The sequence below is a fragment of the Paraburkholderia acidipaludis NBRC 101816 genome (genome assembly GCF_000684975.1).
In the GTDB taxonomy this organism is placed as follows: domain Bacteria; phylum Pseudomonadota; class Gammaproteobacteria; order Burkholderiales; family Burkholderiaceae; genus Paraburkholderia; species Paraburkholderia acidipaludis.
In genome coordinates, this window is sequence record NZ_BAXZ01000005.1 from 56,186 (window position 1) to 168,805 (window position 112,620).

The window sequence follows — 112,620 nt, forward strand, 5'->3', positions numbered from 1 at the left end:
CGCGGACAGCGAGGGGCTCCTGCTGCTCACCGACGACGGCGCACTCCAGGCACGCATTGCCGAGCCGCGGCGCAAGCTTGTGAAACGCTACTGGGCGCAGGTCGAAGGCGAGCCCGATGCCGCTACGCTTGCCGCGCTCGAACGCGGCGTGGATCTCGGCGACTTCGTGACCCAGCCCTGCCGCGCAACGGTGATTGCGCCGCCCGAACATCTCTGGCCGCGCAACCCGCCCATTCGCTACCGCGCGTCGATTCCCACGACATGGGTCGAACTCGCCATCAGCGAAGGCAAGAACCGCCAGGTGCGCCGCATGACTGCCGCCGTCGGATTTCCAACGTTGCGGCTCGTGCGCGTAGCGATCGGTGCGCTCGATATTTTTTCGCTCGACCTCGCTCCCGGCGACAGCATCGATGTTCCCACCGACGCGCCATGGCAGTCCGCACGGCGCACGCCGTCATCCAAATGATTGTTGCATAAGCACTTTTTGATTCGAAGCACGTAGCGCGACGTCATGGCCGCTCGCGTTGCGGTGATTTGCAAGCGAAATAGAAATTTCGCGTCAACCGCCTCGCGAGACCGCGCGTTATTCGACGCAGATGCCGCCCGAAGCTATCCGGCATTCAGCCTTCAGGTACCCGCCTTGCGAGCGCAAGCCGTCACGTCGTGGTGCCGACCGCTGGTAGATGCATTCGCGAATTCATTCGATTTTCTCGACTGCGTCTGTCAACCGAAAGGTGGATGGCACGTTTACCGACCTGATCCAATAACCGGGTCACTTGGTTAATTAACTCAAGCTGAGGATTCACAACATGAACAAACTGATCGCTGCTCTGGTCGCTGGCCTCTTCGCAACGGCTGCATTCGCACAAGCTTCGGCTCCGGAAGCTGCTTCGGCTGCTCCGGCTGCTGCTGCTTCGTCGGCTCACAAGGCAATGAAGAAGAAGTCGCACAAGAAGTCGCACAAGAAGGCAGCTGCTGCTGAAGCCGCTTCGGGCGCTTCGGAGTAAGCTTGTTGTAAGACGCATCGACGATCGGCATTCATTGCCGCTCTTCATCGCGTTGAAAGGCAGAGCGTCGCAAGGCGTTCTGCCTTTTTGTTTTTGAGCCGCTGTCCAGCGCGCTTTTTCGTGGCGCGCATGGCGTGTCATCGTTCGTAGTCGACACGCTTTGACCCGCTTCGACTTACTCGCGTAACATGCGCGGGTTAATCTCAAGCAAGGAGTCCTGTCGTGCGATTTTCCCCGCGCCCGCTTATCGGGTTGCTTCCCGGGTCGCGGCTCGTGCCGCTATTTGCGCGCTATGCGCTCGCCCTTGCCTTGCCGCTCGCGGCAGCAACCGGCCTGACAGTGACCGCCCTCGCCGTGCCCGGCATCGCCCACGCCCAGCAGATGCCGCCCGGCGCGAAGCAGCCCGGCGACTTTCCGCGCGTGAAGCTGACCGCCGGCATGTTCGTGATCGACGCCGCCGTGGCCGCCAGCGACGCGGACCGCGAACAGGGCCTCATGTATCGCACCCAGCTCGCGCCGAACGAAGGCATGCTGTTCGTGTTCGGTGAAAACGCCGTGCACTGCTTCTGGATGAAGAACACGCTGATCCCGCTGTCGATCGCGTTCATGCGCCAGGACGGCACGATCACCGACATCGACGAGATGCAGGCCGAAACGACCAACAATCACTGCCCGAGCAACAACGGTTACTACGCGCTCGAAATGAGCCAGGGCTGGTTCACGTCGAAGGGCATCAAGCCGGGCATGAAGATCCAGGGCCTGCCGCCCGCGCAGTGAAGTCCGCCTCGACGTCGGCCCGACGGTTCGCCTGACGTCCGCCCGCCTTGTTCGGCAAACGCTGCGGCTTTCGCAGCGGAACTGCCCAGGCACCCCGCTGCTCCACCTCCCCCCAAGGCGCAACCCGGCGCGCTTCCAGCAAAAGCGCCGCCGAGGCGCTATCCTACTATTCTGGCTTGCGCGGCGCCCCGGGCGCCGCGCCTTGCGCCGGGTGCGCGCGCAGCTCGCGCCGCGCGGCGTCCGGCACCTTCCACGGCGCGTATTCCAAGGAGATCACCGTGCCTCGCAAGACTCCCATCGAGCGCTATCGCAACATCGGGATCAGCGCTCACATCGATGCCGGCAAAACCACCACGACCGAACGGATCCTGTTCTACACCGGCGTGAATCACAAGCTCGGCGAGGTTCACGACGGCGCGGCGACCATGGACTGGATGGAGCAGGAACAGGAGCGCGGCATCACGATCACCTCGGCCGCGACCACTGCGTTCTGGAAAGGCATGGCCGGCAACTACCCCGAACACCGCATCAACATCATCGACACCCCGGGGCACGTCGACTTCACCATCGAAGTCGAGCGCTCCATGCGCGTGCTCGACGGCGCGTGCATGGTGTACGACTCCGTGGGCGGCGTGCAGCCGCAGTCGGAAACCGTGTGGCGCCAGGCGAACAAATACAAGGTGCCGCGCATCGCGTTCGTCAACAAGATGGACCGCGTGGGTGCGGACTTCTTCCGCGTGCAGCGGCAGATCGGCGAGCGCCTGAAGGGCGTGGCCGTGCCGATCCAGATTCCGGTGGGCGCCGAGGATCACTTCCAGGGCGTGGTCGATCTCGTGAAGATGAAGGCAATCGTCTGGGACGACGAGAGCCAGGGCGTGAAGTTCGAGTACGAGGACATCCCGGCCAATCTCGTCGAACTGGCGCACGAATGGCGCGACAAGATGGTCGAGGCCGCCGCCGAAGCGGACGAAGTGCTGCTCGAAAAGTATCTTGAGGATCACGAGAGCCTGACCGAAGAGGAAATCAAGGCCGCGCTGCGCAAACGCACCATCGCGAACGAGATCGTGCCGATGCTGTGCGGCAGCGCGTTCAAAAACAAGGGCGTGCAGGCGATGCTCGACGCGGTAATCGACTACCTGCCCTCGCCCGTGGACATCCCCGCGATTCTCGGCCACGATCTGCACGACAAGGAAATCGAGCGCCATCCGAGCGACGAGGAGCCGTTCTCTGCGCTCGCCTTCAAGATCATGACCGACCCCTTCGTCGGACAACTGATCTTCTTCCGCGTCTACTCGGGCGTGGTCGAGTCGGGCGACACCGTGCTCAACGCGACGAAGGACAAGAAGGAACGCCTGGGCCGGATCCTGCAGATGCATGCGAACGAGCGCAAGGAAATCAAGGAAGTGCGCGCGGGCGACATCGCGGCGGCGGTCGGCCTGAAGGAAGCGACGACGGGCGACACGCTCTGCGATCCGGCCCACGCCATCGTGCTCGAAAAGATGATCTTCCCCGAGCCCGTGATCTCGCAGGCCGTCGAGCCGAAGACCAAGGCCGACCAGGAAAAGATGGGCATCGCGCTCAATCGTCTCGCGCAGGAAGACCCGTCGTTCCGCGTGCAGACCGACGAGGAATCCGGCCAGACCATCATCTCCGGCATGGGCGAGCTGCACCTCGAAATTCTCGTCGACCGCATGAAGCGCGAGTTCGGCGTGGAGGCGACCGTCGGCAAGCCGCAGGTGGCCTATCGCGAGACCGTGCGCAACAAGGTCGAGGGCGTGGAAGGCAAGTTCGTCAAGCAGTCGGGCGGGCGCGGCCAGTACGGCCACGCGGTCATCACGCTCGAACCGCAGCCGCCGGGCAAGGGCCATGAGTTCGTCGACGCAATCAAGGGCGGCGTGATTCCGCGCGAGTTCATCCCGGCCGTGGAAAAGGGCATCGCGGAGACGCTCAAGGCGGGCGTGCTCGCGGGCTATCCGGTGGTCGACACGAAAGTCACGCTCACGTTCGGTTCGTACCACGACGTCGACTCGAACGAAAACGCCTTCCGCATGGCCGGTTCGATGGCCTTCAAGGAAGCGATGCGCAAAGCGAAGCCCATCCTGCTCGAACCGATGATGGCCGTGGAAGTGGAAACGCCCGAGGACTTCATGGGCAACGTGATGGGCGACCTCTCCAGCCGGCGCGGCATCGTGCAGGGCATGGAGGACATCGCGGGCGGCGGCGGCAAGATCGTGCGCGCCGAAGTGCCGCTCTCGGAAATGTTCGGCTACTCCACGTCGCTGCGCTCGCTCACGCAGGGCCGCGCCACCTATACGATGGAGTTCAAGCACTACGCCGAAACGCCGCAGAACGTAGCCGAAGCGGTCATCAACGCGAAGAAGACCTAAGCACCCCGGCTTTTGCTTCGCCGCAAGCCCGTCCCTCGCGGGACGGGCTTTTTCAATGGATAAACCGCCGGTCGAGAGCGGACAGGAGACAGGACCATGAGCCACGATCACACACATCATCACGACGATCACGACGGCGACGCGGCGCCCGCCGGCCCGGTGGACTGGCGCGAGCACGGCGTCAAGGTGATCCGCGGCGACCAGCTCGACGCCAATACGGCGCAGACACCCGGCATGAACCGCGCGGCCGCCATCAATGCGGCCCGCGTGGGCGCGCAAAAAATCTGGGCCGGCACCGTCACGATCCATCCGAATGCGAAGACGGGCGCGCACCATCACGGCGCGCTCGAAAGCGTGATCTACGTGGTGCGCGGGCACGCGCGCATGCGCTGGGGCGAGCACCTCGAATTCACGGCCGAGGCCGGACCCGGCGACTTCATCTTCGTGCCGCCGTACGTGCCGCACCAGGAAATCAACGCGAGCACCGACGACCCGCTCGAATGCGTGCTCGTGCGCAGCGACAACGAAGCCGTCGTCGTCAATCTGAACATCGATGCCGTCGAAGCGCCGGAAACGGTCTACTGGGTCGATCCCATCCACCGCCATCCGCACGATCACTAAGCCCGTCGCCTCGCGCAGGCTCCGCCGGATCGCTTAAACTGGACCCGAATTCGTCGTCTGCCGCACCGCACGCCGTCGTCGCGCCGATCCCCCGGGCCTCTGGCGCGCCCACTCACGGAACCGCACCGGAACCCGCATCGATGAAACGACCGCCGTCTGCCGCCTTCGACTCTCTGGACACCTTGCGCCGCGACGCCGGCGATTACGGCAACCACGCGATCGACGAATACCGCGCCGGCCGCCTCACGCGCCGCGAACTGCTGCGCTACGCGGGCGTGCTGGGCCTGACGGGCCTCGTGGCCACGCTCGCACCGCGCACGGCGCGCGCCGCGCAACAGCCGACCGACCAGACCCTCCGCGTGGCCCATCTGATGCCGGCGGGCGCCGTCGATCCGCTCACCGTTACCGACGCCGGCGGCCTCTGTCTGCTCAACCAGACCGGCGAGTTCCTGCTGAACGACGACGCCAACGACCGGCTTCAGGCCGCTTTGGCGCTCTCCTGGCAGCCGAACGACAAGGCGGACATCTGGACTTTCAAGCTGCGCCCGAACGTGAAATTCCACGACGGCCAGCCGTTCGGCGCCAGGGACGTGGTGGCGACGTTCGACCGTCTCGCCGATCCGGCCAGCGGCTCGGCCGCACTATCGGTGCTGAAGGGCGTGCTCTCGAAGGGCGGCGCGAAAGCGCTCGACGACCACACGGTCCAGTTTCATCTCGACGCGCCGAACGGCAACTTCCCCTACTACGTCTCCTCCGACAACTACAACGCCGTGATGCTGCCCGCGAATTACGCGGGCAACTACGAGAAGAGCTTCATCGGCACGGGGCCGTTCAAGCTCGAGCACTACCTGCCGCGGCAAGGCGCGAGTTTCGTACGCAATCCCGACTATTGGGGCGAAAAGGCGCTGCCCGCGCGCGTGCAGTTCGCGTTCTACGCCGACGAGCCGGCCCAGATCCTCGCCCTGCAAGGCCAGCAGGCCGACGTCATGGGCACGTTCACCGTGCAGGGTGGTTTCGGCATCCTGAACAATCCCGACTTCAAGGTGATCGGCGTGCGCTCCAGCGCGCACCGCCAGATCCACATGCGCAACGACGTGCCCACCTTCCGCGACAAGCGCGTGCGCCAGGCGCTGGCCCTCGCGCTCGACCGCGACGTGATGGTGCGCGGGCTCTTCAAGGGCCGCGCGGTGGCCGGCAACGACAGCCCGTTCGCGCCGGTATTTCCGTCGACGGCGGCCAGCATGCCGCAGCGTGCGCTGAATGTCGCGAAGGCACGCGAATTGCTCGCGCAGGCCGGCATGGCGAACGGCTTCGACGTGACGCTGACCACCGAGAAGTACATGGAGATTCCCGACCTGGCCGTGGTGGTGCAGAACGCGGCGAAAGCGATCGGCGTGCGCGTCGCGCTGAAGGTCGAGAGCCAGGGCCAGTACTACGGTGCAGGCACGTTCGGCAAATCGGACTGGCTGGACTCGCCGCTCGGCATCACCGACTACGGTCATCGCGGCGTGCCGAACGTGTTCCTCAACGCGCCGCTCACGAGCGGCGGCACGTGGAATGCTGCGCACTTTCGCAACGCGCAGTACGACAAGCTCGTTGCCGACTTCGTCGCGACGCTCGACGTCGCGGCGCAGAAAAAGGTCGCGGCGCAGATCGAAACGCTATTGCTCGAGGAGACGCCCGTGATCATCCCGTACTTCTACGACCAGCTGATCGCGCAGCGCACCGCGCTGCAAGGCATGCGCTTCACGGCGCTCGCGCAGCTCTACTTCGACCGCGCCACGCTCGCCGCCTGAATTTGGCCAATGGAATCTGGCCACATGATTCGCCCACGGCGCCTCGCGCCGACCGCATCTGGAGTCCGATGGCTACGCAGTTGACGAGTCCGCCCCGATCGCCTCGTTCGCCGCTCACGGCGACCCGCGCCTCGCGCGCCACGGGCGCGCTGCGCTTTTTCGCGCGCCGCGCGGGCTGGGCGATCTTTACGCTGTGGCTGCTTTCCGTCCTGGTGTTCGCGGGCGGCCAGCTGCTGCCCGGCGACATCGGCCGCGCGATACTTGGACCGCTCGCCGACGCGCGCGCCGTCGCGGCCCTCGATCATCAGCTCGGCGCGGATCGCCCCGCGATCGAGCAGTACCTCGTCTGGATTGCGCACGCGCTGCGCGGCGACTTCGGCATGTCGTGGAGCTACCGCCAGCCGGTCGCGCCGTTCGTGGGCGCGGCGCTGTTGCAGTCGGCAAAGCTCGGCCTCTTCGCGTTCGTCGTGGTCGTGCCGCTCGGCATCGGCGGCGGCGTCTGGGCCGCGCTGCACGCGGGCCGCTGGCTCGACCGCGCGATCAGCACGCTTGGCCTGTGTGCGAGCGCCGTGCCCGAATTCGTTTCGGCGATCGTGCTGATCCTCGTGTTCGGCGTATGGCTGCGCTGGCTGCCTATCGAAGCCGTGGCGCCGCCCGGCGCCGGCGTGCTCGAAGCGCTGCGGCATCTGCTGCTGCCGGTGCTGCCGCTGGTCTTCGTCTTCTTCGGCTATCTCGCGCGCATGACGCGCGCGGGCATGCTGGGCGCACTCGACGCCGACTACACACGCACCGCGATCCTCAAAGGCCTGCCCCGCCGTGTCGTGATCATGCGGCATGTGCTGCGCAACGCCCTTCTGCCCACCGTCACCGTCGCGGCGACGCAGCTCGGCTATCTGATCGGCGGGCTCGTCGTCGTGGAAACGCTGTTCCGCTATCCCGGCATCGGCTCGCTGATCTACAACGCCGCGAGAGCGAAGGATTTTCCGCTGCTGGAAGCCGGCGTGCTGGCCATCGGCGCGGTCTACACGCTCGCCAACCTCGGCGCCGATGCGCTGCACGCGCTGCTCGATCCGCGACTGCGCACGACAGGACACGCATGAACGACACCGTCACCGAACCCTCGCTCGCGCCGCCCGATCACGCCGCCGGACGCTTCGGTCTCCTGCGCGAGTTGCTGCGCTCCCCGGCGTTCGTCGCGGGCACGCTGATCGTGCTGGGATGGATCGCGTGCGCGCTCGCGGGGCAATGGCTCGCGCCGTTCGATCCGTATGCGTCCGACCCGCTCAGCTCGCTCATGCCGCCCGATCATACGCACTGGTGCGGCACCGACCAGTTGGGCCGCGACATCTGCTCGCGCGTGATCGCGGGCGCGCGCGACATCCTCACGATCGCGCCGCTCGCCACGCTCGCGGGCACCCTCGCAGGCACCGCGCTCGGCCTCGTCACGGGCTACTTCGAAGGGTTCGCGGGCAGCCTCATAGCGCGCATGCTCGATGGGGTGCTCGCGTTGCCGCTCGTGATCGTGGCGCTGATGGTGCTCGCGGCCGTGGGCGCCTCGAACCTGGCAGTGATCCTCGTGATCGGCCTCACTTTCGCACCGCTGATCGCGCGCACCGTGCGCGCCGCCGTGCTGGCCGAGCGGCACCTCGACTACGTCGCGGCGGCGCGCCTGCGCGGCGAGCGCGCGCCCTACGTGATGTTCGCGGAGATCCTGCCGAACGTGTGGCCGCCCATCGTCGTGGAGGCGACGGTCCGGCTCGGCTACGCGATCTTCGCCGTCGCGACGCTTTCGTTCCTCGGCTTCGGCATCCAGCCGCCTTCGGCCGACTGGGGTCTCGCGCTCGCCGAATCGTATGCGCTGCTCGCGGGCGGAGCATGGTGGACCGTCGCCTTCGACGCGCTGGCCATCGCCTCGCTCGTGGTGGCCGTGAACCTGATCGCCGACAGCCTGCGCGAGGCGCTCGAATCATGAACGCACGACCCAACACCGGGGGCGCCAAAGACGATGCCCTCGCACTGGTCGGCCTCACGGTGGCGTATCGCGTGAAAGGCCGCGAGCGCGACGTGCTCACCGATGTCTCGCTGCGCATCCGCCCGGGCGAAGCCTATGGGCTCGTCGGCGAATCGGGCTGCGGCAAGTCGACGGTCGCGCTCGCCGCGCTGCGCTATCTGCCGCGCAATGGCCGCGTGAAAGCCGGGCGCATCGCGATCGCCGGCGCCGACGTGCTCGGGCTCGACGCAAACGGCCTGCGCCGCTTGCGCGCCGGCGCCGTATCGATGGTCTATCAGGATCCCGCGGGTGCGCTCAATCCCTCGCTCACGATCGCGCGCCAACTGAGCGAGGCCTTCGAGGCGGCGGGCGCGAGCCCTGCGGACGCACTCGCGCGTTCGCCCGAGATGCTCCGGCGCGTGCGCATTGCCGACCCCGCGCGCGTGATGGCAAGCTATCCGCATCAGCTTTCCGGCGGGATGCAGCAGCGCGTGGTGATCGCGATGGCGCTCGCGTCGAATCCATCGCTCCTGATTCTCGACGAACCGACCACCGGACTCGACGCCACCGTCGAAGCCGAAGTGCTGGCATTGATCGCACAATTGCGCGCCGAGGTCGGCATGGCGGTGCTCCTCATCAGCCACGATCTTGCGGTGATCGGCAGGATGTGCGAACGCGTCGGCGTGCTGTATGCGGGGCGTCTCGTCGAGGAAGGCGATACGCGCGACGTCTTCGCGCGCGCGCGTCATCCGTACACCGTGGGCCTGCTGCGCTGCCTGCCCACGCGCGGACGCAGCAAGGACGAAGGGCCGCTCGACACGATTGCGGGCGAACCGCCCGCGCCCGGCACGCTGACGCACGGCTGCGTGTATGCGCCGCGCTGCCGCCTTGCCGACTCGCGCTGCGTCGAACAGGCGCCGCCCCCTCATCGCATGGACGCGCCGCATGGCCTGCAGATGGCGCGCTGCCACTATCACGAACGCGCCGCGGATCTGCCGCCCGCGGAATCCGCCGCGACGCGCGCACCGTCCGCCCCTGCCGAAACCGAGGTGGTGCTGCGCGCAGTCGGCGTATCGCGCACGTTCGGGCAGGGCAGCGAGGCCGTGCGCGCGCTCGACGGCGTCTCGATCGACTTGCGCTCGGGCGAGACGCTCGGCCTCGTCGGCGAATCGGGCAGCGGCAAGACGACGCTCGCGAAGCTGCTGCTGGGCCTGTACGCGCCCGACTCGGGCGGGCGCATCGAGCTCGCGGGCGAGACCTTGCCGGCCCGCGTCGGGCGGCGCAGCCGGAAACAGCTCGAAGCGCTGCGGCTCGTGTTCCAGCATCCGGATGCCTCGCTCAATCGCGCGCTGCCGGTCGAGCGCCTGATCGGCCGGGCACTCGCCCGCACCACGGGAACGGACGGCCCCGACGCGACGCGGCTCGCGGCGCTGCTCGACGCGGTGCGCGTGCCCCTGCGTTATCTCACGGCGCGCTCGCGCCAGCTCTCGGGCGGGCTCAAGCAGCGCGTGGCGATCGCGCAGGCCTTCGCGGGCGAGCCGCGCGTGGTGATCTGCGACGAACCGACCTCGGCACTCGACGTTTCGGTGCAGGCCGCGATCCTGAATCTGCTTGCGCGACTGCAGCGCGAACGCCGCGTAAGCTATCTCTTCATTTCGCACGACCTCGACGTCGTGCGTTATCTCGCCGATCGCGTAATGGTCCTCTACGCGGGCCAGGTGGTCGAAGTCGGTCCGACCGGCGCGCTGTTCAACGCACCGAGCCATCCGTATACGGAAACGCTGCTCGCCGCGCGAGCCTTGCGTGAACGCGAGGCGTTCGATGCGCGAGCGCCGGCGGCCGGCTGCGTGTTCTGCACGCAATGCCCGCGCCGCATCGGCACGATCTGCGACGAAGAGGCGCCGCCATTCGCCCCGGCGAGCGACGGGCATCTCATACGCTGCCACATTCCCGTCGCCGAGCTGCGCGTGCTGCAGGACGCCGCGCATGCCGCGCAGGAATGACGCCGAAGCGGGCCGCATCGTACTCATCTGCAACGAAAACACTCGCGCCACGCACCCGCGTTTCATCGTCGAAACGTTTTCAGCGATTTTTCCTGCACACAAGCGCTACAAACATTGTTAAGTCGCGCTGCGGGGCGGGTCTGCGGCCGATGGCATGGAACTCGCTATATCGTGTTCAGGCATCCGGCCGCTGCCCTTGACGTGATAGCGCGGGTCGTCACGTCAGGCCAGCGGATGGCCGGTAGCACGATGCACTTGTTTTCTGCCGCCCCGTCCCCGCGGGCTACGACAACCAGCAAGGAGTCCTGTCTATCCGGCCGTCCGCCGATTCGTCGGCCGGATGTCCTGCGGACCTCTCCCGCCGGCTGCGCTGCGCATGCCGGCGCCATGCGGTCACGACCTGACGGGGGGGCGGCGTGTGTGCGCAACCGCACGCTGCCGGACATAAGGCGCACGAGAGGCAACGGCTGCAACACGCCGCTGCCTCCCGGGAGAAAGCAATGAACAATACGACCATTCATCAGTACTACTATTGGATAATTCGGGGAGCCGCGGCGTGCGTGATCGGTGCGGGACTATGGCTGCCCACGCTCGCGGCGCACGCCGGGGATAGCGAAGACGTCGACGCGCAGCTGATCATCGGCGCGGCGCCCGCGCTGCCGGCAAGCGGCGCGCAAGCTACGCCTCCCACGGCGCAAATCGCCCAGAACCATGCTGTAGACGCCGACGCGGCCTCCGGTTCCGGCACGCTGGCCGCTGACGTCGCCGCAGTATTCGCATTCGACGACACCTGCGCCGGCAAGCGCGGCGGTTGCGGCGGCTCGGGTGGGTCGGGCGGTTCGGGCAACAGCGGCGGTGGCGGCGCGGGCTCGGGTGCGGCCGGCGCGGGTGCCAGCGGCTCGGCAGGCAGCAGTTCGAGTTCCGGCAGCTCCGGACACGGGGGGTCGGGCAGCGGAGGCAACGGCGGAGGCAGCTCCGGCGGCGGTGGCGGAAGCTCGGGCAGTGGCGGCGGAAGCTCCGGTGGCGGAAGCTCCGGTGGCGGCAGTTCCGGCGGCGGCGGTAACTCAGGCGGCGGCGGCAATTCAGGTGGAGGCGGCAGCTCCGGCAGTGCCGGCGGCTGCGGCTGCGGTGGCGCGGCAGGAGCGGCAGGCGCAGCCGGCGGCGGCTTCGGCGGCAGCGCGGGTGGCTTCGGTGGCGGTTTCGGCGGTGGCTTTGGCGGTGGTTTCGGCAGCGGGCACGGCCATGGCGGCGGTGGTGGCCACGGCGGCGGCAGTGGTCACTGACCTCGCACGGCAGTGCGCACGCACCGCCTCAGCTCCCCCGAATTGGCGCGATGGCCGATCGCGCCTTTCCAGGCAACGGCGGCGGTTTCCCGGTCCCCCGGCCGGGAACCGCCGCCGGGGACCGGGCGCCGGCTTCCCCTGCTGTCTGCTCGCAACGCGCTTTCGTCTTTGAATCGCCTTTGAAACCAGCCTCCGAAATGCGCGTCGGCCGCCCATCCTCAGAGCATTTCGAGCGGTCGCTTGCCGCGCGGCGGTTTGAAGTACGTGTCGAGCGCCGCGTAGTCCTGCGCACTCAGGACGAGGTCGAGCGCCGCGCGGTTGTCGCGCACGTGTTCGATACGCGCCGCCTTGGGAATCGCGCACACGCCCGGCTGCCGCAACACCCAGGCCATCGCAACCTGATACACCGATACGCCGCGCGCCTGAGCGATGTCGTCGAGCGGCGAGCGCCTGGGCAGCCGCGCGTGATCGACGGGGCTATAGGCCATCACCGGCATGCGATGCGCCGCGCTCCAGGGCAGCAGATCGAATTCCGCGCCGCGGCGTGCAACGTTGTAGAGAATCTGGTTCGTCGCGCAAGCCTCCCCGCCTGGCACTGCGAAGAGTTCGTCCATGTCGCTAGTATCGAAATTGCTCACGCCCCAGTGGCGAATCTTGCCCGCGCGCACGAGCGCCTCGAAACCTTCGACCGTTTCCCCGAGCGGCACGCCGCCGGGCCAGTGCAGCAGATAGAGATCGAGCCGGTCGGTGCCAAGGCGCTCGAGGCTGGCCTCGCAGGCCGTCTGCACCCCGCGCCGGCTCGCGTTGTGCGGGTACACCTTGCTCACGAGAAACACTTCGTCGCGCAGGCCCTGCAAGGCCTCGCCGACCAGCAGTTCGGTTGCGCCGTCACCGTACATCTCGGCGGTGTCGATGAGCGTCATGCCGAGCGCAATGCCCTCGCGCAGCGCGGTAATCTCTTCGCCGCGCCGCGAGGCGCGCTCGCCCATCTCCCACGTGCCCTGGCCGAGCCTGGGAATGCGCTCGCCATCGGGCAGTGCGACGCTGGAGAGTTCGATGGTCATGTTGGCTGGCTCCATGCACCGCGCCCGAACCGCCCGTGCCACGCGCCAAAAGGCGGCGAAAAACAGCACCGGTCGAGCGCGAAAACACGCGAATTATCGCGGAAGGAACCAGTGTAGCGCTTCGCCCGACACCGGATCATGCGCGCCTTCGTAACTCGCCCATTAGCGAACTGATGCGCCTATGTCATAAAATTGCCGTTCGCCTTTCATGCCCGTTTCCCATGAACGCACCCACGGAAGACCGCTGGCGCGATCTGCGCCCGGACCCGGATAACGATACGCCGCTCTATCTGCAGCTTGCACGCAAGCTGAGCACCGCCATTCACGAGAATCGCTGGAACGCCGGCGAGGCGCTGCCGTCCGAGCGCGTGCTCGCCGACGCGCTCGGCGTCTCGCGCATCACCGCGCGCAAGGCGATCGCCCTCCTCGTCGAACAGGGGCTGATTCGCCGCACCCAGGGCGCGGGCAGTTTCATCACGCCGCGCTACGAAGATCCGCTCTCGCGCCTCACGAGCTTCAGCGAGATGCTGCGCCAGCGCGGTTTCACGCCCAGCTCGCGCTGGCTCTCGCGCGAAATCCAGCCCGCGAGCCGCGACGAGGTGATCCAGCTCGGCCTCTCGCCCGCGGCCGCTGTCACACGGCTGAAACGTCTGCGGCTCGCGGACGGCATCGTCATGGCCGTGGAAAATTCCACCTTTCCGGCCGCGCTGATTCCCGATCCCGGCGCGATTGGCGATTCGCTCTACAGCTTTCTCGAACAGCGCGGCCTTGCGATCGTGCGCGCGCTGCAGCACTTTCGCGCCGTCAATGCGAGCGAAGAAATCGCGCAGCAGATGAGCATCGCGCGCAACGAGGCGCTCCTGCTCATCACACGCGTAGGCTATACGGCCGACCAGCGCGCCATCGAGCTCACCGACACCTACTGCCGCAACGACTACTACGATTTCGTCGCGGAACTGCGCAAGTAGGCGTCAAGCAGACTGGCTGGGCCACGCGGGCGCATCGGTGCCGATCGGCACGGGCGGTCTGGCGAAACGCGCCGGCGTGAGCGAGAGCTGCTCGGCGCTCGCCGCCACCCGCAAACGTCCGAACGGCGAGTCCATGGTTTCGAGGCAATCGGCCACGTCCTCCCCATGCGGATCGGGCACACGCTGGCCCCCGTCCACCGTCCCCATCGTCTGCAGCCAGCGCCCCGTCTGCGCGAGCGAGACACGCACGTGCCAGCTGCCGCCTTCCGTCGCTCGGCGCGCGAGCGCCACCATCGCGCCGAACGCGGCCAGATAGCCCGTTGCATGATCGAGCGCCTGACAAGGCAGCGGGCGCGGCGTCTCGAACGGCGCGACACCGCTGCCGCGCGAGGCTTCCACGCTCTCCGCCCAGACGATGCCGCTCGCGGATTGCACGAGACTGTCGAAGCCGCGCCGCTCGCGCCACGGCCCTTGATGGCCGTAAGCGCTGACCGAAACGCACACGATGCCGGGCCGCAGGCGCGCCAGTTCCTCCGGCCCAAAACCGCGCGCCGCGAGCGCGCCGGGACGGTACGACTGCAGAAAGACATCGGCGTCGCGCACGAGCTCGCGCAGCGTCTCGCATCCCGCGCGCTCGCGCAGATCGAGCGTGGCGGAGCGCTTGCCGCGGCCGTTGTCGATCACGAGCGGCCCGATATTGGGCAGGTGGGCGCCGTTCACGAGCAGCACGTCGGCGCCATGCGAGGCGAGCGTGCGGCCCGCCACCGGCCCCGCGATGATGCGCGTGAGGTCCAGCACGCGCACGCTTTCGAGCGGACGCACTGGGAGCGCCTCGTCCGCGCGCCCTCGATGTGCCGTGGGCACCCTCGCCACCTTGGGCATCTCGCGCGGCGCCTCGCCAATGCGCTCGATCTCGAACAGCGGCAGGTTCGCAACGGCCTTGGCCTGCTCGAGCGCGGCCCACTCGCGCGGCGACCGGATGAGCGCCGCGCAGAGGCCCGCCTGCGCGAGCGCGCTGTCGAGCTCGGCGCCGTCCCAGCCGCGGATGGCCGCGGCCACGGTCTCGCGCTCGCCCGTGCAGCCGAGCACGCGCAGAATCCCTTCGAGGTGGTGGGTAAAGTTCGCATGGAGCTGGATCCAGCGGCCGTCGCGCGTCGCGAAGTAGCCCGTCACCGGATGACGCAGCTCGATCGGCGGCCCGCCCTCCACGCTCAGATAGCGCTCGCTGCGAAACGCCGCGAGCGCGCGGCGCACGTCGATCATCACGCGCTGCGCCTCGCCGCTGCGCATGCGATGCAACTGCGCCGCCGCGAGCCCGGCCGCACCGATCGTCGCTGCCGCCAGCGTGCCGACGCGAAAGAGGGATGGCAGTCCCGGGTCTTCGCCCTCGATCCGCAACATGTCGAGCGCGGCGGGATCGCAATCGGCCAGCATCCAGAGGTGTTCGAGCGCGTCGCGGGGGGTCATGGCGACCACTCCTTCGAATTCGTGGGAAGTGCCACCGAGTCTAGTTTCGTGGTGGACAAGCGATCAATCTTGATTAATATAATCAACATAGATTGATTTCTCGGGTTTTCCCACACGAGCCACCATGTCCAGCTATATGACCGCGGCCGAGGCCGCCGACGCGCTCGGCATCAGCCGGGCCACGCTCTACGCCTACGTGAGCCGCGGGCTGCTCTCCTCCGCGCCCGCCGCCGTCGGCCGGCAGAACCGCTACTCCGCCGCCGAGGTGCGCCGCCTCGCGCGCCGCAAGGCTGACGGCAAGCGCGCCGGCAAGGTCGCGCAGAAAGTGCTGGACTGGGGCGTGCCCGTGCTCGAATCGTCGATCACGCTCATCGCCGACGGCAAGCTGCGCTACCGCGGCCACGACGCCGTCGAACTCGCGCGGCACGCCACGCTGGAGGAGGTCGCCGCGCTGTTGTGGGAATGCGCGCCGCGCCGCATCGCGGAGGCGCCGCCCGCCCCCATCACGGCGGCGCAGTGGGCCGCGTGGCTCAAGCTCTGGAGCGCGCATGCACCGGTCGAACGCGCGCTCGTGCTGCTGCCGGCCGCCGCCGCGCAGATGCCGCGCGCGTGGGCGCAAGGCCGGGACGCGCAGATCGACACCGGTTCGATATTGATGCGCCTGCTGGCCGCCGCGCTGATTTCCGCGGCGCCGTCGAACGAGCCGCTGCATCGCCAGCTTGCATCGGCCTGGGGCCTGAGATCGCGCACGCAGGCCGAATTGCTGCGCGCGGCGCTGGTGCTGTGCGCCGATCACGAATTGAATGCCTCGACGTTCACGGTCCGCTGCGTCGTTTCGACCGGCATGCATCTGTTCGGCGCCGCGGCAAGCGGCCTGGCGGCGCTGGCGGGTCCGCGCCACGGCGGCGAGACGGTGCGCGTGGCCGCGCTCTTCGACGACGCGGCGCGCGCCGGCGACCTGCATCGCTTCCTCGCGGAGCGCCTCGCGCCGGACGAGCATGGCATGGCCGCGCGGCTCCCCGGCTTCGGCCATCCGCTTTATCCGGAGGGCGATCCGCGCGCGCGACTGTTGCTCGATCAGCTTGCGCAGCGCGCGCCGGCACGTTCGTCGATGGGCGAGATCGATGCGCTCACGCAAGCCGTGGCCGAGACCACGGGCGCGCGCCCGACCCTCGATTTCGCACTGGCCGCCATCGAACGCGTGCTCGAACTGCCGCGCGGCGCCGCCTTCACGCTATTCGCCGCGGGCCGCGTCACGGGCTGGATTGCGCACGCGCTGGAGCAGATTGCCGACGGCCGGCTGATCCGTCCTCGCGCGCGCTATGTAGGGGAATTTGCCGAAGGAGGCTGAAACGGGCCGCAGGAGGCGACCTGGCCCGCGGCCTACCCGGCTGCCCGCGTGCGCCAGCCGCTACGCGAGGCCCAGCCGCGCAACGCCCCGGCCAGCGTGGCCGCGAAGCCGGGCACCTCGACCGGGCGCGTCGCCCCCGACGCCCCGCCCAGCGCCATCATGAAGCGCGCCCCTGCGCGCCCCGCGCTCAGGCGCACGGCGGCCCCGCCCGCAAGCTCCAGCGATTCGCCCTTGCGCAGCCAGTAGTCGCTCGAATCGCCGTCCATCGTCAGCCACAGTTCGCCTTCGGTCACGTGCAGTTGCAGCGGCTGCGCCAGCCGCCAGGTTTGCACGGGCTCCTGATATTCCAGTTCAAAAACACGGATTTCGCGCATCGCTTTGCTCCTTGAATGCCCTTCCCGGTTGAAGCATTATTGCGGTCAGCGCCACCGTAACCCATGCACAGTTCCGAACAGTTCGTTCGGAACTGTGCAGTCAAAAAACCGGACAGTCGTCCCGCTGCCGGCAGAAGCCGCGAGGCCCGCATGAAACTCGAACTCGACCGCGCAAGCCAGGTCCCGCTCACCGACCAGATCGTCTTCGGCGTGCAGGACTGGATCCGCTCGCGCTCGGCGCACCCCGGCGCACGGCTGCCGTCGATCCGCCAGTTCGCCGCCGACTACCGCATCAGCCGCTTTCCCGTGATCGAGGCCTACGACCGCCTCGTCTCGCTCGGCTATCTCGACTCGCGGCACGGCTCGGGCTTCTACGTGAGCGAGCATGCCCAGGCGGGCATGGCCGGCATGGGCACCTGCGACCCCGCGAACGCCGCCGACGAATCGGGCCACCTGCTCTCCGCCCTCAACCGGCCCGGCGAAGTGCTGCAGCTCGACAGCGGATCGATTCCGCAGGCGTGGCGCGACCTCGATGCGATCGGCCAGGCGATCCGCCATGTGTCGCGCACGGACCCGACGAGTCTCGTCGACTACGGCTCGCCGCTCGGCGAAGCGACGCTGCGCGAGCATCTGCGCAACCGGCTCGTGCCGCTCGGCATCGTCGCCGACACGCAGCAGATCCTCATTACCGAAGGCGCGAGCGAGGGCCTCGACCTGCTGATCCGCTACATGCTCAAGCCCGGCGACACGGTGTTCGTCGAGGACCCCGGCTATTACAACCTCTACGGCCTGCTGAAGCTGCACGGCGTGAAGCTCGTCGGCATCCGGCGCACGGCCGTCGGCCCGGATCTCGACCATCTGCATGCGATGCTGGCCGAGCACCGGCCGCGCGCGTACTTCGTCAACACCGTGTTCCACAACCCGACCGGCACGACGATCACGCCGCCCATCGCCTTCCGCCTGCTGCAGCTCGCGCGCGAGCACCGCTTCACGATCGTCGAGGACGACATCTACGCCGACTTCCAGGCCGACCCCACCGACCGCCTCGCTGCGCTCGACCAGTTCGAGCATGTGGTGTATGTGGCGGGGCTTTCGAAGACGCTGTCGTCTTCGCTGCGCGTGGGTTATGTGGTCGCCCGCCCCGAGGTGACGCGCGATCTCGCGTCCATCAAGGCGCTCACCACCATCAGCGGCTCGCGCTTCACCCAGGCCGTGGCCGCCACGCTGCTTGAGCGCGGCGCCTATCGCAAGTACCTCGAACGATTGCGGCGGCGCATGGCGGAAGCGCTCGGCAATGCCACGCGCACGCTGGACGATCACGGCTGGGAGCTCTTCGCCCGGCCGGCCGGCGGCGTCTTCACCGGCAAGTTCGGCGGCAAGTTCGTCTGCGCGCGCGTGCCGCACGTGGAGGATTCGACGCGGCTCGCGACTTGCGCGGAGGCCTTCGGCGTCACCGTGTCGCCGGGCAGCCACTTCCGGCCGCACGGCGAGACGAGCCCGTGGATCCGCATCAACGCGGCGCTCGTGCTCGATCCGCGCGCCCAGGCGTTCTTCGCGGCGGCGGCGAAGCTGAACGCCTGACCCGACGCAGCCGGCTTCCCGCTCCGACTGCGTTCGCCCGCCGTTTTCCCTACAATGGCGGCTGCCAGCCAACCGCCTGAGCGCCCCTGCCGCCCCATGTCCGCCCCCGCCAGCCCGACGTCCGCCGCCACGCCCTCGCCCCGTTCGCTGTCCGTCATGCTGTGGCTCGTCGCCACCGGCTTCTTCATGCAGACCCTCGACTCGACCATCGTCAACACGGCGCTGCCCGCGATGGCGACGAGCCTCGGCGAGCGCCCGCTCAGCATGCAGTCGGTCGTGATCGCGTATTCGCTGACGATGGCCGTGATGATCCCGGTCTCCGGCTGGCTCGCCGACAAGCTCGGCACGCGCCGCGTGTTTCTCGGCGCAATTCTCGTCTTCACGGTGGGCTCGCTGCTGTGCGCCAGCTCCCACACGCTCATGCAGCTCGTGCTCTCGCGCATCGCGCAAGGCGTGGGCGGCGCGATGCTGCTGCCGGTGGGGCGGCTCGCCGTGCTGCGCACCTTTCCCGCCGAACGCTATCTGCCCGCGCTCTCGTTCGTCGCGATTCCCGGCCTGATCGGCCCGCTGATCGGCCCGACGCTGGGCGGCTGGCTCGTGCAGATCGCTTCATGGCACTGGATCTTTCTCATCAACGTGCCCGTGGGCGTGGCGGGCTGCATCGCCACGTTCATCTTCATGCCCGATAGCCGCAATCCCGACACGCCGCGCTTCGACCTGCCCGGCTACCTGCTGCTCGTGACAGGCATGGTGACGATCTCGTTCGCGCTCGACGGCCGCGCCGAACTCGGCATCCAGGAAGCCGCCGTGCTCGTGCTGCTGATCCTCTCGCTCGCCGCCTTCGTCGCCTACGGGCTGCATGCCGTGCGCACGCCGCGGCCCATCTTCTCGCTCGATCTCTTCAAGATCCACACGTTCAGCGTGGGGCTGCTCGGCAACATGTTCGCGCGCATCGGCAGCGGCGCGATGCCGTATCTGATCCCGCTCCTGCTGCAGGTCGCACTCGGCTACACGCCGTTCGAAGCGGGCCTCATGATGCTGCCCACGGCCGCCGCGGGCATGTTCTCCAAACGCCTCGTGACGCGCCTCATCATGCGCTACGGCTACCGCCGCGTGCTCGTGACCAATACCGTGCTCGTGGGCTTCGCGATGGCGAGCTTCGCGCTCTCTACCCCCGGCGAGCCGCTATGGCTGCGCATCGTGCAGCTCGCGATCTTCGGCAGCGTGAACTCGATGCAGTTCACCGCGATGAACACGCTCACGCTCAAGGACCTCGGCACGGGCGGCGCGAGCAGCGGCAACAGCCTGTTCTCGCTCGTGCAGATGCTTTCGATGAGCCTCGGCGTGACCGTCGCGGGCGCGCTCCTCACGACGTTCAGCGGGCTCGTCCGCCACGCCACGGGCTCGAACGTGGTCCCCGCCTTCCACGCCACGTTCATCTGTGTCGGCATCATCACGGCCGCTTCGTCGTGGATCTTCGGGCAGCTCGCGCCCGATCTGCGGCACACGGCGAAGAAGACCGATCCGTCCGAGCGGACCTAGCGGGCCCGGCAAACCTCGCGAACAACAGGACATCGTTGCGCGCGCAGCCGCCGCGCACCGCCGCAGTGCATGCCGCGACCGCGCGGTGCGCGCATGCCCGCCGCGCGGGCCAGCCGCCATGCCATCCGGTGTCGCCGCATGCCGCCCGGCGCGCCTGTTCCCGAACGCGCATACTTTTTGCTGACCTATCCTGTAAACTTGACGCTTCGGCGTAGCGTTCCGATCGCGCGCCTCCCCTCGATATGACGACGAGCATGATCGACCTCGATCCCCCCGGCTTCCAGTCGCGCCCTGTCGCCGGCGTGGAAGGCGCCCGCCGCACCGTGCTGTACGGCAGCTACACCGTGTTCAGCGTGTTCCAGCCGGTGTTCTCGGTCGCCCACCGCCGCGCAATCGGCTATCACGCCACGCTGCGCGCGCACGACGAGCACGGCGTGCAGGTGCCGTCGCAGGAAGTGTTCACGCAGGCCGCGCGCCGCGGCGATCTGCTGGAACTCGGCCGTCTCGCCGAATCGCTGCACCTCGGCAATTTCAATGCGTTCGATTCGCATGACGAATGGCTCTTCCTGAACCTGCACCCCGCCGCGCTCATGGACACGAGCTACGGCGACGCCCTGCTCGCCGGCCTCAAGACGCTCGGGCTGCAGCCGCAGCGCGTGGTGCTCGAAGTGTCGGAGCAGGCGGGCGGCGAAAACTCGCGCTTCGCGGAAATCATCGACGGGCTGCGCAAAAGCGGCTTCGTGATCGCGCTGGACGGCTTCGGCGCGAAGCACTCGAACATCGACCGCGTCTGGCAGCTGCGCCCCGACATCGTCACGCTCGACCGCAGCCTGCTCACGCAGGCAAGCCGCCACGCGCACATCGAGCGCGTGCTGCCCGGTCTCGTCTCGATGCTGCACGAGTCCGGCCAGCTCGTGCTGGTGGGCGGGCTCTCGACGGAGCGCGACGCGCTAATCGCGCTGGAAAGCAATGCCGACTTCGTGCAGGGCGCCTATTTCGCGCGGCCCGAAGTCGAGCCAGTGCCGCCGACCACGGCCGCGCGGCTGATGGACGACCTCTCGGCAGGGCTGCGCGAGCGCGTGACCCAGCGCGAACGCGCGCAGTCGCTGCGCCTCGCGCCTTATGTGAGCGCCATGGAAACGGCTGCCGCGAAGCTCGACGCGGGGGCGTCCATGAACGACGCGACGACGACGCTGCTCGACCTCGAGGAAACGGCGCGCTGCTTTCTTCTGGACGCGTCGGGCCGCCAGATCGGCGACAACGTGGTGCCCGAAGGCCGCACGACGCAGCGGACCAAGCGCTTTCGCCCGCTGCTGCATTCGGAAGGCGCGAGCTGGGAGCGGCGCCCCTACTTCATCGGCGCGATGCGCGCGCCGGGCCGCGTGCATCTCACGCCGCCCTATCTGTCGATCAACGAAGCGCATCTGTGCGTGACCGCGTCGATCGCGGCGCAAACGCCGCACGGTCTGCAGGTGCTGTGCGTGGATATCAACTGGGAAGTGACCGGCCAGCGCGGTCAGGAAACGGGCGGCTAGCCGACCAGCACGCCGCCGCTCACCCCGCACGCCACCCGCACGAGCAACCGGCGCACCGCCGCGCCGCCGAAGGCGCGATTGGCTTCCCGCAGCGCGGGTGTATTCACGCTCGCCTCGATGCACAGCACCGGTTCGGCTCGGCCAGCGGCCGCGACGCACATACGCACGCGCAGCCACGCCGCCAGCTCGCCATCTTCGGCGACGAGCGCAATGCCCGGCTCGCCCTCGAGCGTGAGCGCCTCGGCATGCAGCGCGCCTTGCTCCATGGCCGCCATCGACACATCGAGCACCGCCGCCACGGCCTTTTCCGCGCGCCGCGGCCCCGCCGCCGCCAAGCCGAGCAGCTCCATCAGCCCCGCGCGGTCCTGTGCTTCGAGCACCTCGCGCAGCCGCTCCACCACGCGCGCCTGCTGCGCGGGGTCGGCCGGCGCCTCGGACGCCCGGCGCACGTCCGGCGCGCGCGCGAGCCGCGCCTTCGCCCGGTGCACGATCTGGCGGCAATGCGCGCTCGTGCACCCCACCAGCGCCGCGATCTCGGCGTAATCGCACTCGAACGCCTCGCGCAGCACGAACGCGGCCTGCTCGATGGGGCCAAGCCGTCCCAGCAGCATGAGCCACGCCTGCGCCAGGCGCGCGGCCCGCAGCCCCGCCTCCTCGGCCGAAGGCGCAACGTCGTCGAGCCACGGCTGCGTGAGCCGCGCGAGCGCCTCGCCTTCGCGCTCGCGGCGCAAGCGCCGCAACCGGTCGATGGCGAGGCGCACGGTCACCGTGGTAAGCCAGGCCTGCGGCGCGCGCAGGCTTTCGGCCTCGGCGTCCCGCCAGCGCAGCCAGGCATCCTGCACGACGTCCTCGGCTTCCGCGCGGCTGCCCAGCACCCGCGCAGCCAGCGCCAGCAGCCGGCCGCGCATGGCATCAAAAGTGGCCGCGGCGCGGCCGGTGCCCGATTCGCGGGTTTCGTCTGCACTCTGCGTCATTCGCATTGCTCCTTCGCCTCAAGAGGATTGCCGATATTCCACGCGTGAGACGTTCGGCGACGCCCGGATGTGACAGGTGGCCGAAAAAATATTTTCGTCACGAAACGCACCGGCCGCGCGTCATGGCAACGGCAACGCAATACCGATGCAAAGCGTCAAGCCGTTCCCTTCCACCGCGAGGATATCCATGCCCCCCAACAACGTACATCATGCTTCAATGCGCCCGAGCGCGCTCAATCTCGTGCCCACCGTCATCGAAACCTCCGGGCGCGGCGAGCGCGCCTACGACATCTATTCGCGCCTGCTGCGCGAGCGCATCGTGTTTCTCGTGGGGCCCGTGAACGAGCAGACCGCGAGCCTCGTCGTCGCGCAACTGCTCTTTCTCGAAGCCGAGAACCCGGAAAAGGACATCAGCCTGTATATCAACTCGCCGGGCGGCTCGGTGTACGACGGCCTCGCGATCTACGACACGATGGCGTTCATCAGGCCCGACGTCTCGACGCTGTGCACCGGGTTCGCCGCGAGCATGGGCACCTCCCTGCTCGCGGCGGGCGCCCCCGGAAAACGCTACGCACTGCCAAACGCCCGCATCATGATTCACCAGCCTTCGGGCGGCGGCCAGGGCACGGCCGCCGACATCGAAATCCAGGCGCGCGAGGTGCTGTATCAACGCGAGCGCCTGAACGCCATGCTGGCCGAGCGCACGGGCAAGAGCGTCGAGCAGATCGTGAAGGACACGGACCGCGACAATTACATGTCCGCCGAGGCAGCCGCCCAGTACGGGCTGATCGACCGTGTGATCGGCTCGCGCGACGAGCAGCTTGCGCGTTAGCGCCGAAGGTTCGTGCGGCTCAACCGAGCCTGGCGGCAAGCCACGCCGAGAGCACGCCCTTGTACTCGGCAACGAGCAGCTTGCGCTCCTTCGGTTTCGCCGCCGCGTAGAGCGGATTGAGGCTTTTGATGATCTGCAGCATCACCTCGGCAACGCGAAAGGCCTCGTCGGCGGCGAGCGTTTCGTCGTAGCGCGCGAAGAGCGCCGCGAAACGCTCGCGCAGGCGGTTGCGCGCCGCCGCGTCGCGCCGGAAATCCAGCGATACTGAAAGGAGCGGCAAATACGCGGGATAGTCGGCCATCAGCTCGACCATCATGTCGAAGAGCCGCTCGACGAGCTCGGCGAGCGGCAGTTGCGCATGCGTGCCTTCGGCATCGATCAGCGCGCTCCAGCGCGCGTCGATTTCGTCGCCGTAGCGCTTGCGCAGCGCGAACGCCAGCGCCTCCTTGTTCGGAAAGTACTGATACGCCGCGCCGATCGACACGCCGGCCTGCTGCGCGATCTGCGTCATCGTCGCGCTTTCGAAGCCGCGCTCGGCAAACGCGTCCCCCGCCGCGTCGAGCAGCGCCAGGACCGTGCGCGCCGCGCGCTCCTGGCGCGGCACGCGCCGCGAGGCGGTGGGATCGTCCGCTGCATCTGCCGCCATATCTGAAGCCTCCCTCACATCTGGTGTATCATTATCTGAGCCCATCCTCACATACAGGTGCCCCATGACGCAAGCCTTCTCTTTGGACCCGAGCCGCACGGCGCTCGTAATGATCGATCTCCAGCACGGCATTGTGGGCCGCCCGCTTGCGCCGCACGGCGGCCAGCAGGTGGTGACGCACGCGAAGCAGCTTGCCGACGCGATGCGCGCCAAGGGCGCCGCCATCGTATGGGTGCGCGTGCTGCTCAACGAACTGCATTTCCCCCAGGCCGACGTTTCCATGCGCGCGCCCGACGCGCCGCCCGCGCCCGCCGAAGCTTCGGAGCTCGTGCCGGAGACCGGCGTGCAAGCCGGCGACCTCGTCGTTTCGAAGCGCCAGTGGGGTGCGTTCTACGGCACGGATCTCGAGCTGCAACTGCGCCGGCGCGGCATCGACACGATCGTGCTGGGCGGCATTGCCACGAACTTCGGCGTCGAGTCGACGGCGCGCGCGGCCTACGATCGCAGCTTCCGGCTCGTGTTCGTCGAGGACGCCACGTCGAGCCTCGCCGAGGACATGCATCGCTTCACGTTCGAGAAGCTGTTCCCGTACATGGGACACGTGCGCTCGACGCAGCAGGTGATCGACGCGCTCGGCTGAAGTCTGAAGTTTGAACGCGCCAGTAAAAAGCCCTCGACCTGAAAATCGAGGGCTTTTTGCGAGTGCCGCGCAAGGCGGCACGGACCACGGCGGAAGCGACGCTTTACGCGAAGTTCTTCGCTGCGAAGTCCCAGTTCACGATGTTCCAGAACGCTTCGACGAACTTCGGACGCGCGTTGCGGTAGTCGATGTAGTAAGCGTGTTCCCACACGTCGATCGTGACGAGCGGCTTCGCGTCGGTCGTGAGCGGCGTGGCGGCGTTGCTGGTCGAGACGATGTCGAGCGAACCGTCCGCCTTCTTCACGAGCCACGTCCAGCCCGAGCCGAAGTTGCCGACTGCGGCCTTCGAGAACGCTTCCTTGAACGCGTCGAACGAACCCCACTTCGCATTGATCGCGTCGCCGAGCGCACCCGCCGGCGCACCGCCGCCCTGCGGCGAGAGGCTGTTCCAGAAAAACGTGTGATTCCAGATCTGGGCTGCGTTGTTGAACACGCCACCCGACGACTTCTTGATGATCTCTTCGAGCGAGAGCTTTTCGAACTCGGTGCCCGGGATCAGGTTGTTGAGGTTCGTGACGTAGGCCTGGTGATGCTTGCCGTAGTGGTATTCGAGCGTCTCTTCCGACATGTTCGGAACGAGGGCGTTCTTCGCGAACGGCAGCGGCGGGAGCGTAAATGACATGATGCGGTTCCTTCGTCGTGTTATGGGGAGTTCTGCGTGAAGTTCTACAAATTCGCCGGCATGGAGCACTCGATTGTAGGCGACTTGGAATAACCCCGCAAACGCGTGGACTTTATGCCGGATATCGGCTGCACAAGGGTTTCCGGACGCCTGCCGACCTCGCGGAAGCCGGTTCGCGGCGGGTTCGAGGCATGAGCGCTACATGCAGGAATGCGCCGTTCCACCCTCGCGCAACGCTGTGTCAGCAGCGTGAACGCGAGCGTGGCGGCACACGCCTTTGTGCTGCGCATGCGGCGTGCCGTGCGGGTCCGGTCAGATGCGGAATCGGAACCGGTATCAGAACCCGTCGGCGAGGCGCGGCTGCACGTCGGCGAGCGCCACGTCGGCGCTGCCTTCCGCGAGATGCACGGTCAGCCGCTTGCCCGGCTTGAGCGCGGCCGGCGCGCGTACCGCCGCGCCGCTTTGCGCGTCGAGCAGCGCCGCATAGCCGCGTTCGAACGTGCGCTGCGGGCTCAGCACCTCGAGCCGCGCGGCAAGCTCGGAAACTCGCGCGGTTTTGCGCTCGCGCTGCCGTTCAAAAGCGCCATTCAGGCGGCGCGCCAGCGCCTCGACCTGCGCGAGCTGCGCCGCTGCGTCGGGACGCGCGCGCTGCCAGCGCATCTGCACGAAGGTAAAGCGCGCGCGGGCGTCGGCCGCCGCGCGCGAGCCGGCCGTGGCAAGCCGCAGCGTCAGTTGCCGCAAATGGGCACGCTGCTGCGCGAGCCGCTCGGCGGGCGAAACGAGGCGCCGCGCGAGCCAGTCGAGCTGCTGCGCGCGCCGCTCCATGAGCCGGCCGAAGCCGCGCACGAGCGCCGCATGGCGCTGGTCCAGCTCGCGCAGCAGCAGCACGCGCTGCGGGCTCACGAGTTCGGCTGCGCCGGTGGGCGTGGGCGCGCGCACGTCGGCGGCAAAGTCGGCAATGGTGAAGTCGGTCTCGTGACCCACGCCGCTCACCACGGGAATCTCGCTCGCTGCAATCGCGCGCGCGAGCGTCTCGTCGTTGAACGACCACAGATCCTCGATCGAGCCGCCGCCGCGGCACAGCACGAGCACGTCCACTTCAGCACGGGCGTTCGCCGTTTCGAGCATGGCCGTGAGCTTTTCGGCCGACCCCGCGCCCTGCACGGGCGCCGGGTAAACGATCACCGGCACGTGCGGCGCGCGGCGGCACAAGGTCGTGAGCACGTCGCGCAGCGCGGCGGCCTGCATCGAGGTGATCACGCCGATGGCGCGCGGATGAGTCGGCAACGTGCGCTTGCGCTCGGGATCGAAGAGACCCTCGGCCTCCAGTTGCGCCTTCAGGCGCAGGAAAGCTTCGTAGAGCCGCCCCTGCCCCGTGCGCCGGACCGCCTCCACGTTCAGCTGCAGCTCGCCGCGCGGCTCGTACATCGTGACGAGCGCGCGCACCTCGATGCGGTCGCCCTCGCGCGGCGTGAACTCGGCGTACTGCGCGCGGCCGCGGAACATCACGCAGCGGATCTGCGCCTGCGCGTCCTTGATCGAGAAGTACCAGTGCCCGCTCGCGGCGCGCGTGAAATTGGACACCTCGCCCGAAATCCACGCGAGCGGAAACGTGCGTTCGAGCATCGACGCGATCGCGCGGTTGAGCGCCGAAACCGGCACGACGACATCGCCGCCGGAGGCGTTGGGGGAAGCAGGGAATCGATCGGAATTCATGCGGAGCGTGCGAAAAACCAGGCCGGACAGACGATAGACCGTTGAGGCGCCCGGCGTCCAGCACAAGCTTCTGGCTTATGGCAAGCGCTGCGAGGTTTCCACACCGCACAGGTCAGACGCCACGCGGGGCGACAACGGGTCGCGGACGCACAAAATTTTTACTACACGATTGATTTTATTATGTTTTTTATCGAGATACCATGACCTTCCGCCGACGGAAGTCCCCGCTTGCGGGCTTTCCAGCCATCACGGGGGCTACTTCTCCACAAAGTTATCCACAGGCGGGCCGGCAATCGCGCCGGCCGGAGGTTAGCGAAACCGCGCGGACAGGCTGCTTGCGGCACGCCCGCCTCCCGCGCTAGAGTGCCAGGTTCCGCCGGCGTCCGCGCGCCGCTTCGGGACGCAAGCGCTCCTTGCCCTGTCCGGCAAGGCTGGACCGCGAGTGCAGATATTGAGCCACACCACGTCACCCAACGATCCGGAGAACCGCCCGATGCCCGCCCAGCCCGTCCTGCCTGCCCTGCAGCCATCGCGCGCGACGCTCGCATGCGGCGCCGGGCGCACGTGGAGCGCGTGCCGATGAGCGGCCTCGCCTCGCGCATCGAAAGCCGGCTCGCGCAGGAATGGCAGCGGCGCGGCCCGCTTGCCTGGGCGCTCACGCCGCTCGCCGCGCTTTTCGCGGCCGTGAGCGGTGCGCGCCGCGCCGCCTTTGCAGCGGGCTGGCTCAAAAGCGTCCACGTGGGCGTGCCGGTCGTCGTGGTCGGCAACGTGACGGTGGGCGGCACCGGAAAAACGCCTACCGTGATCGCGCTCGTCGAAGCGCTGCGCACGGCGGGCTTCACGCCGGGCGTGGTCTCGCGCGGCTACGGCGCCAAGGTCGAACGCCCCACGCCCGTCACGAGCGCCACCGCGGCACGGCTTGCCGGCGACGAGCCGCTCCTCATCGCGCGCCGCACCGGCGCGCCCGTGTGGGTTTCGCCGGACCGCGTCGCCGCCGCGCAGGCGCTGCGCGCCGCGCACGAGGACGTCGACGTGATCGTCAGCGACGACGGCCTGCAGCACTATCGCCTCGCGCGCGACTTCGAGCTTGTGGTATTCGACCACCGCCTTGGCGGCAACGGCTTCCTGCTGCCTGCCGGGCCGCTGCGCGAGCCGCTCTCGCGCCACCGCGACGCCACGCTCGTCAACAATCCGTTCGAGCGGGCGCTGCCGCCCTGGCCCGATACCTTTCTGCTGACGCTCGAACCCGGCGACGCCTGGCATCTGGCCAACCCGGCGCTGCGCCGCCCGCTCTCGCAGTTCGTGGGACAGCGCCTCGTGGCGGCGGCCGGCATCGGCTCGCCGGAGCGCTTCTTCGCGACCGTGCGCGGCGCGGGGCTTGCGCCGCACACGCTGCCCCTGCCCGACCACTACGCCTACGCGACCAACCCGTTTGCCGAGGTGAAAGCCGACGCGATCCTGGTCACCGAAAAGGATGCAGTAAAATTGGGGGCCTGGAACGATGCGCGCATCTGGGTCGTCCCCGTGGTTGCCGCGCTCGATCATCGCCTTATCACTCTGGTTGTGGAGAAACTCCGTGGACGCCCGTCTGCTTGAAATCCTGGTCTGCCCGATCTGCAAGGGCCCGCTCAGCTACGACCGCGCCGCGCAGGAGCTCATCTGCAACGCCGACAAGCTCGCTTATCCGATCCGCGACGGCATTCCCGTGATGCTCGTGGACGAAGCGCGACAGACCGTGGAAGGCACGCCGGTCGATCCGGCCGGCCCCGGCGCGGCCTGAACCGGGTATGAGCGCACCCGTGCAACCCTTCATCGCCGTCGTACCCGCACGCCTTGCTTCCACGCGGCTGCCGAACAAGCCGCTCGCCGACGTTGGCGGCAAACCCATGGTGGTGCGCGTGGCCGAACGCGCGCAGGCGTCGGGCGCACAGCAGGTACTGATCGCGACGGACGCGCCGGGTGTGCTGGACGCCGCGCGCGAGCACGGCTTCGAGGCGATGCTCACGCGCGCCGACCATCCCTCGGGCACCGACCGGCTCGCCGAAGTCGCGACACACTATGGCTGGAGCGACGACACGATCGTCGTCAACGTGCAGGGCGACGAGCCGCTGATCGACCCTGCCCTCATATGCGACGTTGCGTCGCACCTCGCCACGCATCCGGAATGCGCGATCGCAACGGCCGCCCATCCGATCACGGCTCCCGACGAAATCCTCAATCCGAACGTCGTGAAGGTCGTGCTCGATGCGCGCGGCGTAGCGCTCTACTTCTCCCGCGCGCCCATTCCCTGGGCCCGCGACGCATGGCAGCCGCACTGGTCGCCCGAGCGCCTCGATCTGGCCGTAATGCCCGCCCCGCCTGCTCCGGCGAGCGTTTACCGGCACATCGGCCTGTACGCCTATCGCGCGAAATTCCTGCGCAGCTATCCGTCGCTCGCCCACTCGCCGATCGAGCAAGTCGAGGCGCTCGAACAGTTGCGGGCGATGTGGCACGGCGAGCGCATCGCGGTGCTCGTGACGAAAGAAGCGCCCGCGCCGGGCGTGGATACGCCGGCCGACCTCGCTCGCGTGCAGGCGTTATACCGGACTTAATTCCGGTAATACCGTAAAAAACCCGTGGCATAATCAATTGTTTGCGCGAGCCGTCTAAAGCCTTTGTGCGTCGGGGTTTCCCCATATTTCGCCGATCTCGCCCTGCTGCGCCGTCGCCGTGTCCGACACGCGACGCTGCTGCGCGGGGTGTATCGCTGCCCCCGCCGGCACATGCCGAAGCGGTCGCTTTTGCGAACGGGGGAGAGACGCACGACGCCGCTAACGCCTGCCGAAGAAAGGCAAGCCGCGCCGCAAGAATTCACATAGATCGGAGATTGTTGACATGCGTTTGATCCTGTTGGGCGCCCCGGGCGCGGGCAAGGGAACCCAGGCAAGCTTCATCAAGGAAAAGTTCGGCATTCCGCAGATCTCGACCGGCGACATGCTGCGCGCGGCCGTGAAGGCCGGCACGCCGCTCGGCCTCGAGGCGAAGCGCTTCATGGACGCGGGCGAGCTCGTGACCGACGAACTGATCATCAATCTCGTGAAGGAGCGCCTTCAGGAAGCGGACTGCAAGAACGGCTATCTGTTCGACGGTTTCCCGCGCACGCTGCCGCAGGCCGAAGCCATGAAGCAGGCCGGCGTGCCGATCGACTACGTGCTCGAGATCGACGTGCCGTTCGACGAGATCATCACGCGCATGAGCGGTCGCCGCATGCATCCGGCATCGGGCCGCACCTACCACCTCAAGTTCAATCCGCCCAAGGTGGACATGACCGACGACGTGACGGGCGAGCCGCTCGTCCAGCGCGACGACGACAAGGAAGAGACCGTGCGCAAGCGTCTCGACGTGTACGTCGCGCAAACGAAGCCGCTCATCGCCTACTACAGCGACTGGGCGAAGCGTGGCGCGGAAAACGGTCTGAAGGCGCCGGAATATCGCGCGATCTCGGGCCTCGGCACCGTCGACGAAATTCGCGCGCGCGTGTTCGACGCGCTCAAGTAAGACCGTTCTCGCGTAGCGCCTCAAGTAGCACTTAGGCTGGCCAGCCGGAAAGAAACCGGCAAGGCCGGCTACCCCACTGCCGGCCTCGGATCATGCTGGTATGTCTGCGGGCCGGCCGGCGCCGCGCCATGAGCGCGACGCCGGGCGGCCCGTTTTTTCGTGCACGCCGCCCGCACGACGACCATAACAAATGGAGCAGAGACACAGCATGCAGATCCGCGACAACGTATTCATCATCACCGGCGGGGCCTCGGGCCTCGGTGCGGCCACGGCGCGCCTGATCGCCGCCGAAGGCGGCAAGGCCGTCATCGCCGACCTGAACGAGGAAGCCGGCAACGCGCTCGCGAAAGAGCTGGGCGGCGCGTTCGTGAAGTGCAACGTCGCGAGCGAAGAGGACGGCGCGCGCGCGGTCGCCGCCGCCACCGCGCTCGGCGCGCTGCACGGCCTCGTCAATTGCGCGGGCATCGCGCCCGCCGTGAAGACGGTCGGCAAGGACGGCCCGCATCCGCTCGATGTGTTCGCGAAGACCATCTCGGTCAATCTGATCGGCACGTTCAACATGATCCGCCTCGCGGCCGCCGCCATGGCGCAGACCGCGCCCAACGAAGGCGGCGAGCGCGGCGTGATCGTCAATACGGCGTCGGTCGCGGCCTACGACGGCCAGATCGGCCAGGCGGCCTACGCGGCTTCGAAGGGCGGCGTGGTCGGCATGACCTTGCCGATCGCGCGCGACCTCTCGCGCAGCGGCATCCGCGTGATGACGATCGCCCCGGGCATCTTCGAAACGCCGATGTTGCTCGGCATGCCCAAGGAAGTCCAGGACGCGCTCGGCGCGATGGTCCCGTTCCCGTCGCGCCTCGGCAAGCCCGCGGAGTACGCGATGCTCGTCAAGCAGATCTTCGAGAATCCGATGCTCAACGGCGAGGTGATCCGCCTCGACGGCGCAATCCGCATGCAGCCGAAATAAGCACGGCACGCCAGAAGCAAAAAGCCCACGCACAATGCGTGGGCTTTTTGCTTCACGAACGGTTGGACGCGCTCAGCCCTGCTCGTTATCGAGCGTGCGCTGGCGCAGCTCCTGCAGTTGCGATTCGACCACTATGGCGTCTTCGGCATCGGGCCGCTCGTCGAGATAATGCTCAAGGTCTTCTAGCGCGGGGCGCAGGTAATCGAGCCGCGCATAGGCAAAGCCGCGATCGCGCACTTCCTCGATGCTATACGGCAGCAGGATCACGAGCCGCTGCTGGATGCCGAGCAGGCGCTCCCAGCGCTCCGTCTGCAAATAAATCGCCTTGAGATTGCGCAGCATGCGCGCGACGATCTCGCGGCGCGTGGCCGGCTCGAGCAGCACGCGCAACGTGCGCACGACCGAATCGCCGGCCTTCGCCACGTAAGGCTCCAGCAACTCCACCATATCGGATTCGGTCAGCCCGCGGCCCGTGGTGGGGTCGAACATCGCATCCCCGCCCGGCAGCGACGCGCGCAGCAGGAAATGGCCCGGAAACGACACGCCCCGCACCGGCAGCCCCAGTTGACCCGCAATCTCCAGATAGAGCACCGCCAGCGAAATGGGAATGCCACGGCGGCGGCGCAGTACGGCGTTCAGGTGGCTGTTGTCGGGATCGTAGTAGTCGTTGAGATTGGCGGCGAAGCCGAATTCGCGGAAAAAGCATTGATTCAGGGCGGCGACGCGCTCGCGCACGTCGGCGTCTTCGGGCACGCGGCGGCGCGCACGCAGTGCCAGCTCGTCGATTTCCGCGAGCGTGCCTTGCAGATCGAGATCGGGGTACGCATCCTGAGCGATCGCGAGTGCCGCTTCGGTGAGCGGCAGGCTGTCGTCTTCGGCGACGAGCGCGCTGAAATAATCCAGTACCCGCGTGTTCATCGTGATCACTTCGCCCGCCTCTTGAAGTAAGCGTACTTGAAGCCCATCAACCACAGCATACCGAAATATAGCGCTGCAAACAGCACGAGGCAGGCGCCGAGCAGCGCGATGCGCATGAAGGGTTCGTGGCGCAGGCCGATCCAGTCGTAGCTGATCGCGCACCAGTGCATCGTTCCTGCCAGCACGAGGCATGCCCCGAGCAATTGCACGAAAAACTTCGCCCAACCCGACGAGGGCATATAGATCCCGCGCCGGCGCAGGCCGATGAAGAGCAGCAGCGCGTTCATGCAGGCGCCGAGCCCGACCGAGAGCGTGAGGCCCGCGTGCGCGAAGACCGGCACGAAGATGTAGTTGCTGACCTGGGTGGCGATGAGCACGCCCACGCCGATCTTCACAGGCGTCTTGATATCCTGGCGCGCGTAAAAGCCCGGCGCGAGGATCTTGATGAGAATGAGGCCGATGAGGCCCACGCCGTAGGCAGCAAGCGCACGGCCCGTCATGACGACCGAATTCGCATCGAACTTGCCGTAGTGGAACAGCGTTGCCGTGAGCGGCTCGGCGAAGAAGAACAGCGCGATCGCCGAAGGCGCGGCAAGCAGGAACGTCACGCGCAGCCCCCAGTCGAGCAGCGCCGAATACTCGTGAGGATCCGCATCGACGTGCGCCTTGGAAAGGCTGGGCAGCAGGATCGTGCCGAGCGCCACGCCGAGCAGCGCGGTCGGGAACTCCATGAGCCGGTCGGCATAGTTGATCCACGAAACCGCACCCGCGCCGAGGCGCGATGCGATGTTCGTATTGATGATGAGGCTGATCTGCGCGACCGAGACCGCGAACATCGCCGGCACCATCTTCGCGAGCACGCGCTTCACGCCGCGATGCGCGAGCGCTTTGAGCGGATGCCAGCCGATGCGCGGCATCATGTCGATGCGCTTCAAGGCCGGCAGCTGGACGAGAAACTGCAGCACGCCGCCGACGATCACGGCCCACGCGAGCGCATAGACCGGCTGCTTCATGTGCGGCGCGAAGAACACGGCCGCGACGATGAACGAGACGTTGAGCAGGACCGGCGCGAACGCCGGCAGCGAGAACTGCTTGTAGGTGTTCAGCACGCCCGACGCGAGCGACGTGAGCGAGATGAACACGATATAGGGGAACATGATGCGCGTCATCGTGACGGCGAGCGGATACGCCTGCCCGTCGCTCTTGAGGCCCGAGGCCACGACCGTCACGACGACCGAGGCGCCGACGATGCCGAGCACCGAGAGTATGGCGAGCACCCAGGCGAGCACGGTCGAGGTGGCGTCGACGAGGTCGCGCGTGGCATCATGCCCTTTCTGGTTCTTGAACTCCGCGAGGATCGGCACGAATGCCTGGGAGAATGCCCCCTCCGCCGAGATCCGGCGCAGGAGGTTGGGAATGCGGAACGCAACGTAGAAGGCGTCGGTGAACTGACTCGCGCCGAACGCGCGGGCAATCAGCGTTTCACGGGCCAGACCGGTCACGCGCGACAGCAGCGTGAAGCCGCTGACCGTCAGCAGGGCTCGGAATAGATTCATGGGGCGCTTATTATACGGGTGTCGCGAAATCGGCCGGGTTGTGCTGCGGCCATACTTCGCCTCTTTGTGATCTGCGACGATCCGCGAATCTGACCATGCGCAGAAGTCGGCGTTCGGTTACGAATGCATAAATCCGATCGGATTGCGAACCGGCGGAACGCCGCGATCAAGCCCTTTTTCCTGCCTCGATACTCCACGCGAGCCCGCACATATAAAGCAGGGCGATTGCCACGCCCATGATCTTGTTGCTATAATCGTCGATTCTTGGTCTTTCTTAGATCTAGAAACCGCGTCTTGGAAAGAAAGCGGAAACGGGCTGTCGGCAAACGTCATGTGATCTGGCCGCCCTTTTCGACTTTGGCACAAAAGGCGCAGCCGGCGGACTGCGCGCATTCATGGTGCAGTCTGGGCGCAGTGAAGGCGCCACCGGCAAATACCGTTTTGCGCTTTTGGGCATCGGTCCCGGAAGCTCAAATCCAGGCAAGGAGCGTAGTCTGGCCCGACTCGATGTCGGCGGGCTTACGCTCTGAAAACTCAAGGAATCGTAATGGCAAACTCCGCACAAGCACGCAAGCGTGCCCGTCAGGCCTCGAAGGCAAACTCGCACAACTCGGCGCTGCGCTCGAAGTTCCGCACCGCTATCAAGGCTGTCCGCAAGGCAATCGACGCCGGCGACAAGGCAGCGGCCGCAGAAATTCTGAAGGCTTCGGCAAAGACGCTCGACATCATCGCCGACAAGAAGATCGTTCACAAGAACAAGGCCGCTCGCAACAAGAGCCGCCTCGCCGCCGCCGTCAAGGCCATGCAGTAAGCGATACGGAAAGCGCGCCGCCACGGCCGCTTCCTGTTTCCACTGCAGCACGAAAAACCCGCTCCGGCGGGTTTTTTTGTTTTTGCGCGGCTTGTGCCTGCAAGTCATACGCTCGCAAGGCGAACGTCGAGGCAGACGCCAAGGCGGACGTAAAAAAACCCGCCGTGGCGGGTTGCGTCATTCTGCTGCGAGAATCAGCTTCCGCCGCCCTGCTGGGTCGGATGATCGTGCGGCAGCTCGCACGCCTCGGTCACGAGCAGGTCGTTGTCCTTGGCGAAATTCATCACGAAGTTGAATGCCATCGGCTCGATGTCTTTCAGCCGCGAATCGAGGATCACGCACTTCAGGTCGCCGATCATCGTCGGCCGGACATACAGCGAGTACCGCAGATAGGCATTCGGCCCCCGCGCGTTCGCCGACGCCTTCGGACCGAAGCTCGACATCACGCCCGCGAGGCGTTCCGACCAGTCGCTGGGGCGAAAGGTCTTTCCGTTCGAGGTGACGCCTTGAATGAAGTATTCGGTTGGGGCTTCGTCGGCCATGTACGGTACCTGTGTGGCGGCACGCTCGCGTCACCCACGAGTTGCCGGCGGGATGCGGGTCACGGGCTTCCGGCCTGCGTACAGGCTCGCTATCGTGCCTGAGAGAAAACCCCGCGATTATAGCCTGGCAGGGGTCTTTCCGCACCGCACACAAGCCGCTCCGGCGAGTGTCCTCCGCCTCCGAAATACCGCCCCGACGGCAAAGCGCCTGGCCCTGCCCTACCCCCCGCACGACTTTCGGACGACTCGTCAAATCCGGCAAAATCCTTTATGCTGCATCGACTTACCACCAACCGCAGCGGCGTCGCCGGCCCATCCTGCAGTTCCGAGGCCGGATCCGGCGCCGCTTTCGTTTCATGACCTCCCGGACCCTACGCCATTACCTGCAGTTCAAGGATTTCTCTCTTGAAGATTATGAATATGTGCTCGAGCGTGCCCGCATCCTCAAGCGCAAATTCAAGAACTACGAGACGTATCATCCGCTGCACGATCGCACGCTCGCGATGATCTTCGAGAAGAACTCCACGCGTACGCGGCTCTCGTTCGAAGCCGGCATCTTCCAGCTCGGCGGCCATGCCGTGTTCATGAACACGCGCGACACGCAGCTCGGCCGCGGCGAGCCTATCGAAGACGCGGCCCAGGTGATCTCGCGCATGGTCGACATCATCATGATCCGCACGTTCGGCCAGGACATTCTCACGCGCTTCGCCGAGAACTCGCGCGTGCCGGTCATCAATGGCCTGACGAACGAATACCACCCCTGCCAGGTGCTGGCCGACATCTTCACGTACTACGAGCATCGCGGCCCGATCCGCGGCAAGACGGTCGCCTGGGTCGGCGACGCGAACAACATGCTCTACACGTGGATCGAGGCGGCACAGATTCTGGAATTCAAGCTGACCATCTCGACGCCGCCGGGCTACCCGCTCGACGCGGCGCTCGTCGCGGAAGAAAGCAAGCCGTTCTTCGAAGTGTTCGAGGATCCGCACGCGGCCTGCGCAGGCGCCGACCTCGTCACCACCGACGTCTGGACGAGCATGGGCTTCGAAGCCGAGAACGAGGCGCGCAAGAAGGCGTTCGCCGACTGGTGCGTCGACGCCGAGATGATGGCGCTCGCCAAACCCGACGCCCTCTTCATGCACTGCCTGCCCGCCCACCGCGGCGAAGAAGTCAGCGCGGAAGTGATCGACGGACCGCAAAGCGTGGTGTGGGACGAGGCGGAAAACCGTCTGCACGTCCAGAAGGCGTTGATGGAGTTCCTGCTGCTCGGTCGCCTGAACCACTGAGTCCGGCCGCGTCTGCGGGCCATTCGTCGGAACGTCCAAAGGGGCTTCAAGCCTCCTTCTCATTACAATGCCGGGACAATCTTCCCGGCATTGCTCATTTCTATGCGAGGCTCAGGCCGCGGCGCCTGAAGCTGTCTCCCCCAGCCGCCGCGCCAGCGACTTGAGCAGCGGCGCTACGCGCTCGCGAAACACGTCCGGTCCCATCGACGACGCCGGTCCGCTGCAGCTCAACACGAGCCAGCGGCGCTCGCGCGGCTCGCGAAACGGCACCGCAACGGCGTTCACGTCGTCGTGCCAGTCGCGAAACGAGTAGCAGCAGCCCTCTTTCGCGAATATCCCGATCTCATGCTGCGCGGCCTCCACCTGCGCCGGACCTTCCGCGCCCGCCGCTTTCCCCAGCTCGGCCAGCAGCGCCGCACGCACATCGGGCGGCTGAACCGCCAGATACGCGCGGCCCATCGAACTCGTCAGCATCGACAGACGCGAACCCGAAGCCAGACCGAGCGTGAGCGCGGTCTCGCTGCGGATCGTTTCCAGATAGATCATCTCGAGCCCGTCACGGCAACCGAGCGACACCGCCGCCCCCACCTCGCGCGCGAAGGCCCGCAGGTGCGGTCGCGCAAGCTCGAGAACGTCGGTGTTCGAGAGCATCGTGAAGCCGAGCGAGAGCACGCCCGCATCGAGCGCGTACTTGCCGAGCGCCTCATCGAAGCGCAGATAGCCGAGCACGGTGAGCGTGTACGCGAGCCGGTTCACGGTGGCCTTCGGCAGCCCGGTGCGCGCGACGAAATCGCGGTTGCCAAGCAGCGTTTCGCCGGGGCGGAACGCGCGCAGCAATTCGAGGCCGCGCGCGAGCGCGACGACGAACTTGCGCTCGTCGATCTCGCCATCGGGCAGCGAGCCGGATAAGGGGAATCCAGATGCAGACATAGGCGCGTAGGTGATACACTGGAGTCAATTTGCAAAACATTGTTCCGCATTGCGGAACTCTTGTCAAGTACAGATTCCCCTTTGGAGGAGAGACATCATGGCCGAACCCGCCCAGTTTCATTGGGAAGATCCGCTGCTGCTGAGCCAGCAGCTCACCGAAGACGAACGCATGGTGCGCGACGCCGCTGCCGCGTACGCGCAGGACAAGCTCGCGCCGCGCGTGCTGGAGGCGTTCCGCCACGAAAAGACCGATGCCGCGATCTTCCGTGAAATGGGCGAAGTGGGCCTGCTCGGCCCGACCATCCCCGAGCAGTACGGCGGCCCGGGCCTGAACTACGTGAGCTACGGGCTGATCGCGCGCGAAGTGGAGCGCATCGACTCCGGCTACCGTTCGATGATGTCGGTGCAGTCGTCGCTCGTCATGGTGCCGATCTACGAATTCGGCTCGGAAGAGCAAAAGCAGAAGTACCTGCCGAAGCTCGCGAGCGGCGAATGGATCGGCTGCTTCGGCCTCACCGAGCCGAATCATGGCTCCGACCCGGGCAGCATGATCACGCGCGCGAAGAAGGTGAACGGCGGCTATTCGCTCACGGGCGCGAAGATGTGGATCACGAATTCGCCGATCGCGGACGTGTTCGTCGTCTGGGCGAAGCTCGAGGAGAACGGCAAGGACGATATTCGCGGCTTCATCCTCGAGAAGGACTGGAAAGGCCTCTCGGCGCCGGCGATTCACGGCAAGGTGGGCCTGCGCGCGTCGATCACGGGCGAGATCGTGCTCGACGAAGTGTTCGTGCCGGAGGAAAACATCATGCCGGGCGTGAAGGGCCTGCGCGGACCGTTCACCTGCCTGAACTCGGCGCGCTACGGCATTGCCTGGGGCGCGCTCGGCGCCGCCGAGTCGTGCTGGCACACCGCGCGCCAGTACGTGCTGGACCGCAAGCAGTTCGGCCGTCCGCTCGCCGCCAATCAGCTGATCCAGAAGAAGCTCGCCGACATGCAGACCGAAATCACACTCGGCCTGCAAGGCTGTCTGCGCCTTGGCCGCATGAAGGACGAAGGCACGGCCGCGGTGGAGATCACCTCGATCATGAAGCGCAACTCGTGCGGCAAGTCGCTCGACATCGCCCGCCTCGCCCGCGACATGATGGGCGGCAACGGCATCTCCGACGAATTCGGCGTGGCGCGCCACCTCGTGAACCTCGAAGTGGTCAACACCTACGAGGGTACGCACGACATCCACGCGCTGATTCTCGGCCGCGCGCAAACGGGTATTCAGGCGTTCTTCTGAACGGCCCCTGCGCAGGCATCAACCGCAGGCATCAACGCATGAAAAAAGCGCCGCACGATATGCGGCGCTTTTGCTTTTTGCCTGGGTGGTATCCGGGTCGATGCCCGGAGGATTGCTTACTTGTTCGGCTGCGGCGTAAGACGCAGATACGGACGCAGCGCCTTGTACCCCTTCGGGAACTTCTGCTTGATCACCTCTTCGTCCTTCAACGAAGGCACGATCACGACGTCGTCACCCTGCTTCCAGTTGCCGGGCGTCGCGACCTGATGGTTGTCCGTGAGCTGCAGCGAGTCGATCACGCGCAGCACTTCGTCGAAGTTGCGGCCCGTGCTGGCCGGATAGGTGATGATGAGCCGCACCTTCTTCTTCGGATCGATCACGAAGAGCGAACGCACGGTGAGCGTCTCGTTCGCGTTCGGGTGGATCATGTCGTACAGCGTGGAGACCTTGCGATCGCCGTCCGCGAGAATCGGAAAGCCGACGCTCGCCGCCTGCGTCTCGTTGATATCCTTGATCCACTCGTTGTGCGACTCGGCGCTGTCCACCGACAGCGCGATCGTCTTCACGCCGCGCTTCTCGAATTCGTCCTTGAGCTTGGCCGTGAGGCCGAGTTCGGTCGTGCAAACAGGCGTGAAGTCGGCGGGATGGGAAAACAGCACGCCCCAACTGTCGCCGAGCCACTCGTGGAAGCTGATGCGGCCGAGGCTCGAATCCTGCTCGAAGTCGGGTGCGATATCGCCAAGACGTAGACTCATGGTGCGTTTCCTTGAATGGAGTGTGGATGGAATCTCCCGGCACCGGCCGGGCTTCGAACACGAAAGACCTCGAGCCTCCAAGCATACGGGAGTCCGCCTGCACCGCGAACAAACATCGCCTCACACTATTATGAGTTTTGGTAATTTCGGACCGGATCGCGGAAACTTCTCGGGCCAGATCAACTCCATAAAGCCTGGTGTGCCGTGCGACGCGAGCCGTTGCAGCACAGGAACAATAAGTGCGCCACAAACGCTCCGGGTGCGCGCCGCACTCGCCAGCGTCCGTTTCTTTGTTACGATTCACGCGTGGCGTAACACGAAGGGAGCCAGTCAATGTCAGAAGTCAACAAGGAGAGGCTGATGTCGGATATCAAGACCGTCCTCGCGGATGCAGAGGATCTGCTCAAGCAAGCAGCGAGCGCCACCGGCGAACGAGCGTCCGAACTGCGCGAAACGGCGCTCTCCCGCCTGAAACAGGCGAAGGAGAAAGCGGCCGACGTTCAGGTCGTGGTGATCGAGAAGGGCAAGAAGGCGGCGCGCGCCACCGACGACTACGTTCATGAGCATCCGTGGACGTCGATCGGTATCGCGGCAGGCGTTGGCGTGCTGGTTGGTCTGCTGATCAACCGCAAGTAAGCGAGCGCCGCGCCCGGCGACTGGCCTGGCGGTCCGTACCGCCGCGCTTGCCCGGGCGCCATGCCCTACCGCGGGCCGGTGCGCCGCACCGGCCCGTCTTTCCTCGCGCAAGCGCATGCGCAACCTGCTCCCGCCATGACAACAGATACCCAATCGCCACAACACGACCACGGACCGCTGCGACGGCTGCTCGGCTCTGCGTTCGCGATGCTGCAAACCCGGCTCGAGCTCATCGGCATCGAACTGGCGGAGGAGAAGGAGCGTCTGCTCGCCGTCCTGTTTCTCGGCCTCGCGGCGATGATGCTCGCCACCATGGCGTTGATCGCGCTGACCGCGCTGATTGCGATCGCCTTCTGGGACACCTGGCGCTGGCAGGCGCTGGCCGTGATCACCGCTGTCTACGCGCTGGCCGCGCTCGTCTGTGCGCTCAAGGCACGCAGCGGGCTGCGCAATGCCCCACTGGTTTTCCAGGCGACGCTGGAAGAGTTCGAGAAGGACCGCGAAATCCTTCGTAAGCATTGATCGCCAGGAAACGCTACTCAACCCAGCCGACGCCATGAACCAACCGAGACCGGATACTGCCTTTCGCCCTGCCCGTCCGCGCTCCCACGAGCTTTCCACGCCGCAGCTGCGCGCGTTGCGCAAGGAACTGCTGATCGTCCGCGCGAGCGTGGAGCGTGCCGAAATGGCCGGAACGATCGTCGAGCTGCGCGAGCGGGCCATCCATTTCAGCTGGCTGCGCTTTCTCATGCCCGGCTTCAGTCGCGCAAGCAGCGTTGCCTCGGCGGGTGCCGGAATCGGCAATCTGCTCAAGCAATATCCGCTGCTGAGCTCGCTCGTCTCGCTGGTCGTCGCCAAGCCGCTACGCAGCAGCCTCGTTTCGGCGGCCCGCCCGATCATCAAGTGGGGCGGCCTCGCATTCACCGCGTGGGAGGCGTATCGCGTGTGGCAGCAGATGCGACGCCAGAACGGCCGCCCCGCGCGGGCCAGTTCGTCTGACGAGTCCCCTGACGCGGGCTACTGACGCCCCCTCGCTGCCCGGGTCCCTCAGCGCCCGCGCCAGCATTCCTCCGTCGCCTGCGCGACCGTGTCGGCCATGACGGCCCGGTTGCCGCGTGTTCCTGTCGCGTCGAGCGTGAAGGTTCCGCAAGGGTCGCCATGCATCGGCCCGGTGGCGACCGGGGAAGCCTCCAGTTCATAACCGCCGTTCGATTCGTCCGCGGGCAACAGACGCAGGCGGTAGACTGGCGGCCCTGTCGGCGGCGACTGATCTAAGCCCGCAGGCAGCATTGCCGGCACCGACACCTGTGTATCGATGAATTGCGCTGCACGATAGAGCGCCGTAACAGCCTCGATCCGATGGCTACGCGCGATCTGACCGCTCCACGACGGCAACGCAAAGACCGCGACAATCGCCATCGCCGCAAGCGCCATGGCGAGCTCCAGCAGTGTGAATGCGTGTTTTCCGGCTCTCATCGCCTTTCCCTTCCTGGCGTCTCGTCAAAAAGGCCGCGCTGCAATGCGGCGCCAATGCCGTTCGATATGCGTGCCGTCGAACACGAGCTGTGCCTGCAGCCAGCTCTGCGTCTCTTCGGACGCGCCAAAGCCGCGTGCCGTCACGATGAAGGCGCGCGCCGCGGGCCGGCTTTCGATACGCCACGCCTCGACGAAACATTGCGGCGGCCTGACCGAGCCCGGCCACGCGCCGGTCGCGGCAACGGCCCGTGCTTCGAAGCCGGCTTGCTGGCGCCAGCCCGCCGGCTCGCCTGTCAACACGGGCTCTGCCGGCGCGATCATGGAACCATTGGCCAGCGCGCGCGTGCAGAGCAAGAGCGCAGCGTCGGCGGCATGAAACGCCTGCAGCGTGTCGGCGATGAAACTGGCATTGCGCGCTCCGAGCAAGGCAGCCTCGAACCAGGCGGACGACGTGACGAGCATCATCGACGCCATCACCAGTACCACCGGCAACGCGATGCCTCGACGTCGCCGCTGCCTGCGTGGCGAATGGCGGCGTACCCCGCTCATGCCGCACCGCCTGGCGCATTGCGTAGCGCGATGTGGCGCCAGAAGATCTGGCGCGCACGCCCATCGGCAGCGACGATCGTTGCGCCGTTGCAATCGACGTAGCTCACCCGGCGCGTAGACGGCGAGCCGCGCACCTGAACGCATAGATCGACTGCAATGACCTGGAGCCACTGGTCGCGCGCGAGCGACGAAGCATCCACTGGCTGGCTCGCACCCGCCAGCCAGTAGCGCAGGCGCAGCTTTTCGACACCCTCCACGAGCGGCTGCGCGGTCCCGACCTTGCCCGAGCCTTCGCAGTACAGCTCCGGCTCGCCCGTGGAACTGCTCGGCTTCGCGTGATAGCGGTTGACCACCAGCGCGCCCTCCGCGCCTGCCGCCTGGCCGAGGCAGTCGGTCACGTCCCCCGACGACGAACGCGAAGTCGAGACGGTGTCGCCCACATAGCGAATCGCAATACCGTCCGAGCGGCTGGACAACGTCTCACAGGTCGGACTGGCATCGGCACCCGCCGGTCGCCCGGCAGTGCAGCCGAAGATGCCGCTCACGGCCAGCCCTTGCGGCGAATCGGCCGGCGTAAAGCCCGCCATCTGGATCTGCTCTCCGATCAGCAGCACTGCGTTCATGCCCGCCTCGTGAATGCGCGCGGCATCGGTCGCCTCGACGAATGCCTGGTGCTGCGAACGATAGGCCGTAATCGCGCCCGCCGCCACGACGAGGCCGAGCGCGACGGCAATCGTCAGCTCCAGCAGCGTATGTCCGTGGCTGCGCCTCCTCACCCTGAACCGGCCGCTCGTCATTTGGCGAACGCCAGCGAGACGCATGCGTGGCCCTCGGCGGCCGCCACGCCATTGCACAGGTCCGGCGGCAAGGAAACGGGCGCCAGTGCGTAGCGCGAGGCAACCCACGTCACGGTCACGGCAACGCCCTCGGCGCCCGCGCTTGCCAGTGCGACGGTACCCAGCGGCACGATAGCCGGAACCCTCGCCTTCCACTCGTCTGCGGCCCTCGTGGATGCCCCGAGCGACGCCTCCGCGATCGCATCGGCCGCGAACGCCGCGCGCTCGCGCTCACCCGCGACCCGCGCATGCCGCGCCATGGCGATCTGCGTGCCCAGTTGACCAAGCACGCAAACCGCCATGACGGCCATCGCCAATGCAACCTCGAGCAGCGTCGCGCCACACGCGGTTCCGCCGCGCCGCCGCTTCACGACGCGCCTCCACACGCGCCCTCGCTGATGCGCGCGCGCCCAGCCGCCGCGATGCGAATGCAGCGGCGCCATGGTGCGCCGCGTGTGGCTGCGCCAACGGCGCGCGGGGCGATATCGAAGCTGCGAAGCACCCCGATGGCCTGCCCCGCCGGCGGTGTAAACGTGATCGCAGTCAACTGCGACGCGATCGCAACGTCATCGCGCGCGGGCTGCACACGCAAGGGACGCATTGCCCCCGGGCCTTCGGCCATCACGGCCCATCCGCACGACCAGTCGGCCGCCCCCGACGGACAAGCCTTGTTGGCCGCAAGGCAATGCCGAGCCACGTCGATACGGCAGACGGTGATGCGCACCTTGCGCCGGATCGCCTCATTGCGTGCATAAGCGAATGTGCCGAGCAGCGCATTCGAACGTGCATTCACTTCGTCGCGTACGCGCCAGGCGACGAACGAAGGCGTCGCGGCAGCCGCGCCAATCGCGAGCAGGACCACGACGACCATCGTCTCGATCAACGAGAAGCCGTTGTACTTCATCAGCAATCCTTATTTTGAAGGTATTGCCGTCAATCTAGCGAGGAAGCGGGAGCGGAACAATCGGCCGAACGGCCAGGTGGTACGAGGCGCACCCGTTCGCGACAATCCCTGCGTCACGAACGGCTACGAAAGAGGGGAAGGGAAATGCGGAAGAACTCAGCGTTTGCGCGGCGGCGTGCCGGCACTGCTGCTGCGGCGGAACTCCTCGATCACGTCCTCGAATTCGGAGACATCCTCGAAGCGCCGGTATACGGAAGCGAAACGCACGAACGCAACCTTGTCGAGTTCGCGCAACTCGGCCATGACCAGCTCGCCAAGGCGCTCGCTGCGCACCTCACGCTCACCGCTGCCAAGCAGTTGATATTCGATGCGGGCCACCGCCGCATCGATCGCGTCGGCCGCAACCGGGCGCTTGCGCAGCGCCAGTTGCATGCTGGCCGCGATCTTGCGGCGGTCGAATTCCGTGCGGCTGCCGTCCTTCTTCACGACCGACGGCATCGCCAGCTCGACCCGCTCGTACGTCGTAAAACGCTTGTCGCAGGCCGGGCAGCGACGTCGGCGCCGGATTGCGGCGCCGTCTTCGGACACACGCGAGTCAACCACTTGCGTGTCTTCGTGCCGGCAGAAGGGGCAACGCATGCTGGGTCGGCGCGCGGCTTAGCGGTAAACCGGGAAGCGCTTCGTCAGCTCGGCGACCTGCGCGCGCACGCGCTCGATCGTCGCGGCGTCTGCCGGGTTGTCGAGCACGTCGGCGATCAGGTTGCCCACCTGCTCGGCTTCCTTCACGCCAAAGCCGCGGGTCGTCATGGCCGGCGAACCGAGGCGGATGCCGCTCGTCACGAACGGCTTTTCCGGGTCGTTCGGAATCGCGTTCTTGTTCACGGTGATATGCGCTTCGCCCAGCACGCGCTCGGCTTCCTTGCCGGTGATGTGCTTGGCGCGCAGATCCACCAGCATCACATGGCTTTCCGTGCGGCCCGAGACGATGCGCAGGCCACGCTTGACGAGCGTTTCCGCCAGCACACGTGCGTTCTCCACCACATGCTGCTGGTAGGTCTTGAATTCCGGCGAGAGCGCTTCCTTGAACGCCACGGCCTTGCCCGCGATCACATGCATGAGCGGACCGCCCTGGATGCCCGGGAAGATGGCGGAATTGATCTGCTTCTCGAACTCCGCCTTCATCAGGATCACGCCGCCGCGCGGACCGCGCAGGCTCTTGTGCGTGGTCGTGGTGACGAAGTCGGCGTGCGGCACCGGGTTCGGGTAGACACCCGCGGCGATCAGGCCCGCGTAGTGCGCCATGTCGACCATGAAGTACGCGCCAACGGCCTTGGCAACCTTGGCGATGCGCTCGAAGTCGATACGCAGCGCAAATGCCGAAGCACCCGCGATGATCAGCTTCGGTTTGGCTTCATGCGCGCGCTTTTCGAGCGCGTCGTAATCGATGTCTTCCTGGGCGTCGAGGCCATAGCTCACGACGTTGAACCACTTGCCGCTCATGTTGAGCGCCATGCCGTGCGTGAGGTGGCCGCCTTCGGCGAGGCTCATGCCCATGATGGTGTCACCCGGCTTGAGCACGGCGAAGAACACGCCCTGATTCGCCTGCGAGCCCGAGTTCGGCTGCACGTTCGCGGCTTCGGCGCCGAACAGCTCCTTCACGCGGTCGATCGCGAGCTGTTCGACGATATCCACGTTTTCGCAGCCGCCGTAATAGCGCTTACCGGGATAGCCTTCGGCGTATTTGTTGGTGAGCTGCGAGCCCTGCGCGGCCATCACGGCCGGGCTGGTGTAGTTTTCGGAAGCGATCAGCTCGATGTGCTCTTCCTGACGGCGGTTCTCGAGTTCAATAGCCTTGAAGAGTTCGGGATCGACTTTGGCGATGGTGCTTTCGGCTCTGTCAAACATACGGATTCCGTTAAGTGTGTTCAGGTTGACCGGGTCTCGCGCGGAACGCGTAGCTGGTACGCGGCGCTGCTGGCAGGAAGACGAGCCTTGACGTGGCGGAAGGAGGTGCCGCACACGCGAGGCAGGACAGCCCGTGCAGCGCTGAAAGAAGCGCGCGGATCTTGGCTGCCCAGGCGAACGGCAAAACGGCACCCTGCGCTTCACGGTGGGTCGTTCCACCTTGAGCTCCCGATCCGGCCGCGCTTCCGGCCGCACTCGACGCTACCGCTGTCGTCGCCACAGCTTTTACGATTCGGGAACCCTATCGCCAGTCACGCAGGGATTGAGCGCGTTAGTGTATTGGATGCGCCGGGAATAGGCAACCGACGGGGCAGCCGGCCGGGCTACCGCCGGCCGCAAAGCCCGCCCAGCCGGGCCGCAGCGGTTCTGTCCCCGAGTTTCTGGGTGCTTTCTTGCCGCAGCGCCGCAATGGAAGTAGGCTTGACCCTTTCTCTGCCACCCACCGACCAGGGAGCAACCATGATCGTCTTCGTCACCGGCGCCTCCGCAGGCTTCGGCACCGCCATCGCTCGCGCCTTCGTGAAGGGCGGCCACCGCGTCGTCGCAACCGCCCGCCGCAAGGACCGTCTCGACGCCCTCGCCGCCGAACTCGGCGACGCCCTGCTGCCGCTCGAACTCGACGTGCGCAATCGCGCCGCCGTGGAAGCCGCGCCGGCCGCCCTGCCGGCCGAATTCGCCGCCGTGGACGTGCTCGTCAACAACGCCGGCCTCGCGCTCGGCGTAGAGCCCGCCCAGAGGGCCGATCTCGACGAGTGGGAAACCATGATCGAGACCAATTGCACGGGCCTCGTGCAGGTCACGCGCGCCTTCCTGCCGGGTATGGTCGAGCGCAACCGCGGCCACATCTTCAATCTGGGTTCCGTGGCCGGCCGCTGGCCGTATCCGGGCGGCAACGTGTACGGCGCCACCAAGGCCTTCGTACGCCAGTTCAGCCTGAACCTGCGCGCGGACCTGGCGGGCACCGCGCTGCGTGTGACGGATATCGAGCCGGGCCTGTGCGGGGGCACCGAATTCTCGAACGTGCGCTACCGCGGCGACGACGCCAAGGCCGCCAACGTATACAAGGACGTGGAGCCGCTCACGGCCGAAGACATTGCCGACTCGATCTACTGGATCGCCACGCGCCCCGCGCACGTGAACATCAACACGATCGAGCTGATGCCGGTTGCGCAGTCCTTCGCGGGCCTGACTATCCATCGCGGCTGAGCATCGCGGCTGAGGCCCCGCCCGGCCCAACCGCCTGCGGCACCGTCAGGCGAACGAAAGTCAGTGGGGATGCGCGTTCCGGTAGAATGCGCGGCATGGAAAAACGCACGAGCCAGACGGGCACCGCCCCGCGCCCGGACGAGCGGGGCTTCGAGTGGCAGGTTCGCGTGTACTACGAGGACACCGACGCCGGCGGCATCGTGTTCTACGCGAACTACCTCAAGTTCTTCGAGCGCGCGCGGACCGAATGGCTGCGCGCGTGCGGCGTCGATCAGCGCCGCCTCGCCGAGGAAGCCGGCGTGCTCTTCGTGGTGCGCCGCACGGCGCTCGACTACCGTGCGCCTGCGCGCCTCGACGACATTGTCACGATCGCGACAAGGATCGAGAAACTCGGCCGCGCGTCGGTCGATTTCGTGCAGGAAGCGTGGCGCGGCGAAACGCTGCTCGCCGCAGGCAGCGTTCGCGTCGCCTGTGTCGAGGGCGCCACCTTGCGCCCCGCCGCCATTCCGGACCCCGTGCGCGAGGCATTATTGCGCGGCGCACCGGTCAAAGTTGCAACGGCCGTGTCAACGGCCGCGCAGTAATTTCCGTTGATACGACGCCAGTGAACTCGCGCCGGTCAAAACAGGACCAACCAGGGTTCGGCCGCACTGGCGCCGGAGATTTCTGTTTGCCTACGGAAATCCTCGCAACGCCTTGCAGCCGTTCGCCCCTTTCGGGACGCTACAACGAACCTCTATGAACACGACGCAAGATTTTTCAATTCTTTCCCTCGTTCTTAATGCGAGCGTGCTGGCACAGGCAGTCATGGGACTGCTCCTGTTGCTCTCACTGATTTCCTGGACCTTCATCTTCCGCAAGTGGTTTGCGATCCGCCGCGCCCGCGCGCAGACCGAACGTTTCGAACGCGACTTCTGGTCGGGCGGCGACTTGCAGGCGCTCTACCAGAGCGCCGCGAACAACCGCCACACGATCGGCGCGCTCGAGCGTATTTTCGAATCGGGCATGCGCGAATTTCTCAAGGCCAAGGAAAAGCGCATGACGGATCCGGGCGCCGTCCTCGACGGCGCGCGCCGCGCGATGCGGGCGGCGTTCCAGCGCGAAATGGACGCGCTCGAAGCCAACCTTTCGTTCCTCGCATCCGTCGGTTCGGTGAGCCCGTACATCGGTCTCTTCGGCACGGTCTGGGGGATCATGAATGCATTCCGCGGTCTCGCGAACGTGCAGCAGGCCACGCTCGCGAACGTCGCGCCCGGCATCGCCGAAGCGCTGACGGCCACCGCAATCGGTCTTTTCGCCGCGATTCCGGCTGTCGTCGCCTATAACAGCTACGCGCACGATATCGACCGCCTCGCAATCCGCTTCGAAACCTTCATCGAAGAGTTCTCGAACATCCTGCAGCGTCAGGCCCACTAATCTTCAAGGAGTCGAAGATGGCTGGCTCAGTTCGTTCGAGCATGCGCGGCAGCCGCTCGCGCCGCGCGATGGCCGACATCAACGTCGTGCCGTACATCGACGTGATGCTGGTGCTGCTCGTGATCTTCATGGTGACGGCCCCGCTCGTGGCGCCGTCGATCGTCAATCTGCCCACTGTGGGTGGCGCGTCGCAACAGCAGCAGACCCCGCCCGTCGTGGTCAACATTCGCGCGGACGGTAATCTGAGCGTACGCTACAAGGATGACTCCGGCGCCACGCAGCAGCAAACCATGACCCGAGCCGACCTGACTACCTTCGTCGGCGGGCGAGAGCAGGACCATCCCGACCAGCCGGTCGTGATCGCCGCCGACAAGGCCGTCAAGTACGAAACGGTGATGGATGTAATGTCCGATCTGAAGGCGCAAGGCGTCAAACGCGTCGGACTGCTCGTCAAATCGCAATGACCCGCAAGAATCTCAGCTATCCGCTTCAGCCCCCGCGCGAACGCGGCACGCTGCGTGCTTTAATGCTCGCCGTGCTGATGCACGTGCTGCTCGGATTGTTCCTGTATCACGGCATCCATTGGCAGAACAGCACGCCAGCCGGCGAAGAAGCCGAACTGTGGACCGAAGTGCCCAACCTTTCGACGCCGCAGCCGGCGCCGCCGCCCGCTCCCGTCGCGCCGGCCCCGCCGCAGCCGACGGAAGAAGCCGACATTGCGCTACAGCAACAAAAGCGCAAACAGGAAGAAGCCGCGCGTCAGGCGCAGCTCGCCGAACAGCAGCGCCTGCTCGAACAGCAACGAGAGGACGCCGAAGCGAAACGTCAGCAGCAGCTCGCGGCGCAACAGGCGGCGCAGCTCGCCGCCCAGCAGAAGGCCGCGAAGCTCAAGCAGCAACAGGATCAGCAGGCCGCGGCCGACAAGCTCAAGCAGCAGCAACTCGAAGCGCAGAAGAAGCAGCAACAGCTCGAAGACCAGCAAAAGCAGGCGCAACTCGACGCCCAGAAGAAAGCCGACGCCGCCAAGGCCAAGGCGCAGGCCGAAGCGCAAGCGAAGAAGCTCGACGCCGAGCGTCGCGCGCGTATCGCGCAGATGCAAGGGGCGATGGGCGGCGGATCGAGCGATAGCGGCAACGGACTCGCCAAGAGCGGCAACGGCAGCGGTGCAGGCGGCACGGCGGCGTCGGCGGGTTATGCGGAGAAGGTTCAACGCCTCGTGCGGCCCAAGATCATCTGGGCCGGCGGGACAGAGGGCCTCGAAACCGTCGTGGCCGTGCATTGCGCGCCAACGGGCACGTTGCTCTCGGCGGTCATCACACGCAGCAGCGGGAATTCGCAGTGGGACGCCGCCGCGTTGCGGGCGGTCCAGCAGTCGGATCCCATGCCGCTCGACACGAATGGCAAAACGCCTTCGAACTTTACAATTACTTTGCGCCCGGCAGGTTAAGGGCGGCCTCAGGGGTACGGGAACTCAGGCGTGCAGCAGCGGATCGCGGAACGATTCGACCGATTTCGGGTCTCTATGCTGTTGCACGATGTTACAAAATTGCTTTTTCGGGAAACATCACAGCATGAGTTTGATGACGAAGCTTGGTCTGCGAACCCTCGTCGCGTCCTGCCTCATCGTGGCAGGCAGTGCGGCACATGCACAACTCAACGTCCTCGTGACGGGAATCGGCTCCACCCAGTTTCCGATCGCGACGGCGAATTTCGCTAACGAGGCGAACTCGCCGCAGCAAGTCAGCGCCATCGTGCGTGCGGATCTGGCGCGCAGCGGCAAGTTCAGCAACATCGACGCGGGCAGCACGCCCGTTTCGGAAAACGATCCTGTCGATTTCGGCGCCTGGAAGGCCAAGGGCGCCAACGCGTTCGTCGGCGGCAGCGTCAACAAGCTCGCGAACGGCCAGTACGAAGTGCGCTTCAAGCTGTACGACACCGTCAAGGGCCAAAGTCTCGGCGGTCTCGTGCTCGTGAGCCCCGAGAGCGGCCTGCGCATGAGCGCGCACAAAGTGGCCGACTACATCTACAAGACGCTGCTTGGCGATCGCGGCGTGTTCGCGACGCGCCTGTCGTACGTCATCAAGGTGGGCAACCGCTATCAGTTGCAGATTTCGGACTCCGACGGTCAGGATGCGCACATCGCGCTGTCGAGCCCCGAACCGATCATCTCGCCGGCATGGTCGCCGGACGGGACCAAGGTTGCCTACGTTTCTTTCGAAAAGAAGAAGCCGATCGTCTACGTGCATGACCTGCCGACCGGTCGCCGCGTGATCGTTTCCGACCAGAAGGGCAACAACTCGGCGCCCGCCTGGTCGCCGGACGGCCGCACGCTCGCCGTCGCGCTGTCGCGTACGGGCAACACGCAGATCTTCGCCGTCAATGCCGACGGCTCCGGCCTGCGCCGCCTTTCGCAAGGCTCGACGATCGACACCGAACCCACCTACTCTCCTGACGGCCAGTCGATTTACTTCACGAGCGATCGCGGCGGCCAGCCCCAGATCTACAAGATGCCGGCCCAGGGCGAAAGCGCCGGCGCCGCGCAGCGCGTGACGTTCACGGGCAGCTACAACACGAGCCCGCGGATCAGCCCCGACGGCAAAGAACTCGCGTACATCTCGCGGACGGGCGGCGGATTTAAGCTGTACATTCAAGATCTGCAATCTGGCGTAGCCACGCCGCTCACCGACACGACACATGACGAATCGCCAAGCTTCGCAGCGAATGGTCAGTACATTCTTTACGCCACTCAGGTGAACGGCCGTGGCGTGCTGGCTGCTGTATCGACCGACGGTCGGACGCGGCAAATCCTGTCCGTTCAGGGCGGCAGCGTACGCGAGCCGTCTTGGGGCCCTTTCATGCAATAACACTTCAGGAGAGTAACAATGATGTCGAAGAAATTCCGCCTGGCCCTGGCCGTCTTGATGATTGGCGCGCTGGCTGCGTGCAAGTCGGGCGTCAAGGAAGAACAAAATCCGAACGCCGGCGCAATGAACACGCAGCCGAACCCGAACGCGGTCGCTCAGGTGAACGTCGACGAGCTGAACAACCCGAACAGCCCGCTCGCCAAGCGCAGCGTGTACTTCGACTTCGACAGCTACGCCGTCAAGGACGAGTATCAGTCGCTGCTGCAAGCTCACGCTCAATACCTGAAGACGCACCCGGAACGTCACGTCCTGATCCAGGGCAACACCGACGAGCGCGGTACGAGCGAGTACAACCTGGCGCTGGGCCAGAAGCGTGCTGAAGCTGTCCGCCGTGCCCTCTCGCTGATGGGCGTGCCGGATTCGCAGATGGAAGCTGTCAGCCTCGGTAAGGAAAAGCCGGTCGCGACGGGCCACGACGAAGAATCGTGGGCACAGAACCGCCGTGCTGACCTCGTGTATCAACAGTAATCGACGTATTTGAAGGGGCGTATGTCGCATCGTTTCTCCCCGCTGCGGGCTGCCGCAGCAGCCTGCGTGGCCGGTATCGCGTTCGCGTCGATACCCGCTCACGCAGGTCTCTTCGATGATGATCAGGCGCGCCAGGCGATTCTCGACCTGCGGGCGAAGACGGACAGTCTGTCAACCCAGCTGTCCGCCGCGCAGCGCACGATCCTCGATCAGTCCAACAAGATCGACCAGCTGAACCAGCAGGTCGCGACGTTGCGCGGACAGAACGAGGACATGGCGAACCAGCTGGCCACCGTGCAGAAGCAAGAGAAGGACTACTACACGGACCTGGACACGCGCTTGAAGAAGTTCGAGCCGCAACAGGAAACCGTGGATGGCATGCAAGGCACCGTGCAGCCGGGTGAGACGGATGCGTTCAACGCCGCTTCGGAGCAGTTCCGCAACGGCGACTTCAAGAACGCGGCCAATTCGTTCCGCAGCTTCATTGCCAAGTACCCGCAGAGTCCTTATCAGCCGACCGCTCAATACTGGCTCGGCAACGCGCTCTATGCGCTGAAGGACTACAAGGGTTCGACAGCAGCGTGGCAGAACGTGGTCAAGAACTACCCGCAGCATCCGCGCGCGCCCGAGGCGTTGCTTGCGATTGCGAACAATCAGATCGAGCAGGGGCAAAAGGCAGCGGCCAAACGCACCCTCGAGCAGATCGTTTCGCAGTACGGCAGTTCGGATGTCGCCCAGCAGGCGCAGAGCAAGCTGTCACAGCTCAGATAAGCGCCGCAGGACACGGTAGTTGTCGCGCGCCGTGGTTGCACACCAGAAAAGTGCGCCTCTCGCATGTGAAAGGAAAGGCCCGGGATACGGTGTATCCCGGGCCTTTGTTTTTCTGCGCCTCACTTGGTTGACGCTGTTTTCAGCGTGCGCTATAATCCCGCTTCTTTTGGGTCGTTAGCTCAGCTGGTAGAGCAGCGGACTTTTAATCCGTTGGTCACAGGTTCGAATCCCGTACGGCCTACCACTTACCCTCGGGTGAGGAAAATCAAGCACTTGCGAGTTCGCGGTGCTTTTTTTTCGTCTATAGCATCCGTTCACCGGATGTCCGGCCCGATCTCTCTCGCCGAAAAGTCCCACCGCAACATTCGCGGCTCTCCTGCCACCGGCCCCCTCGCCCGCCGTCACCGCTTCGCACACAAGCTCAACACCGCCGCATTCTATGCACCGCGCATCAAGCAATTCTGGCAAGCGGATGGCGAGTTCTACGTCAATACCTGGCAATACGGTAATCCGCAACACCGCGAACGACCCGTGCGCGGTTGCACGGGTCCACTGTCGCGAGGAGAGGAGTCTGGTCGTTCGAAGACGGCCCCTTCTTTGCCTATCCCTACTTCCTTGGCATAACCAGGCAATTGAGTCGGGAAAGCCGGCCCATTTACTTCGGATTCTTGAAATACGGAACCAGGCCGCCCGCTCGACGCCGTCCGCAAGCGAGCGCAACGCACGCGCGTCACTTCACAAAGGCAACACTAACCGGGCTCGGCAGCACAACGGATTCCCCTGTATTGGCGACCTTCCCGGAGACGGGATCGACGCTGAACACGCTCACGTTTCCGCTACGCTGGTTGGCGACCAGCAGCCACTTCCCTGACGAATCGATCGCGAATCCCCACGGCCGGTCGCCGCCGGCGGACGTGCGCTGAATCGCCGCAAGCTCGCCCGTCTGCGGGTTCACGCGATAGACAACGAGTGCATTTTCGCCGCGGTCTTCGACATAGACAAAGCGACCATCCTGGCTGAGCGCGATTTCCGCGCCGCTCTTCGCGCCGTCGAATCCGGGGCTCGTGATCGGCAACGACTGCACGAGCGTCAACCTCCCTTGCTCCGCGTCCCAATGCAGAACCATGACTTCCGCACTCAGTTCGGTGAGCAGATAAACGAACTCGCCGCTCGAGCCGAAGAGGATATGACGGGGACCGCTACCCGGCGGCGCGACAAAGGCGCCCGGGTCGTTCCCGTCCCCCGCCAGCAGTGCGTGAGTAGCCCGATCGAAGCGGTAGACAAACACGCGATCCGCACCCAGATCGGGAACCAGCGCGTATCGGCCCGACGGATCGACGACGGCACTGTGCGCATGCGCGCTCGCCTGCCGCCGGTTCGGTCCGGAGCCGGTCTCCGTGACGGTGGACACGCGTGCGCCAAGGCTCCCATCCGCGTTGATCGCGACGCTCGACACGGACCCGCTGGCGTAGTTGGCGGCGAGCAAGGTCATCGAAGGCCGGTCGAATACCAGATTCGTCGTTCCCCTGCCCCCGGAAGCCACCACGTTGATCTTGTCGAGTGCGCCCGTCTCGCGATTCACGGCATAGGCGGTGATACTGCCGTCTCTCGCGTTGTCGTCGTCGACACCGTACAGCACCGGCAACTGCGGATGCGCCACGACCCATGTGGTCTTCGGTCCTTCCGCGACCGCGCCGATCTCCGTCAGTTTTCCGGTAGCGGCATCGAGGCGCAGCGCACGGATCTGGGCTTGCTGCGTGCCGACGTAGACGAACTCCGTTTGCGCATCTCCGCTCGACGTCGCGGCACGGCTACCCGCGCCGTAAAAAACCGCCGACATTGCCAGCCCGATCACTGCCACAACGAATCCGCACCGCATCAGCATTCTTCCAGGAAAGGACTGCACCGCTACTCCACGTTCCGATGCCCGGCTTGCCAATGCGCCGCTATCGTGAACAGCCGGATCAAGCGTATTCGCTTCATACCCGGGCGTCCCTGTACAAAAGTCCGATTCGCCGGGACTTTTTTAATCCGAAGGGCCGCCGCGATGAGGTTGCTGTCGCGCGGCCGCGCGGAACTGGCTCGGTGTTTGCCCGACTTCCCTGCGAAAGAAACGCGTGAAATACGCCGCATCGGCAAAGCCGAGCCCGAAGGCGATCTGCTCCACGGACATATTGCCGAAGATGAGATTGCGCTTCGCCTCGGTAATGATGCGCGCGTGGATCATTTTGGTGGGATTTTGCTCCGCGGCGGAAGCGCAGGCCGCACGCAGCTGCACTGGGGAAACCGCCATCATCGCCGCGTAATCCTGCAACGAGAGATTGTCGCGATAGTGCTGATCGATCAGCTTGCGGAAGCGGTCTACGAGCCGGATATCGTTGCGTGTCTCGCCTTCGCTGCCGCCCGGATCCAGGCTCGCTTCGCGCAGCAGCATCAACAACAGCATCGTGAGCAGCGCTTCCGTTCCCACCACCCGGCCGACGGCTTCCGACTCGACCTCCTGCTTGAGCTTTCCGACGAGACTGTAGAAGTCGAGGCCTGCCTCGGCCGAACCGGAAAGCGGAATCACGCGAGGCAATTCCCAAAGCCCGATGAACTCGTGGAGCTTGGCATTTACCTGAGTCAGATAGGACTCCTCGATCGTCACGACCCATCGGTCGACATCCACTTCGTAGTCGAGGCCGTGAACGCATTCGGTGGGCAGCAGCAACGCACAAGGTCCCTCGAACGGCACGCTGCTCCCATCGAGATTCATGACGCCGCGCCCGCTGCGCACGAAAATCACCTGCCCGTAGGCAGGATGCGCGTGCGGTTCGGTGCGCCAGCGGCCACGGTCGGTGACGTGTCCGACGTGTACGAACCAGTGTTGCTGCTCGGGCCGCTCCACATATAAACGAACCTTGGGCACGGTAATCCGTTTCGCTTTGCCGTCTCGCGTGCGCGGCTCTTTCGCAATGGCGCGGTGTGTCATGCCGTCTCCTCATCGAGTCCCATCATAACCTTCTCGCGAGGCCAGAGAAAAGAGACCACATCGTTTCATGGCTTTCGCGAGCCATCCTGGCCGTGCGATGAAAAGTGCCAGCGAATCTAATTTTTGTGTAGAGGCAGGCGTCCTGCCTTCCCATACCATTCGTCACCATCAATCGAGAGTCGGGAAACGACCGCGTCTTATCTATCAGCATAAAACCAGACTGGACGGAGACATGAAAAGTATATCGGTAGCGTTGCGCGCGCCGCTTCTTGGCGCGACCCTGTTTTGCTGCTTGAACCAGTTCGGCCACGCGGAAGAAGTGCTCACCGCACCGAATGCCTCGGCACCGCCGCAGACCCAGCAGGCGTATCCCAATGGCGCCGCGCCGCCGCAGACCGTAGGCGAACCCAACGAACCGCCGGCCGTGTGGAACGATACCTTCATCGGCTATCGCTGGGGATCGGACTTCCACTATCCGGGCGTGCCTTCTTCTGTCATGCAGAACATTGGCTACCTCGCGACTATCGGCGGTTTCAAGTACGGCAGCTATGCCTTCAATGTCGACTACCTCGTTTCGAACGCGGCCAATCCGGAAGCCGGCGGCCCGCAAAATGGCGGCGCCCAGGAGGTATACAGCATCGGCCGTGTCGAATTCAGCGCCGGCAAGATCCTCGGCCGCTACCTCGGCTATGGCTTCATTCGCGACTACGGCCTCACGCTCGGCTACGAATTCGGCACCAAGAACGACGCCTACGGCGAGCGCGCACGCATGCTCGTGGCGGGACCGACAATCGAATTCAGCATTCCGCACGGTTACTGGAACCTCACGGCCGGCGTGCGCACCGAGAGCAATCACAACGGGATTACCGGTGTCGACGTACACTTCAACCCGGCGTGGCACATCGAGAGCTCGTGGCTCTATCCGTTCCGTGTGGGTCCCGTGCCGCTCGTTTTCCGCGGCTTCGCAAGCGTGACCGGCCCCAAGGGGCGTGACGGCTTCGGCGTCCAGACCACCACCGAGTTCCTGACGCGCCTCTCTCTGCTGGCCGATGTCGGCTCATTCGCCGGCCATCCGCGCACCGTCTATGCGGGCGTCGGCTATGAGTACTGGTATCACATGTACGGTTCACCCACTAACGAAACCACGGGTACTATCACCTCTGCGCCGATGTTGATGGCCGAAATTCACTTCTAGGCAGCGCTCGTTCTGAACGCGATCAGTGGCGACCCGCCGTATGGGTCGCCACTGATCGTTTAAGGCCTTCCTGAACGATGTCTGCCGTTTGCCGTGCATGGCCCCGATGACAAACCCGGTTCCCGAGAATTTATCGTTCCGCTACTTCTTTCTGAGCCGCGTGGCGACCACGCTGTCCAACCAGATGCTCATGGTGATCGTCGGCTGGCAGATGTACGACATCACGCGCAGCGCCTTTTATCTCGGACTGGTTGGCCTCGTGCAGTTCGTGCCGGCGCTCGCGCTCAGCCTCGTGGTGGGTCACGTGGCCGACCGCTACGACCGCCGCCGCATTCTGATGGCTTGCCTCGCGGCACAGGCGGGTATCGCAGGGCTGCTCCTCGCGAGCACGCTGGGCGGCTGGGCGGGACGGGACGTCATCCTGCTCGCCGCACTGTGCCTCGGCACGGCAAAGGCGTTCCAGATGCCCACCCAGCAGGCGCTTCTGCCGATGCTCGTTCCGCTGTCCGCATTGCCGAGAGCGCTGGCCATCAATTCGACCGGAACGCAGTTCGCCACCATCGTGGGCCCGGCAATCGGAGGCTTCCTGTACGTGGCCGGCGCCGCCGGCGTCTACGGCACGTGCGCGGCGATCAGCCTGTTCGCCGCGGCCATGATCTACCTGACCCGCCATGAACCGGTGCGCGTTCTGCGCGAGCCCGTGACGCTCGCCAGCCTGTTCGCGGGAATCGGCTTCATCTGGAAGCGCGAAGCGGTGCTGGGCGCCATCTCGCTGGATCTCTTCGCAGTCCTGTTCGGCGGCGCGACGGCGCTGCTGCCCGTTTTCGCCCGCGACGTCCTGCACACCGGTTCATGGGGTCTCGGCCTGCTGAGATCGGCGCCGGCGGTCGGCGCCCTGCTGGTCTCGCTGCGTCTTGCGCATCACCCCATCCAGCGCCGCGTCGGCAAGCTGATGTTCGGCGCGGTCGCGCTATACGGGCTGGCAACCCTCGTTTTCGCGCTGTCGCGCTCGTTCCCGTTGTCGCTCGCCGCGCTCGCGCTGACTGGCGCATTCGACATGGTCAGCGTCGTGGTGCGCCAATCGCTGGTTCAACTCGAAACGCCGAACGAAATGCGCGGGCGCGTCAGCGCCGTCAATTCGATCTTTATCGGCGCTTCGAATCAGCTCGGCGAATTCGAGTCCGGCGTCACGGCCGGCTGGTTGGGCGCGGTTCCCTCCGTCGTGCTCGGGGGCGTGACCACCCTGCTGATCGTCGCGCTCTGGATCAAGCTGTTTCCCTCTCTCGCCGCGCGAGAAAAGCTAACCGCTCCGTGATCCGGCGCTCGCGTCTCGCGAGCTTTCCTTTCATTTCTTTGGAGTCCCAATGCAGATTCAGGAACACACGGCCGCTCAGGTCCACGCTGCCGCGACGGCGGCCGCCCAGACTGCCGACGACTGGGCCCAGTCGTCGGCGCAAACGCGGGCGACGCTCTTGCGCGGACTGGCCAGCGCTCTCGCCGCCAATCGCGAAGCGCTCGTTCGTCTCGCCGACGAAGAGACGTCGCTAGGACCCGCGAGGCTCAATGGCGAACTCGACCGCACGCAATTTCAGCTGCGCGGTTTCGCCGATCACGTGGAGGCCGGGCATGCCTTCGCGCGGTCCGACGATCCCGCGATTGCCGGCGCGCCACCGGCGGGGCGCCCGCATCTGACCCTCGTGCGCATACCGGTCGGCCCGGTGGCCATGTTCTCGGCGAGCAATTTTCCGTTCGCGTTCTCCGTCGTCGGCGGCGATACCGCCTCGGCACTGGCCGCGGGCTGCCCGGTGGTGGCCAAAGCGCACCCCGGTCATCCGCGGCTCTCGCGCGAAGTGTTCAAGCTTGCCCAAGCGGTGCTGGCGCAGCAGGATTTGCCCGCCGGCCTGTTCGGCATGGTGGAGGGCGCGGGCGTCGAGGTCGGCGTCGAACTCGTACGTCACCCGGACATCGCGGCAGTCGCCTTCACGGGCTCCTTCAAGGGCGGCGCGGCACTGTGGGCGCAAGCGAACGCGCGCGTGCGGCCGATTCCGTTCTACGGCGAACTGGGCTCGATCAATCCCGTCGTCGCCCTGCCCTCGGCACTCGCCACGCAGGCGGAGGAACTGGCGCATGCTCTGGCGGCCTCCATCGAGTTCGGCTGCGGGCAGGTCTGCACGAGTCCGGGCCTCGTCGTCCTGTTCGAGGGCGCGCACGCCGACCGCTTCGAAGCCGCGCTACACGGCGCGCTGCAGACGAAGCAACCGCACGCAATGCTGACGCCGGGCATGAAGCGCAACTTCGACGCCGGTGCGGCGCGTCTGCTCGGTACCCCCGGCGTGCAAACGATACTGGCGGGCGAATCGAGCGGCGACGAGCATGCGGCGCCGCGACCGGTGCTCGCCCGAACCGCCGCAAAGGACTTCGTGGCGCAAGCCGCATTGCACGAAGAGGTGTTCGGCCCTGCCTGTCTGCTCGTGCGCGTGACTTCCTTCGACGAGATCGTCGACGTGCTGACCGCGGTCGGCGGAAGCCTGACGGTCACGCTGTGGGGTGCGGAAAACGAAACGCCCGATGTGCGCCGTGTCGCGCGCCGCGCCGCGCAGATCGCCGGGCGCGTGCTGTTCGGCGGCGTCCCCACGGGCGTGGCCGTGACGGGCAGCCAGCAGCACGGCGGCCCCTGGCCGGCATCCACGCAGCCCTTCACGACCTCCGTGGGCTACGCGGCGATGGAGCGCTTCCTGCGTCCGGTGGCGCTGCAAAGCGCGCCCGCCTGGTTGAGCGAACGCGCCGGGCGGCCCTGCTGACGATATCGGCACACGGCAAGCGTCGGACTAAAAGAGAGAGATAGGTGGAGACAGTTCAATCGAAGCAGTCCGTAGCGGAGAACCCCTGGGGGGTTCTCGTGCTGCTCGCGCTAGGCCTCATGATTTCCTTCGTCGACCGAACGAGTCTGTCCGCGGCACTCGCCGACAGGCACTTCATTCACGAGTTCGCGTTGACGAGCGTGGAGCGCGGCTGGCTCAACTCGGCCGTCTTCTGGTCCTACGGTCTCGCGCAAATGCCCATGGGCTGGCTCGTCGACCGCTATGGCGTGAAGTGGCTCTACGCCGCCTGCTTCGCACTCTGGTGTATCGCGGCCGCCGTAACGGGGCTCGTGACGACGCTCGCGGCGCTCGTCGTCGTGCGGCTCGCCATCGGCCTTGCCGAGTCCGTCGTGATCCCGGCCACCTATCGCTACCTTGCGAACCACTTCGAGGAAACACAAAAGGGCACGGCGCTCGGCATTTTCTCGATCGGCGGCAAGATGGGGCCGGCGCTCGGCGCACCGATCGCGGCATGGATGATCGTCGCGTACTCCTGGAAGGCGATGTTCGTGGCGACGGGGCTCGTCGGGCTGATCTGGCTGCTGCCCTGGCTGCTGATGGTGCGCAACGATCATCCGACGCGGGAGCAACTGGCGAAGGCCGTACACCGCGCTTCCTCCGTACCGCTACGCAACTTGCTGGCCAGCCCGGTCGTGTGGGGCGGGCTGATCAACAACTTCTGCTACAGCTACTTCGCGTTCTATTGCATGACCTGGATGCCGGCCTACCTGGTCGAGCAACGCGGCTTGTCCCTCGAAAGGTCGGGCGTGTACACCTTCATCAGCTTTGCCGGCATCGCGGTCGTGGCGGCGCTTGCGGGATGGGCCGCGGACCGGATCATCTCCGTCGGCGGCGACGCTGTCACCGTGCGCAAATCGTTCATCGTTACCGGGTTCATCGGCGCCACCACCGTGCTGCTCGGCGCCTCGACGCATTCGGCCGCCATGGCGTTGTTCTGGAACGTGCTCTCGCTCTCGTTGCTCGGCCTCGTCACGGCCAATAACCTCGCGCTGTGCAAGCTGACGCTGATCCCCAGCCAGGCCGTCGGTTTGAACACGGGCTTGCAGCAAGTGGCCACCAGTCTCGCGGGCGGCGTGTCGGCCAGCCTTTCGGGCTGGCTGCTCCACGTAGGCGGAAGCTATACGCTGCCGATGACGGCGATCTTCGCATTCCTGCTGCTCGGCGCAACGAGTACGGTGATCCTGCTGCGGCGAGAGTGGGCGCCGAAGGTCAACGACGCCACCATTGAAAGTTGAAGAAGGCACGGGTTGGTACGATTATTTCAGCAATGAGCCTGGCCGCTGCCGTGGCACATGCGGCGCCGGCAAGCAACGAAGGTGTGGCGACATTCAATGGCGCGCTGACCAACGGCCCGAAGTGAAAGAGGGCGCCGTGCTTTCGCACGGCGCCCTCTTTACATCCCGGCAGAAAACAGACTACTGCCTGGGCACATAAACCGGCATCGACTCTTCCCACAACGTATCCGTGATCGCACGCTGATCGCTGCCGTCCGCATTCATCACCCAGTTCTGGCCATCGGGCTGGAACGTGTTGTCGTACAGCGAGAGTTCGTCGCGGAAGCCATAGACACCCGAGCTATAGGCGATACGCCCGTCCCACGTCCAGGTCGCATGGCCCTGGTTCGCACCCGGCGTCGTCAGACACTTGAGGTCCGAGCCATCCGGCCGGATCGTGTACACGTCGTAGTGGAACTTGTTCGGGTCGTCCGGATTGACCTCCTTGCGCGTGAACACGATCTTGCTGCCGTCCGGCGACCAGCCCGGCAGGTTGTCGGGCTCGACGGTCAGGACCGTGGTCCTGCGCGTATCGAGGTCGAGAATGCGCAAGCCCTTGTCGCTCTCGCTCCACACGCGGTAGACCAGCTTCTTGCCGTCCGGAGAATAACTCGGGAATCCTGCATTTTCTTTCCCGTCGGTCAGAAACTCCGCCTTGCCGTCCATGCTGCCGTCCGCCTTGATCCGTGCGATACGGCCCGGCTGGTACGCGCGCGTGAAGAACCAGCCACCCACACCGAAGGCCACCCACTGGCGGTCCGCCGACCACGTCGGCTGGAATGCGCCCGCGAGACCTGCCGCGATCATCTTCGGATCGAGTCCGCTCGCGGCAGGATCGTAAATGCGGCGATAGCCCGTGAAGTCGGTGTTCATGACCGCGATCGACGAGTTGACCATCTTTTCCGTGTAGACGAGCTGCTTGCCGTCGCGCGAGAGCTGCGGGAACACGTCGATGAAGCGGTAGTTCCACTCGGGATCGAAGCTGAAGAGCGGCGTGCCGTTCGGGTGGACCGGGCGCATCGTGATCTTCTCGTAGATCATCGTCTTGCCGTCCGCCGTGTAGCGGGGCGAGCGAATGCCGCTGTCCGCCGTCGAGCGCGAATAGCCGTCGGTCGTGTAGATGCCTTCGTGCTCGCCGCCCTTGATCTGATACGCCACGTTGGTCGCGCTCACGTATTGCGGGTACACCTTGAAGCCGGGGCTATCGGTCAGCTCCTTGCGCTCGCCGCTCGCCACATCCACCTGCACGATCTGCGAGCTCACCTTGTTGATCAGTTCAGGACGATGCGCGCCCCACGTCGCCTCCACCGGCGCCTCGTAGAACACCACATGCTGGCCGTCCGGCGACCACGAAGGCGAACCCTCGGTAAAACCCGCGCGCGTGGAGATCTCCTTGAAGCCGGAGCCGTCCGGATGGATCACGTAGATGCTGGTCTCCTGCGTGCGCTCCCAGCCCACCGGCAGATTATGGCCGCGCCAGTCGGTGCCGAGATCCGAGGAAAGCGCGATCCACTTGCCGTCCGGCGACCACGAAGGCCGGAAGAAACTATGCGGCTTGTCCGGATCGAACGGGATGTCGCCGGTGACGTTGTGCAGCGCGCCCGTCTTGATGTTCAGCGTCCAGACGTTCGTAGTGCCGAAATGATCCTTGCCGCGGCGCGACGAAACGAAGGCGACGATGTTCGGGTCGGTCGGCGAAAAGACGGCCGCATCGCTCACGGCGATGTGATGGGTGAGCCGCTGCAGGCCCGTGCCGTCCACGCGAACGCGATAGAGGCTCGACTGGCCGAGTCCGTTGCGCTCGGACGTGAAGACGATCCACTGGCCATCCTTCGAAAAGGAGGCGTGATAGTCGAAGCCGTCGGCTTTGAACAGGCGGTGTTCGTCGCTGCCGTCCGCATTGGCGACATACAGTTCCGAGGTCATCGGACCGATGCGGTACAGGAGCAAGTCGCCCTTTGTGGCATTGGCGGCAGCCGCACCGGCCCCGGCCGGCGCGCAGGTCACGGCAGCGACGACAGCCAGGTACGGCAATAACGTTTTCAGGGAATTCGGGCAATACACAGTGCTTGTCTCCATCTTTATGGGTAGCTTGAGCGAACGGAAAACTGCCGGGTGCGTTGCGCCGCCGGCAGAACAATCCCTCAGCCGAGACTGCCCGTCACGTCGTCGAACAATTCGTCGACCGACAGGCGGCGCGGAATGATCTTCTGGTCGAGTGCCCAGTCGATCGCCAGCTGAATGCCTTTGCGATTCGCCTCCAGCCCGATCGGCGGGAACACGGCGGGCACGCCCTCGGCCAGCGAGCGGCTCTCGACGATCATCCGGTACAGCTCGCGCACGATATCGGGACGTTCCTTCGAAACCTGCTCATGAACCACGAACATGTGGTTGATCGGCACGACGCCCTCGCGCGCGAACCAGTCCTTCGCGGCGTTCTGCGCGTCGGGCACGAGCGTGCGCACGCGCGGATCTTTCGGCATGTCCTCGCCGAGCAGGGCGGCGGCCAGCTCGCCGTCCAGCATCCTCTGCGGAATTGACGAGCCTTTGGGCAGGCGCTCGCAATTCTGCGGATCGCTATACTCGGCCAGATGTCCGTCGCCCAGCGTCATCCACGTGACCTTGTCGAGATCCACGCCGTACTCGTGCCGCAGGATGCCGCGAATCCACAGCGCCGTGGTCTGCGTGTACGTGCGCACGCCGACCTTCTTGCCCTCGATATCCTTGGGATCGAGATGTCCGAAGTCGAGGTTGTAGCCCGCGCAGTGATGCTGGAAGCGCCCCGAAATGGGCGTGGGCAGCAGCACATAGGGCTTGCCGTAGGCCTTGGCCTGCAGAAAGGTGACGATGGCCAGTTCGCCCGCCTCGAAGGCGTTTTCGCGCACCATCGCCTTGAAGCCGTTATGCGCCGGCGTGGGCCCGCAGTAGTCGAGCGCGACGAGATCGGACGTCACTCGCCCGTCCTTCATCGCCTTCGTGACCGCGTAGTCGGCCAGGTTGGTCCGCAATACCGGCGTGCCCGTTAGCGTCGTTGTCATGGGTGAGACTCCTTGTGCCAAAAGCGTTTGAATCGTGTGAATCGGTTGAACCAGCGGCGCGAATCAAAGCCGCACTTCGATCAGCCGCGGACCGGGCTCGCGCACCGAATCGGCCATGGCGCGATAGAACGCCTCGGCCGTATCGACCGCAACGGCAGGCACACCCATGCTCTTTGCCATGGCCTGCCAGTCGATACGGGGGCGCTCCAGGTCGATCATTGCAAGCGCGCGCTCCCCCGGCGTGCCGGCGCCCATGTTGGCGTACTCGGCCTTCAGGATTGCGTAACTATTGTTGGCGAAGACGATCGTCGTGATGTTCAGCCCCTCGCGCGCCTGGGTCCAGAGCGACTGGATCGTGTACATCGCGCTGCCGTCGCCGACCATGCAGAACACGCGCCGATCAGGGCAAGCCAGCGCCGCGCCGGTCGCCACCGGTGTCGCATAGCCGATCGAGCCGCCCATGTTGTTGATGAGGTCGTGCGGCGCCGCGCCCATCGTGTAGCCCATCGTCTCGCGCCCCGTGGTGAGCGACTCGTCGACGACGATGCAGTCCTCGGGCAGCGCCGCGGCCAGCGCATGCGCAATGCTGACGGGATTGAGCGCGCCGCTCGGCGCGGGCGTCTGCACGCGCGGTTGCAGCATGGGTGCCGTGGCTGCCGCGCCTAGCGCTTCAAGCAACATCTCGAACGCGAGCGCGCTGTCTTCGTCGGACTCGACGAGCGGATGCACGAGCGTGCCTTCCGGCTTGAGCAGGCTCGGTTTATCCGGATAGCTAAAGAATGCGACCGGCTCTTTTGTCTCGACCGTGACGATGTGGCGAAAGTCTTTCAGGAAGGCTCGCGCGGGCGCCACGGCGTACGGAATCCGTTCGATCGGCACCCGCCCTGCGCCACGCTCGATGCGTGCCGTGAAGAACTGCGAACCCAGCCGCGCGCCGGTGGCGGCCGCCACCCTGCCCGCACGCTCCAGTGCCCGGCCGCGCGTCGCCTTGTTGCCGAGGATGATCAGCGTCGGCTCGCCCGAGCGCAGCACGCGCGCAACGTGCTCGATACGCGCGGCGTCCGGCGTCTTGCGCGTGGCGTGCTCGACCGGCGGTGCGATCGTCGCGCCCGCCTCTTCCCACGACGTGTTGCCCGGCAGAATCAGCGTCGCAATCTGGCCCGGATGTTCGGATGCCCTGGCCACCGCCTGCGCGGCATCCCACGCAATCGCGCTCGCCGAGTCGGCGCGCCGCACCCAGTGGCTCAATGGCCGCGCCAGTCCTTCGATATCCGAAGTAAGCGGCGGATCGTATTTGAGGTGCGAAGTGGAATGCTCGCCGATGATGTTGACCATGCCCGACGAGGCACGCTTCGCATTGTGGATATTGGCGAGCCCGTTCGCGAGCCCCGGCCCGAGATGGAGCAGCGTCGAAGCCGGCGAGTCCTTCATGCGATACCAGCCGTCGGCGGCGCCGGTCGCCACGCCTTCGAACAGGCACAGCACGCTGCGCATCCTCGGGTTCTCGAGCGCCGCCAGAAAGTGCATTTCGGACGTGCCGGGATTGGCAAAGCAGATGTCGACGCCCCGATCGACAAGGGTAGCGACGAGGCTTTCGGCGCCGTTCATTTAGTAGCCCGCCATCTCGCGCGCCATGCCGACGACACCGTAACTGCGCATCGGCGCCGACATCAGGAAGCGATACCCCTCTTCGATCAGGCGCTTGTGATTCTTGGCCGTGACGTGCGGATTGCCCACCACGACGTTGTGCTTGTGGCAGATCGCCACGATCCGGCGCATCGCGTCTTGCACGACGGGGTGCTCGTAGTCGCGCGGATAGCCCAGTTGCTGGCTCAGGTCGCCCTCGCCGATCAGGATGAAACCGATGCCGGGCACATTCGAAAGCATATCGTCGAGGTTGTCGATCGCCTCGGTGCTCTCGCACATCAGCCCGACCAGGATCTCGCCCTGCGGGGCCAGCGGCCAGACGTCGGCTTTCTTGTAGTAGTCGGCCATGCTCAAGCCCCAGTAGCGCGAGGCCGTGGCGGGACCGTCGCCGCGCACGCCCTTCGGCTCGTAGAGCGGCGCGTCCTTCGGCCGCGCATAACGGCAGGAGGCCACCGCGTTGTAGGCCTGCTCCGCCGTCGAAACGTGCGGCCACACCACGCCATACGCGCCGCGATCGAGCACCTGCTTCGCGAAGGACTGGTTCATTTCCGCGCCATTCGCCGGAATGCGCGCGATCGGCGTGACGCGCGGCGCGACCGAGCCCGATTCGGCAATCGTCTTGCGGTTCAGCATGTACTGCAGCGCGTCGCCGAATGCGGCGACGTCGTAGGGATTGTGCTCCATCTCGAAGACGACGCCCTCATAGGGCGCATCGCTCATTTCGATGGCGGCCTGCTTGTCCAGCTTCGAAAACGCCGCAAACGCAGGTTTGCCGGATTCGAAGGCGCGAATGATGCTGTTAAGGCGCGTGTCGCTCATAGTCTTTCTCTCTGATTCTCTGATTCTCTGATAGCCAGGTGTTCAGGGCCCGCTCAGTCGGCGGCCTTCCAGTACATGAAGCCCATGCCCTCGCCGGTGCCGGCGGGTGTGCGCCAGCAGGGCACGTAGTCCACGAGCGTCATCTGCGCGCCCGTTTCCTGCACGGCCTTCATGACGCTCACATAGAGCTTGATTTCGGACGTGCCCGACTGGTACGAGCGCTCGTCCACGGCGGCGAGCCCGTCGTAGTCGTAGTCGGCCAGCATCTTCATGATGCGGTGATCGAATTCCTCGTCGTTGACGAAATGCGAGAGGCCGCCGGACGCGAAGATCCCCACGCGCACGTTTTCGGGCCACGCGTTGATGGCGTCGCGCAGCACGCGTCCGAACTCGATGCAGCGCGACATAGAAGGCTGCGTCGGCGGGTAGAAGCAGTTCATGATGATCGGGACGTGCGGCGGCGGGTTGTCGTCCATGATCTGGTGATAGACGAAGCTATAAGCGTGCGGCACCACCGGATAGTCGGGCAGCGGCTTCATCCACACGTTGTCGGGCCACGTAAAGAGATCGGTCAGATCGAAGCCTTCGCTCTGGAAGCGGTCGATCAGATAGGCCGCCAGTTCGGGGTGGCACCGGTGCGTGACGTGACGGTCCGGCGCATAGACCGCGCGCTGCGGCGGCCCGTTGTGCACGTCCTCGCCGCTGTAGATGGCGATGGAGGGCGAAAAGTCGGTGAAGATTTCCTTCTGGTCCTTGCCCAGAATGATCGCCACGTCGATGCGCGCTTCGCGATAGGCCGCGGCCATCGCATCGAGCGCGGCGCGGCAGCGCGCGGCGCGCGCGGTGCGCTCTTCGAGCGTCAGGAATTTCTCGAACGCCGCTTCGCGATGCGCTTCCAGTTCGGGATAGGTCCACGTGCGGTTGCGATACCAGAGTTCCGGATTGCCGCGGTCTCGCTCGCCGTTTTTCAGCCAGTCCTCCGGGGCTTGTCCAAGCATGCCGCTATGCGGCACCGCCATCCCGAATACAATCTTCGCCATATGTGAGTTCCAGTCAGATACCACCGGCCGCGCCGGTTGCCAGGGAGTGTGTGTGCGTTGAATTCGCCTGCAAAACCGTGGTTCGCGCGCGTCTAGGCCTGCTTGAGCGGGCCGTGCGCGTCGCTGACCCTCGGCGCCCATTCGGGGCGGAACAGCACCGCCGTCGCCGTGGCGCCAATCAGCAGAAAGACGAGGATCACCCTCATCGGCAGGTCGTAGCTACCGCCCAGATGGAGCAGCCAGCCCGAGAGGCTCGCCGCCACACCGCCCGCAAGACTCGTGGCGACCTGCTGCACGCCGGTGACGAGACCGATGGCCTGCTTCGGGATCAAGGTGAGGCGCGACAGCACGAGGTTGTTCGCCGTGGTCAGGCCGAGCAGCGAGAGCGAGAGCACGTTCCAGAACAGCGCCGCGTCGAGCGAGTTCGCGTAGGCGCCGAACAGCACCGTGCACCCGCCCACGAAACCGGCGATGGTGAACGCCTTGCGCACGCGGATCGGGTTGCGTCCCGCGGCGATGACCCGGTCCGCCGCCCACCCCGCCACCGCCGCGACGATGGCAATGCCGGCGAAGCTGAAAAAGGTGTAGATGCCCGATTCGCCGATCGAGAGGCCGCGCCGTTCGACCAGATAGGCGGGCATCCAGGTCATGCAGTAGAACGTGAAATAGCCGTAGCAGAAGTTCGTGATCATGCCGCCCCAGACCACCGGGCTCGCCAGGATGCTCGCGAGCGTCACCGAGCGCGCGCTGCGATCGGCTTGCTTCAGCCCGGCTTTCGAAGGCAGGTCGTTGCGAACCAGCAGCAGCCACGGCAACAGCCAGGTCAGCCCGACGAGGCCCGTGGCGACGAACATGACCTTCCACGAATAGTGGACGATGAACCAGGCCGCAACCGGCGCGCCAATCGCCGGACCGAACTTGTTGCCCATGGCCAGCAGGCCGACAGCGAGACCATTGCGGCTTTCGTCGAAGTTGTTGCGGATCCAGCGATAGCTCGCGGGAATCACGATCGCTTCGGCCATGCCGATCACGAGGCGCAGGACGACGATACTTTCGAGTGCGGTGACGGCTCCCATGAGCGTGGTCGCAATACACCAGAGCACGAAGCAGATTGCGTAGGGCCATTTCACGCCATAGCGGTCCGCCACCCAGCCCATGGGCACCTGGAACACGCCATACGACCAGAAGAAAGCCGCGTTGATCCAGCCGCGGTCGATATCCGTCAACGCAAAATGCCGGATGAAATCCGCGTCCGCCAGCGTCGAGGAAATGCTGGTGCGATCGATGAAGGAAATCAGCACCCCGATGGCAAGGAGCGCGAGAATGCTCCAATGGCCCACGTTCCCGCGTCGTTGTGATTTGCCTGTCTCCATTTGCTTCTTCTTTCTGGTTCGAACCACTCTGTTGCCTGGTCACCCAAGACGCGCTCGCGCCCTGGGTGGACTGCTCCGCCGCGATGCAACCTCAGGCGAGTGCCGGGTAAAGCTGCTTCGCTGTCCTGCCGAAAATCCACTCGCGGTCTTCGTCGCCGAGGCTCTGCAGACCTGCCTGAGCCGTGGCGAGAATGTCGCCGAGCGTCCCTGGAGACGTCGGGAAATTCGAGCCCCACGCCATGCGCTTCGCACCGAAAGTTTCGACCACGCGCGGAAAGAACGTCTCGGCGCTGGCCTTTTCCTTCGTCGCGTCGCCGAAAATGCGCGGCGTGAGCTTCAGATAAATATTCGGCAGGTCGGCCAGCGCGAACAGACCGGCTGCATGGGCGTAGGGCGGGCCGTCGAGCACGTCTGGGCGGCCGAGGTGGTCGAGGACAATGTTCACGGTGGGAAACTTCTCGGCCAGCATGCGCACCTGGGGCAAGCCGATCGGGCCGGTCTGGATGCACATGGGCAGCCCGAGTTCCGCCAACATCTCCCACGCCTTGAACGACTTCGGGTTGTCGAGCTCGCTCGGATCGAAGTCCTTCGTCGACCCGCCGGTGAAAATGCGCAGGCCCGCGAGGCCCTTGTCGGCCCAGCCCTTGATCACCGCCGGAACGTTGTCGGCCAGCATGTCCACGGAGCCGACGGCCACGAGCCGGTCCTTGTACTGATTGCAGCCATCCACGACGTAGCTGTTGTCGAAGCCATAGGTGGTCGACGAATGGACCACGGCCGCCTTGGCGACGCCCGCTTCGTCCATGGCCGCGATCAGCGTCTCGACCGTGGTCGGACGCTCCTTCGACCACTCGGAACGCTTGCCGAACAGCGGCGCCGGCGGATAACGGAGTTCGTCATCCGAAATGATGTGCGGGTGAATATCGACGATTGAAGAAGCCATGCGTGCCTCTGTCCTTCTCTGATTGCATGCGGCTCGCGCCGGTCTTTAGTTGCCGCGCGCCTTCAGGCGCGCATCGAGTCGCGGATAGACCCGCCGCGCGTTGCCTTCGTAGATCTTGTAGCGGTCCTCGTCGGTCAGCGCGGGGCAGGCGTCGATATAGCGCTTCGTGTCGTCGAAGTAATAGCCCGTCTTCGGATCCTTGCCGCGCACCGCGCCGATCATTTCCGAGCCGAACAGCACGTTGTCGGCGGGAATGACCTTGGTCAGCAGCTCGACGCCCGGCTGGTGATACACGCACGAGTCGAAGAAGATATTGTTCAGCAGTCCTTCCAGCGGGCGCTCGCGCATTTCGAGCGACATGCCGCGATAGCGGCCCCAGTGATAGGGCACGGCGCCGCCGCCATGCGGAATCACGAGGCGCAATGTCGGGAAATCCTTGAACAGGTCCGATTGCAGGATCTGCATGAACACGGAGGTATCGGCATTCAGATAGTGAGCGCCGGTGCCGTGAAAGCACGGGTTGCACGAGGCCGCCACGTGGATCATTGCCGGCACGTCCAGATCGACGAGGGCTTCGTAGAGCGGATACCACTCGCGATCGGTCATCGGCTTGCCGGTCCAGTAACCGCCGGTCGGGTCGGGATTGAGGTTGCAGCCCACGAAGCCCAGTTGCTCCACGCAGCGGCGCAACTCGGCAATGCTGTTCGCAGGCGCCGCGCCCGGCGATTGCGGCAACTGGCAGACCGGCGCGAAGTTCTCCGGAAAGAGTTCCGTGACGCGATACACGAGGTCGTTCGAAATTTCGGCCCACTCCAGGCTCGTGCGCTCGTTACCCAGATGGTGGCTCATCAGGCCGGCAATCGGCGAAAAGAGCGTGAGGTCGCTGCCGCGCTCGCGCTGCAGCTTGAGCTGCCCGTTGCCGATGGCTTCGCGGATCTGGTCGTCGCTCACCCAGGCGCCCTCGCGCGACGGCGCGTTGACCGGGTCGTTGGCGCAGGCAACCTGCTTCGCACGCCAGTCGCGAAACGAAGCGGGAACGGTCGTGAAATGGCCGTGGCAATCGATAATCATGGTGTCTCCTTCCGATCAGCGCGCCAGCGGATCGACGAACAGCTCGCCAGTCGACATGCGGCGCGGCGTGAGGCCCTGCTTGAACGCCGTGGCTTCCAGCGCCTCGATCGTCTTGAGGTTCTCCTGCAGGCCATACGGCAGCGGATCGTGGCCGACGATCTTGCGGAGTTCCAGGTATTTCTTGTCGCCGGCGCTCGTGGCTTCTCCCGCGTCGAGACGGGCCAGCCATTCCTTCTTGGCTTGCGCGAACGCGTCGTAGATCGACTTCGCGATCCACGGATGTTCGGCAAGCACCGAATCCTTCACGACAATGGTCCCGTGCATCGGGTACACGCCGGTGCGCGCGTAGTAGTCGGCCTCCAGTTCGGCCGCGTTGGGCAGCAGGTCGGGATAATCGGCTTCCACTTCCTTCCAGCCGCCCGTGGGCGCGCCGGTGCGGCCAATGCCCGCGGCGGCGGCGAAACCCGCCGACAATTCGCCGCTCGCCATCATTTCCGCGAGCGAGCTGCCCTGCGGCGCGTGAACCACGTTGGCCGGCAGCTTGAGCTGGGTAACGTGCTCCTCGTCGTCGACCACCCAGGTCACCTTCGACGAATCGAGCCCGAATTCGTCGATCAGCACCTGGCGCGTCCACACGCCCGTCGTGACCGAATAGGCGCGCACGCCCACCTTCTTGCCTTCGAGGTCCTTGGGCGTCTTGATGCCCGCGTCCGGGCGGATCAGCAGCCCGCCATGGTGAAAACGCCGCACCACGAAGATCGGCAGTGCGACGAATGGCGCCCCGTAGGCGCGCGCGATGATGTAGGTCGTCGGCGCCAGTTCGCAGACGTCGAACTCGACATCGCGCACCATGCGGCGAAACGCGCCGATCTGCGGCTGGACGGTAATGAACTCGGCGTCCACCCCCTCGATGGGGATGCTGCCATTGCGAATGGCCGACGTATGCGGATGCTCAGCGATTGCGATCTTGAGCGGGACTTTCCTCATCAACCTCTTCTCCAGTGGATGTATCGACGCCGGCGCCGGGCCCGAGGGCTCCAGCGCCGGACGTAGCTTGTCTGGGGAGTACGATATTCGAGGAGCGTTGGGGCGTCCCTATACAAAATTCAGATTCACTGGCACTTTTGTTGAGCGCTCGCTGGCACTTTTGTCAGGCGCCGCGCGCACGAACCGTGCGGTAACCGGACAAAGCCTGGACGAAAAAAAGCCCGTGCACCTCACGTGCACGGGCCCGCATCGAACCGCCATCGGAACGCCGCCGGAGCCAACTCGCCCGGCGGCGCCGGCGATCAGTCCGCCTTGACGCCTTCCACCTGGATCTGCAGCGTCGTCGCCATCTTGAAGCCGTAGGTCTCGCCCCAGTTCACGCCGTAGTCGGCGCGGTTGAACTCGGCCTTCGCGTCGGCGCCGCACACTTCGCGCTTGAGCATCGGGTTCTGGAAGCACTTGAACGAATCGATCGTCAGGTTCAGCGGCTTCGTCACGCCATGCAGCGTGAACGTGCCGATCACTTCCACCGGCTTGTCGCCGTCGAAGCGGATCGAGGTGCCCTTGTACGTCGCCGTCGGGAACTGGTCTGTGTTGAGGAACTCGGCCGAGCGCACGTGCTTGTCGAGCGCCGCGTCGCCGGTGTCGATCGACGAGGCGTCGATGGTCACGTCCACCGTGCCGGTCTTCGCCTCGCGGTCGAGCACGACGGTGCCGGTCGTCTTCGTGAACTTGCCGCGCCACACCGAAACGCCGCCGAAATGATCGGCTTCGAAGCTCGGATAGGTATGCGTCGGATCGAGGTTATAGGTGGTCGCGGCGGCGAATGCGGGCGTAGCGAGAGCAGCGGCAAGCGCGGCTGCCGCGATGAGCGTGGTCTTCATGGTTTTCTGGATCCTGGCAGGGAAAGAATCGGCGCAAAACGCGCCGGAGATTGGGCTAAAAGCAGGCGGCTAAAAACTGGCGACGAACGGCGGACGCCTCAATGCGCGGCGGCCACGATATGAAACTTGATCTGCACGTCGTCGGCGACCACGGACGTGTCCTTCCATTCGCCCGTGCCGATGCCGTACGCAAGACGCTTGATGGGCAGCGCGCCGTCGAACACCTCGTTCGCGCCGTCCTTGTGGAACTGCACGGGCACGACGACGTCCGTGGTCTTGCCCTTGATCGTCAGCTTGCCCGCGACCGAGTAAGCACCGTTCGCGCCCGCCTTGATCTGCGTGGAAACGAAGGTCGCGTGCGGGAAGTGCGCGGCGTCGAACCATTCGTCGCCGGCCACTTCCTTGTTGTACTCGGGCGCGCCGATGTCGAAGCTCGCGACATCCACGTCGATCTTCGCGCTCGCCGCGCTGACGTTGGCCGGGTCGAAACGCACGTCGGCGCTGAACTTGTTGAAGCGCCCTTCCACCGGAACGTTCATCTGCTTGAAGACGGCGGTCACGGTGCTCGATGCGCTTTCGGCTGCGGCATCTGCGTTCGCGCTAAAGCTCGCGCCCGCGGCGAGCGCGGCAATCGAGGCGGCAATCGAGGCGGCAACGGAGACGGTACGAACGAGTCGCTGGATCATGGCGGTCGGTTAGATGTTGAGTAGCGTTGGGTTCAGTCGCGCGGCGTGCCGAACGGCAGCATGCGCGCAAGGATATTCTGCCGGTCGAACAGCTGATGCTTGACGACCGCGAGCACGTGCAGCACCACGACGGCGAGCAGCGTGTAGTTGAGCGTCACGTGAACGGCGCGCAGGACGTGCTTGAGCGCGTCGTCGGGACCGATCAGCGTGGGCAGCGGCCAGATGCCGAGATAGACCACCTGAATACCCGCCGCCGAGCTGTAGAGATAGCCCGTCACCGGAATCGCGAGCATCAGCACGTAGAGCACGGCATGGCCCGCATGCGCGGCCCCGCGCTCCCAGGCAGGCGTGGAGGCGGGCAGCGCCGGCGCGGCATGGGTGGCGCGCCAGAGCACGCGCACGAGAACGAGCGCGAGCACGGTCACGCCGATCCACTTGTGCCACGAGAAGTAGCGCAGCTTGGTGGGCGTGATCCCCGGAATGTCGGTCATGACCCAGCCGAGCGCGAAGCCCCACACGATCAGCGCGGCAATCAGCCAGTGCAGCAGCATCGCGATACCGCTATAGCGGCGTGCAGGGGAAGCGGGTCGGTTCATCGTACGGCGGAATCCGGTCTGTAGGAGATGCGCACTCTACCGGGCGAAACCTATGCAAACAATCGCCTAAAATGGATCGTTATCATCCATTTTTTCGATAGGTCGACCATGGACCGCTCGCCGAGCCTCGAACAATTGCGCGCATTGATTGCCGTCGCCGAAGCCGGCAGCTTCTCCGCGGCGGCGCGGCAGCTCGACCGCGCGCAGTCGGTGGTTAGTTATACGATAGCCAATCTGGAGGCGCTTCTGGGCGTCGCGCTGTTCGAGCGCGGCAAGCGCAAGCCGGAGCTGACCGCGGCGGGCCGGGCCATCCTCGCCGACGCGCGCCGCCTCGATCTGCTGATGGGCCAGCTCAACGCCAAGGCGGCCGGGCTGCAGCGCGGCCTCGAAGGCGAGGTTTCGCTCGCCGTGGACGTGATGTTCCCCTCGGAGCGCCTCGTCGAAGCCTTGCAGGCGTTCGCCATGGCCTTTCCCACGGTCGCGCTCAATCTCACCATGGAGGCGCTCGGCGGCGTGCTCAAGCTCGTGCTGGACGGCGACTGCGCGCTCGGCATCAGCGGGCCGAACCAGAACTGGCCGCATGTCATCGAGGCGCAGCTGATCGGCACGGTCGAGCTCGTGCTCGTCGCGGCGCCCTGCCATCCGCTCGCTGCGGCGAGCCAGCCCGTGCGCATTTCCGACGCGCGCGAGCACACGCAGCTCGTGCTCACCGACCGCAGCCGCCTGACCGAAGGGCAGAACTTCGGCGTCTACAGCAACCGCGCATGGAAGCTGGGCGATCTGGGCGCGAAGCATCGCCTGCTGCTCGCGGGCCTGGGCTGGGGGTCGATGCCGCTGCACCTCGTGCAGGCCGATCTCGACGCCGGGCGGCTCGCGCGCGTCGTCCTCGCGGATCGCCGCTCGGTGAACTACAACAGCTCGCTGATCCACCGCACCGATACGGCCCTGGGCCCGGCGGGGCAGTGGCTGAGCCACTACCTGACGAACGGCACGCCGCCGGCAATGCCGGCGCCCGACGCGCGCTGAGCGGACGAACGCGGCGCTTCGCGTGCATTCGACGTCCACGCAACAGTTCGCGTCGGCCTGACAATCCTTCACAAATCCTCGCAAGCCGCGCCGCATCTCGCGCAGCGGCCCGCGCCGGGGGAATGCGGCACGCTGAGCGCCGCGCGCGCGATTTATCGAGACACGCGGGCATGCCATGATCCGGGCCGCCTACCGCATCGCCCGAACCTGTCATGAGCCACTTCATCGACTTCATCGACTGCCTGCTCTCGAATCTCGTCGTGCTCGCCCTCGTCCATGCCGCCTGCTGGATCGCGCGGCGGCTGCGGCCCGGCCTCGCCGCGCACGGCACGGGACTCTTCCTCGCGCTGCTGGCAACCGCCCTCGCGTTCGACGCCGCCCTCACCTTCCTCGTGTTCGCCGACGCAGGCGGCATCTGGCGCCAGTACGACCCGCGCGCGGCCTTTCCCTGGCGCGCGGCCGCCTATGCGCTCGCCGCCGTGCTGGCGCTGAGCGCCGCGCGCATCGCCCGCCGGCACGCGGCGCGCCGGACGGCGCAGCGCGGCCCGCTCACGATCGAAACCTCGCCCTACAGCCAATCCACGCTGCCGATGTGACGCGCGGCGAGCCGCGAACCGAGCGCGGCGGCCTCTTTGCGCGCAGCGCGGCTTTGCGCCTCGTTTTACGCCTTCCTGCTCTTGCCCGGCGTCTTCTGCGCGACGGCGCCGTTGGCCGCGGGCACGACGCCCGACCAGCCCGGCAGGAAACGCGCATCCTGATCGTGCGCATGCGCCAGCGCGTCCGCCAGCGCCGCATCGAAGTCCTTGCGCACGAGCGAGGCCGGTATCTTCAGGCGCAGATAGTCGGCCCACAGAAATTCGCTGAACGGCGCCGTGTCCTTCGCAAAGCCGCCCGCCACGCGCAATTCGCCCGCGAGGCTCCGGTAAGGGTCGTCGGTGAGGCCGGTCAGCTGCTTCGGCAGGTCCTCGTAGTCGCATCGGTTGCCCGCGGCATCGAACGGATGCACCCACTGGCTATGCTCCATCATGCGCCAGAAAAGCGTTGGCTCGAGCCACGAGAGATCCTTGATCACCGTGACCCTGGCGCTTTCCACGCCTTCCTTGAGCCACGCGAGCCCCAGATGGTGGTGGTCGACGACGTAATAGCGCCCCTTCGGGCCCAGCACCGCGGGAAACCAGTGGGAGTCGATGGAGGCCGTGCGCTTCTTCTTGTCGAGCGCTACCCAGTGCTTGCGCTTCGCGTCCACCTCGCGATAGCCGACGGTGACCTGGGTAGGCCGCAATTCTTCCAGTTGCACAGTAACCAAATGCAGATCGATGTTCGGCAGTATCATGGTCGCGCCTCGTAGTCTCGTGAATGTCGCAGGCGAAACGATACCGTCGAATGGCCATGCGTGCCGCATCTTTGGCCATGGTTTTGAGGTGTGGCGGTGCGTGGCGTCAAGCGCTGCGATAAACGCAACGTCAAACGCAACGGCAGGCGCGATCAACGAGGGACGGGCCGCACGGACCGCCATCCTGCGCCCCGCCAGCTTCGCCCCCCCCGGTCGTATCGGCAGAATTCCTCGAATCAAACCGACTCAATCATCGACTCAAGCGAGGGCATCGTGGATCTCGAAACCATCCGCACATTCATCATGACCCGGGGTATCGACTTCGGGACCAAGGTCGTTGCGGCGATCGTGCTGTGGATCGTCGGACGCTGGGCCATCAACCTGATCGCGGGCCTCCTGCGCAAGGTGCTCGCGCGCAACGAGCGCATCGACCACACGCTCGCGCACTACCTCAGCTCGATTCTCTCCGCCGTGCTGAACCTGCTGCTGGTTCTCGCGATCCTCCAGGTGTTCGGCGTGCAGACCACTTCGTTCGCGGCGCTGCTCGCGGGCCTCGGCCTCGCCATCGGCACGGCCTGGGGCGGCCTGCTCGCGCACTTCGCGGCGGGCGTGTTCATGCAGGTGCTGCGGCCGTTCAAGGTGGGCGACTTCGTCACGGCAGGCGGCGTGACGGGCACCGTGAAGGAACTCGGCATCTTCGGCACGACCATCATCTCGCCCGACAACGTGGTCAACATCGTCGGCAACAACAAGATCTTTTCGGACACCATCTCGAACTACAGCGCCACGCCCGTGCGCCGCGTCGAGCTGACCGCGAAGATCGCCAACGGCGTCGATCCGCTCGATGCGGCGAAGCGCCTGCGCGAAGCCGTCGCGAAGATTCCCAACGTGGCCACGGATCCCGCGCCCGACGTCGAAGTGCTCTCGTTCACGCCCGAAGGGCCGCTCCTGTGCGTGCGGCCCTATACCAGCAACGCGAACTACTGGCAGGTGTACTTCGACACGAACCGCACGATCGTCGAGACCTTCAGGGCAGCCGGGTATCCGACACCGGAGACGCCCGCCCTCATCCGCCGCGTGGGCGGCTAACGGCGGCAGCGGCAACCACGCCGGATCGCACTGGATCACACAATCGGGACCGCCAAAGTAAAACGGCATCGACAGACCAGCTGGCGATGCCGTTTTTGCAGCCGCACGCAGCCGCATGGGCCGCCGGCGGGATCAGCGGTTGCCGTTGGGGCGGCTCACGCTTTCGTCGCGCGCGCCCTTGCGCACCATCTTCCACACCCCGCCGATAACCACCGGCACGATCGCGGCGCCAATGCCCACGAGCACGATGACGTTCAGGTACTGGCGAATGAACGGGATGTTGCCGAAGAAGTAGCCGAGCAGCACGAGCAGCAGCACCCACAGCAGGGCGCCGACAATGTTGAAGAGCTGGAAGCGCTGCGCGCTCATCTGCGAAACGCCCGCGACGAACGGCGCAAACGTGCGCACGACCGGAATGAAGCGGGCGAGCACGATGGTCTTGCCGCCATGGCGCGCGTAGAAGTCGTGGGTCTTTTGCAGCGCGGCGCGGTCGAGGAAGCGTTCGAGCATGGGGATACGCGTATTGAACACGGCCGGCCCGATCGCGCGGCCAATCAGGTAGTTGACCGTGTTGCCCGCCACCGCGGCCACCACGATCAGCGCGATCAGCGCGCCCAGGTCCATCGCGTGCGTCGCCGCGAATGCGCCGCCGATGAAGAGCAGCGAATCGCCCGGCAGGAACGGCAAGACCACGAGACCTGTCTCGCAGAATACGATCAGGAACAGGACGGCATAGACCCAGGCCCCGTACTGTTGAATGAAGACTCCGAGAAACTTGTCGATGTGCAAGACAAGATTGGCGAACTGCAGCAGCGTGTCCAAAGGTGTCCCTTATTGAGCGGATTGGCGAGAAGGCAAATTGACCGCGCCATCATACCGAAAGTGCCCCAGCGTCACGAGAAAATCCGGGGATCGAACTTCAAGACTTATCGGTGAATGGCGGCGCGGGCCGCATAGCGCGAATCGCTATAATTGCGCGCATGTCCTCGTTTTCCGATCCCACCGACGCCGCCGGTCCGGTTGACCCGACCGGTGACTCAACCGGCCCCGCTGGCCCCGCCGCCGACGAATCCGCGGCTGCTCCCGCTGCCGGGTCCGCGCACGCCGGCGACGCGGCGCACCGCGCCATGCAGCCCGTGCGCGCGATCCAGCCGCTGCCGGACCAGCTCATCAGCCAGATCGCCGCGGGCGAAGTGGTCGAGCGGCCCGCCTCGGTCGTCAAGGAACTGCTCGAAAACGCGCTCGACGCGGGCGCGACGACGCTGCGCATCCTGCTCGACGAAGGCGGCGTCAAGCGCATCTCCATCGCCGACGACGGCTGCGGCATTCCCGAGCGCGAACTGCCGCTCGCGCTGATGCGCCATGCCACGAGCAAGATCCGCTCGCTCGCCGAGCTCGAAAGCGTCGCGACGCTCGGGTTCCGCGGCGAAGCGCTCGCTTCGATCGCTTCGGTGGCCGAGATGTCGATCACGAGCCGCCCCGCCGACGCCGCGCACGCCATCAAGATCGACGCGAACACCGGCACGCTCTCGCCGGCCGCGGGCGGCCAGGGCACGACCATCGAAGTGCGCGAGCTGTACTTCAACACGCCCGCGCGCCGCAAGTTTCTGAAGAGCGAGCAGACGGAACTCGGGCATTGCCTCGAGATGATCCGCCGCAGCGCGCTCGCGCGGCCCGACGTCGCGATCTCGGTCCTGCACAACGGCCGCGCCGTCGAGCACTGGAACGCGAGCGATCCGGCCACGCGCGTCTCGAAGATTCTCGGCGAAACGTTCGCCACCGCGCACCTGCCGCTCGACGAGCGCGCCGGGCCGCTCGCCGTGTACGGCTGCGCCGGCCTGCCCACCGCGAGCCGCAACCGCGCCGACCAGCAGTACTTCTTCGTCAACGGCCGCTACGTGCGCGACAAGCTGCTCACGCATGCCGTGCGCGCCGCGTACGAAGACGTGCTGCATGGCGACCGCTATCCGTCGTATGTGCTGTTCCTCGACCTGCCGCCCGAGGCCGTCGACGTGAACGTGCATCCGTCGAAAATCGAAGTGCGGTTTCGCGACTCGCGCTCGATCCACCAGTTCGTGTTTCATGCCGTGCAGCGCGCGCTCGCGCGGCAGGCCGGCGCGTCGCCCGAAACCACCTCGGGTGGCCATGCCGCGCTGATCGAGCCGCGGCCCGCGCCGGGCGCGGGGGTGCTGGGTGCGTCGGCGGGACTCGCTTCGGGCACGGCGCCCGGCTCGACCGGCCTGGGCGGCTCGGGCGGATTCGGCACCGCGCGCGTGGCCAGCAGCTTCGGCGGCGCAGGGGGGGGCTCAAGCAGCGGCTCCGGTTTCAAGACCGGCGGCGGCTCCGGCAACACCTGGCTGCGCCAATCGCGCATGACCCAGGGCTCGCTGCCCGTCGCACAGCCGCTCGCGCTCTACGACGCCCTCTTCGGCCGCAAGGACGTGGGCGCCGGCACGCCGCAAGGCTCGACGCTGCTGCAGGCGGAAGACAGCGCAGCCGATTCCGCGCCGCGCGCGGCACTGCCCGCCTTCGACGCGAACGACGACCATCCGCTCGGTTTCGCGCTCGGCCAGGTCCACGGCATCTATGTGCTCGCGCAAAACACGCGCGGTCTCGTGATCGTCGACATGCATGCCGCGCACGAACGCATCCTCTACGAGCAGTTCAAGCAGGCGCTCGCCGAACGCTCGCTGGCCGTGCAGCCGCTTCTGATCCCGCTTTCGATGGTCGCCGATCCCGTGGAAACGGGCACCGTCGAGGAAGAAAAGGCGACGCTGGAGGCGCTGGGCTTCGACCTCGCCGTGCTCTCGCCCACCTCGATTGCGATCCGCGCCGTGCCGGCGCTGCTCAAGGACGCCGACCTGCCCGCGCTCGCACGCGCGGTGCTCGCGGATCTGCATGCCTATGGCGGCTCGCGCGTGCTGACCGAGCGCCAGCACGAGATGCTGGGCACCCTCGCCTGCCACCACGCGGTGCGCGCGAACCGGCGCCTCACGCTCGACGAAATGAACGCGCTCCTGCGCCAGATGGAAGCCACCGAACGCGCCGACCAGTGCAACCACGGCCGCCCCACCTGGTACCAGCTGACGCTCGGCGATCTCGATCGCCTGTTCATGCGCGGTCAATGAGCGGCACCCCTCAATCGGACACCGGCGCCGACAGCCACGCCCGCGAAAGCGCGCTGCCGGTTGCCTGCCTGCTCGGCCCCACGGCCTCGGGCAAGACGGCCGCCGCGCTCGCCTATGCAGCCCGCTCCGCCGCGCGCGGGCGCGAGGTCGAGATCGTCAGCATCGATTCGGCGCTCGTCTATCGCGACATGGATATCGGCACGGCGAAACCGTCGGCCGAAGAGCGCGCGGCGGCAGTTCATCACCTGATCGATATCGTCGATCCCGCCGACGCCTACTCTGCCGCGAGCTTCCGCGCCGACGCGCTGCGCGTGACGGGCGAGATCGTCGCGCGCGGGAACGTGCCGCTGCTGGTGGGCGGCACGATGCTCTACTATCGTGCGCTCACACAAGGCCTGAACGACCTGCCCACCGCCGACCCCGAGGTTCGCGCGGCGCTCGACGCCGACGCCGCCCGCGAAGGCTGGCCGGCCCTGCACGCGCGCCTCGCCGCCGTCGATCCGGCGACGGCGGCACGCCTCGCGCCGAACGACTCGCAGCGCATCCAGCGCGCGCTCGAAATCTTCATGCTGACGGGCCAGCCGATGTCGGCACTGCTGGCGGCGCCGGCAGCCCCCACCGACGACGCGGCGCGCTACCGCTTCGTGCCCGTCGCGCTGGAGCCGTCCGATCGCGGCGTGCTGCACGCGCGCATCGCGCAGCGCTTCGACGCGATGCTGGCAGCGGGCCTTGTCGACGAAGTGAAGGCGCTGCGCGCGCGGGGCGACCTGAACGCGAATCTGCCTTCCATGCGCTGCGTGGGTTACCGCCAGGCCTGGGAATACCTCGACGGCCTCACGGATTACGCCACCCTGCGCGACAAGGGCGTTTTCGCCACGCGCCAGCTTTGCAAGCGCCAGCTCACCTGGCTGCGCGCGATGCCGGAGCGCGTCGTCGTCGACTGCTGCGCGGCGGATGCCACCGCGCAGGCGCTGGCGGCAATGGCACGCATCGCCGGCTGATAACGCCGCTCCGCCGCACGCCACATCGCATCGCAGCCCACATCCGGGCCGTCCTTTCCTCAGCTCTTGTGCGCCACAGCAACCGCGCAACCGCCCGCCGAGCACACGCTCGCCGGGCTTGCGCGGGCGCGGACACGCCGCAGCGCGCCACATAAACCCGGCGCGGCCGTCTTGACTTTCCACGGACCCAATACGATCATTCGTTCATTAGAAGAGCAATTGCTCTGTCAAACGAATCGCCGATCCCGGCACATTCCCAGGCGCGCACACGAGGCGCGCAATCCTGCATCCCGGCTTTGTCTGGGCCAGCTTCGCACGGGACCGCAGTAAGGAGACATACATGAACAGCGAACGCAGCGGCGACAACGTCATCCTGCACATCGGTGCCGGCTCGTTTCACCGCGCGCATCAGGCGTGGTACCTGCACCGCGTGAACCTCGCGCGCGCGCCCGGCGAAACGCCGTGGTCGCTCACCGTCGGCAATATCCGCGCCGATATGAATGCGGTGCTCGACGCCCTCGCCGCGCAGCAGGGCGTCTACACGCTGGAGACGGTCACGCCGCAAGGCGAGCGCAGCTACGAGACGATCCGCTCGATCACGCGCGTGCTGCCATGGTCGGCGGATCTGGCCGGCCTTGTCGAAGCGGGCGCCGATCCGGCCTGCAAGATCATCTCGTTCACCGTGACCGAAGGCGGCTACTACCTCGACGAGCACGACCGCCTCGACACCGCGAACCCCGACCTCGCCGCCGACCTGAACGGCACACGCACGACGATCTACGGCGCCCTCGCGGCCATTCTCGAAGCGCGCCGCGCGCGCAACGGCGGCCCCGTCACGCTGCAGACCTGCGACAACCTGCGCAGCAACGGCAAGCGCTTTCACGCCGGCATGCGCGAATTCCTCGCGCTGCGCGGCGCGACCGAACTGCTCGCCTGGTTCGATGCGAACACGGCCTGCCCCGACTCGATGGTGGATCGCATCACGCCGCGCCCCACGCCCGACGTGCGCGAGCGCGTGAAGGCGGCAACCGGCTTCGACGACGCCTGCCCCGTGATGGGCGAATCGTTCATCCAGTGGGTGATCGAGGATCACTTCTGCGCGGGACGTCCGGCATGGGAGCGCGCGGGCGCGGAGCTCGTGGAATCGGTGATGCCCTATGAGGAAGCCAAGATCCGCATCCTCAACGCCACGCACAGCTGCATTGCGTGGGCGGGCACGCTGATCGGCCTCGACTACATCCACGAAGGCACGAACGACGCGGACATCCGCGCCTTCGCCCACGAATACGTGAGCGAGGACGTGATCCCGTGCCTCACGCCGAGCCCGCTCGATCTCGCGAAGTATCGCGACGTGGTGCTCGATCGCTTCAGCAATCCGTATATCCAGGACACGAACCAGCGCGTGGCCGCCGACGGCTTTTCGAAGATCCCCGGCTTTATCGCGCCGACGCTCGCCCAGCGCATCGCGGCGGGCGCGACACCCGCCGCCACGGCCATGCTGCCCGCGCTCTTCCTGCGCTTTCTCCAGCGCTGGCACGAGGGCACACTGCCGTACCGCTACCAGGACGGCGTGATGGACGAAGCCGCGACGCACCGCCTGTTCGAAGCCGACGACCCGCTCGCGGTGTTCTGCGCCGACAAGCTGCTGTGGGGCAAACTCGCCGGCACGCCTGCGCTCGGCGGCGCGGTGCGCGACGCCCTCGGGCGCGTCGACGGCTGGCTTGCGGCACGCGGCTTTGCAGTGGCGTAGAGCCGTAAGCGTCGAAGAGGCGATGGCACGGCCATCGCCTCGATATCGGCTCGATACCGGCTGGCAATCGGGGCGCCACGCATGGCGCCGCGGCGCCCGCGCGGCTAAAGTAGCGCATCCCTCTCCACGACATCACGCGCGCCCATGTATCTCGGCATCGACCTCGGCACCTCCGAAGTAAAAGTTCTGCTGCTTTCGCCCGATGGCCGCGTAATCGGCGCCGCCGGCTCGCCCTTCACCGTCTCGCGCCCCCACGCGCGCTGGGCCGAGCAGAACCCCGCCGACTGGTGGGACGGCACGCGCCGCGCGCTCGCCGCGCTGCGCGAGAAGCACCCCGCCGACTTCGCGCAGGTGCGCGGCATCGGCCTCTCGGGGCAGATGCATGGCGCCGTGCTGCTCGATGAGCACGACAACGTGCTGCGCTCCGCGATTCTCTGGAACGACATGCGCGCCGTGGACGAATGCGCCGAGCTGACGGCGCGTGCGCCGCAGTTGCATCGCATTGCGGGCAATCTGGCCATGCCGGGCTTCACCGCGCCGAAGCTGCTCTGGGTCGCGCGCCACGAACCGCAGATCTTCCGTGAAACGGCCTGCGTGTTGCTGCCGAAGGATTATCTGCGCCTGCGCCTCACGGGCGGCAAGGTGTCCGATCCGTCCGATGCGGCCGGCACGCTCTGGCTCGACGTCGCGAAACGCGACTGGTCCGACGCGCTTCTCGACGCCTGCAACATGACGCGCGCGCAGATGCCCGCGCTCGCCGAGGGCAGCGCGCCCTCGGGCACGCTGCTGCCCTCGGTGGCGCGCGAATTCGGCCTGCGCGACGACGTGATCGTCGCGGCGGGCGGCGGCGACAACGCCACCAGCGCGATCGGCATCGGCGCGACGCAGCCCGGCGACGGCTTCGTTTCGCTCGGCACCTCGGGGGTGCTGTGCGTGGTGGGCGACCGCTTCCGGCCGAATCCCGCATCGGCCGTGCACGCGTTCTGCCACGCGATTCCCGACCGCTGGCACCAGATGAGCGTCGTGCTTTCGGCCGCGAGCTGTCTGCGCTGGGTCTGCAAGCTGACCGGCACGGACGAGCCCACGCTGCTTCCCGAAGTCGAAAAGCTCTCGCCTGCCACGCTCGGCGAGGCGCCGCTCTTTCTGCCCTATCTCTCGGGCGAGCGCACGCCGCACAACGACCCCTATGCGCAGGGCGTGTTCTTCGGCATGACGCACGCGACCGATCGCGCGCTGCTGGGCTACGCGGTGCTCGAAGGCGTGACCCTCGCGCTCACCGACGGCCTCGACGCGCTCGCGGCGGCGGGCACCGAGGTGGGTGCCCTTTCGATGCTCGGCGGCGGCGCGCGCAGCGCATACTGGGCCCAGCTCGTAGCCGACGCGTTCGACACGCCCACGCGCCAGCACGGCGGCGGCGAAACGGGCGCGGCGCTCGGCGCGGCGCGGCTTGGGTGGCTCGCGGCCGGCGGCAGCCCGGACGAAGTGCTGACCAAGCCGCCCGTGGTCGCCGAATACACGCCGAATGCGGCGCGGCACGCGGCGCTGCGCGAGCGGCTGGAGTCCTACCGCGCGCTCTATCGCCACGTGCGGCCGCTGTTCGAGCGCTCGCGCGAGCGGCTCGCCTGAGCCCGGCCCTTGCGGTCCCGACCCTGGCGGAATTCGCCCGCCTGCACCGACGCCTGAGAACACCGTGCCCAAGTCCACAGAAAAACTCGATCTCGCTACCCGCGCCGCGTGGCTCTACTACGTGGCCGGCAACACGCAGAATGAAATCGCGGAAAAGCTGCAGGTCTCGCGCCCCGTGGCGCAGCGCCTCGTGGCGTTTGCCGTCGAGAAGAACCTGATTCGCGTGCGCGTCGATCACCAGCTTGCCGACTGTCTCGCGCTCGCGGACCGGCTGTCTAAACGCTATGGCCTCTCGGTCTGCGAGATCGTGCCCATCGACAACGACACGCCCGAGGAAATCGACCGCAAGCTCGCCGTGGCCGGCGCGCAGGTGATGGAACGCTACCTGAACGAAGAACGGCCGATGGTGGTGGCGGTGAGCAGCGGCCGCACGCTCAAGGCCGCCGTCGACCAGATCGCGCAGCTCGAGCGGCCGCAGCACCGGCTCGTCTCGATGGTGGGCGCAATTGCTCAGGATGGCTCATCGAACCGCTACGACGTCGCGCTCCATATCTCCGAGAAGACCGGCGGCAAGCACTTCCTGCTGCCCGCGCCGCTCATCGCCGACAACGAAGCCGAGCGCGCGCAATGGTGCAATCACCGTCTCTACCGCATCGTCGAATCGCTTTCGCGTGAAGCCGATGTCGCGTTCGTGGGGATCGGCAATATCGGCGAGCACTGCCCGCTGCACGAGGACGGCTTCATCACGGCCAGCGAAGTGCGGGAGCTGATGCGGCTGGGCTCCGTGGCGGAAATGCTAGGACTACCGATCAATGCCTCGGGCAAACGCGTCGATTCGGCAACGGGGCGGCGCGTGACGAGCCTGCATCTCGACTCGCCGCCGAAGCGCCCGACCATCGGCTTCGCAGGCGGCGAGCGCAAGCGCGAGGCCGTCATCGCCGCGCTCAAGGGCGGCTGGCTCTCGGGGCTCGTGACCGACGAGGCGTGTGCGCGCGCGGCGCTGGAGGCCTGACGCTCACAGCGAAAAAACGCCCGCGCGCAGCGGGCGAAGAAGAGCAACCACAGTCAAACACGGTACGGCGCCGCCTGCGAAGCGGCGCCCGAATCCCCTACCCCGAACCTGAGGCTCAGGCCGCCAGTTCCTGCGCGAAGCGGCGCTCGAACGCCTGGCCGTTCGCGTCGAACAGATGGCAGTGGTCGGGCGTCGCGCCCAGCTTCATCACTTCGCCGCGTTCGTGCCGCTCCAGCGGCGGAATGCGCGCGATCAGCCCGTCCGGCGCCACCGGCGACTCCGCATAGAGGTAGGCCGCGTCGCCCAGCGATTCGACCGTCATCGCCTTCGCGCTCACGCCATAGTCGCCCGTGCCCACATGCAGATGCTCGGGGCGAATGCCCACCGTCACCTTGTCGCCCTCGCGCGCACCGCGCGCTTCCACGGCCACCTTTTGCGTCTCGCCGGTCTCGTAGCGCACCACGATGCCGTCGCTCGCCACCTGCTGCACGACGCCGTCGAGGAAGTTCATCTTCGGCGAGCCGATGAAGCCCGCCACGAAGCGGTTGGCCGGCGCATGATACAAACGGTTCGGACTGCCGACCTGCTCCACGTTGCCTGCCGAGAGCACGACGATCTTGTCCGCCAGCGTCATCGCCTCGACCTGGTCGTGCGTCACGTAGATCATCGTCGTCTTCAGCTCGTCGTGCAGGCGCGCGAATTCCAGGCGCATTTTCACGCGCAGCGCGGCGTCGAGGTTCGAGAGCGGCTCGTCGAACAGGAACACCTTCGGCTTGCGCGTGATCGCGCGCCCAATCGCCACGCGCTGCCGCTGGCCGCCCGAGAGCTGCTTGGGCTTGCGGTCGAGCAGGTGGTCGATATGCAGGATCTTCGCGGCGTTCTTCACGGCCGCGTCGATCTCGGGCTTCTTCGCACCCGCGAGCTTGAGGCCAAACGCCATGTTGTCGTAGAGCGTCATGTGCGGATAGAGCGCATACGACTGGAACACCATCGCAATGCCGCGCTTGGCGGGCGGCACGTCGTTCATGCGCGTGCCGTCGATCGTGAGGTCGCCGGCGCTGATGTCTTCCAGACCCGCGATCATCCGCATGAGCGTAGTCTTGCCGCAGCCGCTCGGGCCGACGAACACGACGAATTCGCCGTCGCCAATGTCGAGGTTCACGTCGCGCAGCACTTCGGTCTCGTCGTAGCGCTTCAGCACGTTTCGCAGGATCACGCTTGCCATGATGTGTCTCCGTTCATCGCTTCATTGAGGCGGCGCCTCGCGGCGCACACCCACTGCAGTTCTTTACCGCTCACTCGGGCCGCGCGCCGCTCAATGCGCCGCGGCCTGCGCCTTTTTCATCCAGGACGCCACCCGCGCGGGCAGCGTGCTCATGTCGTCGAAAATTTCGCCCGCGCCGGCCTCGCGCAGTTCGAGCGCGTGGGTCTCGCCCACGTGCGTGCCGCCGACGAAACCCAGCACCGTCATGCCGGCCGCGCGCGCCGCGCTCACGCCCGCCACGCTGTCCTCGACGACGAGGCACGCCGAGGGCGCCATGCCGAGGCCGTGCGCGGCCGCGAGATAGACGTCGGGGGCGGGCTTGGGCTTCGCGACCTGGTCGGCGCAGTACACGCGCTCGCCGAAGAAGGGGTCGAGCCCGTTGCGCAGCAGCACCGCGCGCACCACGGCCGTGTAGCTGTTGCTCGCACAGGCCTTGACGAGCGGCACCGCGGCCAGCGCCGCGGCCACGCCGGGAAAGAGCGGCGCCTCCTGGGCCTCGCGCTCGGCCACCGCGCCAATTGCCGCGACGTCGGCCGCCGTGAGCGTGCGCCCGAACGCTTCACAGACGCCGGATAGCACGCGCTCGATGCGCTGGCCGAGCAGGGGCATCAGGACCGGCGCGACGTTGGTGCCGGGCCAGCGCGCTTCGAGCTCGCGCACGAGCACGTGCGCGGCCACGGCTTCGCTGTCGATCAGCACACCGTCGCAATCGCAGATCAGGGCGGCAAACGTCATTTGACGGCCCCGAACGTCAGCCCGCGCACGAGCTGCTTCTGCGAGAGCCAGCCGACGATCAGCACCGGCGCCACCGCCAGCAGCGACGCCGCCGAAAGCTTCGCCCAGAACAGTCCCTCGGGGCTCGAGTACGACGCGATGAACACCGTGAGCGGCGCCGCGTTCGAGCTCGACAGGTTGATGCTCCAGAACGCTTCGTTCCACGAAAGGATCACGAGCAGGAGCGCCGTGGACGCGAGGCCCGGCACCGCCATCGGCATCAGCAGATAGACGATCTCCTGCCACGTGGCCGCGCCGTCCATGCGCCCCGCTTCGAGAATGTCACGCGGAATTTCGTTGAAGTAGGTGTACGCCATCCACACGGCAATCGGCAGATTGATCAGCGAATAGACGATGACGAGACCGCTCACCGTGTCGAGCAGTCCGCTGTTCTTCCACAGCAGATAGATCGGCACGAGCACGCCCACGGAAGGCATCATCTTCGTCGAGAGCATCCACAGCAGGACCTGCTGGGTGCGCCGCGTGGGGAAGAACGCCATTGAGTAGGCGGCGGGCACGGCGAGGATCAGGCAGACGATCGTCACGCCCGCCGAGATCAGCACCGAATTCCACGCGAACGCGAAGTAGTTGCTGCGCGCGAATACCTCGCGGAAGCTGTCGAGCGTCGGCATGAAAAAGAGCGACGGCACGTAGGCCTGCTGCTCGGTCTTGAATGCCGTGATGGTCATCCAGAAGATCGGGAAGAACAGCGCGAGCGCGATGATCCACGCCAGCACGCCGGGCAGCACGCGGCCGATGAACTGCAGCGGCGACGAGCGGTTGACGGCATGCGGCGATTCGGGTGCATGAGATGCGGCAAGCTGGCTCATTTTTCGTACTCCCCTTTGAGGTTGCGCGCGAGCATGCGCACGAGGAAGAACGACACGATGTTCGCGAGCACCACGGCAAGGATGCCGCCGGCGGACGCGATGCCCACGTCGAACTGCTGCAGGCCCATCGAGTAGATCAGGTAAGTGAGGTTGGTGGTCGCGTTGCCGGGACCGCCGCCCGTTGTCGTGTAGATCTCGGCGAAGATCGACAGCAGGAAGATCGTCTCCATCATCACGACCACGGCGATCGCGCGGCGCAGGTGCGGCAGCGTGATGTAGAAAAACAGGGAGATCGCGCCGGCGCCGTCGATCTTCGCGGCTTCCTTCTGCTCCTGGTCGAGCGACTGGATCGCCGTGAACAGGATCAGGAATGCGAACGGCAGCCACTGCCACGCGACGATCATGATGACCGCCGTGAGCGGATAGACGGCGAACCAGTCGATCGGCGTGAGGCCTACGGCTCGCATCGCGAGGGCCACGAGCCCGTACACCGGGTGCAGGATCATGTTCTTCCAGATCAGCGCGGAAACCGTGGGCATCACGAAGAACGGCGCGATGGCGAAGAGGCGCGCCACGCCCTGGCCGTAGAACTTGCGGTCGAACAGCACGGCCATCAGCACGCCGCCCACCACCGTGATCACCAGCACCGCGATGATCAATTCGAGCGTATGGACGATGGATGGCAGGAACGACGGATCGGTCGCGAGAAACTTGTAGTTGTCGAGGCCTGCAAAGCCCTTGAGATCGGGGTTGAGCAGGTTGTAACGCGTGAACGAGTACCAGATGGTCATCGCGAGCGGAATCGTCATCCAGAGCAGCAGCACGGCAATGGAGGGCGATACGAGCCAGCGCGAGGCAGACTTGCGGGACTCGGTCTGCTGGGGCTGGGGACTACGGGCTCGATGGAGGACTGGCATGGGGAGATGGAGATGACGCATGATCGTGACCACCCTTTCTGCTTTGCGCGCCGCGCGGGGAGCGCGGCGCCGCTTCGTGACGCGGGCCGCGCCGCCCGGGTGAGCGGGGCGGGCGGCGCGGCAGGCGCGTCGGAGTTACTTCAACTCAACTTCGGCTTGCTTTTTGCTTACTTCTGATACCCGGCCTGCATGACGGCACGGTCGGCCGCCGCGTTGCCGGCAGCGAGCGCCTGATCGACGCTCATCTGTCCTGCCAGCGCGCCGGAAATGCTCTGACCCACCACGGTGCCGAACGACTGGAACTCAGGAATCCCGACGAACTGCACACCCGTATACGGAACGGGCTTCGCCGTCGGATGGTTCGGGTCGGCGGTCGTGATCGCCTTCAGCACGAAGTCGGAGAACGGCGCCGCGGCCTTGTACTCGGGACGCTGATAGGTCGAGGTACGCGTGCCCGACGGCACCGAGGCCCAGCCCTCGTCCTTCGCGACCATTTCGATGTACTCCTTCGAAGTCGCCCATTCGATGAACTTCTTCGCGGCGTCCTGCGACTTCGACGACTTCGGCACCGCCAGCGCCCACGACCACAGCCAGTGCGAGCCGTTCGGCGTGACTTCGGTCGGCGCGGCCGCGAAGCCGATCTTGTCGGCCACCTGCGACTGCTGCTTGTTATAGAGGATGCCCGCGGCCACCGTGGCGTCGATCCACATCGCGCACTTGCCCGAGGACATCAGCGTCAGGTTCTCGTTGAAGCCGTTCGAGCTCGCTCCCGGGGGGCCGTCGTTCTTCAGCAGATCCACATAGAAGCCCACCGCCTTCTTCCATTCAGGCGTGGTCAGCTGCGCATGCCACTTCTCGTCGAACCAGCGGCCGCCGAACGTATTGACCACCGTGGTCACATACGCCATGTTCTCGCCCCAGCCGGCCTTGCCGCGCAGGCAGATGCCGTAGGTGCCGTTCGCCTTGTCGGTCAGCTTGTCGGCGAACTGCTTGATCTGGTCGTAGGTCGGCTGCTCGGGCATCGTGAGGCCCTTCGCCGCGAACAGGTCCTTGCGGTAATACGTCATCGAGCTTTCGACGTAGAACGGCAGCGCATAAAGCGTGCCGTTGTACGAGAGGCCGTCGCGCGCGGTCTTCACGACGTCGTCCAGGTCGTAGCTCGCCGGCAGGTTCGTCATCGGCACGATCCAGCCGCGCTTGCCCCACTGCGGCGCCTCGTAGGTGCCGATCATCATCACGTCGAACTGGCCGCTATTGGTCGTAATGTCCGTAGTGGCGCGCTGGCGCAGCACGTTCTCTTCCAGGATCACCCAGTTCAGCTTGATGCCCGGATTGGCCTTTTCGAAGGCCGGCGAGAGCTTCTTCAGCTCGATCATGTCCGGGTTGTTCAACATCGCGATCGTCACGGTCTGCGCGTGAACGGCGCTTGCGCCCGCGGCGGCAATAGCGCCCGCGCCGAGCATGCGCAACGCGGTCCTGAAGGCTGGTTTCATGGCTTGTCTCCTGTTCGTTACGTTCTTGATCAAGTTATAGAGTGCTGCAGCGGAAAAAGCGGCCTGGGTGTTCAACTCATCCAGTTGCCGCCGTCGACGTTGAGCGTCTGCGCGGTGATGTAGTCGGCATCCGCCGACGCGAGAAAGAGCGCCGCGCCGGTGAGATCGTCCGGCAACCCCATGCGGCCGAGCGGCACCGCTTCGCCCACGAGGCGCTTCTTCTCGCCGAGCGGACGGTTTTCATAGCGCGCGAAGAGTGCATCGACCTGTTCCCACATCGGCGTGTCCACGACGCCCGGCGCGATGCCGTTCACGTTGATGCGATGCGGCGCGAGCGCGAGCGCCGCCGACTGCGTGTAGCTCAGCACGGCCGCCTTGGTCGCGCAGTAGTGCGAAACGAGCGCCTCGCCGCGGCGACCCGCCTGCGACGACATATTGACGATCTTGCCGCCGTGCCCCTGCTCCACCATACGGCGGGCGACGGCCTGCATCAGGAAGAACATGCCCTTCACGTTGACGGCGAAGAGGCGGTCGTAGACATCCCAGGATTCGTCGAGCAGCGGGCGCATGTCGAAGAGCGCCGCGTTGTTGAAGAGAATGTCGATGCGGCCAAAACGCGTCACCGCCCCGGACACGACGCGCTCGATGTCCTCGCGGCGCGTGATGTCGGCGCTGAGCGCGTGCACGCGCTCCGGGTGTTCGGCGGCGAGCTGCGGCGCGATGGCGTTGGCGGCCTTCACGTCGACGAGCACACAGCGCGCGCCCTCCTCCAGATAGCGGCGCGCGACGGCTTCGCCTATCCCGCTCGCCGCGCCGGTCAGCACGGCCACCTTGTCCTGCAAACGTCCTGCCGCCGAATTCGCGGTGTGTGCCACAGGGTTGTCTCCCTATCGTTCTGGCGGCGCTTGCCTGCCGCCGCTCGGGCGCCGCCATGTGAGCGAACGCCCAACGTGTGAGCATTTGCTCGGTTGGTGATCGAATGATCGGACACGCGGGAAGGCATGTCAAGGCGGACAAACGCGATTTAACGAGATTTCGATGGTGCAGCGCGCAAGCTGCGCTACGGCGCGGGTTCAGCCAGGGTATGAGCGGCGGCGGCCCCGGCTCGCCAGCAATTGCGATACGTTATATCATTGCGCCTTCGTAGCTCGACCACGCCGGGGCCGCCGTGCCCGGGCGCCATCGCAGTGCATCCGTCGTTCCTTACTCCACCGAGGACAGAACCATGATCCCGCTGAACCCGGCGCGCGCGCTTGCCGCCCGCCGTCTCGCACCAACGCCCGTGCGCACCGCCGCCCGCCGCGCTGCCACAACCGCCGCCACGCTGGCGGCAACGCTGACTGCGGCGCTGGGCTTCGCCCACGCCGCCTGCGCGGCCGAAAGCGCCATCCCCGTGGTCGCCGCCGAGAACTTCTACGGCGACGTGATCAAGCAGATCGGCGGCGCGCACGTGGACGTCACGAGCATCATGAGCAACCCGGACCAGGACCCGCACCTCTTCGAGGCGAGCCCGAAAACGGCCCGCGCGCTGCAGCACGCGCGCATCGTGGTCTACAACGGCGCCGACTACGACCCGTGGATGACGAAGCTGCTCGGCGCCACGCAAGGCGGCCAACGCGTGACGATCGTCGCGGCGGATCTCGTCGGCAAGAAGGCCGGCGACAACCCGCACCTCTGGTACGACCCGCAGACCATGCCGGCCGTGGCGCGCGCGGTGAGCGCGGCGCTCGACGCGGCAGACCCCGCGAACAAGAGCGTGTACGATGCGAACCTGGCTACGTTCCTCGACTCGCTCAAGCCGCTGGACGCCAAGGTCGCCGCGCTGCGCGCGCGCTACCAGGGCCAGCCGGTGACGGCGACGGAACCCGTGTTCGGTTATATGTCGGATGCGATCGGGCTCGCGATGCGCAACATGAGCTTCCAGATGGCGACGATGAACGATACGGAAGCCAGCGCCTCCGATATCGCGGCCTTCGAGCGCGACCTGCGCGAGCGGCGCGTGCGCGTGCTGATCTATAACAGCCAGGCGACCGAAGCGCTGACGCGCCGCATGCTGGCGCTGGCGAAGCAGTCGAAGGTGCCGTCGATGAGCGTCACCGAAACCGAACCGCCGGGAACGACGTTCCAGAAGTGGATGCTCACGCAGCTCGATGCGCTCGACCATGCGCTCGCGGCTTCGGCGCACTCCTGAATCAGATCAGGCAAGGAAGCAGGTAGCAAGGAATGACCCGATGACGATGGCAGGCCCTTCGCCCCATAACGCTGGGGCGCCGCGCGGCGCCCCAGGACTGCGGCGCCCGCACGAGACGCCGGTGCTCACGCTCGCGGGCGTGACGCTCGAACTCGGCGGGCGCACCATCCTGCGCGACGCCAACTTCGCCATCAACCCGGGCGAATTCATCGGCGTGCTCGGGCCGAACGGCGCGGGCAAGACCACGCTGATGCGCGCGATCCTCGGCCTCGTGCCGGCCGCGGGCGGCGCGATCCGCGTGCTCGGCGAGACGGTGGCGCGCGGCAACGCCTCGATCGGCTATATGCCGCAGACGCGCAGCGCGCTCGCGAGCCGCCGCGTGCGCGGGCGCGATTTCGTCGCGATGGCCGCCGACGGCCACCGCTGGGGCCTGCCGCACACCGACGCGGCCACGCGCGCCGACGTCGCGCGCGTGCTCGAACTGGTCGGCGCGACCCAGCTCGCCAATCGCCCGCTCTCCGAGCTTTCGGGCGGCGAGCGGCAGCGCCTGCTGCTCGCGCAGTGCCTGCTGGGCGACCCGAAGCTGCTGCTGCTCGACGAGCCGCTCATCAGCCTCGATCCCAATCATCAGCGCGGCGTGGTCGAGCTCGTGCGCAGCGTGCAGCGCGAACTCGGCATCGCGGTGCTGTTCTCCGCGCACGAGCTCAATCCGCTCCTCAACGCGCTCGATCGCGTGCTGTATCTCGGCAATGGCGTCGCGGCGCTCGGCAGCGTGGACGAAGTCATCACCGGGCCGGTGTTATCGCGGCTCTATGGCTCGCCTATCGAAGTCATGCGCATGAAGGGGCGCATCTTCGTGATGTCGGGCGATGTCGAGGTCGAAAAGCACGACCACGAACACGAGCACGATCACGCGCACGGCGGCAGCCACGGTCACGCGCACGAAGAAGACCCTAACCACGGCGGCAGCGCACACGGCCACACGCACGATGCTTGAATACGATTTCATGGTGAACGCCTTCGCGGCGTCGGGCATCGTCGCGGTGCTTGCGGGCGTGGTGGGCTATTTCCTCGTGCTGCGCGGACAAACCTTCGCGGGCCATGCGCTCTCGCACGTCGGCTTCACGGGCGCGACGGGCGCCGTGCTGCTTGGCGTCTCGCCGATGTGGGGCATGGTGGGCTTTACGCTCGCAGCCGGCATTTCGATGGGCGCGCTCGGCGAAAAGCTCGCGGGCCGCGATGTCGCCATCGGCGTGATCCTGTCGCTCGCGCTGGGCTTCGGGCTGCTCTTCCTGCACTTCTTCACGGCTTACGCCACCCAGGTCACCTCGCTGCTGTTCGGCAACGTGCTCGGCGTGAACCGCGACACGCTCGGCGCGCTGGCTTTGCTTGCCGCCGCGAGCCTCGTCGCGCTCGGCGCGATCATGCGGCCGCTGCTGTTCGCCTCGCTGCAGCCCGAACTGGCCGAGGCCAAGGGCGTGTCGCTGCGGCTCGTCTCGGTCCTCTTTCTCGCGATCGCGGCGCTGGCCGTGGCCGCGTGCACGCAGATCGTCGGCGTGCTGCTCGTCTTCACGCTGATGGTCGGGCCGGCGGCCGCCGCGCAGAACCTCACGACGCGCCTCTCCACCGGCCTCGTGCTCGCCGCCGCCCTCGCGCTCGTGCAGGCGTGGCTGGGCGTGACGCTCGCGTTCTACACCGACTGGCCCACCAGCTTCTGGATCACGGCGCTCGCAGCGCTCGTTTATGGCTTGAGCCTGATCGGGCGGCGCTGAGCCCCCAAACCTGTTGCGATAAAAACGCGGCGTTGCACCGCAAGGTGCAGCGCCGCTTTGCTTTCGGCCTCTTTCGGCCCGAGACCAGCGCCGCGAAACAAACTGTTACTTTTCATCCGAAAAGGGGCGCGACCAGACCGCTACGCTGCCGACGTTCAAATAACAGTTGCGGGGCCCATTGCGTCCGAGTGCCTTCACCCTGCGTCACTCGATCACCGAAGCAATTATTACGGATTCCTTATTTATTCGAGGGCGCCCGGAAATCCGGCTGACGCAACCTGGGACCAGGGCCGAACCCACGTCTTGAGCCCCGTTCCGAATCCCTCAATCCAGGATCGAATGCCATGAATACCTTTCTCAAAGCGCTGTCTCTGGCCGGCGCGGTGTGCTGTTCGAGCGCGTACGCCCAGGTGATCGTGGAGCCCGCCGTGCCGGTTGGCCCCCCGGTCGTCGTCGCCCCTCCCCCGGCCGTGGTCGTACCTCCCGGCGTGGCCTACGTCGCGCCGGTAGGCGTCGCGCCCGCGCCCGGCTACCTGTGGCGCTACAACGTGGGCGTGGGCTGGGGATGGTGGCATCCGGGCGTCGGCTGGTGGCATGCCGGCTGGGGTTGGCATCCCGGCTGGCATCCCGGCTGGCATGCAGGCTGGCACGGTCACTACGGATACCGGAGATGGTGAAGTCGAGCCTGCCTCCTGTCGCGCACGCGTTCGTCGAACTGGAATGGGAGAGATAAATGAAACGCAGTTTGAAAGTCTTTGCTCTGTGCCTCGCGCTGAGCACGATCCTTCCGGGATGCGTGGTCGCGCCCGCGCCGGGACCGGGTGCGGTATGGGTCCCGGGGCACTATGGTCCTTATGGCGGCTGGGTTCCCGGCCATTGGCGATGAGCCGGGCCTGACAAAAATGAGAACGCCTTATGTCGTCTTCTTTTTGCTACTGGCGGCCTGTCTCCTTGCGAGCGCACTCAAGCTCGCGAGTTGCACCGACAGGGCCGATGAGCCGAGCGCAGTTCACTGCGCCAGCGGAAACCATGACCGTGTGCGGCCATAGAAATCGATAAAACGCGCATAACGCCGTGCCAGCCCGGTATCCCCGGTTGGCGAGGCCACGCGTGTCGCCGCAGGGGCGAGCGCCGCAAGGTCGGCCTCGCTCCAGTGTCCGCATGCGAGGCCGACCAGCATCGCCGCGCCGCGCGCGGCGGCGTTCGGGCAATCGATGGCGTCGAGTTCGACGTCGAGCACATCGGCAAGCAGTTGCCGCCAGCGCGCATCGACCGAGCCGCCGCCCGCGAGCTTCAGCTTCACGGTCGATACCGAGGAAGCACGCGTGCGGATGACTCATGGGGAAAAGATGTATCGGAGAGACCGGAAAGCGACCATGATAGCGGTGTCATGAGCGGCATCGCGCGACACCCCGAAACGACGCGAAAATCGGCCATTCGCGGGTTAACCCGACGAGCCGCGATGCACTGCAAAATCGCTCATATGCAGAAAGCGGAATAGGCTTCATAACGCTGCAACCATATCCGGCAGCGACCGGACCGCGCCCCGCCGAAACTTCGCAGCGGCACTTTTTCGGTAACGGCCCATATGCCGGCCTGGCGCCGAAACCCCGGCCGGGCCGGCCTGACGCCTGAAACAGCGGGTTTTTCGCGTTTGCGCGCAGCCCGGCGTCCGGCGCCGCGCCCACCCGCGGAACAGTCCATACGCCCCGCGCGCGCCGACATGAGGGTCATCCCGCATACTGAACACGCCACAGGCATATCACCCCCGGAAAGCAGGGAATAGTCTCCAGTGGTCTTGTTGGGGCTTGTCGTTCCGCATACCTTGGAGGCCATATTCCAAACCAGAGTAATGGAGAGAGACACATGCACCCCAAGGGTAACGAAAGGGCCCAGGTCCACCCGGTCGACGAGCGGTTGCCCACCGGCCAGCTCCTCACCCTCGGCATCCAGCACGTCCTCGTGATGTACGCGGGTGCGGTCGCCGTGCCGCTCATCATCGGCAGCGCACTGTGGCTGCCCAAGGACCAGATCGCCTTCCTCATCAGCGCCGACCTGTTCGCCTGCGGCATCGCCACACTGATCCAGACGCTCGGCCTCTGGATCTTCGGCATTCGCCTGCCCGTCATCATGGGCTGCACGTTCGCCTCGGTCGGCCCGATGATCGCGATCGGCACCGATCCCTCGCTCGGCATCCTCGACATCTTCGGGTCCACGATCGCGGCGGGCGCGATCGGCATCCTCATCGCGCCGCTGATCGGCAAGCTGCTGCGGTTCTTCCCGACCGTCGTGGTGGGCACCGTGATCACGGTGATCGGCCTGTCACTCATGGAGGTGGGCATCAACTGGGCCGCTGGTGGTGTCGGCAACCCCGACTACGGTAACCCCGTCTACCTCGGCCTCTCGCTGCTCGTGCTGATGCTGATCCTGCTCATCAACAAGTTCGGGCGCGGCTTCATCTCGAACATTTCGGTGCTGCTCGGCATCGTCGCGGGTTTCGTCATCGCACTCGTGCTCGGCCGCGTCAACCTCGACGGCGTGGCGAACGCGCACTGGGTCGGCTTTCCGATGCCATTCCACTTCGGCCTGCCGGTCTTCCACGTGCTGCCCATCGCGACGATGGTGATCGTGATGTTCGTCACCTTCATCGAATCCACCGGCATGTTTCTCGCCGTGGGCGACATGGTCGATCGTCCCGTCGATCAGCAGACGCTCGTGCGCGGCCTGCGCGTGGACGGCCTCGGTACGATGATCGGCGGCATCTTCAACTCGTTCCCGCACACCTCGTTCTCGCAGAACGTCGGCCTGATCGGCATTACGGGTGTGAAGAGCCGCTTCGTATGCGCGACCGGCGGCCTGATCCTCGTGCTGCTCGGTCTCTTCCCGAAGATGGCGCAGATGGTTGCCTCGGTGCCGGCCTTCGTGCTGGGCGGCGCGGGCATCGTGATGTTCGGCATGGTGGCGGCGAACGGCATCAAGGCGCTCGGCCGCGTGGACTTCGTGAAGAACCAGCACAACCTCTTCATCGTCGCCGTGAGCGTGGGCTTCGGCCTCGTGCCGGTGGTGTCGCCGCACTTCTTCGCGAAGCTGCCGCCCGCCCTCGCCCCGATCCTGCATAGCGGCATTCTGCTGGCCTCGGTTTCGGCCGTGGTCCTCAACCTGATCTTCAACGGCGTGAGGAGCGAAAAGGGTGCCGAGCGCGATATCCGCCGCGCGGGCCACGATCTCGAAAGCCCGAGCGCGCAAGACGACGCGCAAAGCCAGACGCCGGGCCACGACATGCCGCGTTCGGCAGCACATTGAGTTGACGCGAGAGGTGTCGCGGCCCACCGGCCGTGACCTTTTGCTGGTTCGGCGCCACGGGAAACCGTGGCGCTTTTTTTATTTCTGCGTTTTTATTTCATCAGGCTCGCCGCGGACAGCGCAAAAAAAACGCCACGGTCTCCCGTGGCGCTCTCTCCTGAAACTGAAGCATCGCCAGGCGATGCCAGGCACGATCACCCCGCCGTCGCAGCCGATGCCGCCGCCGGCGCGCTCGCCGCACCGTAATCGGCAGATGCGTCGGCCGGGCGCGGCGTCTCGCCAGCATGCTCGATCCAGCCGCCGCCCAGCGCGCGGTACAGATCGACCAGATTGGTCTGGCGCGCCAGCTGCGTCTGGATCAGCGTCTGCTGCGAAGCGTACAGGTTGGTCTGCGCCGTCAGCACCGAAAGATAGCTGTCCACACCGTTCTTGTAACGCAGATCCGAAAGATCCAAGCTCCGCTGGTTGGCGAAGGTGTCGCGCTCGAGCGCCGCGATCTGCTGATCGTAGGTGCCGCGTGCGGCCAGCCCGTCCGCGACCTCGCGGAACGCCGACTGAATCGCCTTCTCGTAGTTCGCGATCTCGATGCGCTTCTGGATGTTCGCGTAGTCCAGGTTCGCCAGATTCTGGCCGCCCGTGAAGATCGGCATCGTGATCTGCGGTGCGAAGGTCCACGCCGCCGTGCCCGCCTTGAAGAGATCGCCGAGAGACAGGCTTTCCGTGCCGAAGGAGCCTGTCAGCGAGATCTGCGGGAAGAACGCCGCGCGCGCCGCGCCGATGTTCGCGTTCGCGGCGAGCAGGGTCTCTTCGGCCTCCATGATGTCCGGGCGCCGCGTAAGCAGGTCGGACGGAAGCCCGGCGGGAATGTCGGTCAGCAGGTTCTGCGAGTTGAGCGGCAGCCCCGGCGGCAGGTCGGCCGGCAGCGGTTCGCCGATCAGCAGCACGAGCGCGTTCTCGGCCTGCGCGCGGGCGCGCAGTTGCGCCTGCAGGTTGGCCTGCGCGGTCTCGACCACGGTCTGCGCCTGGCGCAGATCGAGTTCGGTGCCCGTGCCGTTGTCGAACTGGGCCTTCGTGATGGTGTACTGATCCTGCGCCGTCTTCAGCGTGTTCTGCGTGACCTTCAGCAGCTCGTCATCCGCCAGCATCGTCAGATACTGGTCCGCGACCTGCGAGACGAGCGAGATTTCCGCCGCCTTGCGCGCCTGCGCCGTCGAAAGGTACTGCGCCAGCGCCTGGTCCTTCAGGCTGCGGATACGCCCCCAGAAGTCGATTTCCCAGGACGCCTGCAGGCCCACGTTGTACGTGCTGTACGGGTTTTGCGGGATGAACTGGAAGTCCTTGGGAACGCGTTGGCGATTGTCCGACCCGACGGCATCGATAGTCGGCAGCAGCTGCGCACGCGTGATCCGGTACTGCGCGCGCGCCGCCTCGACGTTCAGCACCGAGACACGCAGGTCGCGGTTGTTCTTCAGCGCGAGATCGACCAGTTGCTGCAGCCGCGGATCGACGAAGAAGTCGCGCCAGCCGATATCGGTGGCGGCCGCGCCGTTGGCGCTGCGGCCGTTCGGCGCGCCGCCCGGCTGCCCCGGCTGCGTCGCATAGACGCCGCCGGCCGGGAAGGTTTGCGTGACCGGCGCTTCGGGCCGGTGATACCACGGCTCCATCGTGCAGCCCGCGAGGACGGCGGCCACCGCGGCGGCCACTGCAATTACGGATAGTTTTTGCATCTCAGTGTCCTTCCTTGCCGGGGCCGTCGTTACCCCCCCGGCCGCCATCGTTCGAGCCGGCATTGCCGCCGCCGTTCTCATCGTCGTGGTCGTGCGCATGGTGCTCTTCATAGTGTTCGAGCGCCGCATCCGGGTCCTCCTTCTCGCCCGCGAACTTCGCACGGATCACGACAAAGAACATCGGGATCATGAAAATCGCGAGGAACGTGGCCGTGATCATGCCGCCGATCACGCCCGTACCGATCGCGTGCTGGCTCGCCGAGCCCGCGCCGTTACTGATCGCGAGCGGCAGCACGCCCAGAATGAACGCCATCGACGTCATCAGGATCGGGCGCAGCCGCAGACGCGAAGCTTCGAGCGCCGCCTCGATCGGCCCCATCTTGCCGTCGGCCTGCAGGTCACGTGCGAACTCCACGATCAGGATCGCGTTCTTCGCCGAAAGACCCACGGTGGTCAGCAGACCCACCTGGAAGAACACGTCGTTTTCCAGACCGCGCAGCGTCACCGCGAGCAGCGCGCCGAGCACGCCGAGCGGCACCACCATGATGACCGCGAACGGGATCGACCAGCTCTCATACAGCGCCGCGAGACACAGGAACACGACGAGGATCGAGATGCCGTAGAGGATCGGCGCCTGCGAGCCCGACTGGATTTCCTGGAACGACAGGCCGGTCCACTCGTAGCCGACACCCGCGGGCAGCTTCGCCGCGATCTGCTCCATGGCCGTCATGGCCTGGCCCGTCGACTTGCCCGCGCCCGCCTGCCCCTGGATTTCGATCGACGAAATACCGTTGTAGCGTTCGAGCTTCGGCGAGCCGTAAGTCCATTGGCCGGTAGCGAACGAGCTGAACGGCACCATCCCGCCCGCGCCGTTGCGCACGTACCAGATGTTCAGGTCCGACGGGTTCATGCGGAACGGCGCGTCGGCCATCACGTACACCTTCTTGATCCGGCCGTCGGTGTCGAGGAAGTTGTTCACGTACGACGACGCCCAGGCGATCGAGAACGTCTGGTCGATCGCCGCCGCCGTCACACCGAGCGCATTCGCCTTCTCGCGGTCGATATCCACCTTGTACTGCGGCGTGTCGTTCAGGCCGTTCGGGCGCACGAGCGCGAGCGTCGGGTTCTGCGCCGCCATGCCGAGCAGCATGTTGCGCGCTTCCATCAGCTTCTCGTGGCCGACGCCGCCGCGGTCTTCCAGTTCGAAGTCGAAGCCCGATGCCGTGCCGAGTTCAGGAATCGAAGGCGGATTTACCGGAATCACCAGCGCGTCCTTGTAGCCCGCGTAGCGGCCGAACATGCGCCCGACGAGTGCCTGGACCTTCTGGTCCGCGTGCTGGCGCTCCTTGTAGTCCTTCATCCGCACGAATACGAGACCCGCGTTCTGGCCACGGCCGGCGAAGCTGAAGCCGTTCACCGTGAACACCGATTCGACAATGCTCTTTTCGTCGGTGAGCAGATAGTGCTCGATGTTGTCGAGCGTGCGCTCCGTGGTTTCCTGGGTCGAGCCGGAAGGCGTCTGCACGAGCACGAACATCGTGCCCTGGTCCTCATCGGGCAGGAACGACTTCGGCAGACGCACGAACAGCATGCCCACCGCGACGATCACCGCCAGATAGATGATGAGCCAGCGCCCCGAGCGCTTGATCACGTGGTACACGCCGCTGTGGTACTTGTCGCGGCTCGTTTCGAAGGTGCGGTTGAACCAGCCGAAGAAGCCCTTCTTCTCTTCGTGGTGGCCCTTCGGAATCGGCTTGAGGATCGTCGCGCACAGGGCCGGCGTGAGAATCAGCGCGACCATCACGGACAGCACCATCGCGGCCACGATCGTCAGCGAGAACTGCCGGTAGATGGCGCCCACCGAACCGCCCGAGAACGCCACCGGCACGAACACCGCGGAGAGCACGAGCGCCACGCCCACGAGCGCGCCGGTGATCTGGCCCATCGCCTTCTTCGTCGCTTCCTTCGGCGGCAGCCCTTCCTCCGCCATCACCCGCTCGACGTTCTCCACGACCACGATCGCATCGTCCACGAGCAGGCCGATCGCCAGCACGAGCCCGAACATCGAGAGCGTGTTGATCGAGAAGCCCACCGCCGCCATGATCGCGAAGGTGCCGAGCAGCACCACCGGCACCGCGATGGTCGGAATCAGCGTGGCGCGCAGGTTCTGCAGGAACAGGTACATCACGAGGAACACGAGCACGATGCCTTCCAGCAGCGTCTTGATCACTTCCTCGATCGACAGGCGCACGAACGGCGTGGTGTCGTACGGGTACTTCACGACGAGACCGTGCGGGAAGTACTTCGAGAGCTGGTCGACCTTCTCGCGCACGAGCTTCGCCGTCTGCAGCGCGTTGGCGCCCGTGGCGAGCTGAATGCCGAGACCTGCGGTTGGCGAGCCGTTGTACTTCGTGTCGAAGTTGTAGTTTTCGCCGCCGAGCGAGATGCGGGCCACGTCCTTCAGCAGCACGCGCGAACCGTCCTGGTTCACCTTCAGCAGGATGTTGCCGAACTCCTCGGGCGTGTGCAGCAGCGTCGATTCCGTGATCGTTGCCTGGAACGACTGCCCCGCCACCGAAGGCGTGCCGCCCAGCTGGCCGCCCGCGATCTGCACGTTCTGCGCGGCGATCGCATTGCTCACATCTACGGGGGTCAGCCCGTAGTTGTTCAGCCGGTTCGGGTCGATCCAGATCCGCATCGCGTACTGCGAGCCGAACAGCGTGACGACACCCACGCCGTCGATCCGGCTGATCGGATCTTCGATGTTCGACGCCACGTAGTTCGCGAGGTCGTACTTCGACATGCTGTGGTCTTCGGACACGAACGCGAGCACGAGCAGGAAGCTGCTGCTCGACTTCGTGACCTTGATGCCGAGCTCCTGCACCACCTGCGGCAGGATCGGCGTGGCGAGCTGCAGCTTGTTCTGCACCTGCACCTGCGCGATGTCCGGGTTGGTGCCCGCGGCGAAGGTCAGCGTGATCGTGGCCGTGCCCGAGTCGTCACTGGTCGACGAGAGATACAGCAGGTGGTCGAGACCGCTCATCTGCTGCTCGATGACCTGCGTGACCGTGTCTTCCACCGTCTTCGCGGACGCGCCCGGGTAGGTCGCGCTGATCTGGATGGACGGCGGCGCGATGGTCGGATACTGCGCCACCGGCAGCGTGAACACCGAAGCCACGCCCGCCAGCATCAGGATGATGGCGATCACCCACGCAAAAATCGGGCGATCGATAAAAAACTTTGCCATGAAGCAGGCTCCCTGTTATTGCGCGGCGGAGGCGGCAGGCGCGGCGGAAGCCGCCGCTTGCGCCTGCCCGGCCTGCGCACCCGAGGCGGCGCCACCGGCGGTGCTCGCGGGCGACGTCGTCATGTCCGCCGAGGGCGCGCCCGGCGCGGGCGGCGGCGGCAACTGCGCGTCGACGGTCTTCACGGTCGCGCCCGGACGCACCTTCTCGGTACCCTGAACGATCACGCGGTCGCCCGGATTCAGGCCGCCGTCGACGATCCAGTCCTGGCCTTGCGTGCCCGAGGTCTGGATGACGTGCGATTCGACCTTGTTGGCGCTGTCGACGACCAACACCGACGCCTGGCCCTTCTGGTCGTGCTGCACGCCGATCTGCGGCACGAGGTACGCGCTGTCGTTCACGCCTTCCTCGATGCGCGCGCGCACGAACATGCCCGGCAGCAGCACGCGGTCGGGGTTCGGGAACAACGCGCGCACCGTCACCGAACCGGTGGTCTGGTCGACCGTCACGTCGGTGAACTGCAGCTTGCCCTGCTCCTTGTAGCTGCGGCCGTCTTCCAGCACGAGCGTGACCTTGGCGGCGTTCGGGCCGCTCGTCTTCAGGCGCCCTTCCTGGACGTCGCGGCGCAGCTTCAGGCCGTCGAGGCTCGACTGCGTGAGGTCGACGTACATCGGGTCGAGCTGCTGCACGGTGGACATCAGCGTGGCCTGGCTCGCCTGCACATACGCGCCCGGCGTGACCTGCGAGATGCCGACCTGGCCCGTGACGGGCGAGATGACATCCGTATAGCCGAGGTTGATCTGCGCGGTATCGACCGAGGCACGGCCGGCGTCGACGTCCGCCTGTGCCTGGCCCTGGGCCGCGACGGCGTTGTCATAGTCCTGCTTCGACACGGCGTTCGCGCTCACGAGCACCTTGTAGCGCGCAACGAGCGCGTTCTGCGTGACGAGATTGGCCTGCGCCTTGGCGAGCGTGGCCTTCGCGCTGTTCAGCGCGGCGATGTAGGGCGCCGGGTCGATCTTGTAGAGCCGCTGACCGGCCTTGACGAGCGCGCCTTCCGTGAATTCGCGGCGCAGCACGATCCCGTCGACCCGCGCGCGCACCTGGGCGACGAGGAAGGCGTTGGTACGGCCCGGCAACTCGGTGACGACCGGCACGGCGGTCGGCTGGACCGTAACGACGCCCACTTCGGGCGTTTGCTGCGGCGGCGCCGACTGCTTCTGCCCGCACGCTGCGAGCACGACGGCAGCCGTCGCGATACTGATCAGGTGGAATGGAACCCGTTCGACGCGCATGGAGCGACCTCTGTCTATAGCTGACAAAAAAAGAGCATGCGGCGTCCCGCTGAGGGCGGAACGGCAACGCACGCCAGCATCTGGCAATACCTGACGGATAACCTTGAGTTCTTCGAGGCGCAGTTCCGGCCAGCGCATCCGTCCTGGTTGTTTGCGGCGACGCCCTGACGGCGGCATCGCGCACTGGGGTTTCTACGGCCACGCGGGCCAGTGACGGATATTAACCGGACATTCATCAGCCAGGCACCAGGTGGTGGGGTGCTATTATAGATACATTCGCGAACGAATGTTTAAGAACGAAACAGCATTCCTGACGGCCATCTCCAGGGCAATCTGCGCGTCCCAGATTCCAGGCGAAGCAGATATTTCGGTAGTCGCTTACAAAAACCCCACATCCTCGTTATTCATACAACACGCAGAACCATGGCCCGACGTACCAAAGAGGAAGCGCAGGAGACGCGCAACCGGATCCTCGACGCCGCCGAGCACGTCTTCTTCGAGAAAGGCGTCTCGCGCACATCCCTCGCCGATATCGCCCAGGCCGCCGGCGTCACGCGCGGCGCGATCTACTGGCATTTCGAGAACAAGGGGGACGTGTTCACGGCGATGTTCGACCGCGTGGTGTTGCCGCTCGACGAACTCAAGGCCGCGACGGTCGATCCCTCGGAGCCGGATCCGCTCGGGCGCATCCGCGACTTGTGCGTGATGTGCCTGCGCGACACGGCGACGGACGTCCGGCGCCGCCGCGTGTTCGAAATCCTGTTCATGAAGTGCGAGTTCGTGGAGGAGATGGGACCGGTGGCGGCGCGTCACCAGTCCAATATGCGCGAAGGGCTCGCGCGGATCGAGGAAGGCCTGCGCAACGCGATGTCCAAAGGCCAGTTGCCCGCGGATCTCGATGCGGCGCGCGGCGCGCGCCTCCTGCACTCGTTCATCACGGGCATGCTGCACGACATGGCGATCCTGCCCGACGTATTCGACGTCGCCACCTACGCGCAGCGCCATGTGGAAGGGATGCTCGACATGCTGCGCTATAGCCCGGCGCTGCGTCTGGGCGCCAAAGCGCCCGGCGCAGCGGACTGAACGACAGGGAGGGTTGCGTCAGCTTTCGGCGAAACGCCGCGCCACGTAGAGCAACAGCGCGACGAAGAAGATCAGCGCGGCCCACGCCCAGTTGGGCATGGCGTGGGGCGTGGGTTCGGGGTGCAGCGTGCTGGCGGCGCGCCCGCTCAGCGTGCCGCCGGTGTGCTGCGGCAACAGATGCGCGCGGCGCGCGACACCCGCCAGATTGATCGGCCGCAAGAACACGTGGCTGCGGCGCGGCTCCTTGCCCGCGGCGCGGTTCGGCGCCTTGCCGTGCTTCGCCTCGATAACGGCGCAGAATTCGGTGAAAAAGTCGTCGGCGACTTCGCGCAGCGCGTTTTCGAGCTGGCGCGACGGCAAACCGGCGAGCGGCCCCGTGAGCGTCGCCCAGAGCGAGTAGTCGATGCGCGTGCTCGCGCCCTTCAGGAGACCGGCCGGGCCGCCCGGATGATCGTCGGCGCGCAGCGCGATGTCGATCTGCCCGCGCAGCGACCCGATGCCGTCGGCGCGCGCGCGAAAGCTCAGCACGCGGCGCGGCGTAGTCGGGACTTGCGCGGCGTCGCCGGCGATGTGAGCGCGCACTTCGTAGCGCGCGCGCAACGGCCCGAGCGGCACGGTCAGCGTCAGCGCAAACTCGCCCGGCGCAAGGCGCCGGAACGACTCGCAGTGCTCCATGCTCGCGCGCACGAGCGCGTTGTCTTGCAGCGCCTCCCAGACGACGGACGGCGCAAGCGGAATGCGTAATGCGTCGTTCAGTTCCATGGCGGCTCCCCCGAATGCGCGCTCGTACCGGTCAGGATGTCTGATCGATCCGGTCCACGCGCGAAGCGTAAAACGCCAGATAGCCCTTGATGCTGTCCGCGCCTTCCAGCGGCGCTTCGTAGCTCCACGCCACATCCTCCACGCGGCCGTCTTCGGTGCGCAGATGGAAGTACGACGCCTCGCCCTTGTACGGGCAGTGCGAAGTGCGAGAGGAACGCTCGAGCCGCGCCATGTTCACGTCGGCGCGGGGAATGTAGGGCACGTCGGGATAGCCGGTTTCCGACAGCGTGAGGGCCGCAAGCGTGTCGGCAATCGTGATCCCGCCATGAATCACGCGTACGCGATGGCGGTTCGCGCCGATATCGATACGATGACCGGCGTCCTTTTCATTGGCGCTGCTCGCCATGTCCGGCTCCCTGTCTGATCGCGGCGGCGCCGCCCGGGCCGTCCCGTCTGCCGGCGGGTCTGCGCCCGCCCGGCCAATGTCGGCGCACGGCGCATTGGCGTCGCGCGTGCCGTTTCCCGCCAGCCGCCATGCAGCGCGCGGCCGACCGTCTCTTTATTATCGGCGAAAGTCCGGCCGATTGCTCAAACCGATCGCGCAAACTCCGGGGGCGCCGGCAGTGCGCCGCTCGCCCCGGGACCGCGCCTTACCAGTTGAACGCAGCGCGAGCGCCGCCGCTCGCGCCCACCGTCACGGCGCTCGTCTTGTCGACGCCGGCGTGACTCGCATGGACCGTATAGTGGCCCGGCGGCAGCTTCACGAGCATGTACGGACCGCGCGACGTCGTGTCGAGGAGGTTCGCGCCGTGCGTGTCGGCGATCCGCACGCGCACGTCGGCAAGAAACTCGCCGCCGGGCCCCGTGAAGCGCAGCGCGAGCGGCCACCGGTGCTCGGCGCGTTGCAGCGCCTTCGATTCGTCCTGGCCGACGCCGCCCGACACGAACGACACGTCGCCCTGCTGCTGGATCTGCGGCATGCCCGTGCCGTTGGCGTTGCCGGCGCTCGTATTGTCGGTGCTCGAGCCGCCGACCGTGCCGCCGGCATTGGGTTGCTGCGCCGCGACAGTCCCCGCGAAACCGAGCGCGAGCGCTGCAGAGAGCAAGACCGAAGCGATGGGACGCATGGAGAGAGACATTTTCATTGTGATCGCTCCTTACAGGTTGCCTGGAAGATGAGGACGCGCAAAGAGCATGCCCGCATCGTCCAGCCGGAGAACCGGTAGATATAGGTGATTTCCGTGTCAAATGTTGCGGATCGCGGCACGGCGGGCACGGCGAACGAATGGAATGGACCGGCCCCGAAACGACACTGCCGCCGTGGCACGGGGCCAACGGCGGCAGCGATTGACACAAAGGGCACGATCAGCCCCGGATCAGCCGGAAATCAGCCGAGATCGACCGGCACGAAGATCTGCGCGTTGTCGCGCTGGATCAGCAGCGCAATGCTGTTGCCGGCCTGCGCGATCATCTGCTTGAGCTGATCGGCGGTCGACACCGGGCGGCCGTTCACCGCGAGGATCACGTCGCCGGGCTGGATGCCGGCGTTTTCCGCCGCGCCGCCCGCCTGCTCCACCATCAGGCCGTGATCGACCGAGTCGTTGCTCTTCTCGTCCGGCGTGAGCGGGCGCACCGCCACGCCGAGCCGGCTCTGCATCTGCGCGCCTTGCCCGTCGCTCGACGCCACCTTCGCGTCGGAGAGCGCGCCGATGGTCGCGGTGAAGTCCTTCGTCGACTTGTCGCGCCACACCTGGATATCGGCCTTGGTGCCCGGCTTCATGCCCGCGATCATCGAGGGCAGATCGGACGAGTCGTCCACCGCCTGGCCGTTGACGGCGACAATGACGTCGCCGGGCTTGAGGCCCGCCTTCGCCGCCGGACCGCCGGCATCGACGGAGCTCACGAGCGCGCCGTGCGGCTTGTCCATGCCGAACGAATTGGCGAGCGTCTGATTCATCGACTGCACCGCCACGCCGAGGCGGCCGCGGCTCACGTGGCCGGTCTTGACGAGTTCGTCCTTGACCTTCATCGCCTCGTCGATCGGAATCGCGAACGAAAGGCCCTGGAAGCCGCCCGTTTGCGAGTAGATCATCGAATTGATGCCGATCACTTCACCGTTCAGGTTGAAGAGCGGGCCGCCCGAGTTGCCGGGATTCACCGGCACGTCGGTCTGGATGAACGGCGTGTAATTCTCGTCCGGCAGCGAGCGCGACTTCGCGCTGATGATGCCCGAGGTCACGGTGTTGTCGAAGCCATATGGCGAGCCGATTGCCACCACCCACTGGCCCACCTTGCTCTGGTGCGGGTCGCCGATCTTCACGATCGGCAGGTTCTTCGCGTCGATCTTCAGCACGGCGACGTCAGACTGCTTGTCCGCGCCGACCACCTTCGCCTTGAATTCGCGCTTGTCGGTGAGCTTCACGGTCACGACGTTCGCGCCGTCCACGACGTGCGCATTCGTCAGAATATAGCCGTCCGGGCTGATGATGAACCCGGAGCCGAGGCTCGTGCTGGGCGAATCGGACTGGCCGCCGTCGTCGCCGCCACCGCCGCCGGGAACGCCGCCGTAAAAGTGCTTGAAGAACTGGTAGAACGGATCGCTCGGATCGATGGGCAACTGCTGCGGGCCGCTCTTCATCGCCGTCTGCTTGACCACGTGCTTCGCGCTGATGTTGACCACGGCCGGCCCGTAGGTTTCGACGAGTCCGGAAAAGTCGGGAATGCCGGTCTTGGCGGCCGCCTCCGCCGGCATCATCGCGGCCTGCGCCGGCGTGATGACCTGCGGGGCGGGAACGTCCCGGCGCCCCGCCACGTAGCCCGCCGACAACGCGACGGCAACGGCGATCGCCACGGCACTACGGGTGAAGACTTTGGTGTTCATTGCGGACTCCTTGAAGCGGCGTACTGTCACGACGATACGAAGACTAAGGGGTGTCGCTTAAAAGAGCCTTAAGCACGTTGCGCCCCACGCGGAAAAGTTCCCGGCGGCCGATAGCCGCGCCAGGCGGCGGCGCGCAGCATGCCGGCGGCATCAGAAGCGCACCTCGACCAGCAGGCCGCCCGCGGCCGAATCGCCCAGCGCGATGCGGGCATCGTGCTGGTCGGCAATACGGCGCACGATCGCGAGCCCGAGCCCCGTGCCCGACACGTCGGTGCGCGCGCGCGTCGCCCCTGGACCGACGCGATAGAAGCGGTCGAACACGCGGCTGCGCTCCTCGACGGGAATGCCCGGCCCGCTGTCCGCGATACGCACGACGGGATGCCCGTCCTCCACGCCGAGGCAGACATCCGCGCGTCCGCCCGGCGGCGTGTACTTCGTGGCATTGTCCAGCAGGTTGTTGAACATCACGCGCAGCGCATCGGCGTCGCCGTGCACCGACGCCGCCGCGCTCTCCTCGATGCCGAGATCGACGCCGCGCTGCTGCGCGACGGGCGCATAGGCTGCAACGCAATCGTCGAGCAGCGCGTGCAGATCGACGCTGCGCGCGCGCGCATGCCCGTCGGGCTCGGAGCGCGCGAGCGCGAGCAATTGCTCGGCAAGGCGCGTCGCGCGCGTGACGCCCGCCTGCAGGTCGCCGAGCGCCTCGCGGCGCGTCTCGTCGTCCTTTGCGCGCGCAACCAGTTGCGCCTGGATCTGCACGGCCGCGAGCGGCGTGCGCAGTTCGTGCGCCGCGTCGGCGACAAAGGCCTTTTGCGTGTCGATCGCCTGCGCGAGCCGATCGAGCAGCGCATTGAGGGCGTGCACGAGCGGCATGACTTCGCGCGGCAATCGTTGCTCGGGCAACGGGTCGAGCGCCTCGGGATGGCGCGTGTCGAGCGCGCGCGCCACGCGCGAGAGCGGCGCAAGCCCGCGGCCCACGACGAGCCAGACCGCCAGCCCGAGAAAGGGCAGCAGCACGATCAGCGGCCACAGCGTGCGCAGCGCGACGTTCGCGGCGAGCCGGTTGCGCACCGACACGGGCTGCGCGAGCTGCACGACGTTGTCGCCGACGATCGCGCCATACACGCGCCAGTCGCCGCGATCGGTGCGTTCGGTCGAGAAGCCCAGCTCGGCGCGCGGCGCAAGCGGTGCGCGCGGGTGCGAGTAATACATCAGGACTCCGTTGCGATTCCAGATCTGCAAGACGATGCCTTCGTCGCCGGTGTCGCGCGAGCTCAGAATTTCGTTGAACGGCTCCGAGGGCAGCGCCTCGGCAATTTCCTGCAGCTGATAGTCGAACAGCTCGTTGGCTTCGGCCAGCGCCTGGCGATAGATCAGCCAGCCCGCGAGCCCGACGCCCGCTACGACGATCGCGAGCAGCCAGAACAGCAGTTGTCGTCGGATGGAACTCATCGGCGCGTGGATCTCCCGGGTCGTGTCACGCGTCTTTCGCGATCATGTAGCCAAGCCCGCGCACGTTGCGGATCAGGTCGGCGCCCAGCTTCTTGCGCAGGGCGTGGATATACACCTCGACGGTATTGCTGCCGATCTCCTCGCCCCAGCCGTACATCTTCTCTTCGAGCTGGCTCTTCGAAAGCACCGCGCCCGGCCGCGCGATCAGCGCTTCGAGCAGCGCGAACTCGCGCGCCGACAGCGCGATCGGCACGCCGTCCTGGGTCACCTGGTGCGACGCCGGATCGAGCGTGATCGAGCCGTGCCGGATCATCGACTCGCTGCGGCCCGACTGGCGCCGGATCAGCGCGCGCATGCGCGCGCCGAGCTCGTCGAGATCGAAAGGCTTGATGAGGTAGTCGTCGGCGCCGGCGTCGAGCCCCTTCACGCGGTCGGCAATCGCGTCGCGCGCCGTGAGAATCAGCACCGGCAGCGAAAGGCCGCGCGCGCGCAGCGTGCGCAGCACGTCGAGCCCGTCGCGTTTGGGCAGGCCCAGATCGAGCAGCATCAGATCGTAAGGTTCGCCGGTGACGGCCGAAAGCGCCGAGTCGCCGTCTTCGACCCAGTCCACCGCGAAGCCTTCGCCGCGCAGCGCCTTGCGCACGCCCTCGGCGATCATGCGGTCATCTTCGACTAGCAGTATTCGCATCGTAATCAAACGGCAAGGCGGCGCGCCGCCTCGCACAGGGTTCGGACAGCTGCATTCTAGCGCCCCGGATGCGCCGTGGCGCCAGGGGACCGTATGCCGCAAAGCGCGGGCTTTTTGTGGTGGAGTTTGCGCGCGGGTCACGCGAGGTCTTTACAATGTGCGCTTTTGCGGCGCGGCCACGAGAGCGCCGCGCGCCGCCCTCGCACTGCCCGCTTTCGTCCGACGCCCCCATGCTTGCCACGCTGCTGCCCGCTTCGATGCCTTCCGCGCTGTTCCGCGTTTGTTCCATATTTCGCCCCCTGGCACGCCGCTCCGCGCCGCACGCCGCCTATACGCGCATGCCGCCGGCGATCCGCCTCGCCTGCGCCGTTCTCGCGGCGGGCTGCGCGGCCGCGCCCGCGGCCTACGCCCAGCCCGAGGGCGCGCGCCTGCCCACGGTCAACGTGAGCACCACGCTGCCGCCCTCGGTGATGGCCGGGCTCGAGCATGCGCATGTGCCGCTTTCGGCCATCAGCGTCGTGATCGAAAAGGTCGGCGACCGCCAGCCCAGCGTCGCCGTCAACGCCGGCCAACCGATGATGCCCGCTTCCACGAT

General features: G+C 66.3%; 105 protein-coding genes, 1 tRNA gene, 1 pseudogene and 1 riboswitch (2 of these 108 only partly in view). Of the genes and pseudogenes, 56 read left to right on the forward strand and 51 right to left on the reverse strand.

All coding sequences use genetic code 11. The features are described 5' to 3' along the window. From BAC01S_RS07250 to BAC01S_RS07295, 10 genes are all read left to right on the forward strand, one after another. A protein-coding gene (locus BAC01S_RS07250; protein WP_027794154.1) for a pseudouridine synthase crosses the window boundary here: on the forward strand, positions 1-466 show its 3' portion. It extends 122 nt beyond the left edge of the window; only the last 466 of its 588 coding nucleotides appear in the window; the start codon falls outside the window, past its left edge; the stop codon is at positions 464-466. 343 nt (positions 467-809) lie between these two features. Next, positions 810-1,007, forward strand: a complete 198-nt coding sequence (locus tag BAC01S_RS33685; RefSeq protein WP_084168323.1) for a hypothetical protein — start codon at positions 810-812, stop codon at positions 1,005-1,007. Between the two features lie 252 nt (positions 1,008-1,259). Further along, positions 1,260-1,784, forward strand: a complete 525-nt coding sequence (locus BAC01S_RS07255) for a DUF192 domain-containing protein (protein WP_027794155.1) — start codon at positions 1,260-1,262, stop codon at positions 1,782-1,784. A 278-nt stretch (positions 1,785-2,062) separates the two neighbouring features. Then, positions 2,063-4,171: an elongation factor G gene (gene fusA / locus BAC01S_RS07260; RefSeq protein ID WP_027794156.1), complete on the forward strand. Its 2,109-nt coding sequence runs from the start codon at positions 2,063-2,065 to the stop codon at positions 4,169-4,171. Between the two features lie 96 nt (positions 4,172-4,267). Further along, entirely contained in the window at positions 4,268-4,792 is a 525-nt protein-coding gene (locus BAC01S_RS07265) for a cupin domain-containing protein (protein WP_027794157.1), read from the forward strand. A gap of 140 nt (positions 4,793-4,932) precedes the next feature. Beyond that, entirely contained in the window at positions 4,933-6,588 is a 1,656-nt protein-coding gene (locus tag BAC01S_RS07270; RefSeq protein ID WP_027794158.1) for an ABC transporter substrate-binding protein, read from the forward strand. Between the two features lie 68 nt (positions 6,589-6,656). Further along, positions 6,657-7,688, forward strand: coding sequence for an ABC transporter permease (locus tag BAC01S_RS07275; RefSeq protein ID WP_027794159.1), 1,032 nt, complete (start codon positions 6,657-6,659; stop codon positions 7,686-7,688). After that, positions 7,685-8,560: an ABC transporter permease gene (locus BAC01S_RS07280; protein WP_027794160.1), complete on the forward strand. Its 876-nt coding sequence runs from the start codon at positions 7,685-7,687 to the stop codon at positions 8,558-8,560. The genes BAC01S_RS07275 and BAC01S_RS07280 overlap by 4 nt, the downstream gene beginning before the upstream one ends. Then, positions 8,557-10,581 (forward strand): dipeptide ABC transporter ATP-binding protein, encoded by a 2,025-nt coding sequence (locus BAC01S_RS07285; protein ID WP_043201541.1) that lies wholly within the window; start codon positions 8,557-8,559, stop codon positions 10,579-10,581. Before BAC01S_RS07280 ends, BAC01S_RS07285 begins: the two co-directional genes overlap by 4 nt. 500 nt (positions 10,582-11,081) lie before the next feature. Next, positions 11,082-11,864, forward strand: coding sequence for a hypothetical protein (locus tag BAC01S_RS07295; RefSeq protein ID WP_027794162.1), 783 nt, complete (start codon positions 11,082-11,084; stop codon positions 11,862-11,864). A 218-nt stretch (positions 11,865-12,082) separates the two neighbouring features. Here BAC01S_RS07295 and BAC01S_RS07300 read toward each other — a convergent pair whose 3' ends face one another. Next, entirely contained in the window at positions 12,083-12,928 is an 846-nt protein-coding gene (locus tag BAC01S_RS07300) for an aldo/keto reductase (protein WP_027794163.1), read from the reverse strand. A gap of 221 nt (positions 12,929-13,149) precedes the next feature. Here BAC01S_RS07300 and BAC01S_RS07305 point away from each other — a divergent pair, with 221 nt between their 5' ends. After that, positions 13,150-13,896, forward strand: a complete 747-nt coding sequence (locus BAC01S_RS07305; protein ID WP_027794164.1) for a GntR family transcriptional regulator — start codon at positions 13,150-13,152, stop codon at positions 13,894-13,896. 3 nt (positions 13,897-13,899) lie between these two features. Here BAC01S_RS07305 and BAC01S_RS07310 read toward each other — a convergent pair whose 3' ends face one another. Then, positions 13,900-15,363: a CoA transferase gene (locus BAC01S_RS07310; protein WP_027794165.1), complete on the reverse strand. Its 1,464-nt coding sequence runs from the start codon at positions 15,361-15,363 to the stop codon at positions 13,900-13,902. Between the two features lie 124 nt (positions 15,364-15,487). On the opposite strand from BAC01S_RS07310, the gene BAC01S_RS07315 reads away from it, so the two are divergent. After that, positions 15,488-16,714, forward strand: a complete 1,227-nt coding sequence (locus tag BAC01S_RS07315) for a citrate synthase family protein (protein WP_027794166.1) — start codon at positions 15,488-15,490, stop codon at positions 16,712-16,714. Between the two features lie 32 nt (positions 16,715-16,746). Here the strand turns inward: BAC01S_RS07315 and BAC01S_RS07320 are convergent, their stop codons facing one another. Beyond that, a complete protein-coding gene (locus tag BAC01S_RS07320; protein WP_027794167.1) occupies positions 16,747-17,088 on the reverse strand; it encodes a DUF2917 domain-containing protein in 342 nt (113 codons plus the stop codon). A 150-nt stretch (positions 17,089-17,238) separates the two neighbouring features. Between BAC01S_RS07320 and BAC01S_RS07325 the strand changes: the two genes are divergently transcribed. The 3 genes from BAC01S_RS07325 (at position 17,239) to BAC01S_RS07335 (ending at position 21,746) form a co-directional block, all read left to right on the forward strand. Further along, the gene (locus BAC01S_RS07325) at positions 17,239-18,669 is read left to right on the forward strand and encodes an aminotransferase-like domain-containing protein (RefSeq protein WP_027794168.1); all 1,431 of its coding nucleotides are present in this window, start codon (positions 17,239-17,241) and stop codon (positions 18,667-18,669) included. Between the two features lie 96 nt (positions 18,670-18,765). Then, positions 18,766-20,211, forward strand: coding sequence for a multidrug transporter subunit MdtD (mdtD, locus tag BAC01S_RS07330; RefSeq protein ID WP_027794169.1), 1,446 nt, complete (start codon positions 18,766-18,768; stop codon positions 20,209-20,211). 254 nt (positions 20,212-20,465) lie between these two features. Next, the gene (locus tag BAC01S_RS07335) at positions 20,466-21,746 is read left to right on the forward strand and encodes an EAL domain-containing protein (RefSeq protein ID WP_174442442.1); all 1,281 of its coding nucleotides are present in this window, start codon (positions 20,466-20,468) and stop codon (positions 21,744-21,746) included. On the opposite strand, the gene BAC01S_RS30600 is transcribed toward BAC01S_RS07335, so the two are convergent. Continuing rightward, a complete protein-coding gene (locus BAC01S_RS30600) occupies positions 21,743-22,720 on the reverse strand; it encodes a sigma-70 family RNA polymerase sigma factor (protein ID WP_052408709.1) in 978 nt (325 codons plus the stop codon). The two genes, BAC01S_RS07335 and BAC01S_RS30600, sit on opposite strands and share 4 nt — an antisense overlap. A gap of 187 nt (positions 22,721-22,907) precedes the next feature. Between BAC01S_RS30600 and clpP the strand changes: the two genes are divergently transcribed. Continuing rightward, positions 22,908-23,552, forward strand: coding sequence for an ATP-dependent Clp endopeptidase proteolytic subunit ClpP (gene clpP, locus BAC01S_RS07345; protein WP_281175878.1), 645 nt, complete (start codon positions 22,908-22,910; stop codon positions 23,550-23,552). A 19-nt stretch (positions 23,553-23,571) separates the two neighbouring features. Here the strand turns inward: clpP and BAC01S_RS07350 are convergent, their stop codons facing one another. Further along, positions 23,572-24,198, reverse strand: a complete 627-nt coding sequence (locus BAC01S_RS07350; protein WP_043201543.1) for a TetR/AcrR family transcriptional regulator — start codon at positions 24,196-24,198, stop codon at positions 23,572-23,574. A 64-nt stretch (positions 24,199-24,262) separates the two neighbouring features. Here BAC01S_RS07350 and BAC01S_RS07355 point away from each other — a divergent pair, with 64 nt between their 5' ends. Next, complete coding sequence (locus BAC01S_RS07355; RefSeq protein WP_027794173.1) at positions 24,263-24,838, forward strand: isochorismatase family protein; 576 nt, start codon at positions 24,263-24,265, stop codon at positions 24,836-24,838. A gap of 103 nt (positions 24,839-24,941) precedes the next feature. Here the strand turns inward: BAC01S_RS07355 and sodB are convergent, their stop codons facing one another. Next, a complete protein-coding gene (gene sodB, locus BAC01S_RS07360) occupies positions 24,942-25,520 on the reverse strand; it encodes a superoxide dismutase [Fe] (protein WP_027794174.1) in 579 nt (192 codons plus the stop codon). Between the two features lie 336 nt (positions 25,521-25,856). Beyond that, entirely contained in the window at positions 25,857-27,236 is a 1,380-nt protein-coding gene (gene xseA / locus BAC01S_RS07365) for an exodeoxyribonuclease VII large subunit (RefSeq protein ID WP_027794175.1), read from the reverse strand. Positions 27,237-27,815: 579 nt separating this feature from the next. Here xseA and lpxK point away from each other — a divergent pair. From lpxK to BAC01S_RS07390, 5 genes are all read left to right on the forward strand, one after another. Beyond that, complete coding sequence (gene lpxK / locus BAC01S_RS07370; RefSeq protein ID WP_027794176.1) at positions 27,816-28,832, forward strand: tetraacyldisaccharide 4'-kinase; 1,017 nt, start codon at positions 27,816-27,818, stop codon at positions 28,830-28,832. Next, positions 28,813-29,016 (forward strand): Trm112 family protein, encoded by a 204-nt coding sequence (locus BAC01S_RS07375; protein ID WP_027794177.1) that lies wholly within the window; start codon positions 28,813-28,815, stop codon positions 29,014-29,016. Before lpxK ends, BAC01S_RS07375 begins: the two co-directional genes overlap by 20 nt. 7 nt (positions 29,017-29,023) lie before the next feature. Next, positions 29,024-29,827 carry a 3-deoxy-manno-octulosonate cytidylyltransferase gene (kdsB, locus tag BAC01S_RS07380; RefSeq protein ID WP_027794178.1) on the forward strand — a complete coding sequence of 268 codons (804 nt, stop codon included), beginning with the start codon at positions 29,024-29,026 and terminating at the stop codon, positions 29,825-29,827. A 283-nt stretch (positions 29,828-30,110) separates the two neighbouring features. Further along, positions 30,111-30,773, forward strand: a complete 663-nt coding sequence (adk, locus tag BAC01S_RS07385; protein WP_027794179.1) for an adenylate kinase — start codon at positions 30,111-30,113, stop codon at positions 30,771-30,773. Between the two features lie 208 nt (positions 30,774-30,981). Continuing rightward, the gene (locus BAC01S_RS07390; RefSeq protein WP_027794180.1) at positions 30,982-31,740 is read left to right on the forward strand and encodes a 3-hydroxyacyl-CoA dehydrogenase; all 759 of its coding nucleotides are present in this window, start codon (positions 30,982-30,984) and stop codon (positions 31,738-31,740) included. A gap of 72 nt (positions 31,741-31,812) precedes the next feature. On the opposite strand, the gene BAC01S_RS07395 is transcribed toward BAC01S_RS07390, so the two are convergent. Next, the gene (locus BAC01S_RS07395; RefSeq protein WP_043201615.1) at positions 31,813-32,658 is read right to left on the reverse strand and encodes a SirB1 family protein; all 846 of its coding nucleotides are present in this window, start codon (positions 32,656-32,658) and stop codon (positions 31,813-31,815) included. A 5-nt stretch (positions 32,659-32,663) separates the two neighbouring features. Continuing rightward, positions 32,664-34,214 carry a murein biosynthesis integral membrane protein MurJ gene (gene murJ, locus BAC01S_RS07400; RefSeq protein ID WP_027794182.1) on the reverse strand — a complete coding sequence of 517 codons (1,551 nt, stop codon included), beginning with the start codon at positions 34,212-34,214 and terminating at the stop codon, positions 32,664-32,666. A gap of 547 nt (positions 34,215-34,761) precedes the next feature. Between murJ and rpsT the strand changes: the two genes are divergently transcribed. Next, positions 34,762-35,025 (forward strand): 30S ribosomal protein S20, encoded by a 264-nt coding sequence (rpsT, locus tag BAC01S_RS07405; RefSeq protein WP_027794183.1) that lies wholly within the window; start codon positions 34,762-34,764, stop codon positions 35,023-35,025. 194 nt (positions 35,026-35,219) lie between these two features. Here rpsT and BAC01S_RS07410 read toward each other — a convergent pair whose 3' ends face one another. Beyond that, entirely contained in the window at positions 35,220-35,567 is a 348-nt protein-coding gene (locus BAC01S_RS07410) for a DUF3579 domain-containing protein (protein ID WP_027794184.1), read from the reverse strand. A gap of 356 nt (positions 35,568-35,923) precedes the next feature. Between BAC01S_RS07410 and argF the strand changes: the two genes are divergently transcribed. Further along, positions 35,924-36,853, forward strand: a complete 930-nt coding sequence (argF, locus tag BAC01S_RS07415) for an ornithine carbamoyltransferase (protein ID WP_027794185.1) — start codon at positions 35,924-35,926, stop codon at positions 36,851-36,853. 111 nt (positions 36,854-36,964) lie between these two features. Here argF and BAC01S_RS07420 read toward each other — a convergent pair whose 3' ends face one another. Further along, positions 36,965-37,783 carry an IclR family transcriptional regulator gene (locus BAC01S_RS07420; RefSeq protein ID WP_043201546.1) on the reverse strand — a complete coding sequence of 273 codons (819 nt, stop codon included), beginning with the start codon at positions 37,781-37,783 and terminating at the stop codon, positions 36,965-36,967. 97 nt (positions 37,784-37,880) lie between these two features. Between BAC01S_RS07420 and BAC01S_RS07425 the strand changes: the two genes are divergently transcribed. Then, positions 37,881-39,071, forward strand: a complete 1,191-nt coding sequence (locus BAC01S_RS07425; RefSeq protein ID WP_027794187.1) for an acyl-CoA dehydrogenase — start codon at positions 37,881-37,883, stop codon at positions 39,069-39,071. 116 nt (positions 39,072-39,187) lie between these two features. Here the strand turns inward: BAC01S_RS07425 and BAC01S_RS07430 are convergent, their stop codons facing one another. Further along, the gene (locus tag BAC01S_RS07430) at positions 39,188-39,826 is read right to left on the reverse strand and encodes a peroxiredoxin (protein ID WP_027794188.1); all 639 of its coding nucleotides are present in this window, start codon (positions 39,824-39,826) and stop codon (positions 39,188-39,190) included. Positions 39,827-40,159: 333 nt separating this feature from the next. Here BAC01S_RS07430 and BAC01S_RS07435 point away from each other — a divergent pair, with 333 nt between their 5' ends. From BAC01S_RS07435 to BAC01S_RS07445, 3 genes are all read left to right on the forward strand, one after another. After that, positions 40,160-40,462, forward strand: a complete 303-nt coding sequence (locus BAC01S_RS07435) for a DUF883 family protein (RefSeq protein ID WP_027794189.1) — start codon at positions 40,160-40,162, stop codon at positions 40,460-40,462. Between the two features lie 135 nt (positions 40,463-40,597). After that, positions 40,598-40,984, forward strand: coding sequence for a phage holin family protein (locus BAC01S_RS07440; protein ID WP_027794190.1), 387 nt, complete (start codon positions 40,598-40,600; stop codon positions 40,982-40,984). A 34-nt stretch (positions 40,985-41,018) separates the two neighbouring features. Continuing rightward, a complete protein-coding gene (locus BAC01S_RS07445) occupies positions 41,019-41,486 on the forward strand; it encodes a DUF3318 domain-containing protein (protein ID WP_027794191.1) in 468 nt (155 codons plus the stop codon). A gap of 23 nt (positions 41,487-41,509) precedes the next feature. Here BAC01S_RS07445 and BAC01S_RS07450 read toward each other — a convergent pair whose 3' ends face one another. The 7 genes from BAC01S_RS07450 to glyA form a co-directional block, all read right to left on the reverse strand. Continuing rightward, complete coding sequence (locus tag BAC01S_RS07450) at positions 41,510-41,938, reverse strand: type IV pilin protein (RefSeq protein WP_027794192.1); 429 nt, start codon at positions 41,936-41,938, stop codon at positions 41,510-41,512. 24 nt (positions 41,939-41,962) lie between these two features. Continuing rightward, complete coding sequence (locus tag BAC01S_RS07455; protein ID WP_245616540.1) at positions 41,963-42,424, reverse strand: pilus assembly PilX family protein; 462 nt, start codon at positions 42,422-42,424, stop codon at positions 41,963-41,965. Positions 42,425-42,483: 59 nt separating this feature from the next. Further along, the gene (locus BAC01S_RS07460; RefSeq protein ID WP_043201549.1) at positions 42,484-43,284 is read right to left on the reverse strand and encodes a PilW family protein; all 801 of its coding nucleotides are present in this window, start codon (positions 43,282-43,284) and stop codon (positions 42,484-42,486) included. Then, the gene (locus BAC01S_RS07465) at positions 43,281-43,694 is read right to left on the reverse strand and encodes a type IV pilus modification PilV family protein (RefSeq protein WP_027794195.1); all 414 of its coding nucleotides are present in this window, start codon (positions 43,692-43,694) and stop codon (positions 43,281-43,283) included. The genes BAC01S_RS07460 and BAC01S_RS07465 overlap by 4 nt, the downstream gene beginning before the upstream one ends. After that, on the reverse strand, positions 43,691-44,227 hold the full coding sequence (locus BAC01S_RS07470) for a GspH/FimT family pseudopilin (protein WP_027794196.1): 537 nt from the start codon (positions 44,225-44,227) through the stop codon (positions 43,691-43,693). The genes BAC01S_RS07465 and BAC01S_RS07470 overlap by 4 nt, the downstream gene beginning before the upstream one ends. Before the next feature lie 156 nt (positions 44,228-44,383). Beyond that, positions 44,384-44,866 (reverse strand): transcriptional regulator NrdR, encoded by a 483-nt coding sequence (gene nrdR / locus BAC01S_RS07475; RefSeq protein WP_027794197.1) that lies wholly within the window; start codon positions 44,864-44,866, stop codon positions 44,384-44,386. An 18-nt stretch (positions 44,867-44,884) separates the two neighbouring features. Then, the gene (gene glyA / locus BAC01S_RS07480; protein WP_027794198.1) at positions 44,885-46,132 is read right to left on the reverse strand and encodes a serine hydroxymethyltransferase; all 1,248 of its coding nucleotides are present in this window, start codon (positions 46,130-46,132) and stop codon (positions 44,885-44,887) included. A 160-nt stretch (positions 46,133-46,292) separates the two neighbouring features. Continuing rightward, positions 46,293-46,457: riboswitch (ZMP/ZTP riboswitch) on the reverse strand. Between the two features lie 194 nt (positions 46,458-46,651). On the opposite strand from glyA, the gene ydfG reads away from it, so the two are divergent. From ydfG to BAC01S_RS07525, 9 genes are all read left to right on the forward strand, one after another. Further along, positions 46,652-47,398, forward strand: a complete 747-nt coding sequence (gene ydfG / locus BAC01S_RS07485) for a bifunctional NADP-dependent 3-hydroxy acid dehydrogenase/3-hydroxypropionate dehydrogenase YdfG (protein WP_027794199.1) — start codon at positions 46,652-46,654, stop codon at positions 47,396-47,398. Between the two features lie 86 nt (positions 47,399-47,484). Next, a complete protein-coding gene (gene ybgC, locus BAC01S_RS07490) occupies positions 47,485-47,982 on the forward strand; it encodes a tol-pal system-associated acyl-CoA thioesterase (protein ID WP_027794200.1) in 498 nt (165 codons plus the stop codon). 154 nt (positions 47,983-48,136) lie between these two features. Beyond that, positions 48,137-48,814: a protein TolQ gene (tolQ, locus tag BAC01S_RS07495; RefSeq protein WP_027794201.1), complete on the forward strand. Its 678-nt coding sequence runs from the start codon at positions 48,137-48,139 to the stop codon at positions 48,812-48,814. 17 nt (positions 48,815-48,831) lie between these two features. Beyond that, the gene (gene tolR, locus BAC01S_RS07500) at positions 48,832-49,278 is read left to right on the forward strand and encodes a protein TolR (protein WP_027794202.1); all 447 of its coding nucleotides are present in this window, start codon (positions 48,832-48,834) and stop codon (positions 49,276-49,278) included. After that, positions 49,275-50,261: a cell envelope integrity protein TolA gene (gene tolA / locus BAC01S_RS07505; RefSeq protein ID WP_027794203.1), complete on the forward strand. Its 987-nt coding sequence runs from the start codon at positions 49,275-49,277 to the stop codon at positions 50,259-50,261. Before tolR ends, tolA begins: the two co-directional genes overlap by 4 nt. Before the next feature lie 124 nt (positions 50,262-50,385). Continuing rightward, on the forward strand, positions 50,386-51,678 hold the full coding sequence (tolB, locus tag BAC01S_RS07510; protein ID WP_027794204.1) for a Tol-Pal system beta propeller repeat protein TolB: 1,293 nt from the start codon (positions 50,386-50,388) through the stop codon (positions 51,676-51,678). Positions 51,679-51,696: 18 nt separating this feature from the next. After that, positions 51,697-52,206: a peptidoglycan-associated lipoprotein Pal gene (gene pal, locus BAC01S_RS07515; protein ID WP_027794205.1), complete on the forward strand. Its 510-nt coding sequence runs from the start codon at positions 51,697-51,699 to the stop codon at positions 52,204-52,206. 21 nt (positions 52,207-52,227) lie between these two features. Continuing rightward, on the forward strand, positions 52,228-52,977 hold the full coding sequence (gene ybgF / locus BAC01S_RS07520) for a tol-pal system protein YbgF (protein WP_027794206.1): 750 nt from the start codon (positions 52,228-52,230) through the stop codon (positions 52,975-52,977). Between the two features lie 168 nt (positions 52,978-53,145). Continuing rightward, positions 53,146-53,221, forward strand: a tRNA-Lys gene (locus BAC01S_RS07525). Positions 53,222-53,707: 486 nt separating this feature from the next. On the opposite strand, the gene BAC01S_RS07530 is transcribed toward BAC01S_RS07525, so the two are convergent. Then, positions 53,708-54,817: a lactonase family protein gene (locus BAC01S_RS07530; RefSeq protein ID WP_084168378.1), complete on the reverse strand. Its 1,110-nt coding sequence runs from the start codon at positions 54,815-54,817 to the stop codon at positions 53,708-53,710. Positions 54,818-55,003: 186 nt separating this feature from the next. Continuing rightward, positions 55,004-55,948, reverse strand: coding sequence for a helix-turn-helix domain-containing protein (locus BAC01S_RS07535; RefSeq protein WP_027794208.1), 945 nt, complete (start codon positions 55,946-55,948; stop codon positions 55,004-55,006). A 232-nt stretch (positions 55,949-56,180) separates the two neighbouring features. Between BAC01S_RS07535 and BAC01S_RS30605 the strand changes: the two genes are divergently transcribed. The 4 genes from BAC01S_RS30605 to BAC01S_RS07555 all read left to right on the forward strand — a co-directional run bounded on the left by BAC01S_RS30605 (position 56,181) and on the right by BAC01S_RS07555 (position 61,260). Beyond that, positions 56,181-57,143, forward strand: a complete 963-nt coding sequence (locus BAC01S_RS30605) for a hypothetical protein (RefSeq protein WP_156954344.1) — start codon at positions 56,181-56,183, stop codon at positions 57,141-57,143. 106 nt (positions 57,144-57,249) lie between these two features. After that, positions 57,250-58,458, forward strand: a complete 1,209-nt coding sequence (locus BAC01S_RS07545; protein WP_084168331.1) for an MFS transporter — start codon at positions 57,250-57,252, stop codon at positions 58,456-58,458. Positions 58,459-58,507: 49 nt separating this feature from the next. Next, positions 58,508-59,944: an aldehyde dehydrogenase (NADP(+)) gene (locus BAC01S_RS07550; RefSeq protein WP_027794210.1), complete on the forward strand. Its 1,437-nt coding sequence runs from the start codon at positions 58,508-58,510 to the stop codon at positions 59,942-59,944. Between the two features lie 44 nt (positions 59,945-59,988). Then, the gene (locus tag BAC01S_RS07555) at positions 59,989-61,260 is read left to right on the forward strand and encodes an MFS transporter (protein ID WP_027794211.1); all 1,272 of its coding nucleotides are present in this window, start codon (positions 59,989-59,991) and stop codon (positions 61,258-61,260) included. Positions 61,261-61,440: 180 nt separating this feature from the next. Here the strand turns inward: BAC01S_RS07555 and BAC01S_RS07565 are convergent, their stop codons facing one another. The 12 genes from BAC01S_RS07565 to BAC01S_RS07620 form a co-directional block, all read right to left on the reverse strand. Then, complete coding sequence (locus BAC01S_RS07565; protein WP_245616531.1) at positions 61,441-63,225, reverse strand: hypothetical protein; 1,785 nt, start codon at positions 63,223-63,225, stop codon at positions 61,441-61,443. A gap of 218 nt (positions 63,226-63,443) precedes the next feature. Further along, positions 63,444-64,337 carry a type 2 periplasmic-binding domain-containing protein gene (locus tag BAC01S_RS07570; RefSeq protein WP_027794213.1) on the reverse strand — a complete coding sequence of 298 codons (894 nt, stop codon included), beginning with the start codon at positions 64,335-64,337 and terminating at the stop codon, positions 63,444-63,446. 63 nt (positions 64,338-64,400) lie between these two features. After that, positions 64,401-65,945: an acetolactate synthase large subunit gene (locus tag BAC01S_RS07575; RefSeq protein ID WP_027794214.1), complete on the reverse strand. Its 1,545-nt coding sequence runs from the start codon at positions 65,943-65,945 to the stop codon at positions 64,401-64,403. Continuing rightward, positions 65,946-66,803 (reverse strand): HpcH/HpaI aldolase family protein, encoded by an 858-nt coding sequence (locus BAC01S_RS07580; protein ID WP_027794215.1) that lies wholly within the window; start codon positions 66,801-66,803, stop codon positions 65,946-65,948. It abuts the gene before it with no gap. A 53-nt stretch (positions 66,804-66,856) separates the two neighbouring features. Next, positions 66,857-67,843 (reverse strand): DODA-type extradiol aromatic ring-opening family dioxygenase, encoded by a 987-nt coding sequence (locus tag BAC01S_RS07585; RefSeq protein WP_027794216.1) that lies wholly within the window; start codon positions 67,841-67,843, stop codon positions 66,857-66,859. A gap of 92 nt (positions 67,844-67,935) precedes the next feature. Further along, on the reverse strand, positions 67,936-69,216 hold the full coding sequence (locus BAC01S_RS07590; protein ID WP_027794217.1) for an MFS transporter: 1,281 nt from the start codon (positions 69,214-69,216) through the stop codon (positions 67,936-67,938). A 91-nt stretch (positions 69,217-69,307) separates the two neighbouring features. Then, positions 69,308-70,159, reverse strand: a complete 852-nt coding sequence (locus BAC01S_RS07595) for an amidohydrolase family protein (RefSeq protein WP_027794218.1) — start codon at positions 70,157-70,159, stop codon at positions 69,308-69,310. Between the two features lie 45 nt (positions 70,160-70,204). After that, positions 70,205-71,230: an amidohydrolase family protein gene (locus BAC01S_RS07600; RefSeq protein WP_027794219.1), complete on the reverse strand. Its 1,026-nt coding sequence runs from the start codon at positions 71,228-71,230 to the stop codon at positions 70,205-70,207. Between the two features lie 15 nt (positions 71,231-71,245). Then, complete coding sequence (locus tag BAC01S_RS07605) at positions 71,246-72,220, reverse strand: ABC transporter substrate-binding protein (RefSeq protein WP_027794220.1); 975 nt, start codon at positions 72,218-72,220, stop codon at positions 71,246-71,248. Between the two features lie 299 nt (positions 72,221-72,519). After that, a complete protein-coding gene (locus BAC01S_RS07610; RefSeq protein ID WP_027794221.1) occupies positions 72,520-73,101 on the reverse strand; it encodes a YceI family protein in 582 nt (193 codons plus the stop codon). 98 nt (positions 73,102-73,199) lie between these two features. Then, a complete protein-coding gene (locus BAC01S_RS07615; protein ID WP_043201556.1) occupies positions 73,200-73,787 on the reverse strand; it encodes a YceI family protein in 588 nt (195 codons plus the stop codon). Between the two features lie 32 nt (positions 73,788-73,819). Continuing rightward, positions 73,820-74,383, reverse strand: a complete 564-nt coding sequence (locus BAC01S_RS07620) for a cytochrome b (RefSeq protein WP_027794223.1) — start codon at positions 74,381-74,383, stop codon at positions 73,820-73,822. A gap of 108 nt (positions 74,384-74,491) precedes the next feature. Between BAC01S_RS07620 and BAC01S_RS07625 the strand changes: the two genes are divergently transcribed. Continuing rightward, positions 74,492-75,409, forward strand: coding sequence for a LysR family transcriptional regulator (locus BAC01S_RS07625; RefSeq protein WP_027794224.1), 918 nt, complete (start codon positions 74,492-74,494; stop codon positions 75,407-75,409). A 212-nt stretch (positions 75,410-75,621) separates the two neighbouring features. Next, positions 75,622-76,005 carry a hypothetical protein gene (locus BAC01S_RS07630; protein ID WP_027794225.1) on the forward strand — a complete coding sequence of 128 codons (384 nt, stop codon included), beginning with the start codon at positions 75,622-75,624 and terminating at the stop codon, positions 76,003-76,005. A 65-nt stretch (positions 76,006-76,070) separates the two neighbouring features. On the opposite strand, the gene BAC01S_RS30610 is transcribed toward BAC01S_RS07630, so the two are convergent. Continuing rightward, on the reverse strand, positions 76,071-76,742 hold the full coding sequence (locus tag BAC01S_RS30610; protein WP_043201559.1) for a ParB-like protein: 672 nt from the start codon (positions 76,740-76,742) through the stop codon (positions 76,071-76,073). Positions 76,743-77,015: 273 nt separating this feature from the next. Between BAC01S_RS30610 and BAC01S_RS07640 the strand changes: the two genes are divergently transcribed. Continuing rightward, a complete protein-coding gene (locus BAC01S_RS07640; protein ID WP_027794226.1) occupies positions 77,016-77,831 on the forward strand; it encodes a mechanosensitive ion channel family protein in 816 nt (271 codons plus the stop codon). Positions 77,832-77,963: 132 nt separating this feature from the next. Here the strand turns inward: BAC01S_RS07640 and BAC01S_RS07645 are convergent, their stop codons facing one another. After that, on the reverse strand, positions 77,964-78,653 hold the full coding sequence (locus BAC01S_RS07645; protein WP_027794227.1) for a DedA family protein: 690 nt from the start codon (positions 78,651-78,653) through the stop codon (positions 77,964-77,966). Between the two features lie 305 nt (positions 78,654-78,958). Here BAC01S_RS07645 and mutL point away from each other — a divergent pair, with 305 nt between their 5' ends. From mutL to BAC01S_RS07670, 5 genes are all read left to right on the forward strand, one after another. Beyond that, positions 78,959-80,959, forward strand: a complete 2,001-nt coding sequence (gene mutL, locus BAC01S_RS30615) for a DNA mismatch repair endonuclease MutL (RefSeq protein WP_043201621.1) — start codon at positions 78,959-78,961, stop codon at positions 80,957-80,959. After that, entirely contained in the window at positions 80,956-81,960 is a 1,005-nt protein-coding gene (miaA, locus tag BAC01S_RS07655; protein ID WP_043201562.1) for a tRNA (adenosine(37)-N6)-dimethylallyltransferase MiaA, read from the forward strand. Before mutL ends, miaA begins: the two co-directional genes overlap by 4 nt. A gap of 340 nt (positions 81,961-82,300) precedes the next feature. Continuing rightward, positions 82,301-83,710, forward strand: coding sequence for a D-arabinitol 4-dehydrogenase (gene dalD, locus BAC01S_RS07660; protein ID WP_027794229.1), 1,410 nt, complete (start codon positions 82,301-82,303; stop codon positions 83,708-83,710). A gap of 144 nt (positions 83,711-83,854) precedes the next feature. Beyond that, on the forward strand, positions 83,855-85,336 hold the full coding sequence (xylB, locus tag BAC01S_RS07665; RefSeq protein WP_027794230.1) for a xylulokinase: 1,482 nt from the start codon (positions 83,855-83,857) through the stop codon (positions 85,334-85,336). A gap of 64 nt (positions 85,337-85,400) precedes the next feature. After that, positions 85,401-86,348 carry a sugar-binding transcriptional regulator gene (locus tag BAC01S_RS07670; RefSeq protein ID WP_027794231.1) on the forward strand — a complete coding sequence of 316 codons (948 nt, stop codon included), beginning with the start codon at positions 85,401-85,403 and terminating at the stop codon, positions 86,346-86,348. Positions 86,349-86,463: 115 nt separating this feature from the next. On the opposite strand, the gene BAC01S_RS07675 is transcribed toward BAC01S_RS07670, so the two are convergent. The 6 genes from BAC01S_RS07675 to BAC01S_RS07700 form a co-directional block, all read right to left on the reverse strand. Then, positions 86,464-87,573 carry an ABC transporter ATP-binding protein gene (locus BAC01S_RS07675; protein ID WP_027794232.1) on the reverse strand — a complete coding sequence of 370 codons (1,110 nt, stop codon included), beginning with the start codon at positions 87,571-87,573 and terminating at the stop codon, positions 86,464-86,466. Between the two features lie 90 nt (positions 87,574-87,663). Next, positions 87,664-88,347 carry an HAD family hydrolase gene (locus tag BAC01S_RS07680; protein WP_027794233.1) on the reverse strand — a complete coding sequence of 228 codons (684 nt, stop codon included), beginning with the start codon at positions 88,345-88,347 and terminating at the stop codon, positions 87,664-87,666. Further along, the gene (locus tag BAC01S_RS07685; protein WP_027794234.1) at positions 88,344-89,216 is read right to left on the reverse strand and encodes a carbohydrate ABC transporter permease; all 873 of its coding nucleotides are present in this window, start codon (positions 89,214-89,216) and stop codon (positions 88,344-88,346) included. Before BAC01S_RS07685 ends, BAC01S_RS07680 begins: the two co-directional genes overlap by 4 nt. Beyond that, positions 89,213-90,154: a carbohydrate ABC transporter permease gene (locus BAC01S_RS07690; protein ID WP_027794235.1), complete on the reverse strand. Its 942-nt coding sequence runs from the start codon at positions 90,152-90,154 to the stop codon at positions 89,213-89,215. The genes BAC01S_RS07685 and BAC01S_RS07690 overlap by 4 nt, the downstream gene beginning before the upstream one ends. Before the next feature lie 146 nt (positions 90,155-90,300). Beyond that, positions 90,301-91,596 (reverse strand): ABC transporter substrate-binding protein, encoded by a 1,296-nt coding sequence (locus BAC01S_RS07695; RefSeq protein WP_245616541.1) that lies wholly within the window; start codon positions 91,594-91,596, stop codon positions 90,301-90,303. Between the two features lie 101 nt (positions 91,597-91,697). After that, a complete protein-coding gene (locus BAC01S_RS07700; protein ID WP_027794237.1) occupies positions 91,698-92,501 on the reverse strand; it encodes an L-iditol 2-dehydrogenase in 804 nt (267 codons plus the stop codon). Positions 92,502-92,851: 350 nt separating this feature from the next. Between BAC01S_RS07700 and BAC01S_RS30620 the strand changes: the two genes are divergently transcribed. The 4 genes from BAC01S_RS30620 (at position 92,852) to BAC01S_RS30625 (ending at position 96,266) form a co-directional block, all read left to right on the forward strand. Then, on the forward strand, positions 92,852-93,817 hold the full coding sequence (locus tag BAC01S_RS30620; protein ID WP_084168337.1) for a metal ABC transporter solute-binding protein: 966 nt from the start codon (positions 92,852-92,854) through the stop codon (positions 93,815-93,817). A gap of 40 nt (positions 93,818-93,857) precedes the next feature. After that, on the forward strand, positions 93,858-94,814 hold the full coding sequence (locus tag BAC01S_RS07710; protein WP_245616533.1) for an ABC transporter ATP-binding protein: 957 nt from the start codon (positions 93,858-93,860) through the stop codon (positions 94,812-94,814). Further along, a complete protein-coding gene (locus BAC01S_RS07715) occupies positions 94,807-95,589 on the forward strand; it encodes a metal ABC transporter permease (RefSeq protein ID WP_027794239.1) in 783 nt (260 codons plus the stop codon). Before BAC01S_RS07710 ends, BAC01S_RS07715 begins: the two co-directional genes overlap by 8 nt. A 344-nt stretch (positions 95,590-95,933) precedes the next feature. Further along, positions 95,934-96,266 carry a hypothetical protein gene (locus tag BAC01S_RS30625; RefSeq protein ID WP_156954345.1) on the forward strand — a complete coding sequence of 111 codons (333 nt, stop codon included), beginning with the start codon at positions 95,934-95,936 and terminating at the stop codon, positions 96,264-96,266. 332 nt (positions 96,267-96,598) lie between these two features. Here BAC01S_RS30625 and BAC01S_RS07725 read toward each other — a convergent pair. Then, positions 96,599-96,889: pseudogene (locus tag BAC01S_RS07725) on the reverse strand (FGGY-family carbohydrate kinase); the annotation flags it as partial. A 566-nt stretch (positions 96,890-97,455) separates the two neighbouring features. Here BAC01S_RS07725 and BAC01S_RS07730 point away from each other — a divergent pair. Then, entirely contained in the window at positions 97,456-98,892 is a 1,437-nt protein-coding gene (locus BAC01S_RS07730) for a nucleobase:cation symporter-2 family protein (protein WP_027794241.1), read from the forward strand. Between the two features lie 194 nt (positions 98,893-99,086). Here the strand turns inward: BAC01S_RS07730 and BAC01S_RS07735 are convergent, their stop codons facing one another. The 3 genes from BAC01S_RS07735 to BAC01S_RS07745 are packed head-to-tail and all read right to left on the reverse strand — an operon-like array spanning position 99,087 to position 105,159. After that, positions 99,087-100,619, reverse strand: coding sequence for an efflux transporter outer membrane subunit (locus BAC01S_RS07735; RefSeq protein WP_027794242.1), 1,533 nt, complete (start codon positions 100,617-100,619; stop codon positions 99,087-99,089). A gap of 1 nt (position 100,620) precedes the next feature. Next, positions 100,621-103,866 (reverse strand): efflux RND transporter permease subunit, encoded by a 3,246-nt coding sequence (locus BAC01S_RS07740; RefSeq protein WP_027794243.1) that lies wholly within the window; start codon positions 103,864-103,866, stop codon positions 100,621-100,623. A gap of 15 nt (positions 103,867-103,881) precedes the next feature. Next, positions 103,882-105,159, reverse strand: coding sequence for an efflux RND transporter periplasmic adaptor subunit (locus BAC01S_RS07745; RefSeq protein ID WP_027794244.1), 1,278 nt, complete (start codon positions 105,157-105,159; stop codon positions 103,882-103,884). 423 nt (positions 105,160-105,582) lie between these two features. Between BAC01S_RS07745 and BAC01S_RS07755 the strand changes: the two genes are divergently transcribed. Beyond that, complete coding sequence (locus BAC01S_RS07755; RefSeq protein ID WP_027794245.1) at positions 105,583-106,242, forward strand: TetR family transcriptional regulator; 660 nt, start codon at positions 105,583-105,585, stop codon at positions 106,240-106,242. An 18-nt stretch (positions 106,243-106,260) separates the two neighbouring features. Here the strand turns inward: BAC01S_RS07755 and BAC01S_RS07760 are convergent, their stop codons facing one another. The 6 genes from BAC01S_RS07760 to BAC01S_RS07785 all read right to left on the reverse strand — a co-directional run bounded on the left by BAC01S_RS07760 (position 106,261) and on the right by BAC01S_RS07785 (position 112,025). Then, positions 106,261-107,004 (reverse strand): CoxG family protein, encoded by a 744-nt coding sequence (locus tag BAC01S_RS07760; protein WP_027794246.1) that lies wholly within the window; start codon positions 107,002-107,004, stop codon positions 106,261-106,263. Between the two features lie 31 nt (positions 107,005-107,035). Beyond that, the gene (locus BAC01S_RS07765; protein ID WP_027794247.1) at positions 107,036-107,410 is read right to left on the reverse strand and encodes a DUF427 domain-containing protein; all 375 of its coding nucleotides are present in this window, start codon (positions 107,408-107,410) and stop codon (positions 107,036-107,038) included. Positions 107,411-107,654: 244 nt separating this feature from the next. Continuing rightward, on the reverse strand, positions 107,655-108,149 hold the full coding sequence (locus BAC01S_RS07770; RefSeq protein ID WP_027794248.1) for a peptidase associated/transthyretin-like domain-containing protein: 495 nt from the start codon (positions 108,147-108,149) through the stop codon (positions 107,655-107,657). Between the two features lie 242 nt (positions 108,150-108,391). After that, the gene (locus BAC01S_RS07775) at positions 108,392-109,885 is read right to left on the reverse strand and encodes a DegQ family serine endoprotease (protein ID WP_027794249.1); all 1,494 of its coding nucleotides are present in this window, start codon (positions 109,883-109,885) and stop codon (positions 108,392-108,394) included. Positions 109,886-110,035: 150 nt separating this feature from the next. After that, entirely contained in the window at positions 110,036-111,337 is a 1,302-nt protein-coding gene (locus BAC01S_RS07780; RefSeq protein ID WP_027794250.1) for an ATP-binding protein, read from the reverse strand. A gap of 25 nt (positions 111,338-111,362) precedes the next feature. Beyond that, positions 111,363-112,025, reverse strand: coding sequence for a response regulator (locus BAC01S_RS07785; RefSeq protein WP_027794251.1), 663 nt, complete (start codon positions 112,023-112,025; stop codon positions 111,363-111,365). Positions 112,026-112,282: 257 nt separating this feature from the next. Here BAC01S_RS07785 and dacB point away from each other — a divergent pair, with 257 nt between their 5' ends. After that, on the forward strand, positions 112,283-112,620 hold the beginning of the coding sequence (dacB, locus tag BAC01S_RS07790) for a D-alanyl-D-alanine carboxypeptidase/D-alanyl-D-alanine endopeptidase (RefSeq protein ID WP_027794252.1). It continues 1,294 nt past the right edge of the window; only the first 338 of its 1,632 coding nucleotides appear in the window; the start codon lies at positions 112,283-112,285; the stop codon falls past the right edge of the window.

Excerpts from the sequence above, each read along its gene's own strand:
- BAC01S_RS33685 (WP_084168323.1), top strand. The coding sequence starts at position 810 with ATGAACAAACTGATCGCTGCTCTGGTCGCTGGCCTCTTCGCAACGGCT.
- BAC01S_RS07265 (WP_027794157.1), top strand. The coding sequence starts at position 4,268 with ATGAGCCACGATCACACACATCATCACGACGATCACGACGGCGACGCG.
- BAC01S_RS07270 (WP_027794158.1), top strand. The coding sequence starts at position 4,933 with ATGAAACGACCGCCGTCTGCCGCCTTCGACTCTCTGGACACCTTGCGC.
- BAC01S_RS07275 (WP_027794159.1), top strand. The coding sequence starts at position 6,657 with ATGGCTACGCAGTTGACGAGTCCGCCCCGATCGCCTCGTTCGCCGCTC.
- BAC01S_RS07280 (WP_027794160.1), top strand. The coding sequence starts at position 7,685 with ATGAACGACACCGTCACCGAACCCTCGCTCGCGCCGCCCGATCACGCC.
- BAC01S_RS07285 (WP_043201541.1), top strand. The coding sequence starts at position 8,557 with ATGAACGCACGACCCAACACCGGGGGCGCCAAAGACGATGCCCTCGCA.
- BAC01S_RS07295 (WP_027794162.1), top strand. The coding sequence starts at position 11,082 with ATGAACAATACGACCATTCATCAGTACTACTATTGGATAATTCGGGGA.
- BAC01S_RS07300 (WP_027794163.1), bottom strand. The coding sequence starts at position 12,928 with ATGACCATCGAACTCTCCAGCGTCGCACTGCCCGATGGCGAGCGCATT.
- BAC01S_RS07305 (WP_027794164.1), top strand. The coding sequence starts at position 13,150 with ATGAACGCACCCACGGAAGACCGCTGGCGCGATCTGCGCCCGGACCCG.
- BAC01S_RS07310 (WP_027794165.1), bottom strand. The coding sequence starts at position 15,363 with ATGACCCCCCGCGACGCGCTCGAACACCTCTGGATGCTGGCCGATTGC.
- BAC01S_RS07315 (WP_027794166.1), top strand. The coding sequence starts at position 15,488 with ATGTCCAGCTATATGACCGCGGCCGAGGCCGCCGACGCGCTCGGCATC.
- BAC01S_RS07320 (WP_027794167.1), bottom strand. The coding sequence starts at position 17,088 with ATGCGCGAAATCCGTGTTTTTGAACTGGAATATCAGGAGCCCGTGCAA.
- BAC01S_RS07325 (WP_027794168.1), top strand. The coding sequence starts at position 17,239 with ATGAAACTCGAACTCGACCGCGCAAGCCAGGTCCCGCTCACCGACCAG.
- mdtD (WP_027794169.1), top strand. The coding sequence starts at position 18,766 with ATGTCCGCCCCCGCCAGCCCGACGTCCGCCGCCACGCCCTCGCCCCGT.
- BAC01S_RS07335 (WP_174442442.1), top strand. The coding sequence starts at position 20,466 with ATGATCGACCTCGATCCCCCCGGCTTCCAGTCGCGCCCTGTCGCCGGC.
- BAC01S_RS30600 (WP_052408709.1), bottom strand. The coding sequence starts at position 22,720 with ATGACGCAGAGTGCAGACGAAACCCGCGAATCGGGCACCGGCCGCGCC.
- clpP (WP_281175878.1), top strand. The coding sequence starts at position 22,908 with ATGCCCCCCAACAACGTACATCATGCTTCAATGCGCCCGAGCGCGCTC.
- BAC01S_RS07350 (WP_043201543.1), bottom strand. The coding sequence starts at position 24,198 with ATGGCGGCAGATGCAGCGGACGATCCCACCGCCTCGCGGCGCGTGCCG.
- BAC01S_RS07355 (WP_027794173.1), top strand. The coding sequence starts at position 24,263 with ATGACGCAAGCCTTCTCTTTGGACCCGAGCCGCACGGCGCTCGTAATG.
- sodB (WP_027794174.1), bottom strand. The coding sequence starts at position 25,520 with ATGTCATTTACGCTCCCGCCGCTGCCGTTCGCGAAGAACGCCCTCGTT.
- xseA (WP_027794175.1), bottom strand. The coding sequence starts at position 27,236 with ATGAATTCCGATCGATTCCCTGCTTCCCCCAACGCCTCCGGCGGCGAT.
- lpxK (WP_027794176.1), top strand. The coding sequence starts at position 27,816 with ATGAGCGGCCTCGCCTCGCGCATCGAAAGCCGGCTCGCGCAGGAATGG.
- kdsB (WP_027794178.1), top strand. The coding sequence starts at position 29,024 with ATGAGCGCACCCGTGCAACCCTTCATCGCCGTCGTACCCGCACGCCTT.
- adk (WP_027794179.1), top strand. The coding sequence starts at position 30,111 with ATGCGTTTGATCCTGTTGGGCGCCCCGGGCGCGGGCAAGGGAACCCAG.
- BAC01S_RS07390 (WP_027794180.1), top strand. The coding sequence starts at position 30,982 with ATGCAGATCCGCGACAACGTATTCATCATCACCGGCGGGGCCTCGGGC.
- BAC01S_RS07395 (WP_043201615.1), bottom strand. The coding sequence starts at position 32,658 with ATGAACACGCGGGTACTGGATTATTTCAGCGCGCTCGTCGCCGAAGAC.
- murJ (WP_027794182.1), bottom strand. The coding sequence starts at position 34,214 with ATGAATCTATTCCGAGCCCTGCTGACGGTCAGCGGCTTCACGCTGCTG.
- rpsT (WP_027794183.1), top strand. The coding sequence starts at position 34,762 with ATGGCAAACTCCGCACAAGCACGCAAGCGTGCCCGTCAGGCCTCGAAG.
- BAC01S_RS07410 (WP_027794184.1), bottom strand. The coding sequence starts at position 35,567 with ATGGCCGACGAAGCCCCAACCGAATACTTCATTCAAGGCGTCACCTCG.
- argF (WP_027794185.1), top strand. The coding sequence starts at position 35,924 with ATGACCTCCCGGACCCTACGCCATTACCTGCAGTTCAAGGATTTCTCT.
- BAC01S_RS07420 (WP_043201546.1), bottom strand. The coding sequence starts at position 37,783 with ATGTCTGCATCTGGATTCCCCTTATCCGGCTCGCTGCCCGATGGCGAG.
- BAC01S_RS07425 (WP_027794187.1), top strand. The coding sequence starts at position 37,881 with ATGGCCGAACCCGCCCAGTTTCATTGGGAAGATCCGCTGCTGCTGAGC.
- BAC01S_RS07430 (WP_027794188.1), bottom strand. The coding sequence starts at position 39,826 with ATGAGTCTACGTCTTGGCGATATCGCACCCGACTTCGAGCAGGATTCG.
- BAC01S_RS07435 (WP_027794189.1), top strand. The coding sequence starts at position 40,160 with ATGTCAGAAGTCAACAAGGAGAGGCTGATGTCGGATATCAAGACCGTC.
- BAC01S_RS07440 (WP_027794190.1), top strand. The coding sequence starts at position 40,598 with ATGACAACAGATACCCAATCGCCACAACACGACCACGGACCGCTGCGA.
- BAC01S_RS07445 (WP_027794191.1), top strand. The coding sequence starts at position 41,019 with ATGAACCAACCGAGACCGGATACTGCCTTTCGCCCTGCCCGTCCGCGC.
- BAC01S_RS07450 (WP_027794192.1), bottom strand. The coding sequence starts at position 41,938 with ATGAGAGCCGGAAAACACGCATTCACACTGCTGGAGCTCGCCATGGCG.
- BAC01S_RS07460 (WP_043201549.1), bottom strand. The coding sequence starts at position 43,284 with ATGACGAGCGGCCGGTTCAGGGTGAGGAGGCGCAGCCACGGACATACG.
- BAC01S_RS07470 (WP_027794196.1), bottom strand. The coding sequence starts at position 44,227 with ATGAAGTACAACGGCTTCTCGTTGATCGAGACGATGGTCGTCGTGGTC.
- nrdR (WP_027794197.1), bottom strand. The coding sequence starts at position 44,866 with ATGCGTTGCCCCTTCTGCCGGCACGAAGACACGCAAGTGGTTGACTCG.
- glyA (WP_027794198.1), bottom strand. The coding sequence starts at position 46,132 with ATGTTTGACAGAGCCGAAAGCACCATCGCCAAAGTCGATCCCGAACTC.
- ydfG (WP_027794199.1), top strand. The coding sequence starts at position 46,652 with ATGATCGTCTTCGTCACCGGCGCCTCCGCAGGCTTCGGCACCGCCATC.
- ybgC (WP_027794200.1), top strand. The coding sequence starts at position 47,485 with ATGCGCGGCATGGAAAAACGCACGAGCCAGACGGGCACCGCCCCGCGC.
- tolQ (WP_027794201.1), top strand. The coding sequence starts at position 48,137 with ATGAACACGACGCAAGATTTTTCAATTCTTTCCCTCGTTCTTAATGCG.
- tolR (WP_027794202.1), top strand. The coding sequence starts at position 48,832 with ATGGCTGGCTCAGTTCGTTCGAGCATGCGCGGCAGCCGCTCGCGCCGC.
- tolA (WP_027794203.1), top strand. The coding sequence starts at position 49,275 with ATGACCCGCAAGAATCTCAGCTATCCGCTTCAGCCCCCGCGCGAACGC.
- tolB (WP_027794204.1), top strand. The coding sequence starts at position 50,386 with ATGAGTTTGATGACGAAGCTTGGTCTGCGAACCCTCGTCGCGTCCTGC.
- pal (WP_027794205.1), top strand. The coding sequence starts at position 51,697 with ATGATGTCGAAGAAATTCCGCCTGGCCCTGGCCGTCTTGATGATTGGC.
- ybgF (WP_027794206.1), top strand. The coding sequence starts at position 52,228 with ATGTCGCATCGTTTCTCCCCGCTGCGGGCTGCCGCAGCAGCCTGCGTG.
- BAC01S_RS07530 (WP_084168378.1), bottom strand. The coding sequence starts at position 54,817 with ATGTCGGCGGTTTTTTACGGCGCGGGTAGCCGTGCCGCGACGTCGAGC.
- BAC01S_RS07535 (WP_027794208.1), bottom strand. The coding sequence starts at position 55,948 with ATGACACACCGCGCCATTGCGAAAGAGCCGCGCACGCGAGACGGCAAA.
- BAC01S_RS30605 (WP_156954344.1), top strand. The coding sequence starts at position 56,181 with ATGAAAAGTATATCGGTAGCGTTGCGCGCGCCGCTTCTTGGCGCGACC.
- BAC01S_RS07545 (WP_084168331.1), top strand. The coding sequence starts at position 57,250 with ATGACAAACCCGGTTCCCGAGAATTTATCGTTCCGCTACTTCTTTCTG.
- BAC01S_RS07550 (WP_027794210.1), top strand. The coding sequence starts at position 58,508 with ATGCAGATTCAGGAACACACGGCCGCTCAGGTCCACGCTGCCGCGACG.
- BAC01S_RS07565 (WP_245616531.1), bottom strand. The coding sequence starts at position 63,225 with ATGACCTCGGAACTGTATGTCGCCAATGCGGACGGCAGCGACGAACAC.
- BAC01S_RS07570 (WP_027794213.1), bottom strand. The coding sequence starts at position 64,337 with ATGACAACGACGCTAACGGGCACGCCGGTATTGCGGACCAACCTGGCC.
- BAC01S_RS07575 (WP_027794214.1), bottom strand. The coding sequence starts at position 65,945 with ATGAACGGCGCCGAAAGCCTCGTCGCTACCCTTGTCGATCGGGGCGTC.
- BAC01S_RS07580 (WP_027794215.1), bottom strand. The coding sequence starts at position 66,803 with ATGAGCGACACGCGCCTTAACAGCATCATTCGCGCCTTCGAATCCGGC.
- BAC01S_RS07585 (WP_027794216.1), bottom strand. The coding sequence starts at position 67,843 with ATGGCGAAGATTGTATTCGGGATGGCGGTGCCGCATAGCGGCATGCTT.
- BAC01S_RS07590 (WP_027794217.1), bottom strand. The coding sequence starts at position 69,216 with ATGGAGACAGGCAAATCACAACGACGCGGGAACGTGGGCCATTGGAGC.
- BAC01S_RS07595 (WP_027794218.1), bottom strand. The coding sequence starts at position 70,159 with ATGGCTTCTTCAATCGTCGATATTCACCCGCACATCATTTCGGATGAC.
- BAC01S_RS07600 (WP_027794219.1), bottom strand. The coding sequence starts at position 71,230 with ATGATTATCGATTGCCACGGCCATTTCACGACCGTTCCCGCTTCGTTT.
- BAC01S_RS07610 (WP_027794221.1), bottom strand. The coding sequence starts at position 73,101 with ATGAAGACCACGCTCATCGCGGCAGCCGCGCTTGCCGCTGCTCTCGCT.
- BAC01S_RS07615 (WP_043201556.1), bottom strand. The coding sequence starts at position 73,787 with ATGATCCAGCGACTCGTTCGTACCGTCTCCGTTGCCGCCTCGATTGCC.
- BAC01S_RS07620 (WP_027794223.1), bottom strand. The coding sequence starts at position 74,383 with ATGAACCGACCCGCTTCCCCTGCACGCCGCTATAGCGGTATCGCGATG.
- BAC01S_RS07625 (WP_027794224.1), top strand. The coding sequence starts at position 74,492 with ATGGACCGCTCGCCGAGCCTCGAACAATTGCGCGCATTGATTGCCGTC.
- BAC01S_RS07630 (WP_027794225.1), top strand. The coding sequence starts at position 75,622 with ATGAGCCACTTCATCGACTTCATCGACTGCCTGCTCTCGAATCTCGTC.
- BAC01S_RS30610 (WP_043201559.1), bottom strand. The coding sequence starts at position 76,742 with ATGATACTGCCGAACATCGATCTGCATTTGGTTACTGTGCAACTGGAA.
- mutL (WP_043201621.1), top strand. The coding sequence starts at position 78,959 with ATGCAGCCCGTGCGCGCGATCCAGCCGCTGCCGGACCAGCTCATCAGC.
- miaA (WP_043201562.1), top strand. The coding sequence starts at position 80,956 with ATGAGCGGCACCCCTCAATCGGACACCGGCGCCGACAGCCACGCCCGC.
- dalD (WP_027794229.1), top strand. The coding sequence starts at position 82,301 with ATGAACAGCGAACGCAGCGGCGACAACGTCATCCTGCACATCGGTGCC.
- xylB (WP_027794230.1), top strand. The coding sequence starts at position 83,855 with ATGTATCTCGGCATCGACCTCGGCACCTCCGAAGTAAAAGTTCTGCTG.
- BAC01S_RS07675 (WP_027794232.1), bottom strand. The coding sequence starts at position 87,573 with ATGGCAAGCGTGATCCTGCGAAACGTGCTGAAGCGCTACGACGAGACC.
- BAC01S_RS07680 (WP_027794233.1), bottom strand. The coding sequence starts at position 88,347 with ATGACGTTTGCCGCCCTGATCTGCGATTGCGACGGTGTGCTGATCGAC.
- BAC01S_RS07685 (WP_027794234.1), bottom strand. The coding sequence starts at position 89,216 with ATGAGCCAGCTTGCCGCATCTCATGCACCCGAATCGCCGCATGCCGTC.
- BAC01S_RS07690 (WP_027794235.1), bottom strand. The coding sequence starts at position 90,154 with ATGCGTCATCTCCATCTCCCCATGCCAGTCCTCCATCGAGCCCGTAGT.
- BAC01S_RS07695 (WP_245616541.1), bottom strand. The coding sequence starts at position 91,596 with ATGCTCGGCGCGGGCGCTATTGCCGCCGCGGGCGCAAGCGCCGTTCAC.
- BAC01S_RS30620 (WP_084168337.1), top strand. The coding sequence starts at position 92,852 with ATGATCCCGCTGAACCCGGCGCGCGCGCTTGCCGCCCGCCGTCTCGCA.
- BAC01S_RS07710 (WP_245616533.1), top strand. The coding sequence starts at position 93,858 with ATGACGATGGCAGGCCCTTCGCCCCATAACGCTGGGGCGCCGCGCGGC.
- BAC01S_RS07715 (WP_027794239.1), top strand. The coding sequence starts at position 94,807 with ATGCTTGAATACGATTTCATGGTGAACGCCTTCGCGGCGTCGGGCATC.
- BAC01S_RS30625 (WP_156954345.1), top strand. The coding sequence starts at position 95,934 with ATGAATACCTTTCTCAAAGCGCTGTCTCTGGCCGGCGCGGTGTGCTGT.
- BAC01S_RS07730 (WP_027794241.1), top strand. The coding sequence starts at position 97,456 with ATGCACCCCAAGGGTAACGAAAGGGCCCAGGTCCACCCGGTCGACGAG.
- BAC01S_RS07735 (WP_027794242.1), bottom strand. The coding sequence starts at position 100,619 with ATGCAAAAACTATCCGTAATTGCAGTGGCCGCCGCGGTGGCCGCCGTC.
- BAC01S_RS07740 (WP_027794243.1), bottom strand. The coding sequence starts at position 103,866 with ATGGCAAAGTTTTTTATCGATCGCCCGATTTTTGCGTGGGTGATCGCC.
- BAC01S_RS07745 (WP_027794244.1), bottom strand. The coding sequence starts at position 105,159 with ATGCGCGTCGAACGGGTTCCATTCCACCTGATCAGTATCGCGACGGCT.
- BAC01S_RS07755 (WP_027794245.1), top strand. The coding sequence starts at position 105,583 with ATGGCCCGACGTACCAAAGAGGAAGCGCAGGAGACGCGCAACCGGATC.
- BAC01S_RS07760 (WP_027794246.1), bottom strand. The coding sequence starts at position 107,004 with ATGGAACTGAACGACGCATTACGCATTCCGCTTGCGCCGTCCGTCGTC.
- BAC01S_RS07765 (WP_027794247.1), bottom strand. The coding sequence starts at position 107,410 with ATGGCGAGCAGCGCCAATGAAAAGGACGCCGGTCATCGTATCGATATC.
- BAC01S_RS07770 (WP_027794248.1), bottom strand. The coding sequence starts at position 108,149 with ATGAAAATGTCTCTCTCCATGCGTCCCATCGCTTCGGTCTTGCTCTCT.
- BAC01S_RS07775 (WP_027794249.1), bottom strand. The coding sequence starts at position 109,885 with ATGAACACCAAAGTCTTCACCCGTAGTGCCGTGGCGATCGCCGTTGCC.
- BAC01S_RS07780 (WP_027794250.1), bottom strand. The coding sequence starts at position 111,337 with ATGAGTTCCATCCGACGACAACTGCTGTTCTGGCTGCTCGCGATCGTC.
- BAC01S_RS07785 (WP_027794251.1), bottom strand. The coding sequence starts at position 112,025 with ATGCGAATACTGCTAGTCGAAGATGACCGCATGATCGCCGAGGGCGTG.